The organism is Microbacterium alkaliflavum, assembly GCF_044325405.1.
Lineage (GTDB): Bacteria > Actinomycetota > Actinomycetes > Actinomycetales > Microbacteriaceae > Microbacterium > Microbacterium alkaliflavum.
This window is the reverse complement of record NZ_JBIQWL010000002.1, coordinates 554,598-666,076: the sequence shown is the minus strand read 5'-3', so window position 1 is coordinate 666,076 and position 111,479 is coordinate 554,598. Positions and strand designations below refer to the sequence as shown.

110 protein-coding genes, 2 tRNA genes and 1 other RNA gene (2 of these 113 cut by a window edge) are annotated in these 111,479 nt (G+C 69.0%); 67 read left to right on the top strand and 46 right to left on the bottom strand.

Going from position 1 to position 111,479, the window contains the following annotated elements:
- Both ACH3VR_RS08075 and ACH3VR_RS08070 read right to left on the bottom strand, forming a co-directional pair.
- Positions 1-422 carry the 5' portion of an SIMPL domain-containing protein gene (locus ACH3VR_RS08075; RefSeq protein ID WP_396640237.1) on the bottom strand. It extends 244 nt beyond the left edge of the window, so 422 of the gene's 666 nt are visible here — the first part of the coding sequence; its start codon is at positions 420-422; the stop codon falls past the left edge of the window.
- Between the two features lie 30 nt (positions 423-452).
- Positions 453-1,091 carry a hypothetical protein gene (locus tag ACH3VR_RS08070; protein WP_396640236.1) on the bottom strand — a complete coding sequence of 213 codons (639 nt, stop codon included), beginning with the start codon at positions 1,089-1,091 and terminating at the stop codon, positions 453-455.
- 159 nt (positions 1,092-1,250) lie between these two features.
- Between ACH3VR_RS08070 and ssrA the strand changes: the two genes are divergently transcribed.
- Positions 1,251-1,621: a transfer-messenger RNA gene (ssrA, locus tag ACH3VR_RS08065) on the top strand.
- Between the two features lie 72 nt (positions 1,622-1,693).
- On the opposite strand, the gene ACH3VR_RS08060 is transcribed toward ssrA, so the two are convergent.
- Both ACH3VR_RS08060 and ACH3VR_RS08055 read right to left on the bottom strand, forming a co-directional pair.
- The gene (locus ACH3VR_RS08060; RefSeq protein ID WP_396640235.1) at positions 1,694-3,019 is read right to left on the bottom strand and encodes a flavin monoamine oxidase family protein; all 1,326 of its coding nucleotides are present in this window, start codon (positions 3,017-3,019) and stop codon (positions 1,694-1,696) included.
- A 49-nt stretch (positions 3,020-3,068) separates the two neighbouring features.
- Positions 3,069-3,608 carry a YaeQ family protein gene (locus tag ACH3VR_RS08055; protein ID WP_396640234.1) on the bottom strand — a complete coding sequence of 180 codons (540 nt, stop codon included), beginning with the start codon at positions 3,606-3,608 and terminating at the stop codon, positions 3,069-3,071.
- A gap of 141 nt (positions 3,609-3,749) precedes the next feature.
- Here ACH3VR_RS08055 and ggt point away from each other — a divergent pair, with 141 nt between their 5' ends.
- Positions 3,750-5,570 (top strand): gamma-glutamyltransferase, encoded by a 1,821-nt coding sequence (gene ggt, locus ACH3VR_RS08050; protein WP_396640233.1) that lies wholly within the window; start codon positions 3,750-3,752, stop codon positions 5,568-5,570.
- Positions 5,571-5,585: 15 nt separating this feature from the next.
- Here ggt and ACH3VR_RS08045 read toward each other — a convergent pair whose 3' ends face one another.
- Positions 5,586-6,935, bottom strand: coding sequence for an MFS transporter (locus ACH3VR_RS08045; RefSeq protein ID WP_396640232.1), 1,350 nt, complete (start codon positions 6,933-6,935; stop codon positions 5,586-5,588).
- A 95-nt stretch (positions 6,936-7,030) separates the two neighbouring features.
- On the bottom strand, positions 7,031-8,230 hold the full coding sequence (locus tag ACH3VR_RS08040) for a glycosyltransferase (RefSeq protein ID WP_396640231.1): 1,200 nt from the start codon (positions 8,228-8,230) through the stop codon (positions 7,031-7,033).
- Positions 8,231-8,557: 327 nt separating this feature from the next.
- On the opposite strand from ACH3VR_RS08040, the gene ACH3VR_RS08035 reads away from it, so the two are divergent.
- Entirely contained in the window at positions 8,558-9,196 is a 639-nt protein-coding gene (locus tag ACH3VR_RS08035) for a TetR/AcrR family transcriptional regulator (RefSeq protein ID WP_396640230.1), read from the top strand.
- Between the two features lie 4 nt (positions 9,197-9,200).
- On the opposite strand, the gene ACH3VR_RS08030 is transcribed toward ACH3VR_RS08035, so the two are convergent.
- Positions 9,201-9,776: a hypothetical protein gene (locus tag ACH3VR_RS08030; protein WP_396640229.1), complete on the bottom strand. Its 576-nt coding sequence runs from the start codon at positions 9,774-9,776 to the stop codon at positions 9,201-9,203.
- A complete protein-coding gene (locus ACH3VR_RS08025; protein WP_396640228.1) occupies positions 9,773-10,621 on the bottom strand; it encodes an inositol monophosphatase family protein in 849 nt (282 codons plus the stop codon). The genes ACH3VR_RS08030 and ACH3VR_RS08025 overlap by 4 nt, the downstream gene beginning before the upstream one ends.
- 92 nt (positions 10,622-10,713) lie before the next feature.
- Here ACH3VR_RS08025 and ACH3VR_RS08020 point away from each other — a divergent pair.
- A tRNA-Lys gene (locus tag ACH3VR_RS08020) sits at positions 10,714-10,786 on the top strand.
- Between the two features lie 254 nt (positions 10,787-11,040).
- Here ACH3VR_RS08020 and ACH3VR_RS08015 read toward each other — a convergent pair.
- Complete coding sequence (locus ACH3VR_RS08015; protein WP_396640227.1) at positions 11,041-12,267, bottom strand: MFS transporter; 1,227 nt, start codon at positions 12,265-12,267, stop codon at positions 11,041-11,043.
- Positions 12,264-12,701 carry a MarR family winged helix-turn-helix transcriptional regulator gene (locus tag ACH3VR_RS08010; RefSeq protein ID WP_396640226.1) on the bottom strand — a complete coding sequence of 146 codons (438 nt, stop codon included), beginning with the start codon at positions 12,699-12,701 and terminating at the stop codon, positions 12,264-12,266. Before ACH3VR_RS08010 ends, ACH3VR_RS08015 begins: the two co-directional genes overlap by 4 nt.
- Before the next feature lie 146 nt (positions 12,702-12,847).
- Between ACH3VR_RS08010 and ACH3VR_RS08005 the strand changes: the two genes are divergently transcribed.
- Genes ACH3VR_RS08005 through ACH3VR_RS07965 form a run of 9 tightly spaced genes read left to right on the top strand, consistent with a single transcriptional unit; the run spans position 12,848 to position 21,510 of the window.
- The gene (locus tag ACH3VR_RS08005; protein WP_396640225.1) at positions 12,848-14,050 is read left to right on the top strand and encodes a substrate-binding domain-containing protein; all 1,203 of its coding nucleotides are present in this window, start codon (positions 12,848-12,850) and stop codon (positions 14,048-14,050) included.
- Between the two features lie 22 nt (positions 14,051-14,072).
- Positions 14,073-14,852: an ABC transporter ATP-binding protein gene (locus ACH3VR_RS08000; protein ID WP_396640224.1), complete on the top strand. Its 780-nt coding sequence runs from the start codon at positions 14,073-14,075 to the stop codon at positions 14,850-14,852.
- Complete coding sequence (locus ACH3VR_RS07995) at positions 14,849-15,637, top strand: ABC transporter ATP-binding protein (protein ID WP_396640223.1); 789 nt, start codon at positions 14,849-14,851, stop codon at positions 15,635-15,637. Before ACH3VR_RS08000 ends, ACH3VR_RS07995 begins: the two co-directional genes overlap by 4 nt.
- The gene (locus ACH3VR_RS07990; RefSeq protein WP_396640222.1) at positions 15,634-16,509 is read left to right on the top strand and encodes a branched-chain amino acid ABC transporter permease; all 876 of its coding nucleotides are present in this window, start codon (positions 15,634-15,636) and stop codon (positions 16,507-16,509) included. The genes ACH3VR_RS07995 and ACH3VR_RS07990 overlap by 4 nt, the downstream gene beginning before the upstream one ends.
- On the top strand, positions 16,506-17,615 hold the full coding sequence (locus ACH3VR_RS07985; RefSeq protein ID WP_396640221.1) for a branched-chain amino acid ABC transporter permease: 1,110 nt from the start codon (positions 16,506-16,508) through the stop codon (positions 17,613-17,615). Before ACH3VR_RS07990 ends, ACH3VR_RS07985 begins: the two co-directional genes overlap by 4 nt.
- Positions 17,612-19,177 (top strand): class I adenylate-forming enzyme family protein, encoded by a 1,566-nt coding sequence (locus tag ACH3VR_RS07980; protein ID WP_396640220.1) that lies wholly within the window; start codon positions 17,612-17,614, stop codon positions 19,175-19,177. The genes ACH3VR_RS07985 and ACH3VR_RS07980 overlap by 4 nt, the downstream gene beginning before the upstream one ends.
- Entirely contained in the window at positions 19,161-19,847 is a 687-nt protein-coding gene (locus ACH3VR_RS07975; RefSeq protein WP_396640219.1) for a TetR/AcrR family transcriptional regulator, read from the top strand. The genes ACH3VR_RS07980 and ACH3VR_RS07975 overlap by 17 nt, the downstream gene beginning before the upstream one ends.
- Positions 19,844-20,596: a 3-hydroxybutyrate dehydrogenase gene (locus ACH3VR_RS07970; protein WP_396640218.1), complete on the top strand. Its 753-nt coding sequence runs from the start codon at positions 19,844-19,846 to the stop codon at positions 20,594-20,596. Before ACH3VR_RS07975 ends, ACH3VR_RS07970 begins: the two co-directional genes overlap by 4 nt.
- The gene (locus tag ACH3VR_RS07965; RefSeq protein WP_396640217.1) at positions 20,593-21,510 is read left to right on the top strand and encodes an alpha/beta fold hydrolase; all 918 of its coding nucleotides are present in this window, start codon (positions 20,593-20,595) and stop codon (positions 21,508-21,510) included. The genes ACH3VR_RS07970 and ACH3VR_RS07965 overlap by 4 nt, the downstream gene beginning before the upstream one ends.
- Positions 21,511-21,835: 325 nt before the next feature.
- On the opposite strand, the gene ACH3VR_RS07960 is transcribed toward ACH3VR_RS07965, so the two are convergent.
- Positions 21,836-22,648 carry an IclR family transcriptional regulator gene (locus ACH3VR_RS07960; RefSeq protein WP_396640216.1) on the bottom strand — a complete coding sequence of 271 codons (813 nt, stop codon included), beginning with the start codon at positions 22,646-22,648 and terminating at the stop codon, positions 21,836-21,838.
- An 81-nt stretch (positions 22,649-22,729) separates the two neighbouring features.
- On the opposite strand from ACH3VR_RS07960, the gene ACH3VR_RS07955 reads away from it, so the two are divergent.
- From ACH3VR_RS07955 to ACH3VR_RS07940, 4 genes are all read left to right on the top strand, one after another.
- Positions 22,730-23,506 carry a CoA transferase subunit A gene (locus ACH3VR_RS07955; protein ID WP_396640215.1) on the top strand — a complete coding sequence of 259 codons (777 nt, stop codon included), beginning with the start codon at positions 22,730-22,732 and terminating at the stop codon, positions 23,504-23,506.
- A gap of 2 nt (positions 23,507-23,508) precedes the next feature.
- Complete coding sequence (locus ACH3VR_RS07950; protein WP_396640213.1) at positions 23,509-24,162, top strand: CoA transferase subunit B; 654 nt, start codon at positions 23,509-23,511, stop codon at positions 24,160-24,162.
- Positions 24,159-25,364 (top strand): acetyl-CoA C-acetyltransferase, encoded by a 1,206-nt coding sequence (locus ACH3VR_RS07945; RefSeq protein ID WP_396640212.1) that lies wholly within the window; start codon positions 24,159-24,161, stop codon positions 25,362-25,364. Before ACH3VR_RS07950 ends, ACH3VR_RS07945 begins: the two co-directional genes overlap by 4 nt.
- Positions 25,365-25,473: 109 nt before the next feature.
- Positions 25,474-25,914 (top strand): GNAT family N-acetyltransferase, encoded by a 441-nt coding sequence (locus tag ACH3VR_RS07940; RefSeq protein ID WP_396640211.1) that lies wholly within the window; start codon positions 25,474-25,476, stop codon positions 25,912-25,914.
- Between the two features lie 6 nt (positions 25,915-25,920).
- Here ACH3VR_RS07940 and ACH3VR_RS07935 read toward each other — a convergent pair whose 3' ends face one another.
- Complete coding sequence (locus ACH3VR_RS07935) at positions 25,921-26,196, bottom strand: hypothetical protein (protein WP_396640210.1); 276 nt, start codon at positions 26,194-26,196, stop codon at positions 25,921-25,923.
- Positions 26,197-26,346: 150 nt separating this feature from the next.
- On the opposite strand from ACH3VR_RS07935, the gene ACH3VR_RS07930 reads away from it, so the two are divergent.
- From ACH3VR_RS07930 to ACH3VR_RS07900, 7 genes are all read left to right on the top strand, one after another.
- The gene (locus ACH3VR_RS07930; RefSeq protein WP_396640209.1) at positions 26,347-27,768 is read left to right on the top strand and encodes an alpha,alpha-trehalose-phosphate synthase (UDP-forming); all 1,422 of its coding nucleotides are present in this window, start codon (positions 26,347-26,349) and stop codon (positions 27,766-27,768) included.
- On the top strand, positions 27,765-28,556 hold the full coding sequence (otsB, locus tag ACH3VR_RS07925) for a trehalose-phosphatase (protein ID WP_396640208.1): 792 nt from the start codon (positions 27,765-27,767) through the stop codon (positions 28,554-28,556). Before ACH3VR_RS07930 ends, otsB begins: the two co-directional genes overlap by 4 nt.
- A 10-nt stretch (positions 28,557-28,566) precedes the next feature.
- Positions 28,567-30,285 (top strand): dihydroxy-acid dehydratase, encoded by a 1,719-nt coding sequence (gene ilvD, locus ACH3VR_RS07920; protein WP_396640207.1) that lies wholly within the window; start codon positions 28,567-28,569, stop codon positions 30,283-30,285.
- Between the two features lie 46 nt (positions 30,286-30,331).
- Complete coding sequence (locus tag ACH3VR_RS07915) at positions 30,332-32,140, top strand: acetolactate synthase large subunit (RefSeq protein WP_396640206.1); 1,809 nt, start codon at positions 30,332-30,334, stop codon at positions 32,138-32,140.
- A gap of 3 nt (positions 32,141-32,143) precedes the next feature.
- A complete protein-coding gene (ilvN, locus tag ACH3VR_RS07910) occupies positions 32,144-32,653 on the top strand; it encodes an acetolactate synthase small subunit (RefSeq protein ID WP_396640205.1) in 510 nt (169 codons plus the stop codon).
- A 50-nt stretch (positions 32,654-32,703) separates the two neighbouring features.
- Positions 32,704-33,729: a ketol-acid reductoisomerase gene (gene ilvC, locus ACH3VR_RS07905; RefSeq protein WP_396640204.1), complete on the top strand. Its 1,026-nt coding sequence runs from the start codon at positions 32,704-32,706 to the stop codon at positions 33,727-33,729.
- Positions 33,730-33,897: 168 nt separating this feature from the next.
- Positions 33,898-34,740, top strand: coding sequence for a peptidoglycan-binding domain-containing protein (locus ACH3VR_RS07900; RefSeq protein WP_396640203.1), 843 nt, complete (start codon positions 33,898-33,900; stop codon positions 34,738-34,740).
- Between the two features lie 3 nt (positions 34,741-34,743).
- Here ACH3VR_RS07900 and ACH3VR_RS07895 read toward each other — a convergent pair whose 3' ends face one another.
- A complete protein-coding gene (locus ACH3VR_RS07895) occupies positions 34,744-38,904 on the bottom strand; it encodes an nSTAND1 domain-containing NTPase (protein WP_396640202.1) in 4,161 nt (1,386 codons plus the stop codon).
- Positions 38,905-39,063: 159 nt separating this feature from the next.
- Between ACH3VR_RS07895 and ACH3VR_RS07890 the strand changes: the two genes are divergently transcribed.
- Together ACH3VR_RS07890 and ACH3VR_RS07885 are read left to right on the top strand one after the other, a co-directional pair.
- Entirely contained in the window at positions 39,064-39,375 is a 312-nt protein-coding gene (locus ACH3VR_RS07890) for a hypothetical protein (RefSeq protein ID WP_396640201.1), read from the top strand.
- Positions 39,376-39,497: 122 nt separating this feature from the next.
- A complete protein-coding gene (locus tag ACH3VR_RS07885; protein WP_396640200.1) occupies positions 39,498-42,725 on the top strand; it encodes a lamin tail domain-containing protein in 3,228 nt (1,075 codons plus the stop codon).
- Positions 42,726-42,741: 16 nt separating this feature from the next.
- Here the strand turns inward: ACH3VR_RS07885 and ACH3VR_RS07880 are convergent, their stop codons facing one another.
- Positions 42,742-43,578, bottom strand: a complete 837-nt coding sequence (locus tag ACH3VR_RS07880) for a class II glutamine amidotransferase (RefSeq protein ID WP_396640199.1) — start codon at positions 43,576-43,578, stop codon at positions 42,742-42,744.
- Positions 43,579-43,691: 113 nt separating this feature from the next.
- Between ACH3VR_RS07880 and ACH3VR_RS07875 the strand changes: the two genes are divergently transcribed.
- From ACH3VR_RS07875 to serA, 3 genes are all read left to right on the top strand, one after another.
- The gene (locus ACH3VR_RS07875) at positions 43,692-44,237 is read left to right on the top strand and encodes a DNA polymerase III subunit gamma/tau (protein WP_396640198.1); all 546 of its coding nucleotides are present in this window, start codon (positions 43,692-43,694) and stop codon (positions 44,235-44,237) included.
- Positions 44,234-44,581, top strand: coding sequence for a bacitracin resistance protein (locus ACH3VR_RS07870; protein WP_396640197.1), 348 nt, complete (start codon positions 44,234-44,236; stop codon positions 44,579-44,581). The genes ACH3VR_RS07875 and ACH3VR_RS07870 overlap by 4 nt, the downstream gene beginning before the upstream one ends.
- A gap of 124 nt (positions 44,582-44,705) precedes the next feature.
- Complete coding sequence (gene serA / locus ACH3VR_RS07865) at positions 44,706-46,310, top strand: phosphoglycerate dehydrogenase (protein ID WP_396640196.1); 1,605 nt, start codon at positions 44,706-44,708, stop codon at positions 46,308-46,310.
- Between the two features lie 193 nt (positions 46,311-46,503).
- Here the strand turns inward: serA and ACH3VR_RS07860 are convergent, their stop codons facing one another.
- Positions 46,504-47,049, bottom strand: coding sequence for a TetR/AcrR family transcriptional regulator (locus ACH3VR_RS07860; protein WP_396640195.1), 546 nt, complete (start codon positions 47,047-47,049; stop codon positions 46,504-46,506).
- A 53-nt stretch (positions 47,050-47,102) separates the two neighbouring features.
- Between ACH3VR_RS07860 and ACH3VR_RS07855 the strand changes: the two genes are divergently transcribed.
- The 5 genes from ACH3VR_RS07855 (at position 47,103) to ACH3VR_RS07835 (ending at position 53,114) form a co-directional block, all read left to right on the top strand.
- Positions 47,103-48,635 carry an MFS transporter gene (locus ACH3VR_RS07855; protein WP_396640194.1) on the top strand — a complete coding sequence of 511 codons (1,533 nt, stop codon included), beginning with the start codon at positions 47,103-47,105 and terminating at the stop codon, positions 48,633-48,635.
- 134 nt (positions 48,636-48,769) lie between these two features.
- Positions 48,770-49,822, top strand: coding sequence for a 3-isopropylmalate dehydrogenase (locus ACH3VR_RS07850; RefSeq protein WP_396640193.1), 1,053 nt, complete (start codon positions 48,770-48,772; stop codon positions 49,820-49,822).
- A 57-nt stretch (positions 49,823-49,879) separates the two neighbouring features.
- Positions 49,880-50,986, top strand: coding sequence for a branched-chain amino acid aminotransferase (locus tag ACH3VR_RS07845; RefSeq protein WP_396640192.1), 1,107 nt, complete (start codon positions 49,880-49,882; stop codon positions 50,984-50,986).
- A gap of 83 nt (positions 50,987-51,069) precedes the next feature.
- On the top strand, positions 51,070-51,837 hold the full coding sequence (locus ACH3VR_RS07840; protein WP_396640191.1) for a fumarylacetoacetate hydrolase family protein: 768 nt from the start codon (positions 51,070-51,072) through the stop codon (positions 51,835-51,837).
- 11 nt (positions 51,838-51,848) lie between these two features.
- On the top strand, positions 51,849-53,114 hold the full coding sequence (locus tag ACH3VR_RS07835; RefSeq protein ID WP_396640190.1) for an MFS transporter: 1,266 nt from the start codon (positions 51,849-51,851) through the stop codon (positions 53,112-53,114).
- Between the two features lie 123 nt (positions 53,115-53,237).
- On the opposite strand, the gene ACH3VR_RS07830 is transcribed toward ACH3VR_RS07835, so the two are convergent.
- Entirely contained in the window at positions 53,238-54,299 is a 1,062-nt protein-coding gene (locus ACH3VR_RS07830) for an aminotransferase class V-fold PLP-dependent enzyme (RefSeq protein WP_396640189.1), read from the bottom strand.
- Positions 54,300-54,381: 82 nt separating this feature from the next.
- On the opposite strand from ACH3VR_RS07830, the gene ACH3VR_RS07825 reads away from it, so the two are divergent.
- The 8 genes from ACH3VR_RS07825 to ACH3VR_RS07790 all read left to right on the top strand — a co-directional run bounded on the left by ACH3VR_RS07825 (position 54,382) and on the right by ACH3VR_RS07790 (position 59,896).
- Positions 54,382-55,368: a LysR family transcriptional regulator gene (locus tag ACH3VR_RS07825; protein ID WP_396640188.1), complete on the top strand. Its 987-nt coding sequence runs from the start codon at positions 54,382-54,384 to the stop codon at positions 55,366-55,368.
- Between the two features lie 10 nt (positions 55,369-55,378).
- A complete protein-coding gene (gene gltX, locus ACH3VR_RS07820; protein ID WP_396640187.1) occupies positions 55,379-56,893 on the top strand; it encodes a glutamate--tRNA ligase in 1,515 nt (504 codons plus the stop codon).
- A gap of 69 nt (positions 56,894-56,962) precedes the next feature.
- Positions 56,963-57,034 (top strand) — tRNA-Gln (locus tag ACH3VR_RS07815).
- A gap of 196 nt (positions 57,035-57,230) precedes the next feature.
- Positions 57,231-57,431, top strand: a complete 201-nt coding sequence (locus ACH3VR_RS07810) for a helix-turn-helix domain-containing protein (RefSeq protein ID WP_396640186.1) — start codon at positions 57,231-57,233, stop codon at positions 57,429-57,431.
- Positions 57,424-58,629, top strand: a complete 1,206-nt coding sequence (locus tag ACH3VR_RS07805; RefSeq protein WP_396640185.1) for a tyrosine-type recombinase/integrase — start codon at positions 57,424-57,426, stop codon at positions 58,627-58,629. The genes ACH3VR_RS07810 and ACH3VR_RS07805 overlap by 8 nt, the downstream gene beginning before the upstream one ends.
- A gap of 19 nt (positions 58,630-58,648) precedes the next feature.
- Entirely contained in the window at positions 58,649-59,290 is a 642-nt protein-coding gene (locus ACH3VR_RS07800) for a hypothetical protein (protein WP_396640184.1), read from the top strand.
- Positions 59,291-59,375: 85 nt separating this feature from the next.
- On the top strand, positions 59,376-59,609 hold the full coding sequence (locus ACH3VR_RS07795) for a type II toxin-antitoxin system ParD family antitoxin (protein ID WP_396640183.1): 234 nt from the start codon (positions 59,376-59,378) through the stop codon (positions 59,607-59,609).
- Positions 59,606-59,896, top strand: coding sequence for a type II toxin-antitoxin system RelE/ParE family toxin (locus ACH3VR_RS07790; protein WP_396640182.1), 291 nt, complete (start codon positions 59,606-59,608; stop codon positions 59,894-59,896). The genes ACH3VR_RS07795 and ACH3VR_RS07790 overlap by 4 nt, the downstream gene beginning before the upstream one ends.
- Before the next feature lie 285 nt (positions 59,897-60,181).
- Here the strand turns inward: ACH3VR_RS07790 and ACH3VR_RS07785 are convergent, their stop codons facing one another.
- Positions 60,182-61,018, bottom strand: a complete 837-nt coding sequence (locus ACH3VR_RS07785; protein WP_396640181.1) for a CPBP family intramembrane glutamic endopeptidase — start codon at positions 61,016-61,018, stop codon at positions 60,182-60,184.
- 127 nt (positions 61,019-61,145) lie between these two features.
- Here ACH3VR_RS07785 and ACH3VR_RS07780 point away from each other — a divergent pair, with 127 nt between their 5' ends.
- Positions 61,146-63,338: a LuxR C-terminal-related transcriptional regulator gene (locus ACH3VR_RS07780; protein ID WP_396640180.1), complete on the top strand. Its 2,193-nt coding sequence runs from the start codon at positions 61,146-61,148 to the stop codon at positions 63,336-63,338.
- A gap of 212 nt (positions 63,339-63,550) precedes the next feature.
- On the opposite strand, the gene ACH3VR_RS07775 is transcribed toward ACH3VR_RS07780, so the two are convergent.
- The 5 genes from ACH3VR_RS07775 to ACH3VR_RS07755 all read right to left on the bottom strand — a co-directional run bounded on the left by ACH3VR_RS07775 (position 63,551) and on the right by ACH3VR_RS07755 (position 68,272).
- A complete protein-coding gene (locus ACH3VR_RS07775; RefSeq protein WP_396640179.1) occupies positions 63,551-65,125 on the bottom strand; it encodes an ABC transporter permease in 1,575 nt (524 codons plus the stop codon).
- The gene (locus tag ACH3VR_RS07770; protein WP_396640178.1) at positions 65,122-66,027 is read right to left on the bottom strand and encodes an ABC transporter ATP-binding protein; all 906 of its coding nucleotides are present in this window, start codon (positions 66,025-66,027) and stop codon (positions 65,122-65,124) included. Before ACH3VR_RS07770 ends, ACH3VR_RS07775 begins: the two co-directional genes overlap by 4 nt.
- A 94-nt stretch (positions 66,028-66,121) precedes the next feature.
- Positions 66,122-66,736, bottom strand: coding sequence for a TetR/AcrR family transcriptional regulator (locus tag ACH3VR_RS07765; RefSeq protein ID WP_396640177.1), 615 nt, complete (start codon positions 66,734-66,736; stop codon positions 66,122-66,124).
- Between the two features lie 5 nt (positions 66,737-66,741).
- Positions 66,742-67,923 (bottom strand): FAD-binding domain, encoded by a 1,182-nt coding sequence (locus tag ACH3VR_RS07760; protein WP_396640176.1) that lies wholly within the window; start codon positions 67,921-67,923, stop codon positions 66,742-66,744.
- 88 nt (positions 67,924-68,011) lie between these two features.
- Positions 68,012-68,272 carry a hypothetical protein gene (locus ACH3VR_RS07755; RefSeq protein ID WP_396640175.1) on the bottom strand — a complete coding sequence of 87 codons (261 nt, stop codon included), beginning with the start codon at positions 68,270-68,272 and terminating at the stop codon, positions 68,012-68,014.
- 190 nt (positions 68,273-68,462) lie between these two features.
- On the opposite strand from ACH3VR_RS07755, the gene ACH3VR_RS07750 reads away from it, so the two are divergent.
- From ACH3VR_RS07750 to ACH3VR_RS07730, 5 genes are all read left to right on the top strand, one after another.
- A complete protein-coding gene (locus tag ACH3VR_RS07750; protein ID WP_396640464.1) occupies positions 68,463-68,858 on the top strand; it encodes a hypothetical protein in 396 nt (131 codons plus the stop codon).
- A 75-nt stretch (positions 68,859-68,933) separates the two neighbouring features.
- A complete protein-coding gene (locus ACH3VR_RS07745; protein WP_396640174.1) occupies positions 68,934-69,860 on the top strand; it encodes an ABC transporter ATP-binding protein in 927 nt (308 codons plus the stop codon).
- A complete protein-coding gene (locus tag ACH3VR_RS07740; RefSeq protein WP_396640173.1) occupies positions 69,857-70,681 on the top strand; it encodes an ABC transporter permease subunit in 825 nt (274 codons plus the stop codon). Before ACH3VR_RS07745 ends, ACH3VR_RS07740 begins: the two co-directional genes overlap by 4 nt.
- A 145-nt stretch (positions 70,682-70,826) precedes the next feature.
- Complete coding sequence (locus ACH3VR_RS07735; RefSeq protein ID WP_396640463.1) at positions 70,827-71,117, top strand: helix-turn-helix domain-containing protein; 291 nt, start codon at positions 70,827-70,829, stop codon at positions 71,115-71,117.
- 143 nt (positions 71,118-71,260) lie between these two features.
- Positions 71,261-72,445: a hypothetical protein gene (locus tag ACH3VR_RS07730; protein ID WP_396640172.1), complete on the top strand. Its 1,185-nt coding sequence runs from the start codon at positions 71,261-71,263 to the stop codon at positions 72,443-72,445.
- A gap of 211 nt (positions 72,446-72,656) precedes the next feature.
- On the opposite strand, the gene ACH3VR_RS07725 is transcribed toward ACH3VR_RS07730, so the two are convergent.
- Positions 72,657-73,826 (bottom strand): FAD-binding domain, encoded by a 1,170-nt coding sequence (locus tag ACH3VR_RS07725; protein WP_396640171.1) that lies wholly within the window; start codon positions 73,824-73,826, stop codon positions 72,657-72,659.
- Between the two features lie 244 nt (positions 73,827-74,070).
- On the opposite strand from ACH3VR_RS07725, the gene ACH3VR_RS07720 reads away from it, so the two are divergent.
- A complete protein-coding gene (locus tag ACH3VR_RS07720; protein ID WP_396640170.1) occupies positions 74,071-75,174 on the top strand; it encodes an ABC transporter ATP-binding protein in 1,104 nt (367 codons plus the stop codon).
- A gap of 87 nt (positions 75,175-75,261) precedes the next feature.
- Here ACH3VR_RS07720 and ACH3VR_RS07715 read toward each other — a convergent pair whose 3' ends face one another.
- The 5 genes from ACH3VR_RS07715 to ACH3VR_RS07695 form a co-directional block, all read right to left on the bottom strand.
- A complete protein-coding gene (locus ACH3VR_RS07715) occupies positions 75,262-75,741 on the bottom strand; it encodes a MarR family winged helix-turn-helix transcriptional regulator (protein ID WP_396640169.1) in 480 nt (159 codons plus the stop codon).
- A gap of 476 nt (positions 75,742-76,217) precedes the next feature.
- Positions 76,218-76,502, bottom strand: coding sequence for an iron-sulfur cluster assembly accessory protein (locus ACH3VR_RS07710; RefSeq protein ID WP_396640168.1), 285 nt, complete (start codon positions 76,500-76,502; stop codon positions 76,218-76,220).
- A gap of 315 nt (positions 76,503-76,817) precedes the next feature.
- On the bottom strand, positions 76,818-77,807 hold the full coding sequence (locus tag ACH3VR_RS07705; protein WP_396640167.1) for a TIGR00341 family protein: 990 nt from the start codon (positions 77,805-77,807) through the stop codon (positions 76,818-76,820).
- A 453-nt stretch (positions 77,808-78,260) separates the two neighbouring features.
- Positions 78,261-79,619, bottom strand: a complete 1,359-nt coding sequence (locus ACH3VR_RS07700; RefSeq protein WP_396640166.1) for a hypothetical protein — start codon at positions 79,617-79,619, stop codon at positions 78,261-78,263.
- Entirely contained in the window at positions 79,616-80,164 is a 549-nt protein-coding gene (locus ACH3VR_RS07695) for an NAD-dependent epimerase/dehydratase family protein (RefSeq protein ID WP_396640462.1), read from the bottom strand. The genes ACH3VR_RS07700 and ACH3VR_RS07695 overlap by 4 nt, the downstream gene beginning before the upstream one ends.
- On the opposite strand from ACH3VR_RS07695, the gene ACH3VR_RS07690 reads away from it, so the two are divergent.
- Positions 80,088-81,212 carry a DUF1214 domain-containing protein gene (locus tag ACH3VR_RS07690; RefSeq protein ID WP_396640165.1) on the top strand — a complete coding sequence of 375 codons (1,125 nt, stop codon included), beginning with the start codon at positions 80,088-80,090 and terminating at the stop codon, positions 81,210-81,212. The two genes, ACH3VR_RS07695 and ACH3VR_RS07690, sit on opposite strands and share 77 nt — an antisense overlap.
- 97 nt (positions 81,213-81,309) lie before the next feature.
- A complete protein-coding gene (locus tag ACH3VR_RS07685; RefSeq protein ID WP_396640164.1) occupies positions 81,310-81,981 on the top strand; it encodes a GAP family protein in 672 nt (223 codons plus the stop codon).
- Between the two features lie 394 nt (positions 81,982-82,375).
- On the opposite strand, the gene ACH3VR_RS07680 is transcribed toward ACH3VR_RS07685, so the two are convergent.
- On the bottom strand, positions 82,376-82,732 hold the full coding sequence (locus ACH3VR_RS07680) for a nitroreductase family deazaflavin-dependent oxidoreductase (protein WP_396640163.1): 357 nt from the start codon (positions 82,730-82,732) through the stop codon (positions 82,376-82,378).
- Positions 82,733-82,894: 162 nt separating this feature from the next.
- Here ACH3VR_RS07680 and sigJ point away from each other — a divergent pair, with 162 nt between their 5' ends.
- Both sigJ and ACH3VR_RS07670 read left to right on the top strand, forming a co-directional pair.
- The gene (sigJ, locus tag ACH3VR_RS07675; protein ID WP_396640162.1) at positions 82,895-83,758 is read left to right on the top strand and encodes an RNA polymerase sigma factor SigJ; all 864 of its coding nucleotides are present in this window, start codon (positions 82,895-82,897) and stop codon (positions 83,756-83,758) included.
- Between the two features lie 186 nt (positions 83,759-83,944).
- Positions 83,945-84,322: a hypothetical protein gene (locus ACH3VR_RS07670; protein WP_396640161.1), complete on the top strand. Its 378-nt coding sequence runs from the start codon at positions 83,945-83,947 to the stop codon at positions 84,320-84,322.
- A gap of 62 nt (positions 84,323-84,384) precedes the next feature.
- On the opposite strand, the gene ACH3VR_RS07665 is transcribed toward ACH3VR_RS07670, so the two are convergent.
- Entirely contained in the window at positions 84,385-84,579 is a 195-nt protein-coding gene (locus tag ACH3VR_RS07665; RefSeq protein WP_396640160.1) for a hypothetical protein, read from the bottom strand.
- 23 nt (positions 84,580-84,602) lie between these two features.
- A complete protein-coding gene (locus ACH3VR_RS07660) occupies positions 84,603-84,833 on the bottom strand; it encodes a pyridoxamine 5'-phosphate oxidase family protein (protein ID WP_396640159.1) in 231 nt (76 codons plus the stop codon).
- A 275-nt stretch (positions 84,834-85,108) separates the two neighbouring features.
- Here ACH3VR_RS07660 and ACH3VR_RS07655 point away from each other — a divergent pair, with 275 nt between their 5' ends.
- Genes ACH3VR_RS07655 through ACH3VR_RS07645 form a run of 3 tightly spaced genes read left to right on the top strand, consistent with a single transcriptional unit; the run spans position 85,109 to position 86,804 of the window.
- Positions 85,109-85,846, top strand: a complete 738-nt coding sequence (locus tag ACH3VR_RS07655; RefSeq protein WP_396640158.1) for a hypothetical protein — start codon at positions 85,109-85,111, stop codon at positions 85,844-85,846.
- Positions 85,847-85,862: 16 nt separating this feature from the next.
- Positions 85,863-86,402, top strand: coding sequence for a flavodoxin domain-containing protein (locus ACH3VR_RS07650; RefSeq protein ID WP_396640157.1), 540 nt, complete (start codon positions 85,863-85,865; stop codon positions 86,400-86,402).
- 54 nt (positions 86,403-86,456) lie between these two features.
- Complete coding sequence (locus ACH3VR_RS07645) at positions 86,457-86,804, top strand: hypothetical protein (protein ID WP_396640156.1); 348 nt, start codon at positions 86,457-86,459, stop codon at positions 86,802-86,804.
- A 50-nt stretch (positions 86,805-86,854) separates the two neighbouring features.
- On the opposite strand, the gene ACH3VR_RS07640 is transcribed toward ACH3VR_RS07645, so the two are convergent.
- The 4 genes from ACH3VR_RS07640 to ACH3VR_RS07625 form a co-directional block, all read right to left on the bottom strand.
- Positions 86,855-87,289 carry a glycosyl hydrolase family 65 protein gene (locus tag ACH3VR_RS07640; RefSeq protein WP_396640155.1) on the bottom strand — a complete coding sequence of 145 codons (435 nt, stop codon included), beginning with the start codon at positions 87,287-87,289 and terminating at the stop codon, positions 86,855-86,857.
- Positions 87,290-87,309: 20 nt separating this feature from the next.
- A protein-coding gene (locus ACH3VR_RS07635) for an IS3 family transposase (RefSeq protein ID WP_396640153.1) occupies positions 87,310-88,502 on the bottom strand; the annotation gives its coding sequence in 2 pieces (ribosomal slippage) (positions 87,310-88,215 and positions 88,218-88,502; 1,191 coding nt in all).
- Between the two features lie 46 nt (positions 88,503-88,548).
- Positions 88,549-90,720, bottom strand: coding sequence for a glycoside hydrolase family 65 protein (locus ACH3VR_RS07630; protein ID WP_396640152.1), 2,172 nt, complete (start codon positions 90,718-90,720; stop codon positions 88,549-88,551).
- Positions 90,717-91,376, bottom strand: coding sequence for a pyridoxamine 5'-phosphate oxidase family protein (locus ACH3VR_RS07625; RefSeq protein ID WP_396640151.1), 660 nt, complete (start codon positions 91,374-91,376; stop codon positions 90,717-90,719). Before ACH3VR_RS07625 ends, ACH3VR_RS07630 begins: the two co-directional genes overlap by 4 nt.
- A 298-nt stretch (positions 91,377-91,674) precedes the next feature.
- Between ACH3VR_RS07625 and ACH3VR_RS07620 the strand changes: the two genes are divergently transcribed.
- From ACH3VR_RS07620 to ACH3VR_RS07605, 4 genes are all read left to right on the top strand, one after another.
- Entirely contained in the window at positions 91,675-92,241 is a 567-nt protein-coding gene (locus ACH3VR_RS07620; RefSeq protein WP_396640150.1) for a flavodoxin family protein, read from the top strand.
- Positions 92,242-92,252: 11 nt separating this feature from the next.
- On the top strand, positions 92,253-93,680 hold the full coding sequence (locus ACH3VR_RS07615) for an MBL fold metallo-hydrolase (protein WP_396640149.1): 1,428 nt from the start codon (positions 92,253-92,255) through the stop codon (positions 93,678-93,680).
- Between the two features lie 40 nt (positions 93,681-93,720).
- Positions 93,721-94,500 carry an SDR family oxidoreductase gene (locus ACH3VR_RS07610; protein WP_396640148.1) on the top strand — a complete coding sequence of 260 codons (780 nt, stop codon included), beginning with the start codon at positions 93,721-93,723 and terminating at the stop codon, positions 94,498-94,500.
- Positions 94,501-94,773: 273 nt separating this feature from the next.
- Positions 94,774-95,211, top strand: coding sequence for a hypothetical protein (locus tag ACH3VR_RS07605; protein ID WP_396640147.1), 438 nt, complete (start codon positions 94,774-94,776; stop codon positions 95,209-95,211).
- A 50-nt stretch (positions 95,212-95,261) separates the two neighbouring features.
- Here the strand turns inward: ACH3VR_RS07605 and ACH3VR_RS07600 are convergent, their stop codons facing one another.
- On the bottom strand, positions 95,262-95,765 hold the full coding sequence (locus tag ACH3VR_RS07600; RefSeq protein ID WP_396640146.1) for a flavodoxin family protein: 504 nt from the start codon (positions 95,763-95,765) through the stop codon (positions 95,262-95,264).
- Between the two features lie 303 nt (positions 95,766-96,068).
- Here ACH3VR_RS07600 and ACH3VR_RS07595 point away from each other — a divergent pair, with 303 nt between their 5' ends.
- Positions 96,069-96,794, top strand: coding sequence for a 2-oxo acid dehydrogenase subunit E2 (locus ACH3VR_RS07595; RefSeq protein ID WP_396640145.1), 726 nt, complete (start codon positions 96,069-96,071; stop codon positions 96,792-96,794).
- 168 nt (positions 96,795-96,962) lie between these two features.
- On the opposite strand, the gene ACH3VR_RS07590 is transcribed toward ACH3VR_RS07595, so the two are convergent.
- The 5 genes from ACH3VR_RS07590 to acsA are packed head-to-tail and all read right to left on the bottom strand — an operon-like array spanning position 96,963 to position 102,477.
- Positions 96,963-97,205, bottom strand: coding sequence for an acyl carrier protein (locus ACH3VR_RS07590; protein WP_396640144.1), 243 nt, complete (start codon positions 97,203-97,205; stop codon positions 96,963-96,965).
- Positions 97,202-98,707, bottom strand: a complete 1,506-nt coding sequence (locus ACH3VR_RS07585; RefSeq protein WP_396640143.1) for a dihydrolipoamide acetyltransferase family protein — start codon at positions 98,705-98,707, stop codon at positions 97,202-97,204. Before ACH3VR_RS07585 ends, ACH3VR_RS07590 begins: the two co-directional genes overlap by 4 nt.
- The gene (locus ACH3VR_RS07580) at positions 98,700-99,680 is read right to left on the bottom strand and encodes an alpha-ketoacid dehydrogenase subunit beta (protein ID WP_396640142.1); all 981 of its coding nucleotides are present in this window, start codon (positions 99,678-99,680) and stop codon (positions 98,700-98,702) included. Before ACH3VR_RS07580 ends, ACH3VR_RS07585 begins: the two co-directional genes overlap by 8 nt.
- Entirely contained in the window at positions 99,677-100,678 is a 1,002-nt protein-coding gene (gene pdhA / locus ACH3VR_RS07575; RefSeq protein WP_396640141.1) for a pyruvate dehydrogenase (acetyl-transferring) E1 component subunit alpha, read from the bottom strand. The genes ACH3VR_RS07580 and pdhA overlap by 4 nt, the downstream gene beginning before the upstream one ends.
- Positions 100,675-102,477 carry an acetate--CoA ligase gene (gene acsA, locus ACH3VR_RS07570; RefSeq protein ID WP_396640140.1) on the bottom strand — a complete coding sequence of 601 codons (1,803 nt, stop codon included), beginning with the start codon at positions 102,475-102,477 and terminating at the stop codon, positions 100,675-100,677. Before acsA ends, pdhA begins: the two co-directional genes overlap by 4 nt.
- A gap of 92 nt (positions 102,478-102,569) precedes the next feature.
- On the opposite strand from acsA, the gene ACH3VR_RS07565 reads away from it, so the two are divergent.
- The 3 genes from ACH3VR_RS07565 (at position 102,570) to ACH3VR_RS07555 (ending at position 104,712) form a co-directional block, all read left to right on the top strand.
- Positions 102,570-103,367 (top strand): SDR family NAD(P)-dependent oxidoreductase, encoded by a 798-nt coding sequence (locus ACH3VR_RS07565; protein ID WP_396640139.1) that lies wholly within the window; start codon positions 102,570-102,572, stop codon positions 103,365-103,367.
- Positions 103,368-103,844 (top strand): universal stress protein, encoded by a 477-nt coding sequence (locus ACH3VR_RS07560; protein ID WP_396640138.1) that lies wholly within the window; start codon positions 103,368-103,370, stop codon positions 103,842-103,844.
- Between the two features lie 127 nt (positions 103,845-103,971).
- Positions 103,972-104,712: a phosphoribosyltransferase gene (locus ACH3VR_RS07555; protein ID WP_396640137.1), complete on the top strand. Its 741-nt coding sequence runs from the start codon at positions 103,972-103,974 to the stop codon at positions 104,710-104,712.
- A 7-nt stretch (positions 104,713-104,719) separates the two neighbouring features.
- Here ACH3VR_RS07555 and ACH3VR_RS07550 read toward each other — a convergent pair whose 3' ends face one another.
- The 4 genes from ACH3VR_RS07550 to adhP form a co-directional block, all read right to left on the bottom strand.
- A complete protein-coding gene (locus tag ACH3VR_RS07550) occupies positions 104,720-105,241 on the bottom strand; it encodes a J domain-containing protein (RefSeq protein ID WP_396640136.1) in 522 nt (173 codons plus the stop codon).
- On the bottom strand, positions 105,238-105,447 hold the full coding sequence (locus ACH3VR_RS07545; RefSeq protein WP_396640135.1) for a hypothetical protein: 210 nt from the start codon (positions 105,445-105,447) through the stop codon (positions 105,238-105,240). Before ACH3VR_RS07545 ends, ACH3VR_RS07550 begins: the two co-directional genes overlap by 4 nt.
- Before the next feature lie 405 nt (positions 105,448-105,852).
- The gene (locus ACH3VR_RS07540) at positions 105,853-106,974 is read right to left on the bottom strand and encodes a DUF998 domain-containing protein (protein WP_396640134.1); all 1,122 of its coding nucleotides are present in this window, start codon (positions 106,972-106,974) and stop codon (positions 105,853-105,855) included.
- A gap of 52 nt (positions 106,975-107,026) precedes the next feature.
- Complete coding sequence (gene adhP / locus ACH3VR_RS07535; protein WP_396640133.1) at positions 107,027-108,073, bottom strand: alcohol dehydrogenase AdhP; 1,047 nt, start codon at positions 108,071-108,073, stop codon at positions 107,027-107,029.
- Positions 108,074-108,180: 107 nt separating this feature from the next.
- Here adhP and ACH3VR_RS07530 point away from each other — a divergent pair, with 107 nt between their 5' ends.
- Positions 108,181-108,657 (top strand): universal stress protein, encoded by a 477-nt coding sequence (locus ACH3VR_RS07530; RefSeq protein ID WP_396640132.1) that lies wholly within the window; start codon positions 108,181-108,183, stop codon positions 108,655-108,657.
- Positions 108,658-108,714: 57 nt separating this feature from the next.
- On the opposite strand, the gene ACH3VR_RS07525 is transcribed toward ACH3VR_RS07530, so the two are convergent.
- On the bottom strand, positions 108,715-110,679 hold the full coding sequence (locus tag ACH3VR_RS07525; RefSeq protein WP_396640131.1) for an ABC1 kinase family protein: 1,965 nt from the start codon (positions 110,677-110,679) through the stop codon (positions 108,715-108,717).
- Between the two features lie 148 nt (positions 110,680-110,827).
- Between ACH3VR_RS07525 and ACH3VR_RS07520 the strand changes: the two genes are divergently transcribed.
- Positions 110,828-111,103, top strand: coding sequence for an SHOCT domain-containing protein (locus ACH3VR_RS07520; RefSeq protein WP_396640130.1), 276 nt, complete (start codon positions 110,828-110,830; stop codon positions 111,101-111,103).
- A protein-coding gene (locus ACH3VR_RS07515) for a cation-translocating P-type ATPase (protein WP_396640129.1) crosses the window boundary here: on the top strand, positions 111,100-111,479 show its start. Its footprint extends 1,600 nt past the window's final position; 380 of the gene's 1,980 nt are visible here — the first part of the coding sequence; the start codon lies at positions 111,100-111,102; its stop codon lies beyond the right edge, outside the window. The genes ACH3VR_RS07520 and ACH3VR_RS07515 overlap by 4 nt, the downstream gene beginning before the upstream one ends.

The following is a 111,479-nucleotide window of genomic DNA, read 5'->3' as shown; positions in this document are numbered from 1 at the left end:
TCGGCGGCGACGTCTGCCTCCGCCTGCTTCGCGGTCGCGCGCGTGAGCTGCCAATCGATGCCGTCGACCTGCACGCCGTCTCGCTCGGCGACCTCCGTGATCCACCACGAGAGGCCTGCGAAGTCGGTGAACACCGCCGAGAACTCGACCGAGGCGTAGTGCACGAGGGCCAGCTGCTTGCCGTCGGAGCTCCATGGCCGGTTGGCCCAGACGGCGACTCGCTGGCTCGACCACTCCCGCACGCCACCCTGCTGCTTACGGGTGCCGAGGTCGGTGCGCAGCGGCTCGGCGAGGGCGGAGATGCGCTCGACGACACCGCCCCGCTCGGGACCCTCTGCCCGCACCGAAAGTCGCACGACCCCCTCCTCGGGGGCGACGCGCGCCTCATGCTCACCGCGGACCGTGATGACGACATCGCTCATGAGGGGCATCGTACGCGGCCGAGCCGAAGTTCAGCCGTCTTCGTCGGGAGCCTTCACGTACGCGACGTCGGCCTTCGTCATGGCCCACCGCACGTCGTCGGCCGTGAAGAGATAGGTCTCGCCCCAGCCTTCGTCGTCGGCGAATGTTCCCGCGCCCGTCATCGCGAGATAGAGGCCCTCGGGTGCGTCGATGCTCTGGTAGCCCTCGGTGACGAGCAGCTGCTGGGCGGCGGTCGCGGCATCGGGCTCGATCGGCGACCAGGCGAGATCGATGATGTTGTCGGTCGCGAGGTCGGGCGACTCGCCCCATCGGCAGACGATGTGGCCTGCGGGTGCGCCCCCGGGGAAGCGGTCGAACGGGCGCGCGCCGATCTGTTCGCTCTGGGTCTCCCAGGAGACCCAGCCGTTCTCCGTCATCATCTGCTGGACCGCCGTCCTGGAGATGCTCTGGCACGAAACGTCCGCAGGCGCCTCGCCGGACGTCAGCGACGGCGTCGGCGTCGGGGAGGGCGTCGCGGAGAGCGTCGGAGAGACAACGGATTCCGTCGGCGTGGACGTCGCTTCACCGGCGGCCTCTCCGCGCCCATCGAGCAGCACCGCGGCAGCGACGCCGACCACGATGACGATGACGACCGCGCCGATCAGGATGCCCCACCCACGTCTGCCCATCGCCTCAGGCTAGCGGCGGCATACCAGGCACCCCGGGAATGCGTCTTGTCGTCGATCCGTTGTATTCTGATGTGCTCGGGTGCGAACGCTCCCGATTTGGAAACTCCACAGCGTGACAACGGCCGCTTCGAACGAAGCACCACCTCGATTCGAGGACACGGGGATGATCGGTTTCGACATCGCCTGCGAATCTGCGTGAAGCGGGCCGAGGATGCAGGGTTATCTCGTGAACGCCCCCTGCAAACCAATAACTGCCGAACACAAGCAGTCCGAGTTCGCCCTCGCTGCCTAAGCAGCGAGCCCGACTCCGTCAATCCGTGACTGATCCCGTCACGGTCCTTGGCGTCATCTAGGGATCTTGCTGCGTGACGACGCCTGAGCGTCACGCGGGACTCTTTTCAGGCTGGGCCTGTCGACTTAGGTGTCTGTGACAAAGGTCGGGGCCGAGCAGAACGCTCATACAGACTGCGCCCGGAGAAACCGCCGTTACTCAGCGATGGACGGGGGTTCGATTCCCCCCATCTCCACCAGCCGTTGTCACCGATGAGAGCCCGTCTCCCGCGCAACCGTGCGGAAGGCGGGCTCTTCTCGTCCACGCCGACTCAGTCCGCCCACAGCCCGTTGATCGGCACCGCATGCCCGAGGACGTTCTCCGCGGCGCGATGGCCCGAGTACATGGCGGCCGGGACGGTCGCCGGGTCGTCGGTCCAGGTCGCTTCGCCGGCGAGGTGGAGCACTCCGCCGATCGGCGTCGCGAGGTCGTCGTGATCGTCCGTCGTCGAGCCGACGGTCATGTAGGCGTAGGACCCGTGCGAGTACGGGTCGTCCTGCCAATCCGACACCAGGACGTGACTGGGGGCTTCGACGCGGTTCGGGTAGAGGCGTCGCAGCTGTGCGACCACCGACTCGGCGATCCGCTTCTCGTCCCAGTCGCGCGTCGCGACGGCTGCCGGGCCGGCGGCGAACGTGAGCAGCGTGGGCTCGCCATGGAGGGCGGTGAGGTCGTACCAGGAGTGCCACCACCGGCCCTCGGGCCCCTGCTGGCGGATGGCGTAGACGCCGTCGTCCCAGAACTTCGTCGGGAACCGGAGCACCACCTTCTCGAACGCGTTCATCCGCAGGCGACCGAGCGCGCTGCTCACCGGCTCGGGCAGTGGGGGATCGATGACGAACTCCGCGGACTGCAGCACTCCGACCGGCACCGTCAGGATGGCGGAGGCCGCGGAGAAGGCTCCGCGATCCGCTGTGACCACCACGCCGTCCGTCGACCAGGCGACGCGTGACACCTCGTGCGTGAGGCGGACGTCGAGCCCCTCGGCGAGGCGCGCCGGCAGGCGGTCGTAGCCGTCGGGGAACACGACCTCGTCTCCCTCGATCGAATCGTCGTCGAGGCCGTGCGCGGCGAGGTCTTCGATCCACGCCCCGTACTGCTCCTCCGAGCGGTGCTCGAGATACTCCCGCACGCGCTGGGCGCGTTCCTCGCTCCAGCCCTGGAGAGCCAGCGCTGCCTCCGTGACGTCGCGGTAAGAGGCATCCGGATCCGACTCGGCGACGACCCCGGACAACGCTTGATCCACGGCGTGGATGTCATCGACGAACGCCTGGGTCGCGGCATCCGACAGCCGCCGTCCGTCGGGACCGTAATAGGCGATCGGTCGGCTGTCGGGCTGATAGCCGCCCACGGTGAACTCGACGGTCGGCATGCCGAACGTCTCAGCGGCGGCGGCGACCGGGCTGTCCGTGACGCCGTGGATCCAGGATGCCCCGAGATCGGTCACGTGGCCCTCGTGCCGGACGGTCCACACGCGGCCGCCCACGCGATCGCGAGCCTCGAGCACGACGACGCGCTGACCCGCCCGCGTCAGGAGGCGAGCCGCGCTGAGCCCCGAGACGCCCGCCCCGACGACGATCGTGTCGAACTGCTCCATCGCATCACTCCTCGCCGGGCGAGCATCGCCCACGGTCCGACGCTATCGCTCAGGCGGCGCTCTGCTCGTGCACGTCCGACTCGTACGTCGCGCCGTTCAGCTCGAGGTACAGGCGACGCTCGATGACCGAGACCGTCATCGTGCTGCGGCGCTCGAGGCCCGCGATCGCGGCGTCGATGAACCCGGGGTCGAAGCTGTAGAGGCGCACCTCGCCGGCCCGATGGATCTTCTTGCCCGCCCACGCCGCTGCGACCTTCGCGGGATCCCGATGCGTGTATACGGCGACCCGCGCGGCCTGAAGGCTCCCCGAGTGCAGGCGCGCGGCATCCGGAGCACCCACCTCGATCCAGGCGGTGAGCGCCCCCGTCAGATCGCGCGCGTAGACCGCGGGCTCGTCGGTCGCCGAGACGCCCTCGCTGAACGCGATGCCGTCCTCGTACTCGAGGCAGTAGGCGAGCACGCGGGTGAGCATGAAGGCATCGGTCTCGGAGGGATGCCGCGCCACGCGCAGCGTCAGATCCTCATACACTCCGCGGTCGACGTCGGCCAGCTGCACCGCGAACGTGTGGATGGTCGCTCCGATTGCCATAGCGATCGAGCCTAGCCGGGGCGAGCCACGAGCGTTCGCGGCCACCACATCGCAGCGCATAGGCGAACCATTGCCGCCTCACAGGTTCCCGGCTAGCGTGAAGCCATCGACCCTCGCCACCCATCCGAATGGGGGGTCCTCATGGTCACCGTCACGCATCGTTCCGCACGCGCCGCTGCCGGCGTCCTGCTCAGCGCAGGTCTCGCTCTCGCCGCGGTCGCGGCCCCGGCATCGGCGTCCCAGGTCTCAGTCGCGGCGGGACGACCTGCGCCGCCGGCGCCCTCGACCTCGACGGGGTACGGCGGTGCCGTGGCATCCGTCGATGCGGAGGCGAGCGCCGCGGGGCTCGAGGTGCTCCGCAAGGGCGGGAACGCGGCCGACGCAGCTGTCGCGACGGCGGCCGCGCTCGGCGTCACCGAGCCGTACAGTGCCGGCATCGGCGGGGGCGGGTACTTCGTCTACTTCGACGCCGCCACCGGCACCGTGTCGACGATCGACGGCCGCGAGACGGCGCCCGCCGGCATGACGGCGACGTCGTTCATCGACCCCGCCACGGGGAAGCCGTACGCCTTCGCCGATGCGGTCTCCTCGGGACTGTCGGTGGGGGTGCCCGGCACCCTCGCGACCTGGGAGACGGCGCTCGACCGGTTCGGCACGCGCTCCCTGAAGGACATGCTCAAGCCCGCGATCCTCGTGGCCACGCGCGGCTTCCGCGTCGACCAGACGTTCGCGCAGCAGACGGCCGACAACCAGCAGCGATTCGCGCAGTTCCCCGCCACGGCTGCGCTGTTCCTGCCGAACGGCGCTCCGCCGGCGGTGGGATCCACCTTCAAGAACCCGGATCTCGCCCAGACGCTGCGCGAGATCTCCCTCCGCGGCACCGACGCCTTCTACGAGGGGGCCATCGCCGACGAGATCGCGTCGATCGTCCAGCATCCCCAGACGACCGCGGACGCCCCACTGCCGGTCTATGCGGGCTCGATGACGGCGGACGACATCGCGCACTACTCGGTGCGCGAGCAGGCCCCGACGCGCATCGACTATCACGGCCTCGACGTGTACGGCATGGCGCCCTCGTCATCGGGCGGCACGACGGTGGGAGAGTCCCTGAACATCCTCGAGGACTTCGACCTGTCGGCGACGAACATGCCCGAGAGCCTCCACCTGTACCTCGAGGCGACGGCCCACGCGTTCGCCGACCGCGGCGCCTACGTCGGCGACCCGGCATACGTCGACGTGCCTACGCAGACGCTGCTCAGCCAGGAGTTCGCGGACGCGCGCGCCTGCGTCATCGACCCTGCCGTCGCCTCGGTGAAGCCCGTGGCTCCCGCCCCGCTCGACGCCGCCGGATGTCAGGCCGCCGCCGCCGCGGCGGCGCCCGACACCGAGAACATCTCGACGACTCACCTGTCCGTCGTCGACCGGTGGGGCAACGCCGTCGCCTACACGCTCACGATCGAGCAGACCGGCGGGTCGGGCATGACGGTTCCCGGCCGCGGGTTCCTGCTCAACAACGAGCTCACCGACTTCAACTTCGCGCCCACGAGTCCGACCGATCCGAACCTGCCCGCTCCGGGCAAGCGTCCCCGTTCGTCGATGTCGCCGACGATCGTGCTCGACGACGGCGCCGTGCGCTACGTCGTCGGGTCGCCGGGCGGCTCGACGATCATCACGACCGTGGCGCAAGTGCTCATCAACCGCATCGATCTCGGGATGACCCTGCCTCAGGCCGTCGCGGCACCGCGTGCCTCGCAGCGCAACACGGCGACCGTGGTCGCCGAGCCCGCGTTCCGCTCCGCGTACGAGGCGCTGCTCACGCCGTTCGGGTATCGGTTCAGCGACATGGCCGAGATCGGCGCCGTGGCCGCGATCGAGGTGTCGCCCGATGGGCTGATGACAGCGGTCGCCGAACCTGTGCGCCGGGGCGGAGGGACGGGATTGGTGGTCCAGCCGGCGAACTGAGGCCGGCGCAGACGGCTACTCGTCGTCGCGGCCGGGGCCCTGCGGGAAGTTGTGCACGCCGCCGATGTGGCGCACGGTGCGGCTGCGCTCGACGATGATCGCGATCGAACCGGCGAGCCAGAGCGGGATCTGCGTCAGGAAGGCCATGCGGAACGCGTCGAGCGAATAGGTCGCCGGCGTTCCGGCGCCCTGCAGGTCGAGGGCGATGCCGATGAAGAGGATCGCGATGAGCGCGGCGATGAATCCGCCGCCGTTCACGATCCCCGTCGCCGTGCTGAGCCGGTGGCTCGGGTTGAAGGTCCTCGCATGGTCGAAGGCGATCATCGAGGCCGGCCCCCCGGTTGCGAGGGCGAACATCAGGATGAGCAGCAGCCACACTGGCGCGGCGGTCGGCCAGAGGATCACGACGATCCACATGACGGCCTGGAAGACGACCGTCGGCAGCACGAGCCAGCGCGAGCGCCTGGTCGGATGCCTGCTCGAGAGCGCTCCGATGACCGGGCCGAGCACGATGCCGAACACGACGAACGCCGTCATGACGAAGGAGGCCGTGGCGGGGCTGAGGCCCTCTCCGGCCGTCAGGAACGGGAAGCCCCACAGCAGCATGAACGCCGTGCCGGCGAACGGGGTCGTGAAGTGCGACCAGAAGCCCAGCCGTGTCGCCGGGTGTCCCCAGGACTCGCGGAAGCCCTCGCGCAGATCGGCGGACGAGCGCACGATCTTGATGGCGCCCGTGTCGGTGTTGACCGAGACATCGACCGGATCGGATTCGCGTTCGGGTGGGCGATTGCGGATGATCGCGAACGTCAGGATCGCGAAGAGCACGGCGAGTCCGGCGAGGCTCCCGAAGGCGACGGTCCACGACGTCGCGTGGAGGAGCGCCGCGAGCGGAACGACGGCGAGGATCTGCCCGAACTGGCCGATGATTCCCGTCAGCTGCACGAGCAGAGGCGCCCGCTGCTGCGGGAACCATGTCGCGATGACCCGCAGCACGCTCGGGAAGACGGCCGCGTCGCCCGCGCCGATGAGCACGCGCGCGACGATGCCGATGCTCACGACGTCGGCGAAGGCCATGACACCCTGTCCGATCGCCATGAGCACCATGCCGATCGCGATGATCGGCCTCGCGCCGAAGCGATCGAGGAGGATCCCCACGGGGATCTGCATGCCGCCGTAGACGGCGAGCTGGATGACGGCGAACATCGACAGGGTCGAGGCATCCGCATCGAACCGGACTGCGGCATCCACGCCGACAGACGACAACGACGTGCGGTTGATGATCGCGACGACATACGCGAGGACGCCGATCGTCCAGACCGTCCAGGTACGCCAGCCGGGCGCATCGAGGCTGGTCGAGCGCGACAAGCGTGGTCCTGTCCGTCGGGAGGGGAGAAGGGGATGCCGCGGCGCGGCGTCCCCTCCAGGCTAACCTGCCGCGCGCGAAGCGGGCACCGCGGGGATCACGAACCGGACAGCGGGGCGGCGTCGAGAGCCCGCGCGATGACGTCGTGGACGGCTGCGGGCCCCGGCGACCGGCGGATCGCCTCGCCGATCGCCGCGGAACGCTCGGCGAAGCCCGGGTCGGCGAGCACCCGGCGCACCGCCGTCCTGACCTGGGCGGGGGTCGGCTCGTCGGTGCGCAGGTCGACGCCCACGCCGCTCCAGGCGATCCGCGCGCTCACCTCGGTCTTGTCCTCCGTGCGCCCTGCCACGACGATCGGCACCCCGTGCTCGAGCGCGAAGTGCACGCCGCCGTAGCCGCCGTTGGTCACGTAGACGTCGGTGAGGGGGAGGAGGCGGTCGTACGGCAGGAAGCTCGCGGCCCGGACGTTCGCGGGCAGATCGCGGGGAAGTGTGTCGACTGGGCGGCCGCCGGTGCTCACGACGACGAGCACCGGCTCGTCGGCGAGCGCACGGACGGTGGGCTCGATGAGATTCCACTCCGAGTTGGCGACCGTGCCCTGCGTCACGTGCACGACGGGCGCGTCACGGGACAGGTCGTCCCACCAGTCCGGCAGGGGCGTCGTCGAGGCGACCGCGCGGGTGACGGGACCCGCGAACGTCACGGTGTCGGGCAGTCCGGGCCGCGCATACTCGAACTCCGGCACCGTGAACTGCACGAGGGCGTCGGCGCCGGCGGCCCAGTCCAGGAAGAAGCGCGGCAGCGGACGACCGACCTCCTGCTTCGCGAGATCGTCGGCGAACTTCTGCACGGGCCCGAAGACACCCTTCTCCGCCGTGATCGTGAGGAGCGCGTTGCGCAGTCGCCCGAGAGGGCCGGGCATGGGCGGGATGCCGAGCCCGAACGGAGCGACATCGGGATGCTTCAGACCGAGCGGGATGATCCCGAGCGCCACGACGAGCGGGCGCTCGGATCGCGGCAGAGCGGTCAGCAACGCGGCCGCGGCGAACATGGGCTCGGTGAGGATCGCGTGGGTCGGCTCGGCGACGAGGGCCCTCCGCACCGCGCGGAGCTGCACGGGAGCCGGCCGCAGGAAGATCTCGATCATGTCGTAGCGGATGCCGCGCGGCCCGGTGAGCCCGACTCGTCCCGGGAACGCGCGGTCGACGTCACGATCGTCGAAATCGGCGTCGGCCGGGAGCGGCAGATACTCGGCGCCCGTCGCGACGACGTCGTCGCGGTAGCGCGTACCCGTCATGAAGCGGACGCGATCGCCCGCGGCGACGAGCGCGGTCGCGACCGCGCTCGTCGCCGCGGGCGGTCGCGTCCGCTTCAGGACGGGTGCGCGCTACCGCGACGACGTCGTCGCGGTAGCGCGCACCCGTCATGAAGCGGACGCGATCGCCCGCGGCGACGAGCGCGGTCGCGACCGCGAGCAGGGGTGCGACGTGCCCGCGGACGGGCGTGGACAGGATGAGGACGGAAGTCATGGGCGGCACCTCGAGCGGATCGGAGCGTGGTCTACGATTGGAGCTACCGTTGGAGTATTCACTACCTCATGAGGTTAGTCAATAAGGGGACACGGATGACGGCCACTTCCACTCGCGCCTATCGTTCGGCGCTGCGCAGCGAACAGGCCGCGGCGACCCGGCAGCGCGTGCTCGAGGCATCCGCCCTCTGCTTCGCGGAACGCGGCTACAGCGGCACGTCGCTCGTCGACATCGCCGAGCGTGCCGGGGTGTCGCCCGAGACGGTGAAGGCGAACGGACCCAAGCGCGACCTGCTGCTTCGAGCCTTCGAGCACGCCTTCGCGGGCGCGGAAGGTGAGGCGCCGATCGCCGAGAGTCAGACCGGCCGCGAGCTGACCGCCATTGCCGGTGACGCGGAGTTCGTGGCCTCCGTCGCCCGTTTCATCGCCGACGCGAACGCGCGCACGAGCGTGCTGTGGACCGAGCTGCTCAGCGCCGCGAACGCCGATCCGGAGATCGCGATCGCCCTCGACGGGCTGCTGGCTCGGCGCCGCGACGACTACGGCAGGGTCATTGCGCTGCTGCGGGATCGCGGAATCGTCTCGGGCGACGCGGAGGCCGAGGCATCCGCGGACGCCCTGTCGTTCCTGTGGTCGCCGGAAAGCCACCAGCAGCTCGTGCTGCAGAGCGGCTGGACGATGGAGGCCTACCGGTCGTGGCTCGCCGACACGCTCTGGCGGCAGTTCCGCCGCTGACGCGTCAGCTCTGCGGCCACTCGATCAGGATGATCCCCTGCTTCGTGTCGGCGTACTTCACCCAGCCCTCGCCGAAGAGGTACGTCAGACCGTAGCCCTGGTCGTCGGGCGTCTGGACGGTGTCAGCGCTCTCGGTGACGTACACGCCGTCCGCCGACTCCTCGACGCGCCATCCCTCGCCCTCGAGCGCGTCCTGCGCCTTCTTGGCCTCTGCGTCGGTGATGGGTGCCCAGCCGAAGATCTGCACGTGGTCGCTCGCGGTGGAGAAGTCGCCCCAGATGCACTGGACGCCTCCGTCGAGATCGACGCCGCCGACCGAGAACGGGTCGCTCAGCGAGGTCCAGCCGAGCGACTCGAAGTCGGCGACCGTCGTCGACGAGATGATCGTCTCGCACGTCGGATCGGCACCGGCGTCGGCGGTCGCGGTGGGCGTGGCCTCCGGTGCGACGCTCGGCTTCACCTCGGCGGTCTTCGTCGGGGCGGTCGTCGGCTCGGGTGCGGGTGACGAGCAGGCGCTCGCCAACAGCGCGGTCGCGGCGATCGTGGCGATCGCGACGTACCGCGGGAGGAGTCGGGTCATCGAGAGGTCTCCGTGGGGGCGGGGGGATGCAGGAGGTCGAGGAAGTCCTGATGGAGCACGCCGTTCGTCGCGAGCGACGAGCGGGCCGAGATCGAGTCGGAGCCGTCGAACGACGTGAACCGGCCGCCGGCTTCGAGCACGATCGGCACATGCGCCGCGATGTCGTACTCCTTGACGTCGAATTCGGCGACGAGTTCGAGACGCCCCTCGGCGAGGAGCATGTACGGCCACGCGTCGCCATAGCCGCGGTCGCGCCAGACGGCGCTCGTGAGGCGCTCGAGCGCGTCGAGCCGGCCGGCGCCGCGCCACTGCGCGATGCTCTGGAAGCTCACGCTGGCGTCGCTCACGGCGTCGATGCGGCTCGCGCTGATGCGGCGGGTACCGCCGTCGGTCGTGTTGGTCCAGGCGCCGAGGCCGGATGCTCCCCACCAGCGTCGCCCGATCGCGGGTTGGCTCACGACGCCGACGCGCGGCACGCCGTCGACGCTCAGCGCGATGAGCGTCGCCCACATGGGGATGCCCTTGAGGTAGTTCGCGGTGCCGTCGATCGGGTCGATGATCCACTGGCGGACCGAATCGCCCGTGACGCCGAACTCCTCGCCGAAGACCCCGTCGCCGGGCCGCTCCGTCTCGAGCATGCCGCGGATGGCACGCTCGGTGGCGAGGTCGGCCTCGGTCACGGGGCTCGCGTCGGTCTTCGTGCGCACGTCGAGGTCGGGCGCGTCGAAGCGCGCCATCGACGCGGCGTCTGCGGCGTCGGCGAGCCGGAGCGCGAGATCGAGATCGGCCTGGAGGTCCCCGTCGAAGGGCGCGTCGAAGCGCGGGAGGTCGTGGGGGGTGGGCACGACTCAAGGATAATCGCCCGCGCATGCCTCGATTTCCATGTAGCCGCATCGTGAGGTAACGTGGTCCCTCGGTTCGCCCCGTGCGAACGGATGCACCTCTAGCTCAATCGGCAGAGCAACTGACTCTTAATCAGTGGGTTCTGGGTTCGAGTCCCAGGGGGTGCACAGATCGGAAAGGGCCCCGCGTGAGCGGGGCCCTTTTCTGCTTCCGGGGTCAGTCATCCGACCCCCCCACGCGGACGATACGCCGTCGAGGGCGTCCCGCGGCTCGGCTCGGTGGGGCTGAAGTGCTGGAACCCGGCGCGGTGTCGGCGTGTCGTCACATCCAGCCGAGATCAGGGACGGGTGAGCGAAAGGGCGAGGAGGGCCCCCGCGAAACGGCGGGAGCCCTCCTCGGGTCAAGCGGGTCTCAGCGGCTGTCAGGCGGCGTCGCCGACCAGCACGGACGCGGCCTCATCGGCGATGTCCGCCTCGATCGCGTCGATGTGGCGCAGGCGCCGACGGCCGATCGCCAGGGTCGCCGTCGCGATGAGCACCGACAGGGCGGCGAACACGTACGGAACCGACGGGCCGAAGGCGTGCCACAGGAGCGCCGCGATCGGGGGAGCGGCGGCGCCGCCGAGGAAGCGCACGGCGGAGTACGCCGACGACGCCACGGCGCGGGGGTGGTCGGTCGCCTCCATGACCGACTCGGTGAGCACGGTGTTCATGACGCCGAGAAGCAGGCCGCCGACGATGATGCTGATCACGAGCGCGGTGGGAATCGTGACGAAGACGGCGGCCACGAGCAGATCCAGCGCGAGGAGCGGCAGCACGATGAGCATGACCGCCGTGCGCGTGAGCCGGCGCAGCAGGAGCGGCGCGACCCACACGCTCGTGATGGCGAGAGCGACGCCCCAGCCGAAGAAGGTCAGGCCGATGCCCATGGCGCCGAACCCGAGCGGGAAGGGCGAGAAGGCGAGCAGCACGAAGAAGCCGATGTTGTAGAAGAGGGCGGCGATCGCGAGGATCGCGAGCGCCGGGTGGCGCAGCGCCTTGAACGGTGCCGAGAGCGGCACCGGGGCGCGCTTCTCGAAGGGTCCGCGCAGGAGCACGAGCACGGCGACGAACGCGATCGCCATGAGCGTCACGACGCCGAAGAACGGGCCGCGCCAGCTGACCTCGCCCAGGATCCCGCCCAGGAGCGGACCGATCGCGATGCCGAGGCCGAGCGCGGCCTCGTAGAGGATGATCGCGGCACCGCTGCCGCCGGTCGCGGCGCCGACGATCGTCGCGAGCGCCGTCGAGATGAACAGGGCGTTGCCCAGGCCCCAGCCGGCGCGGAACGCGATGATGGCGTCGACGCTGCCGCTCAGCGCGCACAGGAGCGCGAAGACCACGATGAGGCCGAGGCCGGTCAGGAGGGTGGCCTTCGCGCCGATGCGGCTCGAGATCCAACTCGTGACGAGCATCGCGAGGCCCGTGACGAGCAGGTAGCTCGTGAACAGCAGCTCGGTCTGCACGGGGCTCGCCTCAAGCGAGTCCGCGATCGCCGGGAGGATCGGGTCGACCAGGCCGATGCCCATGAACGCGACGACGCACGCGAAGGCGACGGCCCAGACCTGGCCGGGCTGCCGCCAGACGGCAGAGCCGGTGGAGGCGCTCATCGGGCGACCTCCACGGCGGCGATCTTGCGGGACAGGACGGCGGCGGTCGTGCGCACAGCGCTCCATTCATCATCGGTGAGGTCTTCGAAGTGCGGCGCGAGTGCGGCGGTCAGCTGGACGAGCCACGTGTCGAGCGCCTCGAGACCGAGGGGAGTGACCGACACGATCGTCACGCGCGAGTCGGAGGCATCCGTCGATCGCTCGACCAGCCCCTGCTCGGCCATCTGGCCGACGAGCCGCGTCATGCCGGGCTGTGTCACTCGGCTGAGGCTCGCCAGCTCGCCGACGCGCAGCGGGCCGCGATCGCGCAGGATCGTGACGGTCCGCCACTGGGCGGAAGGCGTCTCGTTGCGGGTCTCGAGCGCCGCCACCCGGGTCAGGGCGTGCGCCGCGACGATGAGCGTCTCGATGTCGTGGTCGTGGTCGTGCGTCACCGGAAAAGCATACCAAAGATATATACCGAGGGTATCGATCGAGCCGACTTGACGAAAGCCGGTTCCGTTTCCTACATTTGCAGGAACCTGAATCACCCTTCAGGTAGCACCAACAGCAGAACCTTCCAACGGTGAAAGGCACGCACATGCGGGTTACGAAGAAGTTGCTCCTGGGCTCCGTGGTCGCCACGGCCGCCCTCGTCCTGGCGGCGTGCGCGCCGACCACCGCGGGCGGCGAGCCCGCCTCGACCGACGACGCCGGCCCCGCCGAGGTGACGGTGGGCATCGTCACGAGCGAGACCGGTCCGCTCGCAGGCTACGGGAAGCAGTATCTGGATGCCTTCACGGCGGGCCTCGACTACGCGACCGACGGATCGGGCGAGATCGACGGCACCACGATCACCGTCGAGAACCGCGACGACGCCGGCGATCCCGACAAGGCCGTGACAGCCGTCAAGGAGCTCATCGGCTCGGGCGTGAACATCATCGCCGGCACGGCGTCGTCCGGCGTCGCGCTCGCGGTCGCCGAGCAGGCCGCGCAGAACAAGATCCTCTACATCTCCGGCCCCGCGGCAGCCGACGCCATCACGGGCATCAACGAGTACACGTTCCGCTCGGGTCGCCAGAGCGCGCAGGACGTCGCGACCGCGGGCACCTTCCTCGACGATCTGGAGGGCAAGACGATCACGGTCCTCGCGCAGAACACGGCGTTCGGCACGGGCAACGAGGCCGCGGTCAAGGCGATCCTGGGCGCAAAGGGCGCGACGGTGAACTCCGTGCTGGTGCCCGAGGACGCGACCGAGTTCACCCCGTTCGCGCAGCAGGTGCTCGCCGGGAACCCCGACCTCGTCTTCGTGGCGTGGGCCGGCGCGACCTCGGGCGCGATGTGGCAGGCCATGAGCCAGCAGGGCGTGCTCGATGCGATCCCCGTCGTGACGGGACTCGGCGACTCGGCGACCTTCGGCGCCTACGGCGAGGCATCCGAGAAGATCAGCTTCCTCAACCACTACTTCCCGGGCGCTCCCGACAACGACGTCAACGACGCCATGGTCGCCGCGATCGAGGATGCCGGAGGCACGCCCGACCTGTTCAGCCCCGACGGCTTCAACGCGGCCATCATGATCGTGCACGCCATCAAGGAGGGCAAGGGCGACGTCGCGGCCATGATCAAGGCGCTCGAGGGCTTCGAGTTCGACGGTCCGAAGGGCAAGACGACGGTCCGCGCGAGCGACCACGCGCTTCTCCAGGACATGTACCAGGTGAAGCTCGTCGCCGACGGCGCCACGTTCACTCCCGAGCTCGTCGACACGGTCTCGGCCGACGACGTCGCTCCCGCCGAAGCCCAGTGACCCGCCGGAGAATCAGCGCACGATGAACGCTCCCATCCCGTCCGCACCGCGCGGATCCGCCCTCCGAGTCGAAGGCCTCGGATTGCAGATCGGCGGCGCGACAATCCTGAAGGATATCGACCTCGACGTCGCCGCCGGCTCGCTGGTCGGCGTCATCGGGCCCAACGGCGCCGGGAAGACCACGCTCTTCAACGTGGTCTCCGGCCTCGTGAAGCCGACGTCGGGCCGCGTCGTCCTCGACGACCGCGACATCACGACGGCGTCGGTGCCCGCGCGGGCGCGGGCGGGACTGGGGCGCACCTTCCAGACCTCGAGTCTGTTCCCGAAGCTCACGGTGCTCGAGAACGTGCGCCTTGCAGCTCAGGTGTCGATCGGCGGCGACTACTCGCTCTTCCGATTCCCGCGGGGAGGGGATGCCGCGACCCGCGTCGCACTCGAGAAGCTCGAGGCGGTCGGACTCGGCCACAAGAGCGACGCGCTCGCGGGCGATATCTCGCACGGCGACAAGCGCAAGCTCGAGATCGCCGTGCTGCTGGCGACGGAGGCGAGCCTCGTGCTGCTCGACGAGCCCATGGCGGGCGTGGCGTCGGGCGACGTCGCGGGGCTCGTCGAGAACATCCGCGCGATGCAGCGCGAGAAGGGCTGCACCGTGCTCATGGTCGAGCACCACATCGACGTGCTCATGGGGCTCGTCGACAAGGTCGCGGTGATGTACTTCGGCACGATCATCGCCTTCGACACCCCGCAGAACGTCATGGCGAACCCGCTCGTGCAGAGCGCGTACCTGGGGACGGCGGCATGAGCGGCCCATCCACCTCTGATCCTGCGGGGGGATTCCCTCCCCCCGCACCCCCGATCCTCGAGGTCTCGAACCTGCGCTGCACGATCGGCGGTCAGCAGGTCGTGGAAGACGTCACGTTCTCGGTGCCGTCGACGGGGATCACGGCGGTCCTCGGACGCAACGGCGCCGGCAAGACCTCGACCATCCGCGGCATCCTCGGGCTCATCCACCGACGCGGCGAGGTGCGCCTCGCCGGCGAGCGCATCGACGGGCTCGCGACGCACCGCATCGTGCAGCGGGGCGTCGGGTACGTGCCCGAGGATCGCGAGGTCTTCTCGAAGCTCACCGTCGCCGAGAACCTCGCGCTCGCGGAGCGTCAGCGCAGCCCGCGCCGCGAACTCGTCGAGGCGCTGTTCCCCGACCTCGTCGCGCGCCGCGACCAGGCCGCCGGGACTCTGTCGGGCGGCCAGCAGCAGATGGTGTCGGTGGCGCGCGCGCTCCTCAACGACAACCGGATCCTCCTCGTCGACGAGCCCACGAAGGGCCTCGCCCCGAAGATCGTGACCGAGGTCGCCGACGCCCTCGAAGAGGCGGCGAAGTCCGTGCCGATCCTGCTCGTCGAGCAGAACCTCGACGTCGTGCGGCGGCTCGCGGGCGACGCGATCGTCATCAGCGGCGGGCGCGTCGCGCACGCCGGCCCGGCGCGGGACATCCTCGCGGACGAGGACCTGACCCGCCGGCTTCTCGGCGTCCACGCGGAGGCCGAGACACCCGACGCCCTGAGCGAGCGGAGCGAGTCGAAGTGAGCACCCTCGTCCTCACCCTCATCACGGGCGTCGGCCTCGGCGCCCTCTACTTCCTCGTCGCGAGCGGGCTCAGCCTCATCTACGGCCTCATGCACGTGCTCAACTTCGCGCACGGCGCGTTCCTCACCCTCAGCGCGTTCCTCGGCTGGATCGTCGCGCAGGCGCTCGGCACCGACTCGTGGTGGTCGTTCCTCGCGTCGATCGCCGTCGGCGCGATCGTCGGCGCCCTGTTCGCGACCCTCACCGAGCTCGTGCTCATCCGTCCGCTCTACGAGCGGCACATCGAGCAGGTGCTCGTGACGGTCGGGCTCTCGTTCGCCGCGGTGGCGCTCTTCGAGGGCATCTGGGGCACCGACCCCATCCACATCTCGGGGCCCGCGTGGCTCACGCAGACGACCGACGTCTTCGGCGCCCGCATCCCGAACACCTACTGGGTGCTCATGATCGCCGCCGCGCTCGTGCTCCTGGCCCTCGTGCTGTTCCTGCAGAAGACGCGCTACGGCATGATCATCCGGGCCGGCGTCGAGAACCGGTCGATGGTCACGGCGCTCGGCATCGACGTGCGCCGCTCGTTCACGCTCGTCTTCGCGATCGGCGGGGCCGCCGCGGGCATCGGGGGAGTCCTCGCGATGCACTACTCCACCTTCGTGTCGGCGACGCTCGGTTCGACGCTGCTGATCTTCGCGTTCATCGTCACGGTCGTCGGCGGTCTCGGATCGCTCACCGGTGCGGCCGTGGCATCCGTGCTCGTCGCCGTCCTGCAGCAGTTCGCGAACTTCTACCTCGGCGGAACCGGCGACTTCATCGTCGTGGCGCTCCTGGCCATCGTGCTGCTCGTGCGGCCCTCGGGACTCCTCGGGAGGAAGGCATGACCTCCGTCCGCCGCTTCCTGCCCGCGATCGCGGGCGCAGCCCTCGTCGTCTTCATGGCGATCCTGCCGCTGCTCAACCTCTCGCTCCCCGGCATCCTGCCCACGCCGACGTACATGCCCGGCACGCTCGCCCTGCTGTCGCTGTGCATGGTGTTCGCGGCGCTCGCGCTGTCGTACAACCTCCTGCTCGGAAGTGCCGGGATGCTGTCCTTCGGCCACGCGCTCTACTTCGGCGCCGGCGCCTACGGCCTCGGAATCGCGCTCGAGCACTTCGGCGTCCCGCTGTGGCCCGGAGTTTTCGTCGCCCTGCTCGGCGGCATGGTCATCGCCCTCGCGACGGGGGCCGTCGCGATGCGGGTGTCGGGCATCCCGTTCGCGATGGTGACACTTGCGTTCGCGCAGGCGGGGTCGGTGCTCGTGCGCCGCAACTCCGGGGTCACCGGCGGCGAGGAGGGCCTGAGCCTCGACACCGAGCAGGTGCCCGACTTCCTCATCGGCGTCGTCAACACGCGAAACCTCTACTGGTTCGCCCTCGCGGTGCTCGTCGTCGTCTACCTCGTGACGCTGTGGGTCGACACCTCGCGCCTCGGCCACCTCGTGCGTGCGACGCGCGAGAACGAGCAGCGCGTGCGGGTGCTGGGGCTGCGCCCGTATCGCGCGAAGCTCTTCGTCTTCGTCATCGCCGCCGTGCTCGCGAGCCTCGCCGGCGTCGCGTACATGCTCCTGCAGTCGGGCACCGTGCCGCGGTCGGTCTCGGCCGACCTCACGATCACGATCCTCGTCATGGTCGTGCTCGGTGGCGTGGGATTCCGGTGGGGTGCCATTGTGGGCGGTGTGCTCTACACGCTGCTCGATCAGCGGCTGACGGTCCTCGCCGGATCCGAGGCGATCGCGGGACTCCCCGACGTCCTGCGCATCCCGCTCTCGGAGCCCCTGTTCCTGCTCGGCGTGCTCTTCATCGTCGTCGTCATGTTCCTGCCCGGCGGCATCGCGGGCACGATCGACGCCGCGGCGCGTCGGCGACGCGGCGAGCGCGCGCGGGTCGCGCTGCTGGCAGCGGACGACGCCGAGATGGATGCCACGAGCGACCTGGAGGTGCGGGTATGACGTGGGACGCCCTCCTCGACGACGGTCCGCACACGATCGGTCGCTGGATCACCGACCGCGCGACGCAGTCGCCGACGCGCATCGCGATCGACGACCGCGGCGTCACGATCGACTACGGCACGCTGGCCGGCCGTGCCGTGACCCTCGCGGAGGGACTGCGGGCCGCCGGCTACGGGCCCGGCCATCGCATCGCGACCGTCACGGGCAACTCGACCGACCAGGTCGTCGTGTTCTTCGCCTGCGCCCTCGCCGGCGTCGCGCTCGTGCCGCTGTCGTGGCGTCTCACACCGCGGGAGCTGTCCGATGTGCTCACGCGGTGCGAGCCTGCGCTCGTGCTGGTCGAGGACGAGTACGCGACGCTCGCGGGGGAGGCGCTGCGCACGGTGGGGTCGGTTCCGCGTGTCGCGGCCCTCGGCACCGCCGGGATAGAGGCATCCGTTCCTGCTGCGTCGCTCCCTGCGAGCGCGCGCCACGTGCACGATGACGACCCGCTGCTCGTCATCTACACGTCGGGCAGCGAGGCCGCGCCCAAGGGCGTCGTACTGACGCACGCGAACTGCTTCTGGACCAACCTCGCGCTCGCCCGCGCCCTCCCGCTCACGCACGACGACGTCGTGCTCGCAATGCTGCCGCAGTTCCACATCGCGGCGTGGAACTGCCAGCCGCTGCTCGCGTGGTGGGTGGGCGCGACGGTCGTGCTCGAGCGGTCGTTCCAGCCGTCGCGGGCGCTGCAGCTCATCACGGAGCGCGGCGTCACGGCGATGATGGGCGTGCCGACGCAGTACGCGCTTCTGGCAGACGATCGGGCGTGGCCCTCCGCCGACCTGTCGCGCCTGCGCCTCGCAGTGGTCGGGGGCGCCACGATCCCGTCTGCGCTGCAAGCGGAGTGGACCGGCCGCGGCGTCGCGCTGACGCAGGGCTACGGGCTCACCGAGGCCGCGCCCAACGTGCTTTACCTTCCCGCGGAGGAGGGGGCGCGGCATCCCGGAGCCGTCGGCCGGCCGTATCCGCACGTGTCGGTGTGCGTCGTCGACCCCGAGTCGGGACTGCCGCTCGACGGCGACGCGACGGGGGAGCTGTGGGTTCGCGGACCGAGCGTGTTCGCGGGGTACCTGGGGGATCCGGATGCCACGGCCCGCGCGCTCGCGGGGGACTGGCTGCGTACGGGCGACCTGGTGCACCGCGACGGCGACGGCGTGCTCCGCATCGTCGACCGACTGAAGGACATCTACATCTCGGGCGGCGAGAACGTCGCCCCCGCCGAGGTCGAGCTCGCCCTGACGCTGCATCCGCTCATCCGCGCCGCGGCCGTCGTCGGCATGCCCGACGACGTGTGGGGCGAGCGCGGCGTCGCCTTCGTCGTGCGCGAGCCCGGCGCCGTGCTGTCGGCCGACGAGGTGCTCGCGCATGCGCGGCGCAACCTCGCGGCGTTCAAGGTTCCCGTGCGCGTCGAGTTCGTGGCAGAGCTGCCGCGCTCGACGATCGAGAAGCTCGCCCGTTCGCGCCTGCGCGAGTGGGCATCGCGTTCGACGGAAGGAAGCGATCATGAGCGCACCCGGTGACCTGCTCGACGAGCAGCAGGAGCTCGTGTCTCCCGCGACGGGACGCCCGCTGACCAAGCGCGGCGAGGCGACCCGGCGCCGACTGCTGGAGGCAGCCGAGGCGGTGTTCGCCGAGCAGGGCTACCACGAGGCATCCATCGTGAAGATCACAGAGCGCGCCGGCATCGGCCTCGGCACGTTCTACCTCTACTTCGACAGCAAGCAGACGATCTTCGAGGCCCTCGTCATCGACCTGAACCGCCGCGTCCGCCACTCGATGTCGGAGGCGATGGAGGGGGCGTCCTCCCGCCTCGAGGCGGAGCGCGCGGGCTTCGCAGGCTTCTTCCGGTTCACTGCGGAGCATCCCGCCCTCTACCGCGTCGTGCGCGAAGCCGAGTTCGTCTCGCCCGAGACCCTCCGCCTGCACTACACGCGCATCGTCGAGGGGTATGAGGCCGGTCTGCGCGCCGCGCAGCGGGCCGGCGACGTCGACCCCCAGCTCGACCCCGCCGTCGCGGCGTGGGCGCTCATGGGCATGGGAGAGCTCATCGGCATGCGGTTCCTGTTGTGGGAGCGGGATGCCGAGGGGCGGCCGCCCGCAGAGATCGACCCCGTCGTGTTCGACGCGATGGCCCGATTCATCGACAACGCCCTCGCGCCGCGGCGCGGGCAGGACGGGGACGCGAAGTGACGGAGCAGGACCTGGCGGGCAAGCGCGCCGTCGTGACGGGCGGCGCGAGCGGCATCGGGCTCGCGTGCGCGCACGAGTTCGCGCGGCGCGGGGCGCACGTGGTGATCGCCGACCTCAACGCCGAGGCTGCGCAGTCCGCGGCGTCGGAGGTCGGGGGAGAGGCGTGGGTCGTCGACCTCTCCGACACCGCTGCCCTCGAAGACCTGAGCCTCGACGCCGACATCCTCGTCAACAACGCGGGCATCCAGAAGGTCGCCCCCATCCACGAGTACGAGCCCGAGACGTACCGGTTCATCCTGCGGCTCATGCTCGAGTCGCCGTTCCTCCTGATCCGGGCCGCGCTCCCGACGATGTACGAGCGAGGCTGGGGCCGCGTCATCAACATCTCGAGTGCCCACGGACTGCGCGCGAGCGCCTTCAAGGTGGCGTACGTGTCCGCCAAGCACGGACTCGAGGGCCTCTCGAAGGTCACGGCTCTCGAGGGCGCGCCGCACGGCGTGACGAGCAACTGCATCAACCCCGCGTACGTGCGCACGCCGCTCGTCGAGAAGCAGATCGCCGATCAGGCGCAGCTGCACGGCATCCCGGAGAGCGAGGTCGTCGAGAAGATCATGCTCACCGAGACGGCGGTGAAGCGGCTCGTCGAGGCCGACGAGGTCGCGTCGCTCGCAGGCTGGCTCGCCTCCGACAAGGCCGGGATGGTCACAGGAGCTGCGTACACGATCGACGGCGGATGGACGGCGCGATGACGGGCCACACCTACCGGACGATCGACGTCCCCGTCTCGGGCGGCTCGCTGCGGGTCGCGGTGTGGGATCCGGAGGGGGCTGCCACGGCAGATGTCCTCGTCGTGCACGGCGTGACGGCATCCCATCTCGCGTGGCCGTTCGTCGTCGACCGGCTTCCCGGCGTGCGCGTCATCGCCCCCGATCTCCGCGGGCGCGGACGCAGCAACCAGCTCGCAGGGCCGGCGGGGATGGCCGCACACGCGGCCGACCTCGACGCCGTACTCGAGGCGCTCAGCGTGTCGCAGACGGTGGTGGTGGGCCACTCGATGGGCGGGTTCGTCGCGGTCGTCTTCGCGCACCTGCACCCGGAGCGAGTTTCGCGGCTCGTGCTCGTCGACGGCGGACTGCCGCTCGACGTGCCGACGGGTCTCGATCCCGAGGACCTTGTGTCGCGGATCCTCGGGCCGACCGCCGCGCGCCTGTCGATGCGGTTCGCCGACCTGGGGGAGTACCGCGAGTTCTGGCGCGAGCACCCCGCCTTCCGCACCGACTGGACGCCCGAGTTCGAGCGCTACATCGAGTACGACCTGGTGCCGGACGGCGACGCCTTCCGGCCCGCGACCAGTTACGAGGTCGTCGTCGAGGACAACATCGACATGAACACGAGGGCGACGGTGCCCGATGCGCTCGCCGCGCTGCGGCATCCGACGGTCCTCGTGACCGCGCCGCGGGGGCTTCTGAACGAGCAGCCCGGGCTGTACCCGCCGGAGCACCTCGCGCGCCTGCTGGTCGCCTACCCCGAGGTGCGACACGAGCGGGTCGACGACCGCAACCACTACACGATCGTCATGTCGGAGCAGGGGGCGGATGGCGTCGCCGCGATCGTGCGTCGGGAGCTGGAGGCCGCTCGGGCCGACGCGCTGGCTTCTCCGTAGCCGACGCTCCTCGGAAACGTTTGACTCGACCCCTCGACAAGCTCGGGGACCAACCCTGACCCGGTCGCTGAGCTTGTCGAAGCGTCGCAGTCGACCCCTCGACAGGCTCGGGGACCAACCCTGACCCGGTCGCTGCGCTTGTCGAAGCGTCGCAGTCGACCCCTCGACAGGCTCGGGGACCAACCCTGACCCGGTCGCTGAGCTTGTCGAAGCGTCGCAGTCGACCCCTCGACAAGCTCGGGGACCAACCCTGACCCGGTCGCTGAGCTTGTCGAAGCGTCGCACTCGACCCCTCGACAGGCTCGGGGACCGGCCCAGAGGAGGGTCAGCGGGCGCTCGAGGCTATGCGGGTCGTCAGCTGGTGCGCGTGGGCGAGGAGCGTGCGGCCCAGCTCCGCGAGGCGGTCGGGCCCGAAGCGGAATTCGACGCCCGTGAGGCTCAGAGCCCACTGCGGGTGGCCCTCCTTCGTGAACACGGCCGCGCCGAGGCCGTAGCTGCCCTCGACGATGAGCCCCGGGTTCAGCGCGTAGCCCCGGCTCTGCGTCTCGCGCAGGCGTGCGCGCAGGCGCGGCTCGGCGTGCGCGCCGCCCCACTCGGTGCCCAGCTCCGGATGCCGCTCGAAGTAGGCGTCCACATCGTGAGGCGGAAGGAACGCGAGGATCGCGAGTCCGGCGGACGCCACGCCGAGCGGGAACCGCACACCCTCCGACAGCACGAACGAACGGATCGGGAAGCTGCCCTCCTCACGCAGCAGGCACACGGTCTCGTCGCCGCGCCGCACCGACAGGAACGCGCTCTCCTCCGTCCGCACCGCGAGCGATCGCACGATGTCGCGCGCGATGGCCGTGATGTCATACCGGGATGCCGCGACAGTGCCCATCAGATACAGCTCGGGGCCCGGCATCCATCGTGCCGTGCGCTCGTCCTGGTCGACGAGGCCCTCGTGTCGCAGCGCGGTCAGGAGCCGATGCGCCGTCGGGCGGGTCAGCTCGGCGCGGCGGGCGATCTCGGCGACGGCGAGCCCTTCATCGCCGGCCGACGTCACGAGCCGCAGCACGCGCGCCGCACGCGCGACCGATTGTGCTCCGGGGATCGATCGCGAGGTCGGGTTGTCCACGATATGGACGGTACGCGGCATCCCTTCCATATGGCAACCCGTGCCGTTCCCCCGCGCGCGCCGAGCAGTCAGAATCGCTTCACACGAAACGAAGGAGTGAACGTGATCGACAAGACCGTGGCGTCGGCGGCCCAGGCCGTCGCCGACATCCCGGACGGAGCGAGCCTCGCCGTCGGCGGGTTCGGGCTCTCGGGCAACCCCATCGCACTCATCGAGGCGCTGCTCGCGCAGGGCACGAGCGACCTCAGCATCGTCAGCAACAACTGCGGCGTCGACGACTGGGGCCTCGGGGTGCTGTTGAACGCGAAGCGCATCCGCAAGATGACGTCGTCGTACGTCGGCGAGAACAAGGAGTTCGAGCGGCAGTTCCTCTCCGGCGAGCTCGAGCTCGAGCTGACCCCGCAGGGCACCCTCGCCGAGAAGCTCCGTGCCGGCGGGTCGGGGATCGCCGCGTTCTACACGCAGACCGGCGTCGGGACGCAGGTCTCCGAGGGCGGCCTGCCGCGCAAGTACGACGGCCAGGGCGGCATTGCGATCGCGTCGCCGAAGAAGGACGTGCGCACCTTCGACCTGCACGGCGAGCCGCGCGAGTTCGTGCTCGAGGAGTCGATCACGACCGACTTCGCGCTCGTCCACGCCCTCAGGGGCGACCGCCACGGCAACCTCGTCTTCAACAAGTCGGCGCGCAACTTCAACCCGCTCGCCGCGATGGCGGGTCGCGTCTGCATCGCGCAGGTCGAGGAGCTCGTCGAACCGGGAGAACTCGACCCCGACAGCATCCACCTGCCCGGCATCTACGTGCACCGCATCGTCGAGGTCGGCACCGGCATCGAGAAGCGCATCGAACGTCGCACGGTCTCCGTGTCCGAAGGAGCATGACCATGGCCCTCACCCGCAACGAGATGGCCGCCCGCGCCGCCCAGGAGCTCGGCGACGGCGCCTACGTCAACCTCGGCATCGGCCTGCCGACCCTCGTCCCCAACTTCGTGCCCGACGGTGTCACCGTCGTGCTGCAGTCCGAGAACGGCATCCTCGGCGTCGGCCCGTACCCGACGGAGGAGCACGTCGACCCCGACCTCATCAACGCCGGCAAGGAGACCGTGACGACGCTCCCCGGCGCCGCGTTCTTCGACTCCGCGACGAGCTTCGGCATGATCCGCGGCGGCAAGATCGACGCCGCGATCCTCGGCGCCATGCAGGTGTCGGCCTCCGGCGACCTCGCCAACTGGATGATCCCCGGGAAGATGGTGAAGGGCCCCGGCGGCGCCATGGACCTCGTGCACGGGGCATCCCGCGTCATCGTGCTCATGGAGCACGTCGCGAAGGACGGCACGGCCAAGATCGTCGACGAGTGCTCTCTGCCGCTCACCGGCAAGGATGTGGTCGACCGGATCATCACCGACCTCGCGGTCATCGACGTGACCGAGGAAGGGCTCGTGCTCGTCGAGCTCGCTCCGGGTGTCACGGTCGACGAGGTGATCGCCGCGACCGAGCCCGAGCTCATCGTGCGCGTCGGAGAGAGGATCGAAGCATGAACAACAACGACGACGTCGTCATCGTCGCCGCCGCGCGCACGCCGCAGGGGCGACTCAAGGGCCAGCTCGCGCCGCTCACGGCGGTGCAGCTCGGATCGATCGCGATCAAGGGCGCGCTCGCGCAGGGTGGCATCCCGGCAGAGTCGGTGGATGCCGTGCTCGTCGGCCAGGTGCTCGCCGCCGGCGCCGGGCAGAACCCTGCCCGCCAGGCCGCCGTGGGCGCCGGCATCGGCTGGGACGTGCACGCCGGCTCCGTCAACAAGGTGTGCCTGTCGGGCCTCACCGCCGTCATCGACGCCGCCCGCATGCTCAAGCTCGGCGACGCGACGGTCGTCGTGGCCGCCGGCATGGAGTCGATGACACGGGCGCCGCACCTCATGATGGGGTCGCGCGACGGCTGGACGTACGGCTCGATCGAGGTGCTCGACCACATGGCGTACGACGGCCTGACCGACGCGTACGACCGCGAGAGCATGGGCGCGTCGACCGAGCGGCACAACGGCCGGCTCGAGATCACGCGACAGGATCAGGATGCCGTCGCCGCGAGATCGCACCAGCGCGCGGCTGCGGCGCAGGCAGACGGCGTCTTCGAAGGCGAGATCGTGCCCGTCGAGATCCCGCAGCGCAAGGGCGCCCTTCGACAGGCTCAGGGACCGGTTGTGCTCACGAAGGACGAGGGCGTGCGCCCCGAGACCACCGTCGACACGCTCGCGGGCCTGCGCCCCGCCTTCGCGGAGGGCGGCTCCATCACGGCCGGCAACTCGTCGCAGATCTCGGACGGGGCATCTGCCGTCGTGCTCACGACGCGCTCGCACGCCGACGAGCAGGGCTGGCCCGTGCTCGCGGTCGTCGGCGCGGCGGGGCAGGTCGCGGGGCCCGACAACTCGCTGCACTCCCAGCCCGCCCGCGCGATCGAGAAGGCGGTCGCGAAACAGGGCATCTCGACCTCCGACCTCGACTTCGTCGAGATCAACGAGGCGTTCGGGGCCGTCGTGGCGCGTTCGCAGCGCGAGCTCGGACTGTCGGACGACGTCGTCAACATCCACGGCGGCGGCATCGCCATCGGCCATCCCATCGGCGCTTCGGGCAACCGGCTCGTCGTCCACGCCGTGCATGAGCTCGTGCGGCGCGGCTCGGGAACCGCGGCCGTCGCGCTGTGCGGCGGCGGCGGTCAGGGCGATGCCCTGATCCTCACGCGCTGAGCTTCAGGGCGCAGTAGCCGAGACAGGGGATTCCGGGCGAGACCGAGGGCAGCGCCCTCGGTCTCGCCTGGGATCCCCTGTGTCAGCCGAATGTCGTAGCGTCTTCGACATGGTGAGCATCGCGCCCCTGACCCCCGCCGATCGCGACGAGTGGATCGCGCTGTGGCGCGGGTATCTGTCCTTCTACGAGACCGCCCTCGCCGACGACGTGACCGAGTCGACCTTCGAGCGTCTCGTCGCGGGCGAGGATATGCACGGCGCGATCGCGCGGGATGACGCAGGCCGAGCCATCGGCATCGTGCACTGGCTGACGCACTCCGCGACCTGGTCGACCACGCCCTACTGCTATCTCGAAGACCTCTTCGTCGCGCCTCAGACGCGCGGCCTCGGCGCGGGAGGATCGCTCATCGAGTACGTGCGCGCGTGGGCCGAGACCAACGGATGCCACAAGGTGTACTGGCTCACGCACGAGCGGAACACGGTCGCCCGTGCCCTCTATAACCGGGTCGCGACGCAGTCGGGCTTCGTGCACTACGAGATCCGGTTCTGACGCGGCCTACTGGCCGTACAGGCGGCGCTTGCGCACGAGCCGCTTCTGAAGCAGGCGCTCCTCCTGTCCCGCGATGGGGGAGTCGGGGTCGACGACGTGCCCGCGCTCGGCGCGACCGATGTCGATGATCGTGCCGATGGCGAGGGTGAGCGAGATGGCCCAGCTCACGAACGCCAGCGCGACCCGCCACGTGAACGGCGCGTTGCCGCGCACCGCGCGAAGCAGCCCGACGCCGCCGAGGATGACGCCGAACAGGCCCGTGCCGAACAGGTACTTGCGCATATCGCCCACGCTATCGGCCCGCTGCCCTTCGGCGCACCGCCCGGATCGCCGAGGATGCCGCGCCTAGCACACGTCGCCCGAAGCCGCATACCCCGGTCGGCCTCGCGGGGGCGCTGTTAGCCTGGTCGCATCTACGGAACCGGAGTGAATGTGACGCTTGCTGACCTTGTCGTCGTCGCCAACCGGCTTCCTGTGGACCGCGTCTCCGATGCCGACGGCGGCGACGGGTGGCGCAGGTCACCGGGAGGCCTCGTCACGGCGCTCGAGCCCGTCATGCGCCGTGAGGACGGCGCATGGGTCGGATGGCCCGGCCAGCCCGACCTGGAGGTCGAGCCCTTCGAGTTCGAGGGGACGCATCTGGTTCCCGTCGCGCTCAGTGCCGACGAGGTGGAGAACTACTACGAGGGCTTCTCCAACGACACGATCTGGCCGCTGTACCACGACGTCATCGCGGCCCCCCAGTACCGACGGGTGTGGTGGGAGGCCTACGTCCGGGTCAACCGCCGATTCGCCGAGGCCGCGGCATCCGTTGCGGCCGAAGGCGCCACCGTGTGGGTGCAGGACTACCAGCTGCAGCTCGTCCCGCAGCTGCTGCGCACCGCGCGCCCCGATCTCACGATCGGCTACTTCCACCACATTCCGTTCCCCGCATACGGCCTGTACTCGCAGCTCCCGTGGCGTCGCCAGGTGCTCGAAGGGCTCCTCGGCGCCGATGTCATCGGCTTCCAGCGGGTGACGGATGCCTCGAACTTCGCCCGTGCCGTGCGGCGCCAGCTGCGCTACGAGACCAAGGCGACGGGCATCCGCGTCCCCGATGCCGACGGCACGACGCGGCTCGCACTCGCGAAGGCGTTCCCGATCTCGATCGATGCGACCTCGTACGCCGATCTCGCCCGGCGCCCCGACATCCGCGCCCGCGCGGCGGAGATCCGCGAGGGGCTCGGAAATCCCCACACCGTCTTCCTCGGGGTCGACCGGCTCGACTACACGAAGGGCATCCGCCACCGCCTCAAGGCGTTCGGCGAGATTCTCGAGGACGGCCGCCTCGGCGTCGAGAACGCGACGCTCGTGCAGGTGGCGAGTCCGAGTCGCGAGCGCGTCGAGTCGTACATCCAGCTGCGCGACGAGATCGAGCTCATGGTGGGGCGCATCAACGGCGACCATGACACCGTCGGGCACACCGCCATCCGGTATCTTCATCAGGCGTTCCCGCGCGAGGAGATGGTCGCGCTGTTCCTCGCCGCCGACGTCATGCTCGTGACGGCTCTGCGCGACGGCATGAACCTCGTCGCGAAGGAGTACGTCGCGAGCCGCATCGACAACCGCGGCGTGCTCATCCTGAGCGAGTTCGCGGGCGCCGCCGACGAGCTCGGCAGCGCCGTGCGCATCAATCCGCACGACATCGACGGCCTCAAGGACGCCATGATGCGCGCCGCCGAGATGCCCGCCGCCGAGCAGGGCCGGCGCATGCGCGCCCTCCGCCGCAAGGTCATCGAGAACGACATCTCGGCCTGGTCGGCCTCGTTCCTCGCGGCGCTCGACGCCGTCCGCACCCAGAAAGACGCCCGATGACTCCCGCCCCCCTCGCCACCGAAGACTCGCTCGCGGCCATCGCCGCGACGCCGCGGCTTCTCGTCGCCCTCGACTTCGACGGAACGCTCTCGCCCCTCGAGGACGAGCCGATGGATGCCCGCATGCTGCCCGCCGCGCGCGACGCCCTCGAAGCGCTCGTCGCGGTGCCCGACACGTTCGTCGCACTCGTGTCGGGCCGGAGCCTCCACGACCTGCGGCTCATCGCCGAGCATGCCGACGACTCGCGCATCTACCTGGCGGGGTCCCACGGCGCCGAGCACTGGATCCCCGGAGAGGGTGCGATCGAGCCGCAGGACGACGAGGGCGACGTCGAACTGCGCGACCGCCTGCGCCGTGAGGCGGAGGAGGCGACGAGCGACCTCGAAGGGATCTGGATCGAGCCCAAGACGTTCGGCTTCGGCGTGCACACGCGAAGGGCGGACGCTGCCGACGCGGATGCCGCGAACCGCCGCGTCGATCGCATCGTCGAGGCCGAGGCGCCGCACTGGCGTCGGCGCACGGGCCACAACATCGTCGAGTACGCCTTCCGGCATGAGGGGAAGGACACCGCCGTCGCGGCGCTGCGCGAGCGCGTCGGCGCGACCGCCGTGCTCTTCGCCGGCGACGACGTGACCGATGAAGACGCGCTGCGCAAGCTCGGGCCCGACGACCTCGGCGTGCATGTGGGGGTGCGCCCCACGTCAGCGCGCGTGTCCGTGCGCGACATCCCGGCGATGGCCGACCTCCTGGCCTCGCTCGCGGCTCAGCGGTCGCACGCGCGGGAATAGACTTCGAGTCATGCCCCAGCCGTCTGAAGACACCGAGAACGCGATCGACATCAAGCCCCGCAGCCGGGTCGTCACAGACGGCATCGAGGCGACGACCTCGCGCGGCATGCTCCGTGCCGTCGGCATGGGCGACGAGGACTGGGACAAGCCCCAGATCGGCATCGCGTCGAGCTGGAACGAGATCACCCCCTGCAACCTGAGCCTCGACCGGCTCGCGCAGGGCGCGAAGGAGGGTGTGCACGCCGGTGGCGGCTACCCGCTGCAGTTCGGCACGATCTCGGTCTCGGACGGCATCTCGATGGGCCACGAGGGCATGCACTTCTCGCTCGTCAGCCGCGAGGTCATCGCCGACTCGGTCGAGACCGTCATCATGGCCGAGCGCCTCGACGGCTCCGTGCTCCTCGCCGGCTGCGACAAGTCGATCCCGGGCATGCTCATGGCCTCAGCCCGCCTCGACCTGTCGAGCGTCTTCCTGTACGCCGGTTCCATCGCGCCGGGCTGGGTCAAGCTCAGCGACGGCACCGAGAAGGACGTCACGATCATCGACTCGTTCGAGGCCGTCGGGGCGTGCCTCGCGGGCAAGATGAGCGAGGCCGACCTCAAGCGCATCGAGTGCGCCATCGCCCCGGGCGAGGGCGCGTGCGGCGGCATGTACACGGCCAACACGATGGCCTCCGTCGCCGAGGCCCTCGGCCTCTCGCTGCCGGGCTCGGCCGCGCCGCCCTCGGCCGACCGCCGCCGCGACTACTTCGCGCACCGTTCGGGCGAGGCGGTCGTGAACCTGCTCAAGCAGGGCATCACGACGCGCGACATCCTGACCCCCGAGGCGTTCGAGAACGCGATCGCCCTCGCGATGGCGCTCGGCGGCTCGACGAACGTCGTGCTGCACCTCCTCGCGATCGCGCGCGAAGCCGAGGTCGAGCTGAACCTGCACGACTTCAACCGCATCGGCGACAAGGTCCCGCACGTCGCCGACATGAAGCCCTTCGGCAAGTACGTCATGAACGACGTCGACCGCCACGGCGGCATCCCGGTGATCCTGAAGGCGATGCTCGACGAGGGCCTCATCCACGGAGACGCCCTCACCGTCACGGGCAAGACGATGGCCGAGAACCTCCGCGCGCTCGACCCCGACCCGGTCGACGGCACCGTCATCCACAGCTTCGCCGATCCGATCCACGAGAAGGGCGGCATCACGATCCTGCACGGGTCGATCGCGCCCGAGGGCGCCGTCGTGAAGTCGGCCGGATTCGACAGCGACGTGTTCGAGGGTCCCGCCCGCGTGTTCGAGCGCGAGCGCGCCGCGATGGACGCGCTGGAGGCCGGCGAGATCAGCGCCGGAGACGTCGTCGTGATCCGCTACGAGGGCCCGAAGGGCGGTCCCGGCATGCGCGAAATGCTCGCCATCACGGCCGCCATCAAGGGCGCGGGGCTCGGAAAAGATGTACTACTCTTGACGGACGGACGATTCTCAGGCGGCACAACCGGCCTGTGCATCGGCCACATAGCACCCGAAGCGGTGGACGCTGGTCCCATCGCCTTCGTGCGCGATGGTGATCTGATACGGGTCGATATCGCGGCTCGCACTCTCGACCTACTCGTCGACGAGGCTGAGCTGAGCTCCCGCCGCGAAGGCTGGGAGCCCCTTCCTCCGCGCTATACCCGTGGCGTCCTTGCCAAGTACTCCCGTCTCGTGCGCTCCGCTTCCGAGGGCGCCGTCACCGGGTAACTCGGTTTCCGACATCCTTTCCTCGTCGAGATACGAAGGTCCCATCATGTCTGCCGACTCCGTCACGGCCGTGCCCCGGCCGCCCGCCCGAACCGCGTCCTCCGCTGCGCCGGTGCTCACCGGCGCAGAGGCGGTCGTCCGCTCGCTCGAGCTGCTGGGGGTGACCGATGTGTTCGGTCTCCCCGGCGGCGCCATCCTCCCCGTCTACGACCCGCTCATGGACACGTCCGAGATCCGGCACATCCTCGTGCGCCACGAGCAGGGCGCCGGCCACGCGGCCGAGGGCTATGCCGCGGCATCCGGTCGCACGGGCGTCGCGATCGCGACGTCCGGCCCCGGAGCCACGAACCTGGTCACCGCGATCGCCGACGCCTACATGGACTCCGTGCCGATCGTGTGCATCACGGGCCAGGTGTTCTCGAACCTCATGGGGACGGATGCCTTCCAGGAGGCCGACATCGTGGGCATCACGATGCCGATCACGAAGCACTCCTTCCTCGTGAAGCGCCCCGAAGAGATCCCCGCCGCGATCGCCGCCGCGTTCGAGGTCGCCGGCACGGGCCGACCCGGCCCCGTGCTCGTGGACATCACGAAGGACGCCCAGCAGGCCGAGGCGCCGTTCATCTGGCCGCCCAAGGTCGACCTGCCCGGCTACCGCCCTGTCACGAAGGCGCACGGCAAGCAGATCCAGGCTGCCGCCCAGCTGCTCGCGACGGCCAAGAAGCCCGTGCTCTACGTCGGCGGCGGCGTGATCCGCGCCCACGCCTCGGACGAGCTCCTGACGCTCGCCGAGACGACCAACGCGCCCGTCGTCACGACGCTCATGGCGCGCGGAGCGTTCCCCGACTCGCACTCGCAGCACCTCGGCATGCCCGGCATGCACGGGACGGTGCCCGCGGTCCTGGCGCTGCAGGAGGCCGACCTCCTCGTGGCCCTCGGCGCGCGCTTCGACGACCGGGTCACGGGCAAGGCCGCGCTCTTCGCGCCCCATGCCCAGGTCGTGCACGTCGACATCGACCCCGCCGAGATCTCGAAGATCCGCACCGCCGACGTGCCGATCGTGGGCGACGTGCGCGACGTGCTCGTCGACCTCGACGCCGCCTACCGCACGGCGATCGAGGGCGCACAGCCCGACATCGCCGAATGGTGGTCGTTCCTCGATGGCCTCCGCGACGAGTTCCCGCTGGGCTACACGCAGCCCAGCGACGGCCTCATGTCGCCGCAGTACGTCATCTCGCGCATCGGCGAGCTCACGGGGCCGGAGGGCGTCTATGCCGCCGGCGTCGGGCAGCACCAGATGTGGGCGGCCCAGTTCATCAAGTACGAGCGCCCCAACTCGTGGCTCAACTCGGGCGGCGCCGGCACGATGGGCTACTCGGTGCCGGCCGCCATGGGCGCGAAGGTCGCCGAGCCCGATCGTCACGTGTGGGCGATCGACGGCGACGGATGCTTCCAGATGACCAATCAGGAGCTCGCGACCTGCGCGATCAACAACATCCCGATCAAGGTCGCGATCATCAACAACTCGTCGCTCGGCATGGTGCGCCAGTGGCAGACGCTCTTCTACGACGGCCGCTACTCGCACACGAACCTCAACACGGGCCACGGCACGGTGCGCATCCCCGACTTCGTGAAGCTCGCGGAGGCGTACGGCTGCCTTGCGATCCGCGTCGAGAAGGAAGAGGACGTGGATGCCGCTGTCAAGACGGCGCTCGAGACGAACGACCGTCCGGTCGTGATCGACTTCGTCGTGAGCGCCGACGCGATGGTCTGGCCGATGGTGCCGCAGGGCGTCAGCAACAGCTATGTCCAGTACGCGCGCGACCACGCGCCGGCGTTCGAGCAGGAGGACTGAGCCATGCCCAGCCACGTGCTGAGCCTCCTCGTGGAGGACAAGCCGGGTCTGCTGACCCGCGTCGCGGGCCTGTTCGCCCGTCGCGGCTTCAACATCGAGTCGCTCGCGGTGGGCGTCACCGAGGTGCCGGGCCTGTCCCGCATCACGGTCGTCGTCGACGTCGAGGAGCTCCCGCTCGAGCAGGTGACGAAGCAGCTCAACAAGCTGGTCAACGTCATCAAGATCGTGGAGCTCGACCCCGTCGCGTCCGTGCAGCGCGAGCACATGCTCGTCAAGGTGCGCGCCGACAACCAGACGCGCTCCAACGTGCTCGAGGTCGTCAACCTCTTCCGCGCGCAGATCGTCGACTACGCGCCCGACGCGCTGGTCGTCGAGGTGACGGGCGATAAGGGCAAGGTCGAGGCCTTCCTGCGCGCCCTCGAGCCGTTCGGCATCAAGGAGCTCGCCCAATCGGGCCTGCTCGCGATCGGCCGCGGCGGCAAGAGCATCACCGAGCGCGTTCTGCGCGGCTGACGCACAGCATCCATCAACTTCCCGAACCGCAATCAAGGAGAAACACGAAGATGGCTGAACTCATCTACGACGCCGACGCCGACCTCGGCCTCATCCAGAGCAAGAAGGTCGCGATCGTCGGCTACGGCTCGCAGGGCCACGCCCACGCGCAGAACCTGCGCGACTCGGGCGTCGAGGTCGTCATCGCCCTCAAGGAGGGCTCGAAGTCGACGGAGAAGGCCCAGGACGAGGGCTTCGAGGTCAAGTCGGTCGCCGACGCCGCCGAGTGGGCGGATGTCATCATGATCCTCGCGCCCGACCAGCACCAGCGCGGCATCTACAACGACTCGATCAAGGACAACCTGAAGCCCGGCAAGGCGCTCGCGTTCGCGCACGGCTTCAACATCCGCTTCGGCTACATCGAGGCGCCCGAGGGCGTCGACGTCATCCTCGTCGCGCCGAAGGCGCCGGGGCACACGGTGCGTCGCGAGTATGTGGCGGGTCGCGGCATCCCGGACATCATCGCGGTGGAGCAGGATGCCTCGGGCCAGGCCTGGGACCTCGCGAAGTCGTACGCGAAGGCGATCGGCGGCACGCGCGCCGGCGTCATCAAGACGACGTTCACCGAGGAGACCGAGACCGACCTCTTCGGCGAGCAGGCCGTCCTCTGCGGCGGTGTGTCGCAGCTCGTCGAGTACGGCTTCGAGACGCTGACCGAGGCCGGCTACCAGCCCGAGATCGCCTACTTCGAGGTGCTGCACGAGCTCAAGCTCATCGTCGACCTCATGTGGGAGGGCGGCATCGCCAAGCAGCGCTGGTCGGTCTCCGACACGGCCGAGTACGGCGACTACGTCTCGGGCCCCCGCGTCATCGACCCGCACGTCAAGGAGAACATGCAGGGCGTGCTCGCCGACATCCAGTCGGGAGCCTTCGCGAAGCGCTTCATCGACGACCAGGACAACGGCGCCAAGGAGTTCTTCGAGCTCCGCGAGAAGGCCGCGCAGCACCCCATCGAGGGCGTCGGCCGTGACCTGCGCTCGCTCTTCGCATGGAAGCAGCAGGACGCGGACTACACCGAGGGCTCGGCCGCGCGCTGACCCTCGCCTGATACCAGCCGGCACACCCGCTCGGCTTTCGCCGGCCGTCGTCGCTCCCACCCGGAGCGGCGGCGGCCGGTTCTTGTCGCGTGCGCCGACCGAGTGGTTGCCGCTAGCCTCGCACCGAGGGGATCGCTCCGATCCGGGGGAGACGGAACAGGAGCACAGATGAACGTCGAACCGTGGAGCACGGTCGGTCAAGGGGCCACCGGGGCCGTCGTGAAGGGGATCCAGTACCTCCTGCGCGCGCAGGGGCACATGGTGGACCCGGACGGCATCTTCGGGCCCGCCACGAAAGCGGCCGTGGTCGCCTTCCAGTCGGGCCCTGGTCTTCCCGCGGACGGTGTCGTCGGTCCCGTGACCTGGCCGCTGCTGGTCGTGCCGGCGAGCCAGGGATCGACGGGCGACGCCGTGCTCGCCGTTCAGCAGTTCGGGCTCGTGCAGTCGCCCCAAGAAGTGCCGCCGGTGCCCGACGGGTCGTTCGGGCCGGCGACCAAGGAGCGGGTCGAGTTCTTCCAGTGGTCGTGGGGCCTCACGATCGACGGCATCGTCGGCCGCGAGACGTGGTCCTTCCTCAGCACCCTCGCACCCGGGCCGCGCCCTTGGGCTCTCGTCAAGCAGGGCTCGAAGCAGTCGACCAACTGGCGCGTGCTCGCGGCGCAGCACCTGCTGCGGGCTCACGGTGCGTCGATCCTCGCCAACGGCGACTTCGATGCCGCGAGCGGCGCAGCGGTGACCGCCTACCAGAAGACGCTCCGCGCCACCGAGGTCTCGACGACGCTGGGGCAGCTGGACTGGCCGGCGATCATCGTGACGGTGCGCCGGAACGATCACGGCGAGGCGGTCAAGGCCCTGCAGACGCTGCTCCCGGGTGAGCTCGCGATCGACGGCGACTTCGGCCCGGCCACCGAGAACGCGGTGCGCGAGTATCAGCAGCTGTTCGCGCCGCCCGTCGACGGCGTCGTCGGCCCGATCACGTGGCACTCGATCCTGCTGCAGGGCCTCGAGTGAGCGTCAGGAGCCCAGCTCGTCGCATGTCGCCACCTGCGGCTCGCCGGGGAAGTAGGTGCTCCACTCGGCGGCGCTGAACTCGCGCCCGGCGAGGGCGCACGCGGCACGCGCTTCCGCGTCCGGGCGGAGGTCCCACGCGAGCACGCCGTTGGGCGAGTTGGTGAGCAGCGTCTTGCCGTCGGCGGTCAGGAAGCCGCCCGGCCAGCCCTGAGGGGTGTCGCCGTCGATCGTGTCTCCGAGCGGGATGTCGGCCGTGAGATCGTACAGGCGCAGCCGATTGTCGTAGCCGACGTTGAGCAGGGTCTTCTCGTCCAGGCTCGCCATGAGGAGCTGGCTGCCGCCGTCGGCCTGAGCCAGAGTCGAGGACGGCTCGAAGGTCTTCGGGTCGACTCGTTCCACGGATTCCCCGCCCGCGGCGATGATGGCACCCGATGGGGTGATGACGACGCGGTCCCTGTCGGGGAGACCCTGCGCCAGCATCTTCCCGTCGGAAAGGCGGAACAAGGCCGACTGCGACTTCCCGAGACCGAAGTCGAGCCAGTCGATCACGACGAGTCTTCCGTCCATCGACTCGCTGATCGACTGCACGTAGTCGAAGGGCGAATCGGGCACGGCGAGGGTCGCGCCGACCTGCCTCCCGGTCGACGGATCGAACGCGACCGACTTGCCGTCGAATGAAGCGAAGGCATCAGGCCCCCAGCCGCCGTCCGTCAACGCGAAGTCGTGCGGAAGACCGGGAATGCGGTATGGATGCTGCGTCCCGGTGGCGATGGTCTGAAGGCCCTCGACGCCCTGGTCCTCGTGGTAGAAGTCGACGGTTGCCGTGCTGAGCAGCGCCATCCCGTCGGCCTCGATGCCCGTCGGAGAATCCGTCCCGAGGGTCCAGAGCTGAGCCGGTCCATCGTCGATCGGCACCGTGTTGATGAATCGGCCGTCGGCGCTGGGCGGGTCGACGATGGCACGTCCCCGCGCGATCGGCTGAATCGCCGCTCCGCTCCCGTCGAGGCGCCACCGCATCCAGCTCGCACTGGATCCGGCGTCGATCAGGATGGTGTCGTCGTCGATCACCCCGATGCGGTATGAATCGTCGAATTGCGTGTGCACGGCGCGGCCGGTGCGCAGGCCCGTTGCCGGGTCGAGCACGGCGACGGTATCGAGCCCCGAGCAGACGAGCACGCCCGAGTGCGTCAGCGCGAGGTTGAAGCAGACGTCCGAGAAGCTCACCGGCCGTTCCCACACGACGGCCCCCGTCGCGGGTGTGACTTTCGCCAAACCGTCGCGACCCGAGGCGATGAGTCCTCCAGCGGCGTCGGCGAGCAGCCAGTTGTCGGCGTAGCGGGCGCTGAGCGCGATCGACCGCACGAGTGCGAGCGTCTGGCGATCGAAGATGTCGACCCGATCGGCCACCGCAGCGGCGACCAGCCGATCGTCGAGGACCGCCACGCCGTTGTACAGACCGCCCTGTCCGGAGAAGTCGTCGAAGGCTGCGGGGCTCGACGTGCGCACATCGCCGGTGCGGGTGCCGACCGCGATGAGGTCCCCGGTGATGGGGTGCACGAGGTAGGCGACCGACCCGTCGCCACCGAGATCGATGTGAGTGCTGGTGCGGATCTTGAGCAGCTGGCTTCCGGGCAGCTCGGTGCCGGCGACGAGATCGACGAAGGTCAGCTGGTTCCAGCAGCATGTCGGGTCGTCCGGATCGACGGAGACCGGACTCTGTATGACAGCGACGCGTCCGTCACCGCTCACATCGACATCACGGGAGTTCGCGAACCAGCGATCGGGGACGTCGAGCTCCACATCCAGCTTGCGCACGACGTCTCCCGTCGCGGTCTCGACGATCTCGAGCGCGCTGCCGGCGGCGCCGTCTCGGACGCGGAGGGCTCTCGTCGTCCCCGGAATCATCCTCGTGATCGTGCGGTCCGCGCCCTTCGTGCGATGCGTGTCGAGCAGGCCGTTCGCCGACGTGATCGTGCCGAGCAGGGCGGAGCGCACGCGCGCGTCACCGGGCCAGCGGCGATACGCCTCGGCGGCGAGAAGGGCCGCGGCATCCCGATCGTTCTCGCGCAGCGAGAGGGAGGTCGCCGTGACCGCCTCGATCTGGGCATCCTTGGCCGCGGCGGCCGCGTCCTGCCCGCGCACGACGGCCAGGCTGCCCGCCACGACGGCGGCGACGAGGAGGAGCCCGGCGACGGCGAGCGCGCCGCGCAGCACCCGGTTGCGCCGCTTCTCGTGCGCCGCCCGCTCGCTCAGCTCGCGCAGAACCCCCTGCGAATGGAGATCGGATGCCACGAGGTAGGCCCGCTCGACCGCTGTCAGGTCAGGATCGGCGGCATCGCGCCACGTGAGGGCGCTGTGCAGCCGCGCTCCGCGCAGCAGGTCGTCGTCATCGTGCTCGCCGGCTTCCCAGGTCGCCGCGGCGCCCTCGATGGAGCGCAGCGTGCGGGCGCCGTCCGCGTCTTCTTCGAGCCACGCGTCGAGCCGCGGCCAGGCCGTTGCGACGGCCTCGTGCGCGACCACCACGGCGTCGCCATCGAGCGTCACGAGACGCCCGCGGACCAGACCCTCGAGCACGCGGCGGCGCCTCGGGTCGGCCAGGAGCGGATCGGCCGGCACCCGGCGCCGCGTGGAGATGCCGTCGGCGCCGCGGTCGACGAGGCGGAGCAGCAGCGAGCGGCAGATCGCCTGATCCTCAGGGGAGAGAACGCGGAACGCCTCCTCGGCAGACTGCGCGATCGCACCCGGGATGCCGCCCGAGAGCCGGTAGCCCTCGACGGTGAGGGTGGCACCCTCGCGCCGTGACCAGGTCTCCTGCATCGCGTGGGACAGGTGCGGGAGCGTCGAAGAACGGTCGCCGGCGTCGCGGACGGCGACCTCGACGAGCCCCGGCTCGAGGGCGAGCCCCGCCTGGCGGGCCGGCTGTTCGATGGCGCTGCGGTACGCGGCATCCGTCAATCCGCCCAGGAGGTACACGCCGCGACCGATCTCGTCTCCGATTTCCGGCAGCGCACGCAGCGCGTCGAGCGCGTCGGAGCGTGCGGTGAGGAGGATCGTCCCGCCGCCGTCGAGGAATGTCCGTGCGACCTCCGCGAACGCGGCGCTGTCTTCGATCCTGAGGAGCTCTTCCGCCTGATCTACCGCGACGAGGTGTGCGCGCTCGACCGCGCGGCCCAGTGCAGCGGCCCCGTCGACGCTGGGCCGGATCACCTCGACGACGCCCCCGCGCGCCCGCAGACGGGGGACGAGGCCGGCGAGCAGGAGCGACGACTTGCCGGTGCCTGACGCGCCGGCGATCGTCACGATCGCGCCGGGTGCGACGCGGTCGAGGAGGATTTCTATGTCGCCGTCGCGGCCGAAGAACACCTCCGCATCGTCGGGGCCGAATGGCCTGAGGCCGGGATAGGGACAGACGCCGATGGTGGGCGGGAGCGGGATCGGCGCGTCGAGAGCGGGATCGCGGCGCAGCATCGCGAGCTCGAGCTCCGCCAGCCGCGGGCCGGGCTCGATGCCGAGCTCGTCGGCGAGGCGCTCGCGTGCCCGCCGCACGACCGCGAGGCCTTCGGCCTGCCGGTTCGCGCGGTAGTTGGCGAGGGCGACGATCGCCCAGCGGTCCTCCCTGAGCGGCTCTTCACGCAGCAGCCGCTCCGCATCGGCGATGACGGATCGGTGCTCGCCCGCGGCGAGCCGCGCGTCGAGCAGCTCCTCTTCGGCGCTCGCGCGGATCTCGTTGAGCCTCATCGCCTCGACGACGCCGGGCTCCCAGCGCGTGACGTCCTGGAGGGGCGCGCCGCGCCACAGCGCGAGGGCTCGGCCATAGGCATCCACCGCACGATCCTGCTCGCCCCGCAGGGCATGGCCGCGTGCGGTCGAGACCAGCCGCTCGAACCTGACGGCGTCGATCGCGTCCGGATCCAGCCCGAGGCGGTACTCCCAGCCGAGTGTCTCGATGCTCGTCCGGCCGAGGCGTGCGCGGATGCGTGCGATCGAATTGCGGATCTGCTGCTCCCACGTGCGCGGGGGAGTCTCACCCCACCAGGCCTCGGCGAGCTCGGCCGGTGCGATCGTCGATCCCGCCCGCACGATGAGCGCGGACAGCACCGTCCGCTCGCGAGGGCTGAGCGGATCGGTTCCGGTCTCGAGTGGGCCGAGCACCTTGACGACCATGACGGAAGTGTCGACCCCCGGCTGCGCGCCGGTCAACGGGTGCGCGTCACCACGGATATCGGCCGGATATCGCCCGACGCGTCGGCGGATATGCGGTCGGCGCACGGTCGATATCGAACGACCGGCCGCCCGTGGCCGGCGAAATCAGGAGACGAAGCCATGAACACCACATCCATCGCACGAGCGATCGCCGCGGCCGTCATCGTGGGCGGCGCCCTCGGACTGAGCGGGTGCGCCACCGCGACGCTTCCCCCGGGTCCGCAGCCGATCCTCGTGCCGCAGCAGGCGCCCGCCGACCAGACGCTCGTGAAGGAGTACGCAGGCCGCCCGGCCGATCGCGTCGCGGAAGAGCTGCAGCGGCGGGTGGGTGCGGGAGAGCTGCCCTCCTCGACATGCCGGCGCCACACCGTGGTCGAGCACCCTGACGGGGGCTACCACCTCGTCTGCACGATGCCCGCGCCCGCGAAGTGACCGTCAGCGCGCGGTCTCGCGTTCGCGGCTGCGCGTGACCGAGGCATCCTCTCGCGTTCACCTCCTCCTCTCGACGCGGGCGGCGGGCGTTCACCCCGCGGCGCGACGGTGGGCGTGTGCGGATGCTCCGGCCCGTCGCGGCCTCCTCGCTCGTGTTGTGTCTTGCGCTTGCCGCATCCGTGCCGGCGGAGGCGGCCGAGCCGCCGGACGCGGTCGCCGCGGCAGCCGGCGACGTCGTGATCTCGGAGATCGCCGCGGAAGCACCCACGCACGGCTTCTTCGAGCTGCAGAACGGCGCCGACCACGCCGTGGATCTCTCGGGCTGGACCGTGTACCGCTGCGACGCCGAGGGGCTGCGGGTCAAGCCGACCGCACCCGATGCCGTGCTCGACGGTGTCGTGCTCGTGCCGGGTGAGAGATTCCTCGCGGCGCAAGCGGGCGGACGATGGGATGCCGCGCCCGACGCCGTCTTCGCCGAGCCCCTGTCATCGCTCGGATTCGGCCTCGTGCTCCTCGCGCCCGACGGCGCCGTCGCCGACGGCGTCGGCGTGTACCCGTCGGAACCGGCGCCGACCGAGGGGGAATGCGGCGACGGCAACCTCCCCGTGGCGCTCGCCGGTGCGCTCGACGAGAGCTGGCAGCGCACCGCGTCAGGGGACTGGGTGCGCGCCAGGGCGACGCCGGGTGAGGCCAACGCCGAGGCGGCCGACACCACGACGGACGAGCCCGTGCGCATCGACGAGATCGCCGCGGCCGGGCCCGCCGGACACGGTGACGACCTCGTCGAGCTGCGCAACACGGGCGGGGCGCCCGTCGATGTCGGCGGCTGGCGCGTCTATCGCTGCACGGCTCTCGGCACGACCTCGGCCGCGACGCTGCAGTACTCGTTCCCGGAGGGGCGGTCGCTCGCCGCGGGGGAGCGCTTCGTCGTGGTCGGCCCCGATTTCACGGGAGAAGCCGACGCGCGCGCGGCGATCTCGCTCGCCGACGTCTTCTCGGGCGTCCTGATCGCGACGGCCGACGGCCGGCGGGTCGACGGCGTGACGGTGTCCTCGGAGCGCGACACGGCGTGCCAGACGGGCGACGAAAAGCTCTCCGGCATCCTCGACTACCGATCGGGTGAGAGCTGGCAGCGCACGCCCGCGGGGGAGTGGCTCATCGCGCCGCGCACGCCGGGTGCCCGCAACGCGGCGACCGACACGCGGCTCGCCGCCGAGGCGTTCGCCTATCCCGAGCAGCGGGGAGTGGCGATCAGCGAGCTCGCCACCGACCCTGCGCTCGACCGGAACGACTACGCGCGCCACACCTTTGTCGAGCTCGGCAACTACGGCACGGATGAGGTCGACGTGTCGGGCTGGAGGCTCGTCGCGTGCACGGCCGACGGCTTCCGCTCGACCGAGGACCTCGCCACGATCGCGCCGGGCACGACGATTCCGCCCGGTGCGACGTGGCTCGCGGCGCTCGCGGGGACGGATGCCGCATCCCGTGCCGACGCCGTCTTCTGGGCGCCGTTCGCCCTCGCGGGTGCCGGGGTGTGGGTCGAAGACGCGCACGGCGACCGCGTCGACAGCGTCGGCGTGTACCACCGCAACGAGATGGATGAGAGCGTCGAACGGTACAGCCCCTGCACGAAGGGCCTCGCCCTCGCGACGTTCGCGGTGGACCGGCTGCGCGGCGAGACCTATCAGCGCGCAGGCTTCGCGGGCGACGATGCGAGCGACTTCGTCGCGGCCGGCGCCACCCCGGGCGTCCTCGACCTGCGCGAGCCGCCCGATCCCGATCGCCTGCTCGCCGAGGCGGGGACGCAGCCGATCGCCGCGTCGGCCGATGCACCCGCCGAGCCGCGGCTCACCCGCGCCGTCGCGACATCAGGCGTGCCTGCCGAGGTGCGTGTCGCCGTCGCGGGCGCGTCCGCCGCGCCGCTCACGACGCTGAGCGCGCCCGGTGAGCATGAGGTGACGCCCGACGCGCTGCTCGCGCGCGATGAGGCGTACGGCCTCCCCTACGTGCGCCTCGAGGTCGCGCTGCCCGTGGAGGGCGGCGTCGTGTCATGGTCTGGCCGAACCGTGGGCCGCAGCGCCGTGCGCCTCTCGGTCTGGGATCGGGGTGCCGCGGCCTGGCGCCCGCTCGACACCGCGTCGGGTGCCCAGAGCGCCGCCTCGACGGTGGCGGAGGCATCCCTCACGCTGTCGGGTCGCGCGCTGCCCGCTGAGGTGAGCGACGGGACGGCTCAGCTGCTCGTCCAGGTCGTCCCCCGCGCGGACGCCCTCGCCACGGAGGGCGGCGGCATCGCGCAGCGTGGCGATTACGACGTCGCGCTCGCGCACCTCACCGACACGCAGTACTACTCGGAGGCGTACCCCGAGGTGTACGCGGGCGAGATCGCGTGGATCCTCCGCAATGCGCAGGCGCGCAAGATCGGGTTCGCGATCCACACGGGCGATCTCATCCAGAACTGGGTCGACCCGGACATGCGCGAGGACCGCGCGCGGCGGGAATTCGCAATCGCTTCGCGCTTCGAGGCCGGGCTCGATGAGGCAGGGCTGCCGAACAGCGTGCTGCCGGGCAATCACGACAACAAGCGCGGTGTCACGAACGACCTGTTCAACGAGTACTTCGGACCCTCGCGCTATGCCGGCCGGTCCTGGTACGGCGGATCGGTCGCGCCCGACGACAACAGTGCGAGCTGGTCGTGGTTCCAGGCCGGCGGCGCGAGGTTCGTCGTGCTGTCGCTCCCGTACGCCTATGGCGAGCGAGAGATCGTGTTCGCCGAGCAGGTCGTGGCGCAGCATCCCGATGCCAACATCGTGATCGCGACCCACGAGCACGTCGCCCCCAAGTCGGAGGGCGTCGCCGCTTCGCGCTCGAACTCGTCCAGGTGGGTGTCGCACGCCGACCTGCTGTGGAACCGGGTCATCGCGCCGAACCGCAACGTCGTGCTCGTGCTGTCGGGGCACTTCCACGGCATCGGCGCGATCGTGACCGAAGACGCCGGCGGCATCCCCGGCCACACCGTCGTCGAGGCCCTCGCCGACTACCAGGAGTTCCGCACGCACACGGGGGAGCGGGCGACCGGGTTCCAGCGCCTCCTCCAGCTCGACCTCGCCGCCGGAATGCTGGCCGTCGACACGTTCTCGGTGCCGCTGAGCGCGACGGCGAGCTATCCGTTCGACTACGGGCAGTTCGTCGTCGACGACGGCAGCGAAGGCGTCGAATCGAACGAGCGGCCGTGGAACGTCGTCGACGCGGGACTGCAGCACCGCTACACCGAGGCCGACGACTCGTTCTCCGTTCCACTCGCCCTGCAGCACGCGAAAGCGGTCGAAACGGATGCCGTGACCCTCCGCTGACCCGCAAGGCTGCTGGTCAGTCGGCGAGGAAGGGCTCCGTATGGAAGTCGTCGGGGTCGAGGACCGTGACGGTGGACTCAGGCACTTCGATGAAGGCGCCCGGCAGGTCGCTCAGCGGTTCGGACACGACGACGCGCGCCTTCGCGCCGAACCGGTGCAGCTTCTCGTTGTGCGGGTAGGTCTCCTGCAGCGTCGCCATGTCGGCCGAGTGGAACAGGGTGCGGGAGCGGCCCACCGTCGAGTAGCGGAACGCCCACAGGGTGCGGCCGTCGCTCACCGCGAAGGTGCCCTGGACGACATCGCGGATGCCGAACCCGTCGGCGGTCTTCTCGACGTGGCGGATCGCGCGTCCGAGCCCGCGGATCGGGTCCTCCTGCAGGCCGTACGTGACGGCGAGATGGAAGAGCACCTCGGAGTCGGTCGTACCGCGGATGTGCGGGAACAGCTCCGGATCGACCGCGAGCATGAGGTCGCGACGCAGGCGGGAGAAGTGCGCGAGCCCGCCGTTGTGCATGAACAGCCAGTGTCCGTGCCGGAAGGGGTGGCAGTTGGTCTGCTGGATGGGCGGTGCCGCCGCGGCCCGCACGTGCGCGAGGAACAGCGGGCTCTCGATCGCCTGCGTGAGCTCGCGCAGGTTCTCGTCGTGCCAGGCCGGCTCGATGCTGTGGAACATGGCGGGCGGTGTGCCGGGCGCGGCATCCTTCCCGTACCAGCCGACCCCGAACCCGTCGCCGTTGACCGTCTCGAAGCCGAGCGGCGAGTTGAGCGACTGCGCGACGAGCGAGTGCTTCGTCTCGAGGATCAGAGTGGACGGCTGCAGCGGTTCTCCCGCATAGGCGAGCCAGCGGCACATGCGATCACCCCCAGGTGGCGGCGCCTTCCTCGGCGCCGTGCATGCCCGAGGCTAGCGGGCCAGCGGGGTCGCGTCATCCGATCCGGGGGAGACCGCGCCACTACGCTGGGGGAGTGACCCGCGGACGCGACGATGACGCCCTGAGCTGGGACGGCGACGACGATCCGACGCTCGACGTCGGCAGCGGTTCGCCCGCCGACGCCGATCCGGTCCCCGAGCCTGTCGAGGGGTCGAAGCCCACGCCCTTCGAGGAACAGTCGCCCGCCGACGCCGCTCCGGTCCCAGAGTCCGACTCGGTCCCCGAGCCTGTCGAGGGGTCGAAGCCCGAGCCTCCTGAGGAACTCGGGGAGGAGCCCGAGCGCCGTCAGATGAGCAGCGCGGCGCTCGTCGGTCTCGGCATCCTGGGCGGCGTCTACCTGCTCCTCACTCTGGGCTGGCTGCTCGGAGCCGCGCGGCTGCAGCTCGTCGCGTCGCTCTTCCTCGAGCCCGCGGCCTTCCAGATCACGCTGTGGCTGGCGGTCGCCGCGCTGCCGCTGTGGTTCGTCACGGTCCTGTGGCTCACCCGCACCGGGCGCTCGTGGCTGCGCTTCGTACTGCTCGTCGCGGGTGCCGTCCTCCTCATCCCCTGGCCGTTCGTCCTCGCGGGAGCGCTGCTGTGACCACCGCCGAAGCATCCGTCCGCAAGCCCGCCCTTCCGGTCTGGCTCATCGTCACGATCGCCGGCGTCTTCGCGCTGCTCTACGCCTACGTCGTCTGGACGGCACTCGGATTCCTCATCCAGCAGGCGAGCGGCGTCGAGGGTCTGAGCGGCTACGGCTGGTTCGTCCTGATCCTGCCGATCGTCTTCCCGATCGTCGTCTTCGGCGCCGCGTTCGCGATCGGCTGGCGCCGGCGCGCAGGCCAGTTCGCGCTCGTCATGCTCACCGGCCTCGCTCTCGTCGCGGCGTTCTGGCTGAACGTCTTCGCCTACGCCGCCGCTTCGACGGCGCTCTACGGCGGCTGACGAGCGTCACACGGTCGGGGCCGGCGCCGGGCGCACGGTAGGCTGGCACCGCCGGCCCCGACGCTGTGCGGCACGGCATCCCCACCGTCTCTGCCGCCGTGCACCGCCCCGAAGGTCTTTCGCCGTGTCCAAGCCCGTCGTCCTGATCGCCGAAGAACTCTCACCCGCCACGATCGACGCCCTCGGCCCCGACTTCGACGTGCGCAACGTCGACGGAACCGATCGTCCCGCCCTGCTGACCGCGCTCGCCGACGCGAACGCGGTGCTGATCCGCTCCGCCACCCGCATCGACGAGGAGGCGATCGCCGCAGCGCCCCTCCTCAAGGTCGTCGCGCGCGCGGGCGTCGGACTCGACAACGTCGACATCAAGGCGGCCACGACCGCGGGTGTCATGGTCGTCAACGCCCCGACGTCGAACGTCATCTCGGCCGCCGAGCTCACGGTCGGCCACATCCTGAGCCTCGCGCGCCACATCCCTGCCGCGCACGCCTCGCTCGCCGCCGGCGCCTGGAAGCGCAGCTCGTTCACCGGAACCGAGCTCTTCGAGAAGACGGTCGGCATCTTCGGCCTCGGCCGCATCGGCGCGCTCGTCGCCGAACGCCTGCGCGCCTTCGGTGTGCGCGTCGTCGGCTACGACCCCTACATCACGCCGGCTCGCGCGCAGCAGCTCGGCGTCGAGCTGCTCTCCTTCGACGACGTGCTCCGCCAGGCCGACTTCGTCACCGTGCACATGCCGAAGACGCCCGAGACGACCGGCATGATCTCGACTGAGCAGTTCGCGCTCATGAAGCCGACCGCGTGCGTCGTCAACGTCGCACGCGGTGGACTCATCGACGAGGAGGCGCTGCACGAGGCCCTCACGAGCGGCCGCATCGCGGGCGCCGGCCTCGACGTCTTCACGAGCGAGCCCCCCAAGCCCGACACGGCCGCCGCTCGTCTGGTCGCCCTCCCCAACGTCGTCGGCACCCCGCACCTCGGCGCGAGCACCGCCGAGGCGCAGGAGAAGGCCGGCGTTTCCGTCGCCCGCTCGGTCAAGCTCGCGCTCGAAGGCGACCTCGTGCCCGACGCCGTCAACGTCGCCGGCGGCGTCATCGACCCGTTCGTGCGCCCCGGCATCGCCCTCGTCGAGATGCTCGGCCAGTTCTTCACGGGCCTCTCCCACTCGGCGCTCACGAGCCTCGACATCGAGGTGCGCGGCGAGCTCGCCGCCTACGACGTCAGCGTGTACAAGCTCGCGGCGCTCAAGGGCATCTTCACGAACATCGTGAGCGAGAACGTCTCCTACGTGAACGCCCCCCTGTTCGCCGAGCAGCGCGGCATCGACACGCGACTGATCGTCGAGGCCGAGAGCCCGCTGTACCGCAACATCACGATCCTCCGCGGCACGCTCGCCGACGGCACGGTGCTCACGGTCGCCGGCACGCTCGCCGGCACCCGCATGGTGCCGAAGGTCGTCGGCATCAACGGCTACGAGATCGAGGTGCCCTTCGAGCGGTACCACGTCGTCATGCGCTACGCGGACCGCCCCGGCATCGTCGCGATCTACGGCAAGGAGCTCGGCGACGCCGAGATCAACATCGCCGGACTCCAGGTCGCCCACCCCGACGCGACCGGCCGCGCGCTCTCGGTGCTCACGGTCGACTCGCCCGTGCCCGACGACATCCTCGAGCAGATGCGCACGGCCGTCGGCGCCGACCTCTTCCGGCAGATCGAGATCGCCGAGGTCTGATCGTGTCGGCGCCGGAGTTCCGCAGCCTCGCGCTCGAGGGACTCCGGCGCTTCGACTGCGGCGACGTCATCCCCGTCGCCAAGCCGCGGAAAGCCCCCGCGCATTCCCGGAGATTCAGCCCCCGAACCTCAGGAAGAGCACCTCGCGAGGACCCTCAGCAATGCCGGGGGAGTGAAGGTCGCCGCCGGACGGGTCAGCCCCGCGCGGCGGCCTCGACGAGGGCGATGAGCCTGTCGAGATCGGCGCCCTTCGGCACGGCGCCCGAGACGACGCCGCCCTCGAGGGCGTTGTTGAAGTAGAGCCCGTCGCTCACGAGCATCACGAGGTCGAGGGCCGCGGCGTCCTTCGCGTGCGGTCGCAGCGCCTCCTGCCAGCGCAAGCGCATGTCGCGGAGCGCGGTTCCCGCCGCGCCCGAGCCGCCCTGGGCCAGGCGTGACACCGCGATGATGGCGCGGTCGAGCGGATCGTCGTCCATGACCGACGTCCGCAGGAAGTAGGAGACCGCACCCTCGGGGGCGGCCGCCATGAGCGCGATGTCGTCGTCGACGAGCGCGCGGAGTCGCTCGATGAGGCCGGCCTCGAGGGCCTCCTTCGACGCGAAGTGGTAGAGCAGCCCGCCCTTGGAGACGCCCGCGGCGCGCGCCGTGGCATCCATCGTCGCCGCGCGCTCACCCGACTGGATGAGCGTCGCCTCGAACGCATCGAGCACGCTCTCACGGGCGCGGGGAGGTCGGCTCATTCCTCGATCGTACCGACGGGATTCTGATACTATACCGGCTGGACGGGTTAGAAATGATGACACTCACTCAGGAACTCCGCATCGCCGACGAGCGCGCCGAGCGCGTCGGCTGGCGCGGCTGGGCCGCGCTCGTCGTGCTCATGCTGCCCGTGCTGCTCGTCTCGGTCGACAACACGGTGCTCAGCTTCGCGCTGCCGCAGATCGCGCTCGACCTCGAGCCGAGCGGCGCGCAGCAGCTGTGGATCATCGACGCGTACCCGCTCGTGCTCGCGAGCCTGCTCGTGACGATGGGCACCCTCGGCGACCGCTTCGGACGGCGGCGGATGCTGCTCATCGGCGCCACCGGCTTCGCGCTCGTCTCCGCGGCCGCCGCCTTCGCCCCGACGGCGGCGCTCCTCATCGCCGCTCGTGCCGCGATGGGCGTCTTCGGGGCGATGCTCATGCCGTCGACGCTGTCGCTGCTGCGGAGCATCTTCACCGACCGCGACCAGCGCCGCCTCGCGATCGCGATCTGGGCATCGATGTTCTCCGCCGGCTCCGCGCTCGGCCCCATCGTCGGCGGCTTCCTCCTCGCGCATTTCTCGTGGGGCTCGGTCTTCCTCATGGCCGTGCCCGTGCTCATCCCGCTGCTCGTCCTGGCGCCGATCCTCGTGCCGGAGAGCCGCGACCCGCACCCGGGCCGCCTCGACCCGCTCAGCATCCTGCTGTCGCTCGGCACGATGGTGCCGATCGTCTACGGCATCACCGAGATCGCGGTGCACGGGTTCAGCCCGACGATCGCGGTGCTCTTCGCCGTGGGCCTCGGGTTCGGCATCCTGTTCGTCCGTCGCCAGCTGCGCGCCGAGACGCCCATGCTCGACATGCGCCTCTTCCAGCGTGCGACGTTCACCGGAGCGCTGCTCGTCAACCTCCTGAGCGTCATCGCGCTCGTCGGGTTCCTCTTCTTCGTCGCGCAGCACCTGCAGCTCATCGTCGGACTGTCGCCGATGGATGCGGGCTTCGCGCTCGTGCCGGGCCTCGCCGCCATGATCGTCGCGGGACTCGTCGTCGTGCCGATCTCGAAGCGGTTCTCGCCGCGCATCGTGGTGCCGGGCGCGCTCACGCTGTCGATCGCGGGCTACGTCACGATCGCGGTCGTGGCGGGCAGCGACAGCCTCGTCGCCATCATCGCGGCCTTCGTCGCGCTCGGCATCGGCATCGGCATGGCAGAGACCGTCTCGAACGAGCTCATCCTCTCGAGCGCGCCGCCGTCGAAGGCGGGGGCCGCGAGTGCCGTCTCCGAGACGGCGTACGAGCTCGGGGCCGTGCTCGGCACGGCGATCCTCGGCGGCCTGCTCACGGCGCTGTACCGCGGGGGCCTCGTGCTTCCCGAGGGCCTCTCGCCGTCGGAGGCCGTCGCAGCACGCGAGACGCTCGCGGGCGCGATGCACACCGCTGACAGCCTGGGCGGCGCGCTCGGCGATGCGGTTCGGGATGCCGCATCCCACGCCTTCGACGCAGGCGTCACGACGACGGCTCTCATCGGCGCGGCGCTCGTCGCGATCGCGGCCGTCGTCGCGGCGACGATGCTGAGCCGCTCCCGCTGACTCCCCGTCCGCGAGCCGATACGCCTCCGTCGAGCCGACACGCTTCCGACCGTCGGAAGCGTGTCGGCTCGTCGCGACCGTATCGGCTCGACACACCGACGGGGATCCAGACGCTGCGGCTCTAGGCTGGAGGGATGCCACGCGTCGTCAAGCTCGCCGTCATCCCGGGTGACGGAATCGGTCCCGAAGTCATCGCCGAGGCGGAGAAGGTGCTGGATGCCGCGACCTCCGGCAGCGGCATCCAGTTCGACAAGACACGGTTCGAGCTGGGCGCCGCGCGCTTCCTCGAGACGGGCGACACGCTCACCGATGCCGATCTCGACGCGATCAAGGGCAACGACGCGATCCTCCTCGGCGCCGTCGGGGGAGTGCCCGGCGACCCCCGCCTGAAGGACGCCAACATCGAGCGCGGCCTGCTGCTCAAGCTCCGGTTCGAGCTCGACCACTACGTCAACCTGCGCCCGTCGAAGCTGTATCCCGGTGCGCCCGGCCCGCTCGCCGACCCGGGCGACATCGACTTCGTGGTCGTGCGCGAAGGCACGGAGGGCCCGTACGTCGGCAACGGCGGCTCGATCCGTCGCGGCACGCCGCAGGAGGTCGCCAACGAGACGTCCGTCAACACCGCCTTCGGCGTGGAGCGCGTCGTGCGCTACGCGTTCGACCTCGCCGAGCGCCGCCGCAAGAAGCTCACGCTTGTGCACAAGACGAACGTGCTCGTGCACGCGGGCGGCATCTGGAAGCGCGTCGTCGACGAGGTGGCGAAGGAGCATCCCGAAGTCGCCGTAGACTACATCCACGTCGACGCGGCCACGATCTACCTGGTCACGAACCCCGGTCGCTTCGATGTGATCGTCACCGACAACCTCTTCGGCGACATCCTGACTGACCTGGCCGGCGCCGTCACCGGTGGCATCGGTCTCGCCGCTTCGGGCAACATCAACCCCGACGGCGCGTTCCCCTCGATGTTCGAGCCCGTGCACGGTTCGGCGCCCGACATCGCGGGACAGCAGAAGGCCGATCCCACGGCCGCGATCCTGTCCATCTCCCTGCTGCTCGATCACCTCGGGCTGCGGGACGAAGCCGACCGCGTGACCCGCGCGGTCGAGGACGACATCGCAGACCGCGGCACCGCGAGCCGCACCACCGCGCAGATCGGCGACGCGATCGCCGCGCGACTCCAGGCGTAACCTGGAAGCCGCGCGCCGCCGACGTCGCCGCACCAGACATCTCAGTCAGGACACGACATGACCCTCATCGACACCGACCCCGACACCGGACTCGCCCCCCTCGAGTTCGCCGTCACCAAGAACCTCGCCGCCAAGAGCCCGGCCCAGCGCGAGGAGATCCTCGCCGATCCCGGCTTCGGCAAGAGCTTCACCGACCACATGGTCGACATCTGCTGGTCGGTGAACGGCGGCTGGCACCGCCCGCGCGTCTCGCCGTATGGCCCCATCACGCTCGACCCGGCGGCAGCCGTGCTGCACTACGGCCAGGAGATCTTCGAGGGCATCAAGGCCTACCGCCACGCCGACGGCTCGGTGCACACCTTCCGTCCCGACCAGAACGCGCGCCGCCTGCAGCGCTCGGCGCGGCGTCTCGCGCTGCCCGAGCTGCCCGTGCCGTACTTCCTGCAGTCGCTTCGCGAGCTCATCGCCGTCGACGGCGCGTGGGTGCCGTCGGGCGAGGATCAGAGCCTGTACCTGCGCCCGTTCATGTTCGCCAAGGAGGCCTTCCTCGGCGTGCGCCCCGCGCACAAGGTCGCGTACTACCTGATCGCAAGCCCTGCCGGCCCGTACTTCCCACGCGGCATCGCGCCCGTCTCGATCTGGCTCAGCGAGGAGTACGCGCGTGCCGGCAAGGGCGGCACGGGTGCGGCGAAGACGGGCGGCAACTACGCCGCGAGCCTGCTCCCTCAGTCGGAGGCGTACGAGAACGAGTGCGACCAGGTCGTCTTCCTCGACCAGGACCGCAACGTCGAGGAGCTCGGCGGCATGAACGTCGTGTTCGTCTACAAGGACGGCACCCTCGTGACGCCGCAGTCCGACTCGATCCTCGAGGGCATCACGCGCGACTCGATCCTGCAGCTCGCGGTCGACCGCGGCCACAAGGTCGAGGGCCGCGCGGTCTCGTTCGACGAGTGGCGCCAGGGCGTGGCATCCGGCGACATCGTCGAGGTGTTCGCGTGCGGCACGGCCGCCGTCGTCACCCCGATCGGCCTGCTCAAGGGCAAGGACTTCCTCGACGAGCAGCCCTCGGGCACGCTCGCGCTCGAGCTGCGCCAGGAGCTCACCGACATCCAGTACGGCCGTCGCGAAGACAAGCACGGCTGGCTGCTGCGCCTCGACGCCTGAGGCTTCGACGAGAGAACGTGATGAGGGGTGGATGCGGAGGCATCCGCCCCTTCGCGTGTGCGGCGCGTCGCTAGGCTGACCTGGTGAGGATCGCCCGCTTCAGCCACCAGGACGCCATCCGCTTCGGCATCGTCGATGAGGGCGAGCTCGTCGTCCTCGCGGGCGACCCGATGTTCGCGGGCTTCGACACCACGGGTGAGCGCGTTCCGCTTCGCGACGTCGCCCTCCTTGCGCCGGTCATCCCGCGCTCGAAGGTCGTGTGCATCGGCCGCAACTACCGCGAGCACGCGGCCGAGCTCGGCAACGAGGTGCCCGCGGCGCCCATGCTGTTCTTCAAGCCCAATACGGCGGTCGTCGGTCCCGGCGACGCCGTCGTGCTGCCGAAGCACTCCGACTTCATCAGCTTCGAGGGCGAGCTCGCCGCCGTGATCGGGCGGATCGCCAAGAACGTCTCGGCGTCCGACGCCCTGGACTATGTCTTCGGCTACACGATTGCCAACGACCTCACGGCACGCGACTGGCAGAAGACGGACGGGCAGTGGGCGCGGGCGAAGGGCTTCGACACGTCGTGCCCGCTCGGCCCCGCCATCGAGACCGAGTTCGACCCGGCCGGACCCGCCACCCTCACCACGCTCCTCAACGGCGAGGTCCGCCAGCAGGGACCGATCACCGACATGATCTTCTCGCTCGCCGAGATCATCGAGTTCGCGTCGGCTGCCTTCACGCTGCTGCCCGGCGACGTGATCCTCACGGGCACGCCCGCCGGCGTCGGTCAGATCGTCGCGGGCGACACCGTCGAGGTCGAGATCAGCGGCCTCGGCATCCTCCGCAACACCGCGCGCGCTGCCTGACGGCGGTCGACATGACTCAGGACGAGAGGATGGATGCCGCGGCCCCGCCCGCTGCGGAGGTCGCTCGCGTCCAGCGCCGCACCGTCTGGGTGCTGTCCATCGGACAGGTGCTCGGCGGCCTCGCGTTCGGCGTGACGATCTCGCTCGGCACCGTCATCGCCGCTTCCGTCTCGGGCGACGAGTCGTTCGCGGGCCTCGCGACCGCCGCGATCACGCTCGGGACCGCCGTCCTCGCGGTGCCCCTCGCCGCGTTCGCGCGCCGGTTCGGTCGCCGCAGGTCGCTCGCCTACGGCATGGCGATCGCGCTTGTCGGCGTCGTGCTGGTGGTCACGGCCGTGCGCATCGACTCGTTCCCGCTGCTCCTGCTCGCCTTCCTCCTGATCGGCGCCGGACAGGCGGCGAACCTGCAGTCGAGATTCGCCGCCGCCGACCTGGCGACGGACGCCTCGCGCGCCCGCGACCTCTCGATCGTCGTCTGGGCCACGACGATCGGCGCCGTCCTCGGCCCGAATCTCACGGGGCCGGGCGAGAAGATCGGCGCGGCGCTCGGCATGCCGACGCTGACCGGTGCATACGTGTTCACCCTCGTCGCCCAGGTGCTCGGCATCCTGCTGTATCTCGTCGCGCTGCGCCCGGATCCGCTGCTCATGGCACAGCGCGTCGTCGCGCATCGCGCCGCCACGCAGACCGTGGGCGCCATCGCGAAGCCCGACCGGCCTGTCGTCGCCCGCTATGCGATCTTCGCCGTGGCCGCGACGCACGGCGTCATGGTGTCGGTCATGGCGATGACCCCCGTCCATCTGCTGCACCACGGCGCGGATCTCACGATCATCGGCATCACGATCAGCCTGCACGTCGCCGGCATGTACGCGCTCTCGCCGGTCTTCGGCATCCTCGCCGACCGTATCGGGCGCGTGCAGACGATCCTGGTCGGCCAGGGCTTCCTCGTCGCGGCTCTGCTCACAGCGTCGTTCGGGCAGGACTCCACGACGTCGGTCACGATCGCGCTCATGCTCCTCGGGCTGGGCTGGAGCGCGTCGACCGTCGCAGGATCGGCGCTGCTGACCGAGGCCTCGTCGGAAGACAAGCGCACGCGGCGTCAGGGCATCAGCGACTTCACGATGAGCATCGTGGGCGCCGCGGGGGCGATCCTCGCCGGCGTCACGCTCGGCGCGATCGGCTACGGCGGACTCGCCCTCGTGGTGGGCGTCGCCGTGGTCGCCGTCGCCGCGCTGTCGCCGATCGTCCTGCGCACCGGCGTGGCGCGGCGGGGTTGATCGGCTTGACTCTGGGCGGGTTTGGGGCGTGCGCGGTGCGTCGACACGCCGCTCGCCCGGCGTGTCGCAGGCGAACGACGCCCCGAGCGCGGCGCTGAGTTCGGCCGGTGGCGCTCCCCGCCGTCAGCGCCCGAGTGCAGCGCAGGCCAGGTCGACGTCGTCCTCGTCGTTGAAGACGTGGAAGGCGACGCGCGCCCGGCCGGCCCGCCCCGAGGCTGTGATGCCTGCGGCCGTCAACCGCGCCACATCGCAGCCGTCGGGATCGGCCCACGTCACGATCGCACTCGCACGCTCGGGCTGGTCGAGGCCGAGACGGTAGCGGAAGGCCGCCGCGAGGCCCGTCGCATGTGCGTACAGCGCTTCGCGTTCGAGCCCGGCGAACAGGGCGAGGGCGGGCTCGGCGCCGACGAAGGCCTGCCACGCGGGCGAGACGTCGAGGCGGCGGGCGTCGCCGGCGAGCACGACGTCGGTGCCGTAGCACGAGGACCACGGGTCGTCGCCCGCATACCAGCCGGCGAACAGCGAGGGGATGTCTCGCGCGAACTCGCGCGTCACCGCGAGGAACGCGACACCCCGCGGTGCGCACAGCCACTTGTAGGCGTGGCACACGAGCGCGTCGAACATCGTCGCGTCGACCGGCAGCCACCCGACCGCCTGCGTCGCGTCGCAGAAGGTGCGTGCGCCGTGACGGCGTGCGGCGTCGACGATCGCGTCGACATCGGCGACGTCCCCCGTCGCCGACTGCACGAGCGAGAACGCGACGAGCGCCGTGTCGCGCCGGATCTCGGCGGCGAGATCCTCGAGGGGAACGGTGCGCACGTGGATGCCGCGACCCGCGTGCACGAACGGCAGCACGACCGACGAGAAGTCGCCCTCGGGGGCGAGCACCTCCGCACCGTCGGGAAGCGCCGCCGCGACGAGGGCGGCGAACGGCGAGACCTGCGACCCGATCGCGACGCGGTCCGTGGCGACACCCACGAGCCGCGCGAAATGGCCGCGGGAGCGCTCGACAAGGGCCGAGTACGACGCCGGATCGGGGCGTCCCGCGGCCGACGCCGCGACGTCGGCGATGACGGCGTCGCGGACGGCACGCGGCGGGAGTCCGACCGTGCACGCCGCAAGATAGCCGCGGCCGCCGAGGAACTGCGACTGAGCGGTGACGAGCGGAGCGATCGTGACGGGCATGTCTTCGAGTGTGCGGGAGAGGCATCCATTGGTCTACGGCAGGTTCTTCATGGGAATCATGCCGTGCAGTTATGCTTCGTGCATGACCGATGTGTTCCTCGATGACGGCGACCTGGATGCGCAGGCGCTCCGTCTCGTCAAGGCGATCGGCGACGAGGGATCGATCACGGCGGCCGCGGCATCCCTCGGGTACAGCCAGCCGGCCGTCAGCCAGCAGTTGAAGCGGCTCGAGCAGCGCCTCGGTGTGCCGCTCGTCGAGCGCGTCGGGCGGTCGGTGCGCCTGACCGAGGCCGGACGCGTGCTCGCCCGGCACGCACCCGCCGTCACCACCGCGCTGGACGCGGCAGTGGGGGAGCTGGCCGAGCTGCGCGGCCTGCGCGCGGGCAGAGTGCGGCTCGTCGGCTTCCCGTCGGCCTCGCCCACGATCGTGCCGCGACTGCTCGCATTGCTCGGGGAGAGGCATCCCGGAGTGTCCGTCACCTACCTCGAAGCCGAGCCGCCCGAAGCCGTCGAGGCCGTGCGCGAGGACCGCGCCGACATCGCCCTGACCTTCAGCTATCCCGGCGACCGCGACGATCCGCACCGGTCGAGCGCGAGCGGTCTGCAAGTGCGCTCAGTGGGGTCCGACGACCTCCTCGCGGTGCTGCCGATCGGGCATGCGGCGGCCACGGGCGAGCACGTCGACGTCGCCGTCCTCGCGGAGGAGGACTGGATCGCGGGATGCCCCCGCTGCCGTGGCCACCTCCTCGAGCTGTGCGGACGCGCGGGCTTCGAGCCGCGGATCGCGTTCGAGACCGACAACTTCGTCGCCGTCGAGGGGCTCGTCGCGCAGGGCATCGGCGTGGCGACGCTTCCCAGGCTCGCGGTGGAGTCGTTCCCGCAGCTCCCGGGCATCGTGACGCTCGCGCTTCCGCCGGGAGAGCGGCGCACGCTGCACGTCGTGACGGCGCACGGCGCCGAGCGCGTGCCGTCGGTGCGGACGGTGCTCGCCGCCCTCGCGCACGTCGTCGACCCGGCTTCGGTCGCGCGGGCTGCGGTCGCCCAGGGGGGCGCGGCATCCCGCAACTAGACTGGGCAGGATGTCTTCCGCACCCGATCCCCGCACCACGACCGCGACCGGCGCCGACGTCCGCGTCCGGTTCTGCCCCTCGCCCACGGGTCTTCCGCACGTCGGACTCGTGCGCACGGCCCTCTTCAACTGGGCCTATGCCCGTCACAACGGCGGTAAGCTCGTCTTCCGCATCGAAGACACCGATGCCGCGCGCGACAGTGAGGAGAGCTACCAGCAGCTGCTCGACGCGCTGCGGTGGCTCGAGATCGACTGGGACGAAGGAGTCGAGGTCGGCGGCCCGCACGCTCCCTACCGCCAGTCGCAGCGTCACGGCGTCTATCGCGAGGTGCTCGAGAAGCTCGTCGCCGCCGGTGCCGTGTACGAGAGCTATTCGACGGCGGAGGAGATCGACGCCCGCAATGAGGCGAACGGCCGCGCCAAGCAGCTCGGCTACGACAACCACGATCGCGACCTCACCGACGAGGAGAAGGCGGCCTTCCGCGCCGAGGGTCGCGAACCCGCCTGGCGCCTGCGTGTGCCCGACGAGGACCTCACCTACGTCGACCTCATCCGGGGCGAGGTGACCTTCCCCGCAGGCTCGTTCCCCGACTTCGTGATCGTGCGTGCAGGCGGCGTGCCGCTCTACACGTTCGTGAACCCCGTTGACGACGCGCTCATGGGCATCACGCACGTCATCCGCGGCGAAGACCTCATGCCGTCCACGGCGCGCCAGCTGTCGCTCTACCGTGCGCTCATCGCGGCCGGGGTGACCGACTTCGTGCCCCGGTTCGGGCACATGCCGCTCGTGCTGGGGGAGGAGGGCAACAAGAAGCTCTCCAAGCGCGACCCCAAGGCCGACCTCTTCCTGCAGCGCGACAAGGGCTTCATCCACGAGGGCCTGCTCAACTACCTGTCGCTGCTCGGCTGGTCGCTCGCTCCCGATCGCGACGTCTTCTCGCTCGAAGAGCTCATCGCCGCGTTCGACATCGCCGACGTCAACCCGAACCCCGCGCGCTTCGACCAGAAGAAGGCCGAGTCGATCAACGGCGACCACATCAGGATGCTGGATGCCGCCGACTTCGCCGCGCGCATCATGCCGTACCTGGCCGCTGCAACCGTCGTCGGCGAGACCCCCACGCCGGAGCAGCTCGCCCTCATCGAAGCGGCCGCGCCGCTCGTGCAGGAGCGCGTGCAACTCCTGGGCGACGTGCCCGGCCTGCTCGGCTTCCTCTTCACCGACGGGGTCTCCTACGACGACGACGCGCTGAAGTCGCTGCCCGCCAACGCGAACGAGGTCATCCTCGCGGCCGTGTCGGCGCTCGAGCTGGTGCCCGAGTCGGAGTTCACGACGGCCGCCGTCCAGGACGCGCTGTCCGCCGCCCTCATCGACGGTCTCGGGCTCAAGCCGCGCGTCGCCTACGGGCCGCTGCGCGTCGCGCTGAGCGGCCGCCGCGTCTCGCCGCCGCTCTTCGAATCGATCGAGCTGCTCGGCAAGGAGAAGACCCTCGCACGCCTCGGCGCGTTCGTGACGCGCCCGGCGTGACGGCTCAGTTTGGCCGAGGCCGCGCCGTCGTCTAAGCTTGATCTTCGGCACGACCTCGGTCGAAAGCCTTGGGGTATGGTGTAATTGGCAACACGGCTGATTCTGGTTCAGTTGTTCTTGGTTCGAGTCCAGGTACCCCAGCACTGTTTTCCGCAGGATTCCGCATCAGAATCCACCCTCGTTTAGAGGCTTCTCGACCTGTCTGATCAGGTCCGGGACCAGAAACGGGACCAAATACCCTTCTGCACGTCTGTGCGCCGGGTCGGTGTCCCGATCTTCCCGCTCTGGCGGCATCCCGTACGGGGGTCCACGGACGACGCCCGCGCACCTGATGTGCATGGACATCGTCACTTCCGGAGTCGCATCGCCGGACTTCAAGACGCAGGCGGAGATCGCCGAGATCATCAAGGTGCCCGAGCGCACGCTCGAGGACTGGCGCCTCAACCATGTCGGCCCGCCGTACATGAAGCTCGGCCGGCACGTCCGCTACGACCTTCTCGAGGTCGTGGCCTGGGCGAGGGATCAGCGCCATGCCTAGACCTCGGATTCAGGCCGGCGAAATCGGCGCCGTGCAGATCACGCAGCTCGCCGGCGACCGCTTCCGCGCTCGCGCCCGCATGCGCGACGACGCCGGTGAACTCCGCCAGCTGAAGGTCACGGCCGGCACGGAAGAAGCGGCCCTCGCTGACCTGCACCGCCTCGCCGCGCAGCTCACCTCGGGCGGTGCGGGGGCGCTCACCGGATCTAGCACGATCGCCGAGGCCGCCGACGCGTGGCTCGTGCACGCCACCGGGCGCGCCGACGCGGGAAGCCTCGCCCACTCCACGCTCGAGTCGTACGAGTCGGCCGTGCGGCTCATCCTCAAGCCCGTGTGCGGCGCCGTCCCCCTCGACCAGTTGACCGTCGGCCGGTGTGACCGGATCATCCAGGCGATCATGCGCGAGGGCTCGCTCTCGAAGGTGCGGAAGGCCCGCGCGGTGCTCGGACTGATCTGCGGCTACGCCGTGCGGGATGACGCGATCCCACGCAACCCCGTCCGCGACGTGCAGCGACTGCCGATGCCGGAGAAGAAGACCTCGGCGCTGACCTCCGAGCAGGTGACGGCGATTCGCGAGCTCATGCACGAGTGGCGGGCCGCGGGTGGCTCCGGACCGAGACCGAACTACCGCGCGCTCATCGACGGCATGGACATCATGCTCGGCACCTCAGCGCGGGTCGGGGAGTGCATCGGGCTGCGGCGCAAAGACGTCGACATGACGACGTCACCGCCGACCGTCCTCGTCGACGGGACCATCGTGAGCACCAAGAAGCAGGGGTTGCATCGCAAGGATGCGCCCAAGCGGGCCCGGCAACGGCGGCGCATCGCTCTGCCGGCAGTGGCGGCGGCTGCAGTCCGCAACCGCCTGGTGCTGGCGGGGTCGGGGGAGGATGCGTATCTCTTCCCGACGAAGACCGGCAGGCCCATGAGCGTGAGCAACTACGAGCGGCTGCTGCGCACCTTCGTCGACGACAACGTTGCGGCGCTCACCGCCCTGGGGGTTGACGTGGACGAGTTCACGACACACCTGTATCGGCGCACGACGGCGACCTTTGTCGAGCGCGCCGCGGGCATCACGCTGGCCTCCCGGCTGCTCGGGCACGCGAACGAGCAGATCACGCGTGCGAGCTATGTCGTCTCAGCAGTCGAAGTCGACCCGATGCCAATCGACATCCTCGACGACGTCCTCGGATCCTGACAGGCAAGGAAGGCACGACATGCGAACAGGACGACCGCCCCTCGAACTGGGCACACACGGCAAGATCACCACCCGGGCCGTCGGCAACGGGCGCACGTGCGCCATCGCGCGGCTGCGGCTGTGGGATGGGGAACTCCACCGAGTCACCGCCACCGCAGACGCCGCGCCCGCCGCCCGCGCACTCCTGGAACTCCGAATCGCAGAGCGACTGCGGCTGTCCGAGCTCGACGCGTGGCGATATCTCACGCCGCGCGACCCCTTCGACGAACTCGTGTACGTGTGGCTCGAAGACCATACCTGGTGCTCGGAGGTGAGCGCCGCTACGCGCGCCGCGTGTGAGCGCATCGTTCGAACGCAGCTTGCTCCGGCCTTCGGCGATCTGGCGATCGGCGAGGTCTCCGTAGAACGGATCGAGCAGCACGTGGATACTCAGCGAGCGTCGTCGGAAGCAGCCGCCGTTTCCTCGCGTGACGTCATCGAGCTGCTGCTCGATTTCGCGGTCGGTGAGGGTGTGCTTATCGCGAACCCGATGGAAGCGGTGTCGGGGGCTCGAGCGCCTTCGGGGCTGGGTGATCTGGATGCCTATCGGCGTTTGGTGCGCGGACGCATAGACCTTCGCCGCGAGGAGCAGCTGCGCGACGGGGGACGAGCCGATGGGTGACGATGGTCGTCGCGAGGAACTGCCGTCCTTCGGGACCGACAAGGGAAACAGTCTCATTTGTACCAATTCTTGGTACCCTGACGCCATGGCGACGAACACGTCCATCAGTCTTGATGATCACTTCACGGACTTCCTGGCCCGCGAGGTGGCGACCGGCCGCTACCGCTCCGCGAGCGAGGTCGTCCGCGCAGGTCTTCGACTGCTCGAAGACCAAGAGTCGCAGATGAGCGCGCTGCGAGCGGCCCTGGTGGCCGGCGAGGAGAGCGGCGAGCCCGAAGCGTTCGACTTCGACGCGTTCATCGCCTCGAAGCGCGCGTGAGCACGTACCGGCTCACTCCGGCAGCGCAGGGCGATCTCTCATCGATCTGGGACTACACGCGGGAACGGTGGGACGAGAACCAGGCAGAGACGTACATCCTCGAGATCCGGAACGCGATCGAACGGATCGCGGAGCTGCCCCACCGTGGGCAGGCAGTCGACGAGATCCGCTCCGGGTACCGGCGTTACGCCATCGGCCGTCACTTGATCTACTTCATCGCCCGTCGCGATGGCATTGACGTCATCCGGGTTCTGCATCAACGGATGGACCCCACGCGGCACCTCTGAGGGATGCGAGCTCGCAGGTCTGGTCCAGGAGCGAGGGCCGTCCCGTCTGAGCCGGCCGCTCGCTCTGCGCGCATCCGCCAACCCCATGCAGGGGGTCAGGGGCTCGAGTCCCCTCGGGTCCACATCCGGGGCGGAGAGCTGGTCACGCCGCGAGCCTCTGTCGGTGGCACGCAGTCGTTCGCCGAAAGCGCTCATGGGGTGCAGTGCCGCAGGGCCGCCGGATCCCCTCGGGCGAACCACGGGCCACCCCCACCCAGTGGGGTGGGCGTGGCCCGTGCGTATGTGTCAGGCCGCCTGGATCGACGGCTCGGGCAGCTCCGAGGTCTTCGGGTTCACCCGGCCGCGGATGAAGATCATCAGGATCAGACCGACGACGATCACGACGATGTTGCCGGGCCCGGCGAGCTGCGCGGCGACGCCGTCGGCGGGGAACCCCGTCATCAGGTAGATCGACGGGTCCGTCGACGCGTGCAGCAGGATCGGCCAGATGAGGTTGCCCGTCACCCGCAGCGTCAGGTACATGCAGATACCGAACGCGAAGGTGTAGACGACCTGGAGGGCGGCCTGAGCCACCGGCGCGCCGCCGAACACGTTCCCCATGTGCATCGCGGCGAACAGTGCCGCTGACACCACCGCGACGACGAACTCGCCGTAGCCCGCTTTGCGCATGAGGTTGACGACGTAGCCGCGCGTCAGCGTCTCTTCGGCGAAGCCAATGAACAGGCCCGAGATCAACCACGCGATGACGAAGCTCGGGCCCGCTTTGCTGTAGTCGATCGCGAGGAAATGCAGCACGTTGAACAGCAGCACGACACCGACGGCGATCCACATCCACCAGCTTCCGCGGATGGGCTGCTTGCCGAACAGTTCGCGCAGCCACCCCAGCGATAGGGCGAACAGCACGAGGAGCACCGCGCCAAACGCGATGGGAATCGTCTGGTAGACCCAGATCTGTGCTGCCGGGTCCTTGATCCCCTGGACGAACGGGCCGAGCGTCCACAGCGGCACGAGCTCATACAGCGCGTAGTACACGGCGACGACCAGCAGCGCGCGCCACCAGCCGCCCCTGTTCCAGAATCTGCGCCAGCCGTTCTCGGTGGCGGGCGTCGACGTGTCGGTCACAGTGTCTCCTCCAAGTCAGGGCGCCTGTACTCAGGCGCTTCACAGGTTACGAGCAGGCATCACGCTGCCCGCCGAACCACACGGGTCGTTCACCTAGGTGATTTCCCGTCCGCCACAATGGATCGCGATGTATCCAGCGACCAAGTTCCGCGCCCCAACCGTGAGCCCGCGCTCGATCACGCGCGACGGTCTGGTCGCCGACGCGGACGACCTTCCGGCCATCGTCCTGGTGCGCGCACCCGCGGGCTACGGCAAGACGACGGCGGTCAGCCAATGGCTGCAAGAGCTCGAGCTGGCCGCCGATCCGCCGCGTCGCGCGTGGGTGAGCCTCGATGAGGACGACGACGATCAGACGGGATTCTGGGATGCCGTCGCCGCGGCGCTCACCGGCGCCGAGCTGGAGGGCGCTGCGACCTCGGCGACGACCGATCTCGGCACTGTGAGGTCGAAAACCGTGATCCCGCTGATCGACGCGCTCGCGGCATCCGAACGTCGCTGGGTCATCGTGCTCGACGACCTGCACCGCATCCATCACGACGACACCCTCGCGAGTCTGGACTGGTTCGTCGCAAGGATGCCCGAGAACGTCACGATCGTGCTGATCACCCGCACGCCGCCGGCGCTGCCGTCGCTCGACGGGTTGCGTGCCCGTGCGGCGCTGCGGGAACTGTCGGGCGAACGGCTGCGGCTCGACGACCGCGAGACCGCCGCCGTGCTCAGAGACTCGTATGGGCTCGAACTGGGCCCCGATGACGTCGACCGCGTCATCGAGACGACAAGCGGCTGGCCCGCGGCAGTCGCGCTCGTGGGCTCCGCCGTGGAGCGAGGAATCGCGCCCAGCCAGGCGATGGCGGTGCGGGTGGACTCCACCGGCATCGGCGCGCTCGTGCGCCAGGGTCTGGCCGGCAGCGCGCCGGACGACTACAGCCTGCTCCTGTGTCTGTCGGTGTTCGAGCGGTTCACAGCCGACATCGTCTCCGAGGTCGTGCAAGACGAGCGCGCCTGGCCCGCCGCCATGGACGTGGCGGCGCGCAGCGGCCTGGTCGCCACCCTGGACGACGACGAACACTGGTGGCGCATGCACCACCTCGTGCGCGAGCACCTGCATGCCGAGCTCGGACGGACGGACCCGATGGTGCGGCGCGAGCTGCACGAACGCGCAGCCGTCGCCTTCGAGCGCGAGAACGACATCGCCGCCACGATGCACCACCTGTTGGGTGCGGCCGACTACGACGCGATCGCCGACATCCTTTCTAACGTCCGGGCGAACTCTATGGTTCCGCGCCAGGCGCTCGGGCTCAGCTGGCTGGAGCGGATTCCCGAGTCGGCGCTTGACCACGACCCGCGGCTGGCCTTCTGGGAGGCATGGGCGAGCGCGACGGGAGGCGACCCGACGCGCCGTGACCGCGCGCTCGCGCGCGGACGGCTCGCGGCCGCCGCGCGGAAGGTCGAGGCGTTCGACTCGTGGGACGACGTCGAGGACTTCGTACACGCCTCCGCCTGCTACAGCGATGTCGGCGATGCGCGGCGTGCAGCCGAGCGCTTCCTGACCCGCTACGGCCCGGAGGCCCCGCTGACCCCCCTCGTCGAGAACCGGCTCGGCACGATGCTGTACCTCGAAGGGCGCTGCGACGAGGCACTCGCGGTGTTCGACCGCCTCGACGCGGGCGGCCCGGTCGCCCGGCCGCTGCGGCTGCTCATCCCCGCCTACCGCGCCCTCTGCCTTCTCGAACGCGGAGACGTGGATGCCGCCTCCCGCGAGGTCGATCGCGGCGCCGAGGCCCGCGTCGCGTTCCGGCTCGGGCTTGATCACGTCTACCTGCCGGCCGAGCAGGCGCTGGCACGACTGCAGACCGAGACGGGTGGGCCCGCACTCGGACGCGCAACGGCGGCGAACGCGCTCGAGCGGGCACGAGAACACGGCGACACCGTCCTCGTCGTGCCTCATCTGCTTTTGGAGCTCGCTCGCGCCGACCACGCGCTGGCGCGACCGGGCGACGCGGCGGTCGCCCTCAACCAGGCCGAGGAGCTCTGCCGGGACGCCCCGGATCCCGGCGCCCTGCCCGCACGGATCGCGACGCTACGCCATCGGTTCGCGTTCGATGACCCGTCCGGTGACGCGCGGGAGCGGCTGAGCCGTCGCGAGCTCGATGTACTCACCCTGCTGCCCGGCCCGATGAGCGCGACCGCGATCGCGTCGGAACTGTTCATCTCGGTCAACACGGCGCGCACCCACATAAAGTCGATCTACAGAAAGCTCGGCGTCACCACGCGTGCGGACGCGATCGCGGCCGCGCGCCGCGCCGCTCTGATCAGTTGAGCCGGTCCGGACGTCTGCGTGGACGGCGGCGCCCGACCGGCACCCGGACCTGCTCGAGCGTCGCCGCCAGCATGCCGGTATCGGCCCCGTTGTGGTCTGGTCGTCCAATGGTGTCCGGAGTGGGATCGGTTAGACCCGACCGCCAGGTGGACACATCTCGTGATTCCCCAGCGACGTCGCGTCCCCGCTTTCGGAGTCCGCCTCCGCCGACGCTACCGTGGTGTGTCGCGCCGCCGGAACCCGATGATCCCCGCTGCGCACAGCACGACGGCGATCACTGTGAGCACCCACTCCGACTGGGCGGACACCTCATCCACCGGCACGGTGCCGACCGCGTAGAGCGGAGACATGTTCAGGGCCCAGTCCGGAAGTTTGAGCGTCTCACCGAGGAAGGCCACGAAGGCGACATACCCGACGACAGCCCAGATGAGCGCCGACAGCCGGGGGAGGAGCCCGAAAAGGACCCACGCGATCCCCGCGACGAGCAGGACCGCCGGGATGTAGGCAAGGGTAGCGGCGGGGATGCCGTCGACGGTGTCTCCTGCCGTCAGCTCCAGCGCGGCGCCACCGATGATCAGGGTCAGCGTCGCCGTGACGGCTGAGGTGAGGAACTGCGCCGAGCTCCATCCGGGGCGTGAGACCGCCCGTGCCAGCACGGACTCCAGACGGCCTTCGGACTCCTCGGCCCGGGTGCGCGACAGACCCTGGCCGAGAACCCCGAGCGACATCAGCGCAATCAGCAGCAGCGATAGGCCGATGTAGGAGGCGTTGGCATCGGCGGGATCGGGGAACGAGGCCGCCAGCTGCGGATTGGATGCGATCGCATCCGCGATGTCCCCGGTGAAGGCGCCGAAGACCAAGCCGATGACCGCGGCGCCGGCGATCCAGCCGGCGGCAGTCGGCGCTTGCATCCGCACGGCGACTCCGGGAGTCGTGCGCAGGGTGCCTCCGCCACGCGCTGGACCGGGGCGGGAGGCGAACAGGGCCGCACCGAGGTCGCGGCGGTCGACCAGGATCAGCCCCGCGGCGACGAGCAGGATGGCGACGCCGAGCGAGAGCAGCAGCGGCCAGAGCCGCAGGTCGTCGGTGAACGGGCGGGTCTCCTGCTGCCATGCCAGGGGAGAGAGCCATTTCCACCCGCTGCCGCGTACGTCGCCCACTGCGCGTGTGATGTACGCGGCGCCGAGAACGCCGATGCCGATGGCGGTGATTCCGGCGCCACGACGGAACAACTGGCCGGCGAAGACCGCGATGCCCGCGAAGACGAGCCCCAGCGCCGCCATCGAGGCGCCGTAGGTCACCGCTCCCGGGAGATCCTCGCCGAAGGCGAGGAGGGTCGCGGTCATGCTCGCTCCCACCAGGGCCAACGCGATGGTCGTGGTGAGCAGCGCCGCGGACCACGGGGCGCGGATGCCGACGCCCCGGGATCTCAGGAGCTCCAGCATCCCCCGCTCCTCCTGCGTGCGGGTCTGGCGTACGACCAGCAGGAGACCCATGAGCGGGATCGCGATCGCTGCGATGAATCCGAACTCGTTGGAGACGACGCCGCCCAGGGTGTCGGCGCCGTAGGGGGTGCCGTTGATGGCGGCCATGGCGGGATCGGCGGCTACCGTGTCGTTGTACCCTGCGAGCTGCGCGGGCGTGCCGTAGAGGCCGTTGACCGCGGCAACGGTCGCGGCGTAGCCACCCGCGAGGGCGAAGATCCAGACCGTGGGCGCGAGCCAGCCGGTCCGCAGTTGTGCCCGCAGCACGGTCCAGAATCCACCGCGGGAGGCGGGGGCGTTCATTTCGCCGTCTCGTATGCGTCGAGGAAGAGCTCGTCGAGGCTTGGAGGCCGGACCGTCAGCGCTGTGGTGCCGGCGGCGAGGATCGCGGGAAGGACTCTGTCGAGCGCTGCGGGATCTACCGCGAACGACAGCTCCGTGCCGCCGTCCGGTGCCGGTGTCGATTGCGCGTTCGATACCGCGGGGTCGTCGGGGGTCGCGATGGGAGCACGGGTGACGGCGTGCACGGTCGTGCGGGACAGTCCGCGCAGTCTGGCGACGCTGCCGGACTCGACGACGCGCCCGCGGCGGATGATCGTGACGTTCTCGCAGAGTGCGTCGACTTCGCTCAAGATATGGCTCGACAGCAGCACCGACACGCCCTCCTGCGCCCGCTCGCGGACGCACTGGCGGAAGACCTCCTCCATGAGCGGGTCGAGCCCTGAGGTCGGCTCATCGAGGACGAGGAGATCGGCGGTCGTCGCGAACGCCGCGACGAGAGCGACCTTCTGGCGGTTGCCCTTGGACAGGTCGCGGACGCGCTTGGAGGGGTCCATGTCGAACCGCTCGATCAACTCGCGGCGCCGGTTCTCGTCCAGCGGTGCCCCGGACGTCCCGAGGAGGTCGATGCATTGGCCGCCCGTGAGCTGGGGCCACAGCGCGACATCGCCGGGCACGTACGCCAGTCGCCGATGAAGGGCAACCGCGTGATGCCACGGATCCTGCCCGAAGAGTCTCGCGGTACCGCCCGAACGGCGCACCAGGCCGAGCAGGATGCGAATGGTCGTGGACTTGCCGGCGCCGTTGGGCCCGAGGAAGCCGAGCACCTCGCCGTCGCGCAGGGTCAGGTCGAGACCGTCGAGCGCCGTGAAACGACCGAACCTCTTGATCAACCCCGCGATCTCGATGACCGGCTGATCCGCCATGATGTCTCTCCAATTGTCTGTGATTGCCAGATGGGCGACCCTCCCCGGTTAGGGAGCGTCGACGTGCCGGCGAGGGCCGGACACGGTGAGATCTCTAAAGCGACATCGCGCGGCGCATCATGTCGATGAGTGCGTGGATGTCGGTGGCGAGCTCGGGCTCGGTTGAGGGGCGGGTGATGAGCCAGGTGTCCATGGCCTGTCCCATGCCGAGCGCGACGGCGATGAGGAACTCTGCCGGAAGGTCGGTGCGTATCGCCCCGATCCGCTGCCCGTTGGTGATCGTCTGCGTGAGCCAGGGCAGGGTGGCTTGCTCGGCGTTGTGCTGCGCTTCGCGCAGGGCTGGGGATGCGGCTCCGGTCAGCCAATCTCGCAGCAGCGTCGCGGTCTGCGGTGTTGCGATGAGGAGTCGCATCAGCCGGAGATAGTGTCCCTCGATGATGTTCCAGAACTCGTCGGCGTCGGTTGCCTCGGGAACGAGGAGCGGCCCATCCTGAAAGAGTCGCTCGACCTGTCTGCGGATGACATCAGCGTAAAGGTCTTCCTTGCTGTCGAAGTAGTAATACATCGAGCCCTTGGACAGACCCGCCCGGGCGATGATCCGGTTCAGTGACGCCTCGGCGAATCCGTGAGCGGAGAACTCGTCGAGCGCCGTGTTGAGGATGGCCTCCTGTCGTTCGCTGGGCAGCGTGCGGAATCGCGGGCGCGCCACCGGCGTCAACCGACCGGGACCGGAGGCAGGTGAATGGGGTCGACCAGGCTCCGCCCCATGGCCATGTTCGCGATCGGGGGGATCGCCATGAGGCCGACGATGGTGTTTCGCAGCAGCAGTTGCAGGTGGTTGCGGGGGGCGAAGGCGGCCCCCAGCCTGGTCGCGGCGTCCTGCTTGCCCCGCACGAGCTGTGCAAGTCGCCGCTCGTAACCTGCGAAGGCTGCCTGGTGGTCGCCGTGCGCTTCGTGCAGCTCATGGGCCAGGATGTAGGCCTCGATCATCGCCAGCGCGGACCCTTGACCGGCCAGCAGCGAGGGTGCTGCCGCAGCATCGCCGATCAGCGCGATGCGGCCACGCGACCATGACGGCATCCGGATCTGGCTCGCCCGGTCCAGGTAGAAGGTCCGTGCCTGCGGCATCTGCTCCAGGATCGTCGGGACCTCCCAACCGACGCCGCGCATGCGCCGGCGCAGGAGGTCCTGCTGGGCGGCCACGTCGTCCTGCGGCACGTCGCCGTCGTACCGGAACATGAAGCAGAACATCGTCGCATCATCGTGCAGCGCGAGGCGCAGCACCTGATCGCCCACCTCGGTGTGCATGACCGCGACCAGCTCGTCACGGGGGCGATATCCCGCCACGTCGAAGGCGGCGACGGTGATGCCGAGATACCGTTCGAAAGCCGCATCCGGACCGAACACCAGCTTCCGCACCCGCGAGTGCAGCCCGTCCGCGCCCACGACGAGGTCGAACTCGCGCGGTGCTGCGTGCTGGAACTCGACGTGCACTCGGTCGCCGTCGTCGTTCAGCGCCGTTACAGTGTCGCGGAAGAGCGTCTCCATGTTGCCGTCCGCGGCATCGTAGACGGCCCGGGACAGGTCGGAGCGCCCGATCGTGACGAACCTCCCGCCGCTGATGCCGATCACGTGACGCGGATCGAAGTGGGCGATCCGCCGGCCGGAGCTGGAGACCTCCCGCGCCTCGCGGACGACGTAGCCCTCGTCCATCAACCGCGGCACGATCTCCATCCGATCGGCGACATCGAATCCCGCACCCCAGAAGTCCACGACGTAGCCGCCCTCCCGCAACCGTGGAGCGTGCTCGACGAGCGTGACCTCGTGCCCGAACCTCTGCAACCAATACGCGAGCGTGGGACCCGCAATTCCCGCGCCAATAATCAAGACACGCATGGACAACCTCCCAGACCGTCAGTTCGACCAGTGGTCGAATCTTCTCACTTCGAAGCTGTCGCCACAATGGCGGGTCCGGACCCTCCTCTCACGCTGCGGACGGGTCGTTGCCTCCGCCGAGGAGATCCCGGTACTGCCGGTCTTGGAGCTTCTCGATGTCGTGGCCGCGGCGGAGGAGTTTGGTGGTGTAAGTGGTGGCGCACGCGACGGACCGGGAGACGACGGTCGCGATCGCATTGCTGAGCATGATGGGCAGGACGAGCGCCATGTCGCCAGTCACGAGCTTGTACCACCGCGGTGCGCTGCCGAGGAAGTTCCGAGCGAAGGCGATCGGGTACGCGCGGATCAATGGTGCCTCTCCTTGCCGAGCGGGCGATACATTCGCCCATTGCCGACCAGACTTCCGGGCACACCGTTTGGATTCCGCTTTTGGACGGTACCAGCATCCGGCTCGAGGGGGTGGGGACGGATAGACCCCGACGGAACGCCTGTATAGCATCCTGAACGTGAGTTCAGCGCTGACGGACGGCGACCTGACGATGGCGGGGATCGGGGTGTTCCGAGCACGTCTTGATCACCTCGCCTGTCTCGTGGCAGAGCCCGGTCCCTCGGGGGAACAGGTGTTCGACGCGTTCTTGGAGGACGCTCGGCGGATGCTGCGCGACGCCCCCGCGGACGGCTCGGTCAGGTCGATGGCCGACCCTGATATCACCGCGCTTCTTCTTACGGCCTCCGGGTTGGCGCCGCTGATCCTGCGGGCGCACCTCGCGCGCCCTGGGTGTCGACCCGCTGTCACCCGAGGGTGCCCGACGTATCGCGATCCCGGGACTCGAACTATTCACACGGGGCCTGTACAGCGACGATGCGCTCCTGACTGCCGCGACCGCGGCGCTGTCCGACCCGACCGGCCCCCGCAGCGACAAGGGAGACGGTGACCCGAATCAGGATCCGGACCCGCCGGCGCGCTGACCGCCGACATCCATCATTCTGATTCGAAAGGAACCCCCGCCATGAGCATGGCGATTCACACACGCGCGCTTCGCAAGCGCTATGGCTCACACACCGCGCTGCACGGACTGGACCTGGCGGTCCAGCCCGGGTCGGTGTTCGGCCTCATCGGCCCCAACGGGGCCGGCAAGACCACAACACTGCGACTGCTCCTGGACATCATCCGCCCCACCTCCGGCGAGGTGACCGTCCTCGGGCAGACCCCACGCGAGGGCGGCGCCGCCCTGCGCCGCCGCATCGGCTACGTCCCCGGCGAACTCCGGCTTGAGGGCCGGGTCAAAGGTGGAGCGCTGCTGCGTCATCTGGCGGAGGTCAGCGGCCCGGTCCAGCCCGGGACGATCGAGCATCTCGCCGAGCGCCTGAGCCTGGACTTGACCCGGCCCGTCCGGACGCTCTCCAAAGGGAACAAGCAGAAGCTCGGGCTCGTGCAGGCGTTCATGCACCGGCCCGCTCTGTTGATCCTCGATGAGCCCACCAGCGGGCTGGATCCGCTGGTCCAGCGTGAGGTCCTCATGATGTTGCGCGAAGCGCGCGAGGCTGGCCAGACCGTTCTGCTGAGTTCGCACGTGCTGAGCGAGGTCGAGCAGGCCGCGAATGACGTCGCAGTGCTCGCCGCTGGGCGCATCGTCGCTGAAGGGCCCGTCTCGTCGCTCCGGATCGCGAGCGTGCGGCGCATTCGTGCCACCCTCACCGCGACCACCCCGGAGGCCATCGGCGCCGCACTGGATGCCGCCCCAGGCGCCGAGGACGTCGATATCGCGTCGGCATCCCCTGACGGACTCGTCCGCGTGTCCGCGACCGCCCGTGGCGAGATCGACCCGGTGATCCGCGCACTGACCACGGGATCAATACGCGATCTGACGGTTGAGGAACCCGACCTCGAAGAGTCGGTCCTCGAGCTGTACGCCCGGAACGAGGTCGCCCAATGACCGCCGTCGTTCTCGCGCCGGCGCGACACGCTCCTATTCCGGTGCTACGCCGCTGGCTCGCCGACGGCTGGCGGGGCCTGGCGGGCTGGTCGGTGGGCATCGCCTCAGTGGTGCTTGTCTATCTGCCGCTGTACCCGTCGATGAAGTCGCCGGAGCTGATCGGCCTGATGGACTCGCTGCCACCGGAACTCGTCCGCACCCTGGGCTACGAGAACATCACCACCGGCTCCGGATACGCCCAGGCAACCTTCTTCGGTCTCATCGGACTCGTGCTGATCACGATGGCTGGGATTTCGTGCGGCGCGGAGTTCACCGGCGGTGCCGAGGAGTCCGGCCGGCTCGAGCTCACCCTCGCGCACGGTGTGGGACGGTTGCAGTATGCGCTGGAAAGCTCCGCCGCCCTCCTTCTGAAGCTGCTCGTGCTGGGCGCCGTCGCCTTCCTGGTGATCTCCGCGATCGACCGCCCCTCCGAACTGGAACTCGAGGTGGTCAACCTCACAGCGGTGACGATGGCATGGGTGGGTCTCGGTCTGCTCGCTGCGACAGCAGCTTTCGCCGCCGGGGCGCTCACCGGCAGGCGGTCCTGGGCCGTGGGGGTCGGCGCCGCCGTCGCGGTCAGCGGGTACGGACTGCAGGCCGTCGCGAACAACAGCGAAGACCTGGACTGGCTGCGCGCAGCATCCCCCTTCGAGTGGGCATACGGACAGGCCCCGCTCGCGAACGGATTCGACTGGTCCGGCCTTGGACTTGTCTGGGCAGCATCCGTCCTCTTCATCGTCATCGGCAGCGCCGCCCTGTCACGACGCGACATCGTCGGCTGACGGCTTCGGAGGGCGGGTTGCCCCCCCCCCGATGCCCTCGGCGCGCGGAGCCCGGCCCAGAACCGCTTGCCCGAGCAATTGTTGGTAACCAACAATCATCGGGGACAAGTGAAGCGGTCTCCAAAGCGCGCGCACTCTCGCGCGGCTGCTCGACGTCGGTGGGGCGCTTTTCGAGCGACAGGGCTACGACGACACGACCGTTCGGGAGATCGCGGCGGCGGCCGGGGTGACGGAGATGACGTTCTTCCGCCACTTCTCCACGAAGGAGTCGCTGCTTCTCGATGACCCGTACGACCCGATGCTCGTCGAGGCGATCGGTGGGCAGCCGATCGGGCTTCTGCCGTTCACGCGTGGGCTCCGCGGCGTCCCTTCGACATCGTCGACCGAGCAACCGGACGACGGCGGCCACGTCATGCTGGGCGTGAGGGCGATGTGAGGAGACCCGAATGCTTCCCAGCCGCCGCGAGTCTACCCTCCACCCTCGCCGGAGTGCGTCCGATCAACGTGAATCCGCGCACACGCGGGAGTATGATCCCACGCGAATGTCTGCACCGGTCCCTGGGGGGAAGGAAGACTCGGATGGCCTATTTGCCGCGGGCGAGACGCAGGTGGTTCGGTTTCGGCAGCATTGGGGGTGTCTTGGTCGCCCTTGGCGTCCTGCTCGTCGGTTCAGCCTCAGCCTCCGCTGCTCCCGACAATCAGTTCTGCGTTTCGGTCATGCAGGCCTCCGTCGCTTGGCCCTTCGTGAACCTCGACTACCCGGGGCAGCCCTTCTTCCAGGACGGGAACGCCGACGGGTTTGCCGATCAGCTCGTGCAGGGTCACGACAAGCTCCCGGCGCTTGCTGACACGCTCGATGAGCTCGCTACACAGGCAACGACCGACGATCTGCGCGCGAACCTTCATGCGGTTGCGGCCGCGATCCGCCAGTTCGGTAGCGAGGCGGCGCCGACGACCGCCGAGGCGTCGCAGACTGCAGTCGACGCCGTTGCGGCGCCGGCCGCGGCCATCCAGGACGCGCTCGAGGCCCAGGGATGCCGCGCGGCTCCGGCGGGTACGCAGGGGCAGGACCAGTCCGACATGGGCGGCGGTTGGGACCCCGTCATCGTGGGCCTCGCCATAGGCGCGTTCGTCATTGCTATCGCACCCATGGTCTACGTCGTTGTGTACTGGTTGCGCCGACGCGGCCCCGTTTCGGTGGCACCCTCAGGGGATCGCCTCGCCGGGCGGCTTTCTGGGTGGGCCGTTAGCACGTTCACCGGCCGCGTCAAGAGCGTGCATATCTACACCCGCACCACCGGCACGGTCAGTGGTGGGCACACCTCCGTCGACGGCAGCACCTCGCCGGTCACCGCGAGCATAAGCACGTCTGTCCATCAGACTGTGTTGCTGTCTGCTGCGGATGGCCGGGAGGTAAGCTTCGAGACGTTGGGCGGCGACCTGTTCGCCGACCAGGTCGTCACTCTGTGCGCCGCGGAACGACACGGCGCAAGGGTGAACTTCGCGGTCCTGAACCACTCCACACATACTCAGCACGCCTTCGCCGAAGAGATCAAGCTCATCCAACTCGGCAGACGCAAGGGCTGCCTGTTCATCCTCATCCAGTTCGTCGGCGTGCTCGGACTCCTGCTGTTCACCGTCGGGCTCGCGCTCATCCTGGTTCCCATTGCGTGGCTGCTGAATCGGAAGCTGGGCCAGCTCGGCGACACTGGGCCCCTCTGGCGAAACTCGGCCGCCGAGGCCCAGGATCTGCTGCGGGTCTGAGCGGAAGCGGGGAACCCTCGGTTCCCGGCGTCACCGTTCTGCGATCGGCGGATGCAAGTGGGAGCGATCGGTCATCGCGGATCGGCGGACGCTTCTGTGAACCTCTCATTGAGAAGGTCCCTCCGGGCACTCAGTCGATTGCCGTGACGGGAGAAGGGGCCGGTTCGCGACGGAGTCGCATGCAGAGCCGCTTCCGAATCCGCGAGTTGCCTCAGTCTGGGAATCCGGGGAGTGTGATGGCGTCATGGAAGCTCCGACCCATGATGAGGTCGGCTACCTTGGGCAGGCTCATGACCTTCATCGCCAGGTTTCGGGTGAACAGCTCAGTCTTGTTCTTGGGGGCGAAGGCGAGCCCGAGTCCTTTCGCGGCGTCCTGTTTTGAGCGGAGGAGGGTGGGGAGCTGTCGGTGATATTCCGCGTAGGCGAGCGAGTGGGTGGGTTGGCGTGCGAGTTCGGTGGCGAGGATGTAGGCCTCGATCATGGCGAGTGCCGAACCTTGGCCGGCGAGGAATGAGGGGCAGGCGGCCGCATCGCCGAGCAGGGCGACCCGCCCGGCGGTCCAGGAGGGCATGCGGATCTGGCTGACCGAGTCGAAGTAGAGGTCCTTCGCCCGGATCATCGCGTCGAGCATGTCGGGCACCTCCCATCCGCCGTCGCGCAGCTTTTCCTGCAGGAGCCGTTGTTGAGCGTCTCGCTCGGCAGGGAGGTCGCCGTCGTGGCGTGCGGAGAAGAGGATCAGCGTCGTGTCGCTTCGGAGGCTGAGCCGAACGGCTTGGAACCCGACGTCCGCGTACATCATCGCGACCAGCTCGTCGCGGTTCGGGTAGTGATCGGCCTCGAACGCGGCGACGATCAAACCAAGGCGTGTCTCGTAGGCGCTGTCCGGGCCGAAGACGAGACGGCGGATCCGGGAGTGCAGTCCGTCGGCGCCGAAGACGAGGTCGAAGTCCCGCTGGATGCCGCTGTCGAACGTGACGTGCACGACGCTGCCGTCATCGTCAAGGTGCTGCACGGAATCGCTCAGGACGAGTTCTACGGTCGGTGTGATCGACTCGTAGATGGCGGCCGCCAGGTCCGAACGGGCAATGCTCACGTAGCGGTCGTTGGACTCGACGATCACGTCAGGGCTGAATCCGCCGATGCGGCGACCGTTGCGGTTGATGGCCCGCGCTTCGGTCATCACATAGCCCCTCTGCCGAAGCTCCGGAACGATCCCCATCTTGTCGGCGACATCGAACCCCGCGCCCCAGAAGTCGATCAGATAGCCGCCGGAGCGCAGCCCGCCTGCTTGTTCGACGACGGTCACATCATGCCCCGCTCTGCTCAGCCAGTAGGCCAGGGTGGGGCCGGCGATGCCCGCTCCGACGATCAGATCCCGCATCGGATCCACCTCCTCGATGTGTGTCGGCTACTCAGCGATTGGCCCAGACGCTCGTACCTCTCCTGCGGAATGCCGGGTGCGGTGCCGTCGGCCGCGCTCGCGTCCGCGTGGGCTCCGTCGCCCGGGCCTTGATCGACCGGTCCGGTTGTGATGTGCTGTTATACAAATATTGCACTGTTGCATGTGTTTGTCTTGATCGCTGTGCGGATCGTCCGGCACGTACCTGCCGGTGAAGGAGAACAAAATGGCGTCCGTCACGTTCGACAACGCAACCCGCCTGTACCCCGGGGGCACGCGCCCCGCTGTGGACAAGCTCAACCTCGAGGTCGGAGATGGCGAGTTCCTCGTCCTCGTCGGTCCGTCCGGCTGTGGCAAGTCCACGTCGCTGCGCATGCTGGCCGGCCTCGAAGAGGTCAACTCCGGCCGCATTCTCATCGGCGAGCGCGACGTCACCGACGTCCCGCCGAAGGACCGCGACATCGCGATGGTCTTCCAGAACTACGCGCTGTACCCGCACATGACCGTCGCCGAGAACATGGGCTTCGCCTTGAAGATCGCCGGTGTCGGCAAGGACGAGCGCGCCGCCCGCGTCCTGGAGGCCGCCAAGCTCCTCGACCTCGAGCAGTACCTCACGCGCAAGCCGAAGGCCCTCTCGGGTGGTCAGCGTCAGCGTGTCGCGATGGGCCGCGCGATCGTGCGTCAGCCGCAGGTGTTCCTCATGGACGAGCCGCTGTCGAACCTCGACGCGAAGCTCCGCGTGCAGACCCGCACCCAGATCGCCTCGCTGCAGCGCCGCCTCGGCGTCACGACGGTCTACGTCACCCACGACCAGACCGAGGCTCTGACGATGGGCGACCGGATCGCGGTGCTCAAGGACGGCCTGCTCCAGCAGGTCGGCTCGCCCCGCGACCTGTACGAGAAGCCGAACAACGTGTTCGTCGCCGGCTTCATCGGCTCGCCGGCCATGAACCTGTTCCCCGTGCACCTCGCCGAGGGCGGCGTGCAGTTCGGCGACAGCACCGTGGGTGTCGAGGCCGACACGCTCAACAAGGCGCACGGCACCGAGGTCACCATCGGCGTCCGCCCCGAGGACATCGTGGTCGCTCCGGCCGACGGCAAGGGCCTCTCGGTCGTCGTCGACCTCGTCGAGGAGCTCGGCGCCGACGGCTACCTCTACGGCCACGCCGACGTCAACGGCAAGCGCACCGACCTCGTCGCACGCGTCGACGGCCGTCGCCACCCGAACGCTGGCGAGACGGTCGTTCTCGCGCCGGTCCCCGGCCACGTGCACGTCTTCGACGTCGAGTCGGGCGAACGCCTGCACCAGAACGCGAATGCGTCTATCTGATCCACGGAAGCGGTGGGCGGGCTCGGAGACTACGTTATCCGCGCTGACCGGCCCAGCCGGGCCCCCACCCCGGCCAATACTCGAGGCTCAGAGACCGAGTGTCAGCAAATCCGTCGCATCCGGCTCACCGGCGGCGGCCGCAAAGAGCGCCATGCCTTCGTGGACGCGGTTCTGCTCGTCGGGTGTGAGCCGGGCGAGGATCTCACTGATCTCGGCCGCGCGACGCGCGCTGACTCCGTCGACGAGCGCCCGCGCTGCGGAGGTGGGTTCGAGGAGTGTCTCGCGCCTGCTGTCCTGGTTGACTTGACGCTCGACCCATCCTCGGGCAACCAATCGGTCGACGGTTCGGCTGAACGTGGAGGGGTGCGAGCCCATCATGGCGGCGATGGAGCCCATGCGCAGGGGTCCAGATGCCGCCAAGATGACGAGGACTCGAAACTGCGGCATCGTCACTTCCTGCAGGGCGTCCGAGAGACTGCGCGCGATGACGCCCAGCAGGGCGCGCGAAGCGACGAGCGTTGTTGGCACAGCAGGGCAGGGGCCCGTCTGAGGTGGTGCGATACGCATGCCGGCTCCTTTACGTCGTTACCGACCATCCGTCTGTCGAACTCTACGACGCCGTCACGGCCGATGGGCGGGATCGTGGGCATGGGCGCGCCGATCAGCTGCACCGTGAGACTCGTGAGCAATGACGGAGCCTGCGACCGCGGCAGCGACTCCGGAAGAGGAGCTCACGAACCGTCGCGACTGGTTGGGCGCTCCCATCGGGGCAGTCGGCGTTGGCGTTACTCCGCGGATTCGCTCGCGCGTGACGGGCGAGGTGACCGTACGGCGATCCGGGTGTGCGCGATGATCTGCCCATCGCGAAGGTGTCGGAGATGCTTCAGGTGCTGATTCTGTGGACGCAGCCGAAGCCACCCGACGAGGACACAGCCGCATCGGACCTCGGTTCCGGCGGGCAAGCGGGCAACGCAGGGGCGATCAGGATGTGGCGACGCCCTCCTGCGATGGTTCCCGGTTATGGAAGCAGCGGGGGAGGCAGCTCACTCGTCCTTCTCGCGCACGAACAGATTCACCGCGCCGGACGCGATCTCGGCGTCGATCTCCTTCGACGCCAGATACGGGGCAACTCCGCGATCCAAGAATACCCGCGCACCGTTCTTCTCCACGATCGCATCTCCCGGAGATGGCTTCATCGCCAGTTCGACAAGCATGCCGCTGGATCTGGAGGCATCCGGACGGATACGGATCCCGGCCCGGCGCCTCTTCGATCCCTTCACGTAGTCGGCGATCACGGTGGCGGCGTTGTCGGTCAGAGTGAGCATCATCGCTTCCCCTCGAGGATGAACAGGTCAACTTATAGTTGCACTACAGCAACTGTTGCACAATGCGAAGTCAATTCCTGCGAGTTCTCGGATACCTGTACGCAGCATCGTCCGCCGCTGTCGCGGTGATCCTGTTCATCACGGTGATGCCCGAGACCGCGTGTGAATACCTCGATAGTCCCGACGGCCGGGGAATCTGCCGAAGTGGTGACATCACCGGTACGAGGCGTGTCCAAGCCACATCGCCCCGTCTGAGCGTGTAGCAGACGGGGCTGTTCTCCCACCCTCAGGACGTTCCCGGCATCGGGGTAGGACCAGTCATCGAATTACGACCTCCACACCCTGCCCCACTTCTACGATCAAACCCACGAACGACGGCAGAACGGGATCAAGGGCGTCTCGTAAGCCGTCGACGGATGGAACGTCACCATCAGAAGTCGTGGCGATCACGGTCGCCGTCGTGCCGGTCCACTCCAATCCGTAAACCCGTGCGCCATCGTCGTTCGCCAGCCACTCGGCGGTGGCATCCTGGATTGCCACCGACCACCGCGCCAAGGCAACGGACACCACCGAGTTCGCCATCAGCGGCAAGGCGATGACGACCGTGAGCACAGTCACGATGGCATAGGCGCGGCGGCGGTTCGCGACACGCGAGGACCCAGGATCCCGCGCGTACCCCGCCAACGTGAAGACAATGCTGCCCGCGATCACGAGCGCGAGCACGTTCGAGAAGAACAACCACAGCGCTCCGAAAGCATCCCCCCAAAGCCCTTGCCCCGCGCAGACGCCCACGACGCCCAGGGGCGGCACAAGGGAAATCGCGATGGCGACACCCGGCAGAATCGCGCTGAGATCGCGGCGGCACATCGCGAACCCGCCTGCGAAGCCCGTGGCCAGCGCCGCAATCAGATCCAAGAAGCTCGGAGAAGTGCGGCCCACTACCTGCGAATTGCTCTGCAGACTTTCGGGCGTGGCGACGAATAGCGAGAACGCGAGCCCCAGCACGATCACGATCGCCATTCCGAGCAACACCCACAGGATCGAGCGCACCACGAGACTCAAATGCCCCGTCACGATGCCCAGCCCGATCGCCAGGATCGGCGTGCCCAGCGGCGCGATGATCATCGCGCCGATGACGGTCGCAGTAGAGTCAGCGAGCACACCAGCGATCGCGATGATGCCAGCCAGGGTGAGCATGATGAGAAAGCCGCTGCGCTTGCCCCCGCGATCACCGGAACCGAGGTCGATCGCCGCCGCGACCTCATCCGCCGTCTGCCGCTGCGACGGCGGAACCAGGGTGTGCAGCATCCCCGAAAGCCTCACCATGCGCACATCATCGTGCACAACCCGGCGGAGACGAACGTCCCACCGACCGTGTCGTGGCCGCGAGCCACCCGAACGTCACCAACTGACCCACCGTGGGACTGCCTGAGCAACGGTAGAAGGGTCAGGCCGATTCGGAAGGAGACGACGGGCCTGACACGACGGCGTTACACGCTGGCAAGCGCGTCGAATCGCGGGCGCGCCGGCGGGGACCGGCGGGAGGCGAATGGGGTCGACAAGGGTCCGTCCCATGGCGATGCTCGCGATCGGCGGGATCACCGTGAGGTCGACGATGTGATTCGCCGGCCCAGTTGCAGTCGGTTGCTTGCGGGAAGGCGACACCCATTCTTGGTTGCGGCCGCACATTTGCCGCGCACGAGCTGCGCCAGCCGCCGCTCGTGTCGCGATGGCGTGCGCCGTGGCGGCGCGGTCCCGGCGCTACCAGCGCGTGTACAGCAGCGTCTGAACGACGATCGCGAAGGCGACCTGGACGATCAGCCCGACGCGTCGCCAGGGCGGTGGCAGAAGGCCCGTCGCAAGAAGCATCCAGGGCACGAAGGGGAGCCAGATGCGCTCGACCTCCGCGCGACTCATCTGTGACGCCGCCGCGGCGGCGCACATCAGCGCTCCCGCGATCGCCAGCCACGCGACGACCCGACGCCCCGTGTCCGCCTCGTCGGCTGTGCTGCGCCGTACGTCGACGATGGCCACGGCGATGCCGGCACCCACCCACGGGCCGGCGCTCACGGTCACCGCGGCGAGATCGGCCCACGTCCAGTACAGGCCCGGCCGGTGCTGCGCGATGCCGGCCCAGTAGCGGTTGCGCAGCACCGGCAGAGCCTCCCACCAGGCGAAGCCGAGCATCGCGAACCCGGCGACCACGATGATCACCCCGGCGGCCACCCAGGGGAGCGGTCGCCAGGCGCGCGCGAGCGCCAGCACGATCACGGCCAGGATGCCGAGAATCGGCAGGCCGTAGGACAACATCAAGCACATCCCGTACAGCACCCCGGCACCGAGTCCGGCCGTCATCGTCACCCAGTTTCGGCGGCTGGTCGCTGCACAGGCGAGCAGCAGCGTCGCCCAGGCAGCCACGGCGGCGAACATCGCGTCGGCGGACACGCACATCCAGATCGCGGCCGGCCCGACTGCAAGGAAGGGCGCTGCCGCGCGCGCAGGCGTCTCGCCGCCCAGCCGGCGGGCGACGAGCAGCGTCGCCACGGTGGTGCTCGCGGCGACGAACGTCACGACCATCCCGGCAGCGAGGGCGCTGCCCAGTCCGATGCGCACGAGACCCGTGAAGAACAGCAGCGCGGCGGGCGGGTGACCGGCGATGTGCACGGGCCAATGGCCGGTGCTGTCGAGTGGGATCCGGTCAATGTACCCGCGCAGCAAGGCACCGACATCCGTCACCGAACGGGCCGTCTGCAAGTACTCGGTCTTCGCATCGAGGATTCCGCCGATCCCCTGGATCCCGTCCACAGTGGCGAGGGCCAGCATCCAGAGCACGCCGAAGAGGTACACCGCGCCGAGCAGCTGTGGCCATGACCACCGCGCCGCCCGTTCGGCCCAGACGCACGCGAGTACGCCGAGCAGCACGGCGAGCGGCGTGCCGGGTCCGACTCTGGGCACCCAGATGGAGTGCAGCGGGGGGAACGCGCCCGCCCGCACGTCCCACCCGGTGACGGCAGGGACGGCCATGGCGGCGACCACGAGCAGGATTGCCACGCAGAGCCCGACACGTGCCGCCCGTTCCCGCGTCGCCACGAAGTGGGCCTGGATCGTCTCCGATGTCACGTGTCGACCCCCGCGGTTCCGCGCATGCGCGCCGCGGCGAACTCGCGCATTCCGTCGGCGAACGACACCACAGGTGCCCATCCGAGCTCGGCGCGAGCGCGGGAGGCGGAGGCGGTGATGTGACGCACGTCACCCAGTCGATACTGTCCGGTCACGACGGGCAGCGGCCCTCCGTAGGCGTCGGCCAGCGCGTGCGCCATCTCCGCGATGGTGTGGATCTCACCCGACGCGATGTTGAAGGGGCGTGCCGTACCGGACTCGGCCGCGTGCGTCCACTCGACGGCGGCGAGGTTGGCGGCGGCGACATCGTCGACGTGGACGAAGTCGCGCCGCTGACCGCCGTCCTCGAACACCGATGGCGCACGACCTGCCTCGAGGGCCGAGCGGAAGAGCGATGCCACGCCGGCGTATGGTGTCGACTGCGGCATCCCCGGGCCGTACACGTTGTGGTAGCGAAGCAGGGCCGCCGTGCCGCCGGTCGCGGTCGCCCAGGCGCGGGCGAGCTGCTCCTGCGCCATCTTCGACGCCGCGTACACGTTTCGGATCCCCGGCCCTGACCACGGTGAGGGCGGTCGGTATCTGGTGATCCGTGAGGGCGACGACCCTGGTATCGACACCAGCGACTATTTCGTCTACACCAGCCCCACGAACGCGATCTACATGCTGCTGCGCGGCTTCTTCCCCACGGTCGACGACCTCGCCCCCGGGGTCGCGAGCATCGAAGGGATCACGATCCGGCCGTTGCGCGAAGGCGGTAAGCCGCTGGCATACGTGCACGCGTCGGAGATCACGGCGAACGCCCTGTTCCCTTCGGACGGGAGCTTCTTCGACATGCTCGACCGGCTCATCCAGAGCGAGCGTGAGGACACGGTCGACCCGTACATGCACGGCGTGGTCGCCGCGCTCGGCATCCGCCGCGGGCACCCCTTCGCGCCCTCTCCGGCGCAGCGCGAGCTGCTCGATCAGGCGGCGAAGACGGCCTGGCGGATGGCGAAGACGATCGCCGCCGACTTCGACGAGCAGGACAAGACCTTGTGGTGGGAGGACCGCCGCTGGATCGCCCACGCCCGCACTGAGCAGGACGACTTCCGCCGCACTCTCATCGACGAGCTGTTCCGCGATCGTGAAACCCTCTACACAGACGTGGACGCGAAAGCGCACATGTTCATCAACCACTTCTCCATCTCCACCGGCATGATGCCCGTAAAGCCCGGCCCGGGCGCCAAGTACTGCAACGCGTACAAGGACAGCGAGGGCGAGTACCTCCGCGGCGAGCACACCTACAAGATCGAACTGCCCGCCGACCCGCCCGCCGTGGTGCTGTGGTCACTCACCGTGTACGACGCCGAGACGGCATCCGGAGTCGACGCCGCCGGGCAGACGTACCCGTCGCTGAACTCCAAGGATCCCGTGCGCCCCAATGAGGACGGCACTTTCACCGTCCACGTCGGTCCTGAGCGGCCGGAGGGCGCCACCAACTGGCTCAAGACGGTTCCCGGGCGCGGCTGGTTCGGACTGTTGCGGTGGTACGGCCCAAAGCAGGAGTTCTTCGACCGGCAGTACAAGCCCGGCGACTTCGAGCGCCTCAGCTGACCGACGATACCCTCTGGCACCATGGCGTGCCGAAGAACGGTCTCGTCTGACGAGGCTGCCGAACCGGCCGATACCTTGCGATTGAGGGGAGCAACCCATGAATGCCGTGATCGGTGAGATCCTGCCGCTCGCTCTCGGTGTGGCGATCAGCCCGATCCCGATCATCGCGGCGATCCTCATGCTCCTGTCGCCCCGAGCGCGAGTCACGAGCGTCGGGTTCCTGCTCGGCTGGGTGCTCGGCATCGTCGTCGCGGTAACGGTGTTCACGCTGTTGTCGTCGATCCTCCCCGAGCAGGACACGGATGCCTCGAAGCCGGTCCAGGGCGTCATCCAACTGCTCCTCGGCGCGGGGCTGCTCCTAGTCGCGCTGCGCCAGTGGCGGAGGAGACCAAAGGCCGGCCAGGAGCCCACGATGCCGAAGTGGATGCAGGCCATCGACAAGGTCACCTTCCCCGTCGCATTCGGCCTCGGCTTCCTCCTCTCGGCGATCAACCCGAAGAACCTGCTCCTGGCGGCCGCGGCCGGCATCGACATCGGGTCCGCCGGACTCGGCATCGGCGCGATCGTGCTCGTGATCGCGATCTTCACGCTGATCGCAGCATCCACCGTCCTCGTCCCGGTGGTCGGCTACTTCATCGCCGCCGAGAAGCTCCGCGGCCCGCTCGACGGCCTGCGGGTGTGGCTCGGCAAGGAGAACGCGATCATCATGGCGGTGCTGCTGGTGGTGATCGGCGTCTCGCTCATCGGTAAAGGCATCGGCAGCTTCTAGCTCATCGCCGTCCCCATCGAGCGGGATCGCCCGAGGCGCTTCGCCTCGGGCGACGTCGTCTGTCGTTCGGGACCAGAAAGGGACCAGAAACCCCTCGCGCGTCCCAGATTGAGCCCGCCCGCGCCCGTGCTCGCCGTTACACTGGACCGATGAGAACCGCGGAAACACGCGGTTTCCTGCGTATGCAGGGTAGGGGAGTCGAGCCGCAGACGACCTTCAGTTGTTCTTGGTTCGAGTCCAGGTACCCCAGCAAGACGAAAACCCCCGCTTCGGCGGGGGTTTCTTGCATCCCGGCCTCCGCTGATCTGCCCCTCCGAGGAGCCGCCGCTTTGCAAGCGCGAGACTCCGTGCTCCTTACTCGTGCGTGTGGTCGAGGAGGATGGCAGGTCTGCGCTCAGAGCTTTCGGTGGAGGACGATCGCGGCGGGGAATCGCTTGATCACCCGATCGAAGGGTGCCTTCGCGAGTTCCGCGGCTTCCGCCGCCTCGATGATCCGTGGCCGGGTCAGAGCGACGTCGCGCCCATGGCGACGCAATGATGCGTCCCCGCTGCTCATGACGTTGCGAGCCCAGTTGGTGTCTCGACCCCAGGGCAGCCCGATCATCACGATCGACGAATCCCGGGTCGGCACGACCGCGATCGGCGTCTCGTACGCGGTGCCGCTGCGTCGCCCGCGGTGCCGGATCAGCGCCCACAGCGGCATACCGCGGCGCCCCGCCAGGGCCTTCGCCAACGGCGCGGTCGCAGTCACGAGGCGGCGCGGTGGTCCCGATGCCACGCGGGTCGGCGGTGTCTGCTGGGTGAGAGGTTCGTTGTCCACACAGGGAAGACGGGCGAGCGGCCGCCGATGTGACAGAGGGGATAGCATCCGGCTGTTGCGTCACATCCGCCGGTCGTGGATCGTCGTTGGGACATGACCGATTTCGGGCAACTCTGGATGGCGTATCGACCGCTTGTGCGCGATGTCGCCTACCGCGTGCTCGGTTCCGTCGCGGAAGCCGAGGACGTCGCCCAGGAGACCTACCTGCGACTGCTCGCACGCGGCGATGAGCCTCTCGATGAACCGCGCGCGTGGCTGGTCACAGTGTCCTCCCGGCTCGCGATCGATCGGCTGCGTGCGCACGAACACTCCCGCCGCGCATACGTCGGTCCCTGGCTGCCGGAACCGATCGTCACCGATGAGCGGACCCTCCCGGAGGACCGAGTCACGCTCGACGACTCAGTCCGCATGGCGCTGCTCATCGTGCTCGAGCAGCTCACCCCCGCCGAGCGGACCGCGTTTCTGCTCCACGACGTGTTCGACCTCGAATTCGACCGGATCGCCGACGTGCTCGGCGTCTCCCCGGCCGCGGCGCGGCAGTCCGCATCCCGCGCCCGCAGACGCATCGCCGACCAAGGAACCGCCCGATTCACCGTCGATCCGGCAACCGCCCGTCGACTCTCGGAACGGTTCGCCGCCGCTGCATCCGACGGCGATCTGGACGGGCTCATGACTGTGCTCGCCTCCGATGTCCGCGGCCATTTCGACTCCGGCGGAACCATCCCCGAAGCACCGCGGGGCGTCACCGTCGGCGCGAGTGCGGTGGCCCGGCAATTCCTCGCCTCGGTCGGTGGACGAGGACTGGCCTTCACGCCGGCCGAGGTCAACGGAAGCCCCGGGGTCATCGCCCGCCGTCGCGGACGCATCATCACCGTCCTGGCCCTCGAGTACGCGGACGACCGAATCACCTTCATCCACGGCATCGGAAACCCGCAGAAGCTCGCCCACCTCAACTGAGCACGCCACGCAGCCGGGGGAGGTCGGAGGTGGGCGGAGTCAGCTGGATCCTCGCGCCCGGAGTCGACGATCGGAAGAAGCACGCCGCGGACGGCGATCCGGCAGGGGCGCTGGGATAGGCCTCAAATCTTCGACCGTGCGGTGGGAGTCTGGCCCTTTGAGCGCGCTGGCCGATATGGTCGCTGCATGGCGGAGAGTGTGGTCGAGAAGCTTGCCGGGTCCGTACCCTCATGGGGCGCCCGGATCGCGTATGGAGAGAAGTCGTCGATCGGCGGGCAGGACGTCGTGCCCGTCGCGATCGTCGTGTTCGGGTTCGGCGCGGGGGAGGGGTCAGGCGAGACGCCCGCCTTCGAGAAGGTGCCTCAGGGTAGGGGAGAAGGCTCGGGTGGAGGTGGTGGCGGGATCGCGTTGCCGATAGGCGCATACGTCCATAGCCCCAACGGCGCGGTCTTCAAGCCCAATACGATCGCCCTCGTGCTGGCGGCCACTCCGATCGTCATGAGCGTGGTCGCGGCGATCGCCGGTGTATCCGCTGTGCGGAGTGCCGCAAAGATCTTCCGCTGAGGCATCCGGCGAGCCGACGGCGCGCGGTGCTCGACGGGCGACGACCTCGATCGGCCCGGGCGTCACGTCCTGTCGTCCTCGCCGGCGATATAGCGGGCCGGCTCCGGTCCGCGCGAGAAGCGGCGACCGGTGATGGACACGGGTGAGATCCGCACCCAGCGGTACTTGAGGGTGGGGAGCCAGGAGGTCAGAGGCAGCGCATCGGCCTGATCGATCTCTCGCTGCTGCTCGAGACGCGCTGCCGTGCCCTTGATCACGACGCTCGAGGCGGATTCTTCGTCTACTCGTCCACTTCGAATGCGACCCTTGGGTTCGCGGTCAACTCGGCGAGCTTCGACCCCGGAGCAGTGCGGAATAGGACGCGAGGGCCGTCCACGACATAGTTCACGGGGAAGATCTCGGGCTGCCCGTCGATGGCAACGGCGAGGCGCCCGAGCGAGCACCGCGCGAGAAGGTTCCAGCATTGGTCGTCCGTCAGCGCCTCGGGTTTCACGTCGGCTCCACTGTTCATGCGATCGTCTCCCAGTTCGTCTAGCCACGGCTTCGCGGGTCTCACCCCACCGAACCGCCCGCGTGCGGTCAGCGCTCGGGTCGAAAGTCCTGTGGCGCATTCGAAATGCCTCACAGCGATCCTTCGCCGCCGACGTCGTGAATCGGTCCGGGCCGTTGGTCCCGTGGTCGAGGATGGGACCTTCGTCCCGACGGCGGGTGCCGCGCGGGCCGAAGCTGAGGTTCTGAGGCGGACCCGCATGGTCGGGCCGCCCACGTCCGAAGGGACTTGTGGCGATGGCTGCGGATGGCGAGACGGTGAACGTCACGGCGACACTTCCCGGCTCCCGCGCGACAATCAGCCCGGTTGCGGCGCGATTCGGCTTCTGGAGCGCGATCGCAACCGCCGTGCTGACGCTGATCACGTTCGCGCTGGCGATCACGGCGCTCCCGAACAGGGTCGACTACCCGTTCACGAGCGAAGAGATCGTCGCGCAGTGGCCGGGGGACTACTACTGGATGTTCCCGGGCATGCTTCTCCCGGTGCTGTTCGTTGCGCTGGTGGCTGCGGTGCATGAGTTGGCGGGGGCCGACCGAGCCGTCTTCAGCCGACTTGCGCTGAGCCTGGCCGTGATCGCTTCCGCCGTGCTGCTGTCGGACTACTACGTCCAAGCTGCGGTGATGCAGGTGAACCTCGAGAAGGGGCAACTCGACGGCTGGTCGATCCTCACCCAGTACAACCCCAACGGCGTGTTCATCGCCCTCGAGGAACTCGGGTATGTCCTGATCAGTGGGGTCTTCTTGTGCTTCGTCCCGGTCTTCGCGGAGCGGACCCGCCTCGATCGAAGCCTCCGCTGGCTCTTCGTGGCGAGTTGCACTGCGACAGCGGTCTCGTTCGTGACGGTGGGTGTCGGGATGGGCATGGATCGAGGCGATGCGTTCGAGATCATCGTCGTCAGCATCGTGTGGCTGACCCTGGTGGCGGCCGCGCCGCTGCTCGCGGTCCGCTTCCACCGAACAACGAACATCGCGTGAATGAAGGAGTGGTGGGATGAAAGTCATGGTCGCTTATGCGAGCAAGTACGGCGCGACACAAGGCATCGCACAGCGTCTCGGCAAGGTCCTCGACGAGTGCGGCTACGAGGTCGATGTCGTCAAGTGTGCCGATATCGACAGGGCGTCGGGGTACGACGCCTACCTCGTGGGATCGGCGACCTACGAGTTCAACTGGCGCAAGGATGCCAGGCGGTTCGTGGAACGCAACGAAGCCGAGCTCTCCGCCCACCCGCTATGGCTGTTCAGCAGCGGACCACTGGGAACGGAGCAGGTCGACAAGGACGGCAAGGACGTTCTCGAAGGAGCGCGGCCGAAGCAGTTCGCGGAGTACTCCGACACGCTGCACCCCCGCGGGATGCAAGTGTTCCGTGGCGCGTACGACCCGGACAAGATCCGTGGAGCTGATCGCATCATCGCCTGGATGCCGGCCATCCGCGACATCCTGCCCAAGGGCGACTTCCGCGAATGGTCCGCGATCGATGCGTGGGGAAAGTCGATCGCGGACGACCTTCAATCCGCCGATGCGCGACCGTAGGTGCCCGGAATCCCTCGGCTGACTCGCGTCGGATGCCGATAGAGGAACGGAAGCATGAAGCCGCAGTCGCGTGACACGACACGACCTCTCGCCAAGGCCTGGTGGTCGCTCGCTCTGTTCCTCCCCTCCGTCGCAACCGCATTCCTCGTGGGTGAGGGCATTCCGGGCATGTTCGGGTGGACTGAGCCGTCCAGCCGGCCCGCGTGGTGGGTGCTGGCACTTGCACTGGGGGTTTCGACCCTCATCCTTGCGTCACCGCTCCTACTGACCGCACGCTACAGCGCGAAAGCGTCGCGCGTCGGTGTCGCCGGAGCGTGGCTGCCGGTGATCGTCGGGAGTGCGATCGTCTTCGGATTCGTCGGCATCAATCTCTCCAGCGGCATCCTGGTTCTCATTGGCTGATGGACGCGATCGTTCGCGACACACGGCGCCGATCGGAGATCGCCCTCGGGTCACCGCGACGGTGAGGAGATCTCGAGCGACCCCCCGCTGGGAAGCAGCATCGGAGTCCCGTCGACGACGACGGTCAATGGGCGTGCAGCGGTCGAGCGTGACGTGATTCGTGTCGTCTCATGAGTGAACGTCAGGGTGATCAGGTGACCGCGGAATTGCAGATCGCACGTGAGTCTGGTCAGCGGATCGGGGAGTCGGGGATGCAGATGCAACGCGGCCGCCCGGATCTCCAGGCCTGTGAAGCAGCGTTGCAGGATGTCGATGCTCGCCGCCATCGCGCCGAGGTGGATGCCTTCGCGGGTGATGCCGCCCCTGCGATCGGCGAGATCCGCCTCGAGCGCCTCGCACAGGAGGCGCCAGGCCGCCGCGCGGTCGCCGCGCGAGAGCACCCACGCGTGAGCGACCGCGCTGAGGGTCGATCGGGACTGCTGCACGGATAGGTGACAGGTTGTAGTCACGCCGCCAGTGCGACGGTCGTGTTCATGATGGTCTCGAACTCGATGGGCGTCAAACGACCGAGGCGGGGTTGGCGTCTGCGGCGGTGGTAGGTCCGTTCGATCCAGGTCACGATCGCTATGCGCAGCTGCTCGCGGGTGGTCCACGAGCGGCGGTCAAGGACGTTCTTCTGGAGCAGGGCGAAGAACGATTCCATGGCCGCGTTGTCTCCGCTGGAGCCGACTCTTCCCATGCTCCCGACCATGCGGTGGCGAGCCAGAGCGCGGAGCATCTTCCTGCTGCGAAATTGACTGCCTCTGTCGCTATGCACCACGCAGCCGGCGACGTCGCCGCGCATCTGGACGGCGTTCTCGAGGGCTTGGACGGCGAGGCGGGACTTCATCCGCGAGTCGATCGAGTACCCCACAATGCGGCCGGAGAACACGTCCTTGATCGCACAGAGGTAGAGCTTGCCCTCCGCGGTCCTGTGCTCGGTGATGTCGGTCAGCCACAGCTCGTTCGGCGCGTCCGCGGCGAACACGTGCCGTGTCCTGCCCGCCTCGTCGATGACCGCGCAGAGGTCATCGTGGACGGGCGGGCCGGGCCGGCGTCCCTTGCCCCGCTCGGGTTTGCCGAACGCGCTGAACCAGCCGTTCGCGGATGCGATCCGCCACGCGGTGCGGTCCGCCATGGCCTCGCCGGCGTCGCGGGCCTCGTCGGCGAGCAGCCGGTGCCCGAACTCGGGGTCGTCTTTGTGTGCGTCGAACAGCGCGTTAGCGCGATACGCCTCCACCACCTCGCTGGTGGTGATGGGGTCCGCCAGCCACCGGTAGTAGGGCTGGCGGGAGAGCTTGAGCACCCGGCACGTCACCGTCACAGGGATCCCTGCAGCGGCGAGCTCCGTCACGAGCGGGTACATCATTTTCCCGGCAGGTTCGCCTGCGACAGATACGCCGCCGCGCGCCGGAGCACCTCGTTCTCCTGCTCCAGCAGCCGGATCCGCTTGCGCGCTTCCCGCAGCTCGGCACTCTCGGTGCGAGTCTGGCCGGGCTTGGCGCCCTCGTCGATGTCGGCGCGACGGAGCCACTTCTGCAGCGTCATCGGGTGAACACCGAAGTCCTTGGCGATCTGCTCGATCGTCACTCCGGGCTCGCGGTTGCGCGCGACGCGCACGACGTCGTCACGGAACTCGCTCGGGTAGGGCTTGGGCACAGCAACATCCTTCCAGGCCCACCCCAGGGGCAAGCCAGATCAGATGTCACCTACTCGTGCAGCAGTCCCATCCATGTGTCGTGCGTGCGAGGTAGTACTCGATGGTTGCGGGGATGGTCTCAGGATCGAATTCGTACCCGAGCCGGGTCAGGATGGCAGTCAGCTCCTCGGCGCTGAAGAGATAGAAGAGCATCAGCACGTCTGCCTGCTTCGTGACCTGATACCGGTTGGTGGTGTCGTCCTCCGCTTCCAGCAGCAGATCGAGGCGCGCGATGTCGCCGTACTGCGCCCGGTAGCGATCGAAATCGAACTCCGTCAGTGCCTCGTAATCATCGAACTGCGCGAGCAGTCCGCTGGGAAGGAACGGGACGTAGAGCCTTCGACTGACTTCTCTCCATCGGTCGAGCTCGTCTGTATCGACCCGAAGGCGTTCCCAGAGCCCGGCGTTTGCGTCGCCGCCGAGCGTGTGGTGGGCCCGAAGAGCCGTGTCGAGGACCCAGGATGCCATCACCGCGACGTAGGCGTTGTCGTCGATGCCTTCGCCGCCGTGGTCGGGATAGCCGTCGTGGAACTCGTCGGGCCCCATCATGTGGCGGAGGTGGTACCGGTTCGTGCCGGGGTCGAACTCTGCTCGTTCCGACCAGAATCGCGCAATCTCGGTGATGAGCTCTGCGCCGTACGAGGCAAGGAAGTCCAGGTCGTCGGTGACCTGGAAGTAGTGCCAGGTGCTGTACGCGATCGCCAGACCCGAGTGGAGCTGCAAGGAGGATCGATCGGGAAGCCAGCGTCCCGAGCGCGGATTGAAGAGGGTCGCCGGCGTCTCCTCTCGCCCGTCGCTGCCGCTCTGCCACGGGAAGAGCGCACCCCTGAGGCCGATACTCTCGGCGAGTCTGCGAGCTTCTGGAAGCCTGCGATATCGATACATGAGGAGAGCACGAGTCAGCTCGGGCATGCGCAGATTGAGCATGGGAAGCACGAACAACTCGTCCCAGAACACCCGGCCGCCATAGCCCTCGCCATGGAGCCCGCGCGCCGAAACTCCGACGTCAGCGTCCGACGTGTGGCGGGAGAGTGTCTGCGCCACATGGAACAGCTGGAGGTTCGCGTCGCGCTGCACTTCGATGGTGGCTGGATGCCGGCTCGCGTCGATCTCGGTTTCCAGGCGCATGCGCAGCCAGATGTGTTTCCACTCCGCTCGATGCGCGCCCCGCGCGTCGGAATACGGAAGGGCATGAGCAAGCTCGCGGTGTGCCGCCGCAGAGGGTTCGCTGATCGCATGGTCGCGGGAGGTGAAGATGGCGACCGTCTTGTCGATCACGACAGGGACGCTCTCCGACGCCCGGACCTCCCATCGCAGTCGGGTCGCGCCGGCTTGGTGCGCTGACACCGACGCGAACCCGTTGTGGATCTCTGTGCGAGACGCGATCGCTATTCGGATGCGCGACTGCGTCGTCTCGACCTCGAGCCACTCCTGACCGCCATCGCTCGTATCGGCGGCGACGTTCATAAGGTGTCGATTCTGCAGCCCGCGGAACGAGGGAACATTGTTGTTCGTCACCTCGGCATCGATCCACGACTCGACATTCATGACGCCTGACCAGTTCAGAGGGGTAACCGTGACCCGCAGGTAGGCGAGGTGTGGATCGTGCATCGATACGATCCTTTCCTCTTGCATCCGCGTGCGGTGCTTGCCCGGGTCGACCGAGACAACCTCGCGCAGGAGCGTCCCCGTGGCCATGTCCAGCCGCCGATGATCGTGGGCTATGCGAGCGTTCGATCTGTCCAGCAGACCTCCAGCCGAGGTGTGAACAGCGATGGGCAGCCAGTTCGGAAGGTTGACCAGACTTTCGTCCGCGCGATGTCTTCCCTCGATGACGGATTGGAGGCGGTTGTAGATTCCCGCGACATAGGTTGCGGGATAGCGCAGTCCATCGTCGGTGTCCTCGGCCGCCACGCCGCGGGTGGCGAGATAGCCGTTGCTCAGGGTGAGCAGTGACTCTCTTGAGCCGATTCGATCCCGGTCGTCCTCGGTCTCCGTGTCCGAGAAGTCCAGATGCCATGCGGTGGTTGGAGTGGCGCAGAGCGTGCAGGCCTCTCGCCTCGCGGGCGCTGCCTGTGCTTGCCGGGTACCGACCCGCGAGTTGCTCATCGAATCTTGCACATCAACGGCCAACCCCGCATCGGGCGCCGGGAGGGTATCGATCCATCGCCACGTCATCGCCTGCGGCCTTGCCCGAGCGGTCTGAGGTGCGGGATGGGTTCCGGACGACTGCCGCGCCTCGGACGGCTGTTCTGCGCGTCGGCGTCATCGATTGCCCGACGCACCGTCGCGGAGTTGTCGCCGGTGGGATGAGCGCCGCCGAGATCGGCCTGTGGACGCACTCTCTCCGACGATCCCGGTGAATCGCTCCGCCTGAAGCGGCGACCGCTGACAGTGTGCGGTGTGATCTTGACGGCGTACGGCTTCTGACCGGGACTCCACGAGACAAGGACTCCCGCGCCGCTTGCCTCGAATTCCTCGCCATCGACGACGCGATGCGCCCAACCTCGGACAACGACGCTCCATTGGGTCTCCGCGTCCTCCCCGTCGATTTCGAGCGCTGTGGCCGGGTGCGCCAAGATCCGACTCAACTTCGTTCCCTGTGCGGTGCGTACGTAGATCACACCCTCGTGGGTGGTGAAGTTCACCGGGAACAGATCGGGGGCACTACGAGAGTCGGTCACCGCCAGCCTGCCCAGCCGGCTGTCTTCAAGAAGACGCCAGCATTCGGCGGTGGTCAGCTGCGTGACGGCTGAATCGGAGCGCGCCACAGAGGTCCGACCGAGCAAGCGCTCGGTGAAGTCGGGCGGGGGATCCTCACGCTGGTTCGTCATCTCGCCTCCCTTCGTCCGACACGGTTCATCTCACCCCGAAAGGCAAGGGCGTCCAGGGACGAAGGTCCCACAGATGATCCGAGCGGACCGCTCCATGACGACCTCCGACTCAGCGCTCCCGCGCGCGCTCTCACCCCAGACGCTGTGCGGCACCTGCCGTGCCGATCGGCCGAAGGTCCCAACGCCTCGTCACGGGACCTTCGACCCGAGTCCGCCGTGCGATCAGGTGTGCGCTGAAGCGGAGAGAAGGGGATGGCCTCATGTTCCACGTCGATCGAGTCGCTGACCGGGAGCCCCGATGAGCACCACGACACACCACCCGCCCCGCGTGGCGGTCGTCTACGAATCGATGTTCGGCAACACGCGTCGCATCGCCGAGGCGATCGCCGAAGGCGTCTTGGAGAGCGCGACGGTCGAAGTCAGAGCGGTCCACGGGCTCGAACCGTGGCCCCTCACTTCCGATGTCGTGATCGTCGGCGCGCCGACACATGTCCATGGACTGAGCCGGGCATCCACACGTGCGGAAGCGGTCAGATGGTCGGAGGATCAGGCGCGGGATCTCCAACTGGACGAGTCCGCCGACGGCACCGGCATCCGCGAGTGGCTGAAAGAATCTCCGCCGAAAGCGCTGCTCTTCGTCGCATTCGACACGCGTGCCGACATGCCCCGCATCTTCACTGGATCCGCCGCGGTGGCGATCGATCGCAAGCTGCGTGCGCGGGGAATGAGCCGACTGGCCGACCCGAACAGCTTCGTCGTCGACAAGCAGAGCCGGCTCGTGGACGGCGAAGTCGACCGAGCACGGGAGTGGGGTCGCGAGCTGGGCCGGACTCTCGCTCCGCTCCACGCCGAGTCCAAGGGCTGACGAGTACTTCGATGAGCACTCTTCGATTCCTCGGCGCGACCGACACCGTCACAGGATCGCGCTACCTGGTGGAGAGCGAAGGCCAGCGAGTGCTGATCGACTGCGGTCTCTTTCAGGGGTTCAAACAGCTGCGCGAGCGCAACTGGGCCCGATTCCCCGTGGATCCCGCAAGCATCGATGCGGTCGTGGTCACCCACGCGCACCTGGACCACACCGGATACCTGCCCGCCCTCGTGCGAGACGGCTTCCGCGGGCGCATCCATGCGACACACGGCACCACGGATCTCAGCCAGCTCGTCCTGGCCGACAGCGGCCGGCTTCAGGAAGAGCAGGCCTCTTACGCCGATCGACACCACACGTCTCGGCACAGCACGCCGAAGCCCCTGTACACCGAGGACGATGCCCGCGCCGCGCTGGGGCGATTCACGAGTCATCCCTTCGACGAGGATCTCGAACTCGGTGCTCTCCGAGTGCGATTCCTCCCGGCGGGACACATCCTCGGCGCTGCTCAGGTCCAGGTGCAGGCCGAAGGAACGGTCGTCCACTTCACCGGCGATCTGGGCAGGGTCGATGATCAGCTCATGAAGCCGCCGCGGCCTTTCGAGGGTGCCGACGTGCTCGTTTCGGAATCGACATACGGCGATCGGCTGCACCCGAGCGACGATCCCGAGTCGGCGCTCGGCGACGTCATCAGAAGAGTGTGCCGGCGCGGCGGAGTCGTGGTGATCCCCTCCTTCGCGATCGGACGCGCCGAGGCGCTTCTTCTGCACCTGAGCAGGCTGCGTGCTTCCGACCGCATCCCGGACGTGCCGATCTACCTCAACAGTCCCATGGCCGTCGATGCGTCGGAGATCTACGAGCGGTATCCGGAGGAGCACCGCCTCACTTCGCGCGAGTTCGAGGCGATGTATCGTGTCGCAACGCTCGTGCGATCCGTCGACGAGTCGAAGCTGCTCAACCTGCGAGGCGGTCCCGCCGTCATCATCTCCGCCAGCGGCATGCTCGAGGGCGGCAGAGTCCTCCACCACGTTGCGGCATACGGTGACGACCCGCGCAACGCGATCGTGCTCACCGGGTTCCAGGCGGGTGGCACGCGCGGGGCGGCACTGCTTCGCGGCGAGCGCAGCCTGCGCATCTACGGTCGCGACATTCCGATCCGAGCAGAAGTGCATTCGCTGGAGATGCTGTCTGCGCATGCGGATGCGGCGCAGCTCGTCGCGTGGATGGGCAATGCGCCGCGGCCTCCGCGGGCGGTCTTCCTGACGCACGGCGAACCCACCGCCGCGGATTCCCTCCGTGTGCGGATCCGACGATCGCTCGGGTGGACCGCGCGGGTGCCGACGTTCGGCGAACGCGACTCGATCGGAACCGAGAGGTCTGCTGCTCCCAACGTTCAGCCGGCGCACGCGGCGCATCGCGGGTCGGCCTCACGGGCCTGAAGCCGGCAGGGAGCCTGCCGACGATCGATGGAGGAGAATCATGGTTCGCACATACGTCGTCACCGGAGCTGCGAGCGGCATAGGACAAGCCTCGAGACAACTGCTCACCGAAGCCGGTCACCAGGTCATCGGGGTCGACATCAGGCAGTCCGACGTCACGGTGGATCTGGGCACTCCGGCGGGACGCGCAGAGCTGGTCGATCGAGTGTGGGACCTGTCGGGCGGGACGGTGGACGCCGTGCTCGCGGTCGCGGGCCTCGCGACACCGACGATCGCGACCGTCGCGGTCAACTACTTCGGCACGATCGCGACACTCGAAGGTCTGCGCCCGCTGCTGGCCAGCTCCAACGCACCTCGCGCGGTCGCCGTGTCGTCGATGGCCGCGCTGTTCCCGCCCGACGAGCCCCTCCTGGAGCGCCTGATCGCTGCCGACGAAATGGGTGCGCTCGAGCGAGCATCCGAGCTTGCCGCCGACCCGCAGACCGGTGGGCTCATCTACGGCACCGCGAAGCGCGCGCTGTCGCGTTGGATCCGCCGGACCGCTCCGACTCCCAAATGGGCTGGCGCCTCGATCGCCCTGAACGCGATCGCACCGGGTGTCGTCCGCACACCGATGACCGCGGATCTGACAGCTACTGAGGAAGGGCGACGGCAGCTCGCGGAGGTGGTGCCGATGCCACTCAATGGATTCTTCGAGCCCCGAGATGCCGCCGAGCTTCTCGTCTGGCTCGCCAGTGAAGCGAACGCTCACCTCTGCGGGCAGGTCATCTACATCGACGGGGGATCGGATGCCGTCATCCGCGGTGAGTCCGTCTGGTAGCAGGACCCCGGAGAAGCGCCAGTTTCGCCGCAGCCGGCAAATCATGGCGGGCTGCCCTCGGTTGGAGTCGGCGAAGGTAGAACTTCGATCGAGCGGCAAACTGCCGTTTCACCGGACAGCGACCTGGGGCGGGCTGCGTCCTTCTGAGTTCGCCCCGGCAGGCGTGCCGGTTCGTCCATACGAGCGGACGTTAAGCAGCTCCGCGGTCGGGTGGGAGTAGATGAGGCAGAGGGAGCGAAGCGAGTCCTGATCGGCGCGGTCGACTTGAGGCTCTTGACCGTCGATCTGGAACAGGTCGTTGCGCAGATCGACGCGCATCGCGGAGGCATCATCGGAGTCCGCGGATCGGGCGTGCCGGACACGCGTCGGAAGCGCTTGGGCAAGGCTTCCGGCGATGAGAAGTTGCATTCCGGCCAGGGGAGCGACCTGGATTTCGTCCCCCATCAGCAGCGCCGCGGTCAGGTGGCGGAAGTAGCTCTCCATCGCGACATCGGGAAGGGCGTCGATTCTGAGTGCGCCGAGCGGAGCGTGATCGCGAAGAAGAAGGCGACCGGGTCGGAGCACTGTGAGTCGTGGCCCGAGCGATGCGGCGGCCGAGAGCAGCTGGTCGAGCTCGGTACGAAGCGTCGCGAACGTCGGGTGCGTGAACCGGGATCGGATAGCGAAGTACGTCGGCTGAAGGGCAGTCACGACGTCGATTGTGGGAGGTGAGAGCGGTGGCCTTCGGGACGAAGGTCCCGCGCGCTCTTGCCGCGGGCGGCTCACCCCGCGAGATGCTCGGTGAGACCATGCCCCCACTGGCGCGCGAGCTCGAGCTGTCCTTCCACGAGCGGGCCCTCGTATCCTTCGACGAGGAAGCTCGCCGGTTCGCTCACGTCGAATCCCAGACTCTCGGCTCGCTTGGAGGCGGCGCGGGATGCAGCGCCGGGCAGGAGCGGAAAATCGACGCGGGTGTCGAAAGCCGCGAACGACACGTGAGTCGTTGCAGCAGGGAGGGCCTCGAGCCATTCGCGGATTCCGCCGGGGACGTCCGTGAAAGCAGCCCCCCGCCGCGCGGCATTGCGACGAGTCGAAACGCGCGACATCGAGAAGACGTGGGTCGGACCACCGACGACAACCATGTCGATTCCGGCCGGGATCTCGGTCGGCGCGTCGACGACATCCATAAGCGTCACGTCGGCGCCATCCGACATCCCGTCGGCGACCGCGGCGGCGACACGACCCGTGTTGCCGAACATCGTCTCGTAGACCACGAGTGCACGCATCGATACCTCCCAGTGGCCGCCTCGCCGGCGGGCCGTTCTCACGCGACATCGATCATTCAGCACCGACATCCACGCGGGTGGGACGTTCGTCCCGTTCGATGCGTGGGCGGCGTCGATCGCGGACGCCCTCGAACGTCGATAGGACTTTCGGCTCTGTTGCCACGCCTGGCCGCCGCCAGGCTCTGATGTATGAGCGAGGGGATCGAACCTCTGTCGAGCACGAGAGCGACATCTGTCCGGACGGTCGATACCGCTCGCCGAATCATGATCGCGGGTTTGAGGGCGGGGCGGCGGGTCGCACCGATGACCGCTCTGCTGGAGTTGGATGTCACGGAAGCTCTTCGGTTGCTGAGAGCGCCTGACAAGAAGCCGCTCTCGATGACGGCGTACCTCGTGGCCTGCCTGGGGCGCGCGGTGGCACACAACCCCGAGGTGCACGGCTACCGGAACTGGCGAGGCCGAATCGTCGTCCATTCGTTCGTGGATACCACTGTGCTCGTGGAGGTGCCCACGGTCGACCGGCCGATCGCGTTTCCGCGTGTTCTGCGCGATACGCAGTCCCGGTCGGTCGCGGATCTCACCGCTGAGATCGAAGCAGCGAAGCGAGAGCCGTTCGCCGGCGCGCCGGGGCAACTGCTGCATCGATGGGGACGTCTTGTCGCGGCGATTCCCGGTGCGAGCAGGCTGATGTACGCGACGATGTCGCGTTCGGTGCGGATCCGGCAGAGGATCGGCACGGTGGGTGTGACGAACGTGGGGATGTTCGGGGGCGGGGGCGGCTTCGGGATGTCGCCACCGACAGTCATGTCGCTCGAGATGGTCGTCGGAGGCATCAGTCGCCGTCCCCGAGTCGTCGACGATCGTATCGAGGCTCGCGAGATCATCGACGTGACCCTGGCGATCGACCACGTCGTCGTCGACGGCGCCCCTGCCGCGAGGTTCATCGCCGACCTCCGCGACCTGGTCGAGTCCGCGGCGGTCCTCACCTCCGATGCGCCGCGTCTGCAGCAAGGGGAAAGCTCATTCTGAACCGGCTGCCGAGTTCGTGGGACGGTGGTCCCGCGCAACGGCCCTGGAGCCGATCGATCATTGTCCGCGACGGCGTCGTGCGGGCGACAGGGGCCGCAGAGGAGCGGGAGCATGAAGCCGCAGGTGCGTGAGATCAGCCGCTGACCACGACGTGCGAGGGGGGTCTGTTCACGCGCGCGCCGCGATGTAATCGATGAGCGACTTCACCGTGGTCAGGCTCGAGTAGTCGTCCTCGGGTGTCGATACTCCCGTCGAGGCGGCAAGCCTCTCGAGCAGTTCGAGGAAGTCGAGGGAGTCGAGTTCGAGATCCTGGCGCAGCCGCTGCGACTCGTCCAGGTCGGCGGCGTCGACATCGGGCGCGATCTCACCGAGAGCCGCGAGCACTGCTGCGCGGGCATCCTGTTCGTTCACAATTCCTCCGGTTTCTGCAGCAGCTCGTCGATGCGCGCGAGGAGTCGTCCGCCTGCGAGTCCGTCGCTGGCGCGGTGATCGGCCGACAGCGTCGCGACGACGCTCGGCCGGACGCCGATGAGACCGTTCTGCGCGACGGGACGGTCGAGCACCCGCCCGAAGCCGACGAGGGCGACCTGGGGCGGATAGATGACGCCGAAGATGGTCTCGACGCCGAGGTCTCCGAGATTGGTCACGGTGATGGTGGGGTCTGCCATCTCGCCGCGTTGCAGACGGCCCGCTCGCGCGCGTGAGACAAGGTCTCGCAGTCGCTCCATGAGCGCATCCGCGGTCAGCTGGTCGGCATCGTGGATCGCGGGAGCGATCAGGCCGCCTCCCCGCAGCGCCACCGCGACGCCGAGGTGCACCGCGGCACTCGGCTGGAAAGCGCCATCGAGGAAGAACCCGTTCATGTCGGGCACGTCCTTCGCGGCCTTCGCCGTCGCAGACAGGAGAAGCGCGGCTGGGACGAGGCGCTCTGCGATGGCGCGGCCCGCGTTCTGGCGCTGCATCCACTCCGAGGCCGCGGAAAGATCGATGGTCGTACTGAGGTAGTAGTGCGGGATCTCGCGCTTGGATCGTGCCATCAGCGCGCCGACGGCACGGCGCATGCCGGCTGCACGCCGAGCGCGCTCGCCTTGTGGGGTCGCCGGCGGCTTGGTCTGCATCGGCTCGGTCTGCATGAACGGCGCCGGGGGCTCCGTCTGCATCGAGGGGGCCAGGGGCGCCGTCTGCCTCGAGGGCGCCGGGGGCGCGGGAGCCGAGGATTCAGCGATCTCCGAACCGGCGCGCTCGACGTCGAGTGAGGTCACTGCTCCGCCGGGACCCGTTCCGCGCACGCGGGTGAGATCGACGCCCAAGCGCTCGGCCAGTCGGCGTGCCCGCGGGGATGACCTTGCACGAGCACCGGCTTCTGCTTCGATCGCCGAGACGCTTCCCGGCGGGGGCGCCGATGCCGTCTTCGGCGCGGCCGCTGCCTCGACATCCGCTCGGGTGATGGCGCCGTGCGCCCCGGATCCGTGCAGTCGGTTGAGGTCGACCCCGAGATCGTGCGCGAGCCGTCGGACGGGCGGGGTGACACTTACCGTCGGCGCGGCAGGGGCACCGGTTCCTGTCGGCGAGCGCGGCGATGGGGGAGCTGGGGCGGAGGATGCTGCGGCGGGGGACGGTGCTTCGGGGGCCCGCGGTGCGGCATCGGCCCTCGGACCGACATGCGCCCCGTCGGCCGGTGTCGCGGTGATGACGGCGAGGGGTGTGCCGACGGGGACGACGTCGCCGAGCTCGACGAGGAACTCGGCGACGACGCCTTCGTCGAAGGTCTCGACCTCCATCACGGTCTTCTCGGTGTCGACCTCGGCGATCACGTCCCCGCGGTGGACGTAGTCGCCGGGCTTGACGAGCCACTCGACGACCTTGCCCTGCTCCATATCGGCTCCGAGCGACGGCATCCTGAACTCAGCCATCGCTGCCCACCGCCTCACGAACCGCTGCGACAACACGCTCTTTGGAGGGCAGCGCGGCGGCCTCGAGGTGCCGCGCGTACGGTATCGGCACCTCTGCGCTGCAGACGCGACCGACCGGGGCATCCAGTTCGTAGAACGATGCTTCGGTGATGCGCGCACTGATCTCGGCCGAGATGCTGCCGCTGCGCCACCCCTCGTCGACGACGACCGCACGATGCGTCTTGGCGACGGTCGCCAGGATCGCCGCCTCGTCGAGGGGACGGAGTGAGCGAAGATCGAGCACTTCGGCTTCGATGCCGTCCGCGGCGAGCGCGGTCGCGGCCTCGAGCACCGTCGGAAGGGTCCCGCCGTACGTGATGAGTGAGACGTCCGCCCCCTCGCGGAGAACCTCGGCGTGATTGATGTCCGTCGGCCCGGCATCGTCCGGGAGCTCGCCCGGAAGGTTGTACAGCGAGCCGTGCTCGAAGATCAGAACCGGGTCGGGGTCTTGCAGCGCTGTCCAGAGCATGCCGCGCGCATCCGCGATCGTCGCGGGAGTCACCACGCGCAGACCCGGGATGTGTGCGATCCAGCCCTCCAGGCTGTGCGAGTGCTGGGCTGCGAGCTGGCGTCCTGCACCCGTGGTCATCCGGATGACGATCGGCACGTTGAACTGGCCGCCGGACATGTGCAGGAGGGATGCCGCATTGTTCATGATCTGGTCGAGCGCGAGCAGACTGAAGTTGACGGTCATCACCTCGATGATCGGGCGCATGCCGCCGAGCGCGGCGCCGATTCCGGCGCCCACGAACCCGGCCTCGGAGAGGGGCGTATCGCGGACGCGGTCGGGGCCGAACTCCTCGAGCAGGCCGAGACTCACCGCGAACCCGCCTCCGTAGCGTCCGACGTCCTCGCCCATGAGGAAGACGCGGTCGTCCCTGATGAGCGCGTCGCGCATCGCCGCGCGGACTGCCTCTCGATACGTGGTCTTCATGCTCGTGGCCGATCGCTGTACACGAATCGCGTGAGTTCCTCGACCGGCTCGAGGGTGCCTTCTTGACCGAAGGCGACGGCGGCGCGCACTTCGTCGTCGACGTCGCTTTCGATGGCCGCCCATGCCTCTGGGGACAGCGCTCCTGCGCCCTCCAGCCAGCCGCGGAGCAGCTGGATCGGATCCCTTTCCATCCAGTGCTGGACTTCGGCCTTCTCGCGGTAGCGTTCGGGGTCGTACATGGAGTGAGCGCGGAACCGATACGTGCGCATCTCGAGGAAATGAGGTCCCGCGCCTCCCCGGATGGCCTCGACGGCGCGACGCGCCGCATCCTCGACCGCGAGCACGTTCATTCCGTCGACGGCCCAGGCCGCGACGGCGTACCCGGACGCCTTGAGCGCGAGATCCGTCTGCGACTCCGACCGCTCCAGAGCGGTTCCCATCGCGTAGAGGTTGTTCTCGCAGCAGAACAGGACGGGCAGATCCCACAGCGCGGCGAGATTCATGCTTTCGTGGAACTCGCCTTCGGCGATCGCCCCTTCGCCGAAGAAGCACACGGTGACGCGGTCACGATGCTGCATCTTGTCCGACAGTGCCAGCCCCACGGCGAGCGGCAGCCCACCGGCGACGATCGCATTCCCCCCGAAGAATCGCGTCTTCTTGTCGAAGAGATGCATCGATCCTCCGCGCCCGCGGCAGCATCCCTCGGCGCGCCCGCACATCTCGGCCATGATCGCCGTCGCGGGGACCCCGCGCAGCAGCGCATGACCGTGCTCCCGGTAGGTGGCGACCACCGCATCGTCCGGGCCGATCGCGTCCAGCACCCCCGCCGCCACGGCTTCCTCGCCGATGTAGACGTGGAGGAAACCTCGGATCGTCGTCGCGCTGTACAGCTCGACGCAGGCTTCTTCGAACCTGCGCACGCGCAGCATCTGCCGAAGCAGCAGTCGCGCGTGGTCCGGGTCTGCAGTGATGCGCGCGAGAGCGTTGTCCGGCATCATCGTCCGGCCTCCAGAGTCGATGTGTCGCCCTCGGGAAGTCCGAGCTCACGCGCCTTCAGAAGGCGACGGAGGATCTTGCCGCTCCGGGTGCGGGGGAGGGCCGCCACGAATTCGATGCGGCGCGGCGCCACCGCCGTGCCGAGCCGCTTGCGAGCGAAGCCGATGAGCTCCCGATTGAGGACATCGGATGCCTCGAACCCGGGCTTCAGTTCGACGAAGGCCTTCACCACCTCGCCGGCGACGTCGTCGGGAACGCCGATGACGCCCACTTCGGCGACGGCGGGGTGCTCCATGAGCGAGCTCTCCACCTCGAACGGGCCGATGAGGTGGCCCGACGACTTGATGACGTCGTCGCCGCGTCCGACGAACCAGTAGTAGCCGTCGGCATCCTTTCGAGCGAGGTCACCCGTCAGGTACCAGCCGCCGACGAAGCATTTCCGGTACCGCTCCTCTTCGTTCAGGTACCCGCGGAACATCGATGGCCATCCGGGGCGGAGCGCGAGCTCGCCCACGACCCCGGGGTCCACCACGAGTTCGACCTCGCCGTCTCGGATGACGGGCTGCGCATCCTCGTCGCGGGCGACGATCGCCGCCTCGATCCCGGGGAGCGGGCGCCCCATGGATCCGGGCCGGATGTCCATCGAGGCGAAGTTCGCGATCATGATCCCGCCCGTCTCGGTCTGCCACCAGTTGTCATGGATCGGCAGGCCGAGCGCCTCCTGTCCCCACACCACGACTTCCGGGTTCAGTGGCTCGCCGACGCTCGCGACGAGCCTTAGTGCTGACAGGTCGTGCAGCTTCGCCCGTTCTGCGCCGGCCTTCATGAGCATCCGCAGAGCGGTGGGCGCGGTATACCAGACGGTCACGTGCTGCTCGGCGAGGATCCGGTACCACCTCTCCGGGTCCATCTCCTCCTCATCGACGATCGTCGTCACGCCGTGCAGGAGAGGCGCGATGATCCCGTACGACGTTCCGGTCACCCACCCGGGGTCGGCGGTGCACCAGTAGACGTCCTCCGGGTGGAGGTCGAGGGCATAGCGCCCGGTCGCCGAGTGCGCGGTCACGGCGTCGTGGACGTGTACAGCGCCCTTCGGTCGACCGGTGGTGCCGCTCGTGAAATGCAACAGCGCCATGTCTTCCGGGCGGGTCGCCGCGGCCGATCCATACGGCGCTGCGTGCCGCATGAGCGTCTCGAAGTCGAGCGTTCCCGGTTCGGGGCGCCCTGCCGAATCGATCAGGATCACGTGTCGCAGCTCCGGAAGATCACTGCGCTGATGGGCTATGCGCTTGAGGTAGAGCGCGCGCGTCGTGACGAGCACCTTTCCGCCACCAAGTTCGAGCCTCTGCCGCACGGGTTCGGGGCCGAAAGCGGAGAAGAGCGGGCAGAACACCGCGCCGTGCTTGAGGGTTCCGAGAGCAGCCGTATAGAGCGCCGGCACGCGTCCGAGGAGCGAGAACACCCGCTCGCCCCGTCCGACGTCCAGCACCCGCAAGACGCTCGCGAATCGGCCGGTCGCATCCGACAGCTCGGCGAAGGTCACACCGCGCACGGTTCCGTCGCGGCCGACGAACCGCAGGGCGTCATGAGCGGACCGGGCGCCGGCGGCATGCCGATCCACCGCCTCGTGGGCGATGTTCACACGCCCGCCGCCGAGGCCGTCGAGCGTTCGACGCTCGTCGTCCCACCGGAAGGACGCGCATCCACCGTCATAGTCGAGGAGGTTCGGCGTGACGGTGAGCCGAGCGGGATTCTTCACGATCACCGTCCAGGGTGATGTGGTGGGCATGATCGCGGTCATGGCGGGACGGTAACCGCCCCAGTCCACCGATTTCGGGCCTTTCGTCCCATCGAGTCACCGCGAGCCTTCGCGGTGGGACTTTCGACCCGGCGATGGGTCATGATCTCCCGTTCACTTGGCGCAAAAGGGAGGATGACATGTCTCACGTTGCTCACCGCTTCACCGGCTCCACGGTGATCGTCACGGGGGCCGGCTCTGGAATAGGGCGTGCGACAGCGGAGAGGCTGCTCACGGAAGGCGCTCGCGTCGTCGCGGTCGACCTCGTGTCCGATCGCTTGTCGAGGCTCGTGGAAGAGGTCGAAGGGGAGGTGATCTCGGTGCCGCTCGACATCACCGAGCCCACCGCCGCCGCTCACATCGTCGACGTCGCGGGAGCCCGGATCGACGGACTGGCCAACGTCGCGGGGATCATGGATGGGTTCGAGCCCACCGCGGAAGTGAGCGACGCGACCTGGGAGCGGGTGATGGCGGTCAACGTGACCGCCATGATGCGTCTGACACGAGCAGTGCTTCCTCACATGCTCGAGCGCGAGCACGGGAGCATTGTGAACGTGGGGTCGGAAGCTGGACAGCGCGGATCCGCGGCCGGAACGCCTTACACGACGTCCAAGCATGCCGTGAACGGGTTCACGCGCAGCACCGCGGTCTTCTATACGCCGAAGGGGGTTCGGTGCAATGCCGTTGCGCCCGGTCCGGTGGCCACCGGCATCGAGGCGCCGTTCCACTCCGAGTGGGCCCAACAGCGGCTGGGCCCACTCTTCCAGACCAACATCCCCGCCGTCGCACGCCCAGAGGAGCTGGCTGCCGCCATCACCTGGCTTCTCAGTGAGGACGCGTCCAACGTTTCGGGCGCCGTCCTGTCCGTCGACGGCGGCTGGGCGGCGATCTGAATGGCTGCGGCCGAATCCGAAGCCGTCGGCGAAGCGCCAGAACCACTGCAACCACGGGCGCGACCCGGGCTACTGGTCGGCGTCGACGGGTCGCGCGAGTCTTTCGACGCGCTGGCGGTCGCTGTCGACATGGCTCCGAAGCTCAACCTGCCCCTGCACGCACTGGTGGTCTGGGATCTCGCGACAACGCTCTACGACGACTACTTCACGCCCGACGCGGTGTCCCAGCCGCGAGATGACGCCAGCAGAGTCGTCAGGGTGATCCGGAAGACCTTCTTCCCGACCGGAGAACCGCCCTGGTTCACCGTCGGGACCGAGCGCGGACGACCGGCGGCCGTCCTGCTGCGCCACTCCGCAGAGTGCGAAATACTCGTTGTCGGTCGTCGAGGGCACGGTGGATTCACCGGGTTGCTGCTCGGCTCCGTCAGCGGCGCATGCGTCTCACACTCGAAGTGCCCTGTGCTCGTCGTCCCATGACAACCCCGGGTCGAGATGCCGGACGCTCAGGAACCTCACGATAGCCCCGACTCCGCGCCCCACGGGACCTTCGGCCCGATGGCGAAGGACCCTGATATCAGAGGCTGGGGTAGGGCCGAAGTGGAGGATGGGCAGGGCAATGCAGTGTGCAGAGGCGCCTCAGGGCGCTCGCCGTCGTTCTGAGGTGCGGTCGGTCGGGGGAGCGCTTCCCACGGTCGATCGAGGCCTTCCTTTCGAGAACCGCCAGGACGCGGGCCGACGCCTTGCGGACGCGATCTCGGATCTGCAGTTCGCTCATCCGGTGGTGCTCGGGCTTCCACGCGGCGGAGTGCCCGTCGCTGCGGAGGTCGCGCGCGTCCTCCGCGCCCCGCTGGATGTGATCATCGTGCGCAAAGTCGGACTGCCGATCCAGCCCGAGGTGGCTATGGGGGCCATCGCAGAGGACGGAACCACGGTGATGGACGTCCTGTTCCTTGATCGCGCAGATGTCTCGCTCCCGGAATTCGAGCGCATCGCGGCCCGGGAGCGGAAGCACCTCGCCGAACGGATCACCGACATCCGGAGCGTGCACCCGCCACTCGATCTCGCCGGTTGCACCGCGGTGATCGTGGACGACGGAATCGCCACGGGAGAGACCGCTTCGGTCGCCTGCCTCAGCGCGCGTCGGCGAGGCGCATCGACGGTTGTCGTCGCCGCTCCGGTCGCCGGACCGCGCGGGGTCGATCGGCTCGAGGGCGCCGACGTCGTCTGCTGTCTCTTCACTCCGGCCGGCTTCGAGTGCGTTGGAGATTACTACCTCGACTTCGACCAGACGCCCCGGATGGAAGTGCTCCGGCTGCTGGACGAACTCGCGGTCGCTCACGCGTGAGCGGCTGTCAGCGTCCGATCACCTCCCACACGATCGTCCCGCCGACCACGATCGCGAAGGCGCCGACGGCCGTCCAGGCCGCGATGCGCGACCACGCGACCCGAAACGGCGAGCGGTGCCCGGGACCGAAGCCGGCGGCATCCCACCACGCCACGAACTCCTCGTATCGCAGCGTGACCGGAACCGCGTGCGCCTGCGGCGCAGGCCCCGGCGCGGGGCGACGCGCTCGCGGAGTCGTCTGGGGAGCGGGCGTCGCCCGCGGAGCCGGTCGACTCGCGGCAGGAGCCGGCCGAGCCGCGGGTTGAGGAGAAACGGTCGCTCGCGGGTCCTGGGTGAACCGTATGAGGATGTCGCGCGCCTCGCGTGCGCGGTCGAACTCGGCTTCCAGAGTCCTGAGTTCTTCGGGACCCGCATCCGGATGGCGGTCGGGATGCACGATGCGCGCGCGACGGCGGAACGCCTGGCGGATCTCGTCCACGGTCGCACCGTGCTCCAGATCGAGGCACTGTCGTGCCTCGTCGAGGGTCACCCGACCGCCCGTCGGTAGCGCTGGTATTCGCGGAGCATCCGCTCCTGGCGTTCCTGTTCGGCGACCGCCGCGGCCTCGACGAACACGCGTCGAGTGAGGCGGCGCCGCAGGATCGCGTAGACGACCCAACAGGCGATGGCCACCGCGCCGACGGCCCAGCCGGTGGCCTCGACGGCGAGCGGGATCTGTGCGAGGAGGGCGACCACGACGAAGACGAGGAGGAGCGCGCTCAGTGCCCTCGATGCCCGCGCCCAGGGTCGGAGCGAACGATAGAGCGGAGCCGTGGCACTTCGCCATTCAGGATTTGGTGACCAGTATCGCCACCCGTTCGGCGCAGGGCGCAGGCCGGGTCGAGGCATCCAGCCTTGCGGCGGTTGCCAGAACGCATTGTCCTGAACCCATCGGTCGATCGGAGTCGGCCAGCCGGCCGGCACCCGGAAGTCCACCGGAACCCCCGGTACCCGGGCTCTTCGTGAGAGCATCGCCAACTCCGTCGCACCTCTCTCCTCGCCGAAGCGGTTGTGACCGCACGATGCACGACGCACGCCGAAAGCACAAGCCTGGACTGCTCGCGCGGATCCACGAGACGCCGGGTGCGTGCGCGCTCGCGGTCAATCCTGACGGCCGGTGACGCCCAGGAAGCGGACGAAGACCGCGATCCACGCGAAGATCAGCGCGAACACGATGATTTCGAATGCGGTGAGCGAGAAGTAGCCGATCGCGGGGATGAACAGGATGATCGAAGCGATCATCGCCGCGAGGAAACCCGCAGCGGCGACGAAGTACGTACGGGGCATCCCACGGAAGAATCTCGGGCCTGCGCCGAGCAGCACGAGGTACATGATCCCCATGCCCGAAGCAGCGAGGCTGTGCACGACCATGTTCACATCGACAGGGACGATGCCCACGAACGCGAGCATTATCCCCATCACCACGAACAGCACGGGAACAATCCGCGGGCTGCGCGAATTCTCGAGCACCCCCGCCGCGGCGAGCTCACGCATGTCGTTCGCGACGTACACCGCGAATGTCGTGACGAGGAGACCCGCCGCGATGAGGGTGCCGTTGAAGATCCAGCTCGACGGGTCATCCTCGAAGGTGCCCAGCTGGCTGAAGTGGACGGTCCACCAGTCCTTGTCGGGCGTGGTGACCATCGCGGTGAGCACGCCGATGGCGATGAACGCGAGAAGGAGCATCGCCATGCGCTGCGTCGTCATCGACCACACCGAGAGCGAGACCGTCCACGCCGTCAAGCCCAGGGTCACCGCCATGAGCACGACTGCCCAGAACGTGACGATGGGCAGTCCGACGAATCCCGTCGCGAGGACGCGGTACAGGGCGTACACGAAGACGAGCGCGAGGGCCGTGTGAACGATGACCACGGAGGTCGTGTTGACGATGAACTTCCAGGAGGGGAGTGACCGCCGCCACTCCTGGCCCGGGCGGTTGCGGGCGCGCCAGTATTCGATCGTCGACGCGGCGGCGGCCACCACGGCCGCTCCGGCCGCCGCCCAGACCCCGAACGAATCGGCCATGCTCGCGATCTTCAGATCCGGCGCGGACAGGCCGACGAGCAGGCCGTACAGCGCACCCACCGCGCCCCCCGCCAGGGCGGCGTACACCGCCTCGGACTCGGCCCGTCGACCCGGGCCGGCACGCAGCGGCGCGGGGCTGAGAGGACCTGCGCTCCGGCCGGCCGATGCGGATCGGCTCGCAGTGTCGTTCCCGTTCATGGAATCGCGTCTCCTCTCATCCACGGGGCGTTGGGGGCCCGGGTCGAAGCCGTCAGTCGGATGTCGGCTGGTGCAGAGCGCTGACCGGCTCGAAGGCGAAGACGAGTCGTGCGGGAACGGTGCCTGCGAGGACTTCGTCCACCGAGGTATTGACCTGCTCGAGCTCGCGCGTCTGCGTGACGACGCGAGTGCGCCCGGCCGCGTGGAGATCGAAGACTTCGATGAGATCCCGCCGGGTGCCGACGATGGAGCCGATGACGCTGATGCCCTTGAGCACCGTGTCGAAGACGGGAAGCGTGAGGACGCCATCTGCCGGCAACGACACGAGCACGAGGCGGCCGCCGCGGTTGAGCGCCTCGAACGCCTGCTCGAAGACCGTCGGGGCTACCGCGAGGACCACCGCGACATCCGCTCCTCCGAGTCCGCGAATCGCGAGGACCGGATCGGTCGCTGCGGCGTTCACGACATGGTCTGCGCCGAGCTCCGTCGCGAGTGCCAGCTTGTCTTCGCTCACGTCGACGGCGATCACCTTCGCGCCGACGAGGCGGGCGTACTGCACGGCGAGGTGGCCGAGACCGCCGATCCCGAAGATCGCGACGGTCTCGCCCGGAACGACATGCGCGTTCTTGATCGCGGCATACGTGGTCACGCCTGCACAGGTGAGGGGGGCCGCGTCGAGCGGCGTGATCCCGTCGGGGACCGGGACCGCGAAGCGCGCATCGGCGAGCATGTATTCGGCGTAGCCGCCGTCGACTCCGTACCCGTTGTTGTACTGCTGCTCGCAGAGATTCTCGCGACCGTCGACACAGTACCGGCACTCGCCGCAAGCGTGGCCGAGCCAGGGCATGGCGACACGCTGCCCGACGGTGCGGGTCGTGACATCCTCGCCAAGCTGCTCGATGATCCCGACGCCCTCATGTCCGGGCACGAGCGGGAGCGGGGGCTTCACTGGCCAGTCGCCGCGCATGGCGTGGATGTCGGTGTGACACAGACCGCACGCCTCGAGCCGGACCAGAACCTGACCCGTTCCCGGCTGGGGGACGGGGCGTTCCTCGATGCTCGCCTGTTCACTGAAGCCGCGGACGACTGCTGCCTTCATGATTGCTCCTCGATCGGGATGGATACCTGGCAGTGTGCTGCGCGGACGCGCACGTCTGCGGGACGTTGGTCCCGCCATCGGCTCCTGCGCGACGTGACGATGGGCTCATGCCTGAAGCCATCCGCGATCCCGGTCCGAAGAAGAGTATCGACCCGCTCCCGTGGGCGAAGCCCGGGATGCTGGTGGGCTTCGACGGATCTGAGAGTGCCATCGGCGCGCTTCGCACTGCCGTGCGCATGGCGCCCGCGCTCGAGATGCCCGTGCACATGATCGTGGTCTGGGACTATCCGACGATGATGTACGGCGATCACTACTCGCCGGCCATCGATCCTCGACCCTCCGAGGTCGCCGAAGAGCTTCGCGCCCGAGCCGTCTCGGGAGCCTTTCCCGACGGAGCACCCGATTGGTTCACCTCGAGCACGCAGCAAGGTCGACCGTCTCGCACGCTCGTCGAGCTCTCCCGCGAGGCGGAGATGGTCGTGGTCGGAAGCCGCGGACACGGCGGATTCAGCGGTCTGCTCCTGGGCTCGGTGAGCGCGGCCCTCGCCTCGCATTCCGAGTGCTCCGTCCTCGTGGTGCGTTGACTGCCCTGCAGCGACGCTGATTCAGCTCGACTGCCGGAGGTATGACGAAAAGGTGTCTCAGGCCCCGCCGCGACTGCGGAAGGATCGGCTGAGGCTCCGGAGCAGAAGCAGCAGGCCGCCGAGTGCGAGGACGCTGCCCAGGAATGAGAACGCGCGCATATCGCCCGTCAGCATCGGGCCCGTGTCGCTCACGCCCAGGAGCACGCCGGCGATCACAAGGGTCACGCCGACGATCGTGATGGTGAGCCGCGAGACGAGCGAATCGACCCAGGAACGCTCGGTCGGGCTCTCGAACATGCGCATGCGGAGCGCGAATCTGCCTTCGTCGAGGCTGCGGGAGATGCTCTCGATCCGGCGACCCAACCGACGAGCACCCTCGATGAGCGTCGCACCCTGCGATTCGGCCGTCATCATCACCTCGCGCACCGACACCTGTCGCAACGCGGTGACGGGGGCGAGTTCGAGCCCGCGGCGAGTCAGGTCGTAGTGCGGCTGAAGAAGTCGGAGAGTTCCATCGAGAGAACTCAGTGTGCGAAGGACCAGCAGCAGCGAAGGCGGGATCGCGAGCCGGTGGCGTCGCAGGGCGTCGACGAGCAGTCGGAAGATGTTCTCGTTCACCGGGCTGTTTCGGACCCGCGTGATGACGACGCCGATGTCTCTCTGCAGCACGTCCTTTCGGAGAGCCTCACCGTATCCGCAGATCATCAGAACGAGATCGGTCGCGACGGTGTCGTCCTCGTTCTCGATGGCGACGAGCAGAGGCACCAGCATGCGCCGCAAGCTCTTCTCGACGATGCCGACCGAGCCGAAGTCGATGAGGGTGACGGTTCTCTCATCGCCGTCGGGCTCGCCGAGGATCAGGTTTCCGGGATGCAGGTCGGCATGGAACACACCTTTGAGGAGCACCTGATCGAACACCGCGCCGACGATCCGATCCGCGATGGCGGTCGCATCCTCCGGCGGCATGCCGCCTGACGGCAGGCGTGCGAAGGCTGTGCCCCGCACCCGTTCCTGCACGAGCATGCGCTCCGTCGAGAGGCTCTCGTAGCTCCGCGGGATGAGCAGCGAAGAACCGGATTCCTCTCCCACGGCGCGCAGCATCTCGGCGTTCTGAAGCTCGATCCGGTAGTCCAGCTCATCGTGGAGCCCGCGGGAGAATTCGTCGACGAGGGCGATGGCCCCGTACTCCCGCGCCCAGTCCGTCCGATGCTCCAGGTCGGTAGCGAGACGACGCAGGATGTCAAGGTCGGTCGTGACCTGCCGACGGGCGAGCGGACGCTGGATCTTGATGACCACCTCCTCGCCGGCGACGAGTCGGGCGGCGTGCACCTGCGCCACGGAAGCCGCCGCGAGCGGGTCGGGATCGATCTGCGAGAAGACCTCTTCGGTGGGCCGCCGCAGTTCCGCCTGGATCGCCGCGTGCGCCTCGCTCCAAGGGATCGGAGTCGACTCCATCTGGAGGGTCGCGAACGCGTCGACGAATTCGCGCGGCAGCAGATCGTCACGCGCGGAGAGCATCTGTCCGAGCTTCACGAACGTCACGCCTGCTTCGTTCATCGCGGCGACGAGAGCCGGCGGAAGCTCTTTCGTGGTCGATTCTCTGCTGCCGAACAGCGCGATCCCGTGGCGCGACGCGATGGACAGGATCTGGGCGTAGCGCCTTGCGCGATCCCTGCGGCGAAAGGCCTCGCGGATCGAGGTGACGGGGTTGCGGAGACCGCGCGATGGCCAGGCGAACTCGAGAGTGACGATGCACACGACGACGGCGGCGAACAGCCACCCAGCCGTCAAGGCGACGAACGAGATCGTGATCGGGGCTTCCGTCACCACCTGATCGCCCCGCACGACCCCTGCCGCCCGAAGCGACCAGACAGTCAGAGGCAGCGCAACGAGGAACACGACGAGTGCGGTGATCGAGGAGCGGATCCAGCCGACGGAGCGGTCCAGGAGCCGACGAGCCGCCCACGCTGCGAGGACTGCGAACCCGAGCGAGATCAGGCCGAAGGTGAGCCAATACGGCATGACGCGATTCTGTCAGTCGACCGCTCACCTCGCAGGCGCACCCGCCGGTCGTGCTCCGTCGCCCGCGGGACCTTCGTCCCGGACGGGGACGCTCGCTTGTCGGGAGGATGTCAGTGCCGTTCGGGGATTGTTCGAAGGAGGTCCGGAGATGATGTGGGGCTGGGGTCTCGGTGGATGGTGGATGTGGGCCAGCGGCGCGATCCTGCTGCTCGTCCTCGTCGCCGGCTTCGTCATCGCGATCGTGCTTCTCGCACGACTGAGTCGCCCGGGCGATGGTCACGCCGCGGATCAGCGCCGTCTTGACGACTCCGCGTACAGGATGCTCGAGTCGCGGCTGGCCGGCGGTGAGATCACGACCGACGAGTTCCGGGCGCTGTCGCTGGCGCTCGAAGAAGGTGCGGCTCGCCGCCGTGCCGCCGCGTGACCGACGAGCAAGCAAGCCCGACCCACCGACCCGTCGAGCTGCTGCTGCGGGACCTGCGGACGAGCGAGGCGGGCCTCGGGGGCAGGGAGGCCGCCCGGCGTCTGGCGGTCTACGGTCCGAACGTGCTGCCCCGTGCACAGGGGATCAGCTGGCCGCGCGAGATCCTTCGACAGTTCACGCACCCCCTCGCACTGCTTCTCTGGGTGGCCGCGGCCCTCGCCTACGTAGCCGGGACCCCCATCCTGACGTGGGCGATTCTCGTCGTCATCCTGATCAACGCGGTGGTCGCGTTCCTGCAAGAACGCCAGGCGGAAAAGGCCGTCGAGGCTCTCGCCCACTATCTCCCTCTGCAGGCCCGCGCCCTCCGGGATGGATC

Bases quoted from the DNA above. Each gene is read 5' to 3' on its own strand.
- ACH3VR_RS08070 (WP_396640236.1), bottom strand. From the start codon at position 1,091: ATGGGCAGACGTGGGTGGGGCATCCTGATCGGCGCGGTCGTCATCGTC.
- ACH3VR_RS08060 (WP_396640235.1), bottom strand. From the start codon at position 3,019: ATGGAGCAGTTCGACACGATCGTCGTCGGGGCGGGCGTCTCGGGGCTC.
- ACH3VR_RS08055 (WP_396640234.1), bottom strand. From the start codon at position 3,608: ATGGCAATCGGAGCGACCATCCACACGTTCGCGGTGCAGCTGGCCGAC.
- ggt (WP_396640233.1), top strand. From the start codon at position 3,750: ATGGTCACCGTCACGCATCGTTCCGCACGCGCCGCTGCCGGCGTCCTG.
- ACH3VR_RS08040 (WP_396640231.1), bottom strand. From the start codon at position 8,230: ATGACGGGTACGCGCTACCGCGACGACGTCGTCGCGACGGGCGCCGAG.
- ACH3VR_RS08035 (WP_396640230.1), top strand. From the start codon at position 8,558: ATGACGGCCACTTCCACTCGCGCCTATCGTTCGGCGCTGCGCAGCGAA.
- ACH3VR_RS08030 (WP_396640229.1), bottom strand. From the start codon at position 9,776: ATGACCCGACTCCTCCCGCGGTACGTCGCGATCGCCACGATCGCCGCG.
- ACH3VR_RS08015 (WP_396640227.1), bottom strand. From the start codon at position 12,267: ATGAGCGCCTCCACCGGCTCTGCCGTCTGGCGGCAGCCCGGCCAGGTC.
- ACH3VR_RS08005 (WP_396640225.1), top strand. From the start codon at position 12,848: ATGCGGGTTACGAAGAAGTTGCTCCTGGGCTCCGTGGTCGCCACGGCC.
- ACH3VR_RS08000 (WP_396640224.1), top strand. From the start codon at position 14,073: ATGAACGCTCCCATCCCGTCCGCACCGCGCGGATCCGCCCTCCGAGTC.
- ACH3VR_RS07995 (WP_396640223.1), top strand. From the start codon at position 14,849: ATGAGCGGCCCATCCACCTCTGATCCTGCGGGGGGATTCCCTCCCCCC.
- ACH3VR_RS07985 (WP_396640221.1), top strand. From the start codon at position 16,506: ATGACCTCCGTCCGCCGCTTCCTGCCCGCGATCGCGGGCGCAGCCCTC.
- ACH3VR_RS07980 (WP_396640220.1), top strand. From the start codon at position 17,612: ATGACGTGGGACGCCCTCCTCGACGACGGTCCGCACACGATCGGTCGC.
- ACH3VR_RS07975 (WP_396640219.1), top strand. From the start codon at position 19,161: ATGAGCGCACCCGGTGACCTGCTCGACGAGCAGCAGGAGCTCGTGTCT.
- ACH3VR_RS07965 (WP_396640217.1), top strand. From the start codon at position 20,593: ATGACGGGCCACACCTACCGGACGATCGACGTCCCCGTCTCGGGCGGC.
- ACH3VR_RS07960 (WP_396640216.1), bottom strand. From the start codon at position 22,648: ATGCCGCGTACCGTCCATATCGTGGACAACCCGACCTCGCGATCGATC.
- ACH3VR_RS07950 (WP_396640213.1), top strand. From the start codon at position 23,509: ATGGCCCTCACCCGCAACGAGATGGCCGCCCGCGCCGCCCAGGAGCTC.
- ACH3VR_RS07945 (WP_396640212.1), top strand. From the start codon at position 24,159: ATGAACAACAACGACGACGTCGTCATCGTCGCCGCCGCGCGCACGCCG.
- ACH3VR_RS07940 (WP_396640211.1), top strand. From the start codon at position 25,474: ATGGTGAGCATCGCGCCCCTGACCCCCGCCGATCGCGACGAGTGGATC.
- ACH3VR_RS07935 (WP_396640210.1), bottom strand. From the start codon at position 26,196: ATGCGCAAGTACCTGTTCGGCACGGGCCTGTTCGGCGTCATCCTCGGC.
- otsB (WP_396640208.1), top strand. From the start codon at position 27,765: ATGACTCCCGCCCCCCTCGCCACCGAAGACTCGCTCGCGGCCATCGCC.
- ilvD (WP_396640207.1), top strand. From the start codon at position 28,567: ATGCCCCAGCCGTCTGAAGACACCGAGAACGCGATCGACATCAAGCCC.
- ACH3VR_RS07915 (WP_396640206.1), top strand. From the start codon at position 30,332: ATGTCTGCCGACTCCGTCACGGCCGTGCCCCGGCCGCCCGCCCGAACC.
- ilvN (WP_396640205.1), top strand. From the start codon at position 32,144: ATGCCCAGCCACGTGCTGAGCCTCCTCGTGGAGGACAAGCCGGGTCTG.
- ilvC (WP_396640204.1), top strand. From the start codon at position 32,704: ATGGCTGAACTCATCTACGACGCCGACGCCGACCTCGGCCTCATCCAG.
- ACH3VR_RS07900 (WP_396640203.1), top strand. From the start codon at position 33,898: ATGAACGTCGAACCGTGGAGCACGGTCGGTCAAGGGGCCACCGGGGCC.
- ACH3VR_RS07895 (WP_396640202.1), bottom strand. From the start codon at position 38,904: ATGGTCGTCAAGGTGCTCGGCCCACTCGAGACCGGAACCGATCCGCTC.
- ACH3VR_RS07890 (WP_396640201.1), top strand. From the start codon at position 39,064: ATGAACACCACATCCATCGCACGAGCGATCGCCGCGGCCGTCATCGTG.
- ACH3VR_RS07885 (WP_396640200.1), top strand. From the start codon at position 39,498: ATGCTCCGGCCCGTCGCGGCCTCCTCGCTCGTGTTGTGTCTTGCGCTT.
- ACH3VR_RS07880 (WP_396640199.1), bottom strand. From the start codon at position 43,578: ATGTGCCGCTGGCTCGCCTATGCGGGAGAACCGCTGCAGCCGTCCACT.
- ACH3VR_RS07860 (WP_396640195.1), bottom strand. From the start codon at position 47,049: ATGAGCCGACCTCCCCGCGCCCGTGAGAGCGTGCTCGATGCGTTCGAG.
- ACH3VR_RS07855 (WP_396640194.1), top strand. From the start codon at position 47,103: ATGATGACACTCACTCAGGAACTCCGCATCGCCGACGAGCGCGCCGAG.
- ACH3VR_RS07850 (WP_396640193.1), top strand. From the start codon at position 48,770: ATGCCACGCGTCGTCAAGCTCGCCGTCATCCCGGGTGACGGAATCGGT.
- ACH3VR_RS07845 (WP_396640192.1), top strand. From the start codon at position 49,880: ATGACCCTCATCGACACCGACCCCGACACCGGACTCGCCCCCCTCGAG.
- ACH3VR_RS07835 (WP_396640190.1), top strand. From the start codon at position 51,849: ATGACTCAGGACGAGAGGATGGATGCCGCGGCCCCGCCCGCTGCGGAG.
- ACH3VR_RS07830 (WP_396640189.1), bottom strand. From the start codon at position 54,299: ATGCCCGTCACGATCGCTCCGCTCGTCACCGCTCAGTCGCAGTTCCTC.
- ACH3VR_RS07825 (WP_396640188.1), top strand. From the start codon at position 54,382: ATGACCGATGTGTTCCTCGATGACGGCGACCTGGATGCGCAGGCGCTC.
- gltX (WP_396640187.1), top strand. From the start codon at position 55,379: ATGTCTTCCGCACCCGATCCCCGCACCACGACCGCGACCGGCGCCGAC.
- ACH3VR_RS07810 (WP_396640186.1), top strand. From the start codon at position 57,231: ATGGACATCGTCACTTCCGGAGTCGCATCGCCGGACTTCAAGACGCAG.
- ACH3VR_RS07805 (WP_396640185.1), top strand. From the start codon at position 57,424: ATGCCTAGACCTCGGATTCAGGCCGGCGAAATCGGCGCCGTGCAGATC.
- ACH3VR_RS07800 (WP_396640184.1), top strand. From the start codon at position 58,649: ATGCGAACAGGACGACCGCCCCTCGAACTGGGCACACACGGCAAGATC.
- ACH3VR_RS07795 (WP_396640183.1), top strand. From the start codon at position 59,376: ATGGCGACGAACACGTCCATCAGTCTTGATGATCACTTCACGGACTTC.
- ACH3VR_RS07780 (WP_396640180.1), top strand. From the start codon at position 61,146: ATGTATCCAGCGACCAAGTTCCGCGCCCCAACCGTGAGCCCGCGCTCG.
- ACH3VR_RS07775 (WP_396640179.1), bottom strand. From the start codon at position 65,125: ATGAACGCCCCCGCCTCCCGCGGTGGATTCTGGACCGTGCTGCGGGCA.
- ACH3VR_RS07770 (WP_396640178.1), bottom strand. From the start codon at position 66,027: ATGGCGGATCAGCCGGTCATCGAGATCGCGGGGTTGATCAAGAGGTTC.
- ACH3VR_RS07760 (WP_396640176.1), bottom strand. From the start codon at position 67,923: ATGCGTGTCTTGATTATTGGCGCGGGAATTGCGGGTCCCACGCTCGCG.
- ACH3VR_RS07750 (WP_396640464.1), top strand. From the start codon at position 68,463: ATGGCGGGGATCGGGGTGTTCCGAGCACGTCTTGATCACCTCGCCTGT.
- ACH3VR_RS07745 (WP_396640174.1), top strand. From the start codon at position 68,934: ATGAGCATGGCGATTCACACACGCGCGCTTCGCAAGCGCTATGGCTCA.
- ACH3VR_RS07740 (WP_396640173.1), top strand. From the start codon at position 69,857: ATGACCGCCGTCGTTCTCGCGCCGGCGCGACACGCTCCTATTCCGGTG.
- ACH3VR_RS07730 (WP_396640172.1), top strand. From the start codon at position 71,261: ATGGCCTATTTGCCGCGGGCGAGACGCAGGTGGTTCGGTTTCGGCAGC.
- ACH3VR_RS07725 (WP_396640171.1), bottom strand. From the start codon at position 73,826: ATGCGGGATCTGATCGTCGGAGCGGGCATCGCCGGCCCCACCCTGGCC.
- ACH3VR_RS07720 (WP_396640170.1), top strand. From the start codon at position 74,071: ATGGCGTCCGTCACGTTCGACAACGCAACCCGCCTGTACCCCGGGGGC.
- ACH3VR_RS07715 (WP_396640169.1), bottom strand. From the start codon at position 75,741: ATGCGTATCGCACCACCTCAGACGGGCCCCTGCCCTGCTGTGCCAACA.
- ACH3VR_RS07710 (WP_396640168.1), bottom strand. From the start codon at position 76,502: ATGATGCTCACTCTGACCGACAACGCCGCCACCGTGATCGCCGACTAC.
- ACH3VR_RS07705 (WP_396640167.1), bottom strand. From the start codon at position 77,807: ATGCTGCACACCCTGGTTCCGCCGTCGCAGCGGCAGACGGCGGATGAG.
- ACH3VR_RS07685 (WP_396640164.1), top strand. From the start codon at position 81,310: ATGAATGCCGTGATCGGTGAGATCCTGCCGCTCGCTCTCGGTGTGGCG.
- sigJ (WP_396640162.1), top strand. From the start codon at position 82,895: ATGACCGATTTCGGGCAACTCTGGATGGCGTATCGACCGCTTGTGCGC.
- ACH3VR_RS07670 (WP_396640161.1), top strand. From the start codon at position 83,945: ATGGCGGAGAGTGTGGTCGAGAAGCTTGCCGGGTCCGTACCCTCATGG.
- ACH3VR_RS07660 (WP_396640159.1), bottom strand. From the start codon at position 84,833: ATGAACAGTGGAGCCGACGTGAAACCCGAGGCGCTGACGGACGACCAA.
- ACH3VR_RS07655 (WP_396640158.1), top strand. From the start codon at position 85,109: ATGGCTGCGGATGGCGAGACGGTGAACGTCACGGCGACACTTCCCGGC.
- ACH3VR_RS07650 (WP_396640157.1), top strand. From the start codon at position 85,863: ATGAAAGTCATGGTCGCTTATGCGAGCAAGTACGGCGCGACACAAGGC.
- ACH3VR_RS07645 (WP_396640156.1), top strand. From the start codon at position 86,457: ATGAAGCCGCAGTCGCGTGACACGACACGACCTCTCGCCAAGGCCTGG.
- ACH3VR_RS07630 (WP_396640152.1), bottom strand. From the start codon at position 90,720: ATGACGTGGCGATGGATCGATACCCTCCCGGCGCCCGATGCGGGGTTG.
- ACH3VR_RS07625 (WP_396640151.1), bottom strand. From the start codon at position 91,376: ATGACGAACCAGCGTGAGGATCCCCCGCCCGACTTCACCGAGCGCTTG.
- ACH3VR_RS07620 (WP_396640150.1), top strand. From the start codon at position 91,675: ATGAGCACCACGACACACCACCCGCCCCGCGTGGCGGTCGTCTACGAA.
- ACH3VR_RS07615 (WP_396640149.1), top strand. From the start codon at position 92,253: ATGAGCACTCTTCGATTCCTCGGCGCGACCGACACCGTCACAGGATCG.
- ACH3VR_RS07610 (WP_396640148.1), top strand. From the start codon at position 93,721: ATGGTTCGCACATACGTCGTCACCGGAGCTGCGAGCGGCATAGGACAA.
- ACH3VR_RS07600 (WP_396640146.1), bottom strand. From the start codon at position 95,765: ATGCGTGCACTCGTGGTCTACGAGACGATGTTCGGCAACACGGGTCGT.
- ACH3VR_RS07595 (WP_396640145.1), top strand. From the start codon at position 96,069: ATGACCGCTCTGCTGGAGTTGGATGTCACGGAAGCTCTTCGGTTGCTG.
- ACH3VR_RS07585 (WP_396640143.1), bottom strand. From the start codon at position 98,707: ATGGCTGAGTTCAGGATGCCGTCGCTCGGAGCCGATATGGAGCAGGGC.
- ACH3VR_RS07580 (WP_396640142.1), bottom strand. From the start codon at position 99,680: ATGAAGACCACGTATCGAGAGGCAGTCCGCGCGGCGATGCGCGACGCG.
- pdhA (WP_396640141.1), bottom strand. From the start codon at position 100,678: ATGATGCCGGACAACGCTCTCGCGCGCATCACTGCAGACCCGGACCAC.
- acsA (WP_396640140.1), bottom strand. From the start codon at position 102,477: ATGACCGCGATCATGCCCACCACATCACCCTGGACGGTGATCGTGAAG.
- ACH3VR_RS07565 (WP_396640139.1), top strand. From the start codon at position 102,570: ATGGGTCATGATCTCCCGTTCACTTGGCGCAAAAGGGAGGATGACATG.
- ACH3VR_RS07560 (WP_396640138.1), top strand. From the start codon at position 103,368: ATGGCTGCGGCCGAATCCGAAGCCGTCGGCGAAGCGCCAGAACCACTG.
- ACH3VR_RS07555 (WP_396640137.1), top strand. From the start codon at position 103,972: ATGGGCAGGGCAATGCAGTGTGCAGAGGCGCCTCAGGGCGCTCGCCGT.
- ACH3VR_RS07540 (WP_396640134.1), bottom strand. From the start codon at position 106,974: ATGAACGGGAACGACACTGCGAGCCGATCCGCATCGGCCGGCCGGAGC.
- adhP (WP_396640133.1), bottom strand. From the start codon at position 108,073: ATGAAGGCAGCAGTCGTCCGCGGCTTCAGTGAACAGGCGAGCATCGAG.
- ACH3VR_RS07530 (WP_396640132.1), top strand. From the start codon at position 108,181: ATGCCTGAAGCCATCCGCGATCCCGGTCCGAAGAAGAGTATCGACCCG.
- ACH3VR_RS07525 (WP_396640131.1), bottom strand. From the start codon at position 110,679: ATGCCGTATTGGCTCACCTTCGGCCTGATCTCGCTCGGGTTCGCAGTC.
- ACH3VR_RS07520 (WP_396640130.1), top strand. From the start codon at position 110,828: ATGATGTGGGGCTGGGGTCTCGGTGGATGGTGGATGTGGGCCAGCGGC.